The 109,768-nt window shown below is 68.3% G+C and carries 116 protein-coding genes (1 of these 116 cut by a window edge); 55 read left to right on the top strand and 61 right to left on the bottom strand.

Features of this window, described 5'->3' with window-relative positions:
* Positions 1 to 2, bottom strand: a 2-nt sliver of a protein-coding gene (locus tag AC07M8_RS04730) for an AsmA family protein (RefSeq protein ID WP_495173247.1). Its footprint begins 1,849 nt before the window's first position; only 2 of the gene's 1,851 nt are visible here; its start codon straddles the left edge of the window (only 2 of its three bases are visible, at positions 1 to 2); the stop codon falls past the left edge of the window.
* A 66-nt stretch (positions 3 to 68) separates the two neighbouring features.
* On the bottom strand, positions 69 to 230 hold the full coding sequence (locus AC07M8_RS04725) for a DUF1674 domain-containing protein (RefSeq protein WP_495173246.1): 162 nt from the start codon (positions 228 to 230) through the stop codon (positions 69 to 71).
* Between the two features lie 70 nt (positions 231 to 300).
* On the opposite strand from AC07M8_RS04725, the gene AC07M8_RS04720 reads away from it, so the two are divergent.
* From AC07M8_RS04720 to purH, 5 genes are all read left to right on the top strand, one after another.
* A complete protein-coding gene (locus AC07M8_RS04720) occupies positions 301 to 1,572 on the top strand; it encodes an RsmB/NOP family class I SAM-dependent RNA methyltransferase (RefSeq protein WP_495173245.1) in 1,272 nt (423 codons plus the stop codon).
* A gap of 65 nt (positions 1,573 to 1,637) precedes the next feature.
* Positions 1,638 to 2,300 carry a ribulose-phosphate 3-epimerase gene (gene rpe, locus AC07M8_RS04715; protein ID WP_495173244.1) on the top strand — a complete coding sequence of 221 codons (663 nt, stop codon included), beginning with the start codon at positions 1,638 to 1,640 and terminating at the stop codon, positions 2,298 to 2,300.
* Entirely contained in the window at positions 2,297 to 4,033 is a 1,737-nt protein-coding gene (locus tag AC07M8_RS04710) for a heparinase II/III family protein (protein WP_495173243.1), read from the top strand. The genes rpe and AC07M8_RS04710 overlap by 4 nt, the downstream gene beginning before the upstream one ends.
* 80 nt (positions 4,034 to 4,113) lie before the next feature.
* Positions 4,114 to 4,398 (top strand): CsbD family protein, encoded by a 285-nt coding sequence (locus AC07M8_RS04705; protein WP_495173242.1) that lies wholly within the window; start codon positions 4,114 to 4,116, stop codon positions 4,396 to 4,398.
* A 105-nt stretch (positions 4,399 to 4,503) separates the two neighbouring features.
* A complete protein-coding gene (gene purH, locus AC07M8_RS04700; protein ID WP_495173241.1) occupies positions 4,504 to 6,066 on the top strand; it encodes a bifunctional phosphoribosylaminoimidazolecarboxamide formyltransferase/IMP cyclohydrolase in 1,563 nt (520 codons plus the stop codon).
* A 37-nt stretch (positions 6,067 to 6,103) separates the two neighbouring features.
* Here purH and AC07M8_RS04695 read toward each other — a convergent pair whose 3' ends face one another.
* The 3 genes from AC07M8_RS04695 to AC07M8_RS04685 form a co-directional block, all read right to left on the bottom strand.
* Entirely contained in the window at positions 6,104 to 7,621 is a 1,518-nt protein-coding gene (locus tag AC07M8_RS04695; RefSeq protein ID WP_495173240.1) for a lipopolysaccharide biosynthesis protein, read from the bottom strand.
* A 133-nt stretch (positions 7,622 to 7,754) separates the two neighbouring features.
* Positions 7,755 to 10,508, bottom strand: coding sequence for a DNA polymerase I (polA, locus tag AC07M8_RS04690; protein WP_495173239.1), 2,754 nt, complete (start codon positions 10,506 to 10,508; stop codon positions 7,755 to 7,757).
* Positions 10,509 to 10,717: 209 nt separating this feature from the next.
* Positions 10,718 to 11,824, bottom strand: coding sequence for a serine hydrolase (locus AC07M8_RS04685; protein ID WP_495173238.1), 1,107 nt, complete (start codon positions 11,822 to 11,824; stop codon positions 10,718 to 10,720).
* Between the two features lie 184 nt (positions 11,825 to 12,008).
* Between AC07M8_RS04685 and AC07M8_RS04680 the strand changes: the two genes are divergently transcribed.
* Both AC07M8_RS04680 and AC07M8_RS04675 read left to right on the top strand, forming a co-directional pair.
* Positions 12,009 to 13,793, top strand: coding sequence for a thiamine pyrophosphate-requiring protein (locus AC07M8_RS04680; RefSeq protein WP_495173237.1), 1,785 nt, complete (start codon positions 12,009 to 12,011; stop codon positions 13,791 to 13,793).
* A complete protein-coding gene (locus tag AC07M8_RS04675) occupies positions 13,790 to 14,236 on the top strand; it encodes a c-type cytochrome (RefSeq protein ID WP_495173236.1) in 447 nt (148 codons plus the stop codon). Before AC07M8_RS04680 ends, AC07M8_RS04675 begins: the two co-directional genes overlap by 4 nt.
* A gap of 18 nt (positions 14,237 to 14,254) precedes the next feature.
* On the opposite strand, the gene nadB is transcribed toward AC07M8_RS04675, so the two are convergent.
* Both nadB and AC07M8_RS04665 read right to left on the bottom strand, forming a co-directional pair.
* Complete coding sequence (nadB, locus tag AC07M8_RS04670; RefSeq protein ID WP_495173235.1) at positions 14,255 to 15,838, bottom strand: L-aspartate oxidase; 1,584 nt, start codon at positions 15,836 to 15,838, stop codon at positions 14,255 to 14,257.
* Between the two features lie 49 nt (positions 15,839 to 15,887).
* Complete coding sequence (locus tag AC07M8_RS04665; RefSeq protein WP_495173234.1) at positions 15,888 to 16,814, bottom strand: ABC transporter ATP-binding protein; 927 nt, start codon at positions 16,812 to 16,814, stop codon at positions 15,888 to 15,890.
* 91 nt (positions 16,815 to 16,905) lie between these two features.
* Here AC07M8_RS04665 and AC07M8_RS04660 point away from each other — a divergent pair, with 91 nt between their 5' ends.
* From AC07M8_RS04660 to AC07M8_RS04630, 7 genes are all read left to right on the top strand, one after another.
* The gene (locus AC07M8_RS04660) at positions 16,906 to 17,145 is read left to right on the top strand and encodes a zinc-finger domain-containing protein (protein ID WP_267394801.1); all 240 of its coding nucleotides are present in this window, start codon (positions 16,906 to 16,908) and stop codon (positions 17,143 to 17,145) included.
* A 73-nt stretch (positions 17,146 to 17,218) separates the two neighbouring features.
* A complete protein-coding gene (gene tldD / locus AC07M8_RS04655; protein ID WP_495173233.1) occupies positions 17,219 to 18,646 on the top strand; it encodes a metalloprotease TldD in 1,428 nt (475 codons plus the stop codon).
* 107 nt (positions 18,647 to 18,753) lie between these two features.
* Positions 18,754 to 18,954: a putative signal transducing protein gene (locus AC07M8_RS04650; protein WP_495173232.1), complete on the top strand. Its 201-nt coding sequence runs from the start codon at positions 18,754 to 18,756 to the stop codon at positions 18,952 to 18,954.
* Positions 18,955 to 19,094: 140 nt separating this feature from the next.
* Positions 19,095 to 19,433 (top strand): P-II family nitrogen regulator, encoded by a 339-nt coding sequence (locus AC07M8_RS04645; protein WP_267394798.1) that lies wholly within the window; start codon positions 19,095 to 19,097, stop codon positions 19,431 to 19,433.
* A 10-nt stretch (positions 19,434 to 19,443) separates the two neighbouring features.
* Entirely contained in the window at positions 19,444 to 20,805 is a 1,362-nt protein-coding gene (locus AC07M8_RS04640; protein WP_495173231.1) for an ammonium transporter, read from the top strand.
* A gap of 170 nt (positions 20,806 to 20,975) precedes the next feature.
* Positions 20,976 to 23,078, top strand: coding sequence for a RelA/SpoT family protein (locus AC07M8_RS04635; protein ID WP_495173764.1), 2,103 nt, complete (start codon positions 20,976 to 20,978; stop codon positions 23,076 to 23,078).
* 70 nt (positions 23,079 to 23,148) lie between these two features.
* Entirely contained in the window at positions 23,149 to 24,168 is a 1,020-nt protein-coding gene (locus AC07M8_RS04630; RefSeq protein ID WP_495173230.1) for a glycosyltransferase family 2 protein, read from the top strand.
* Positions 24,169 to 24,282: 114 nt separating this feature from the next.
* On the opposite strand, the gene AC07M8_RS04625 is transcribed toward AC07M8_RS04630, so the two are convergent.
* A complete protein-coding gene (locus AC07M8_RS04625) occupies positions 24,283 to 25,014 on the bottom strand; it encodes a class I SAM-dependent methyltransferase (RefSeq protein WP_495173229.1) in 732 nt (243 codons plus the stop codon).
* The gene (locus AC07M8_RS04620) at positions 25,014 to 25,460 is read right to left on the bottom strand and encodes a GtrA family protein (protein ID WP_495173228.1); all 447 of its coding nucleotides are present in this window, start codon (positions 25,458 to 25,460) and stop codon (positions 25,014 to 25,016) included. The genes AC07M8_RS04625 and AC07M8_RS04620 overlap by 1 nt, the downstream gene beginning before the upstream one ends.
* A gap of 58 nt (positions 25,461 to 25,518) precedes the next feature.
* Here AC07M8_RS04620 and AC07M8_RS04615 point away from each other — a divergent pair, with 58 nt between their 5' ends.
* Positions 25,519 to 27,300, top strand: a complete 1,782-nt coding sequence (locus AC07M8_RS04615) for an AcrB/AcrD/AcrF family protein (protein WP_495173227.1) — start codon at positions 25,519 to 25,521, stop codon at positions 27,298 to 27,300.
* Positions 27,301 to 27,337: 37 nt separating this feature from the next.
* Here AC07M8_RS04615 and AC07M8_RS04610 read toward each other — a convergent pair whose 3' ends face one another.
* From AC07M8_RS04610 to AC07M8_RS04590, 5 genes are all read right to left on the bottom strand, one after another.
* Positions 27,338 to 27,958, bottom strand: a complete 621-nt coding sequence (locus AC07M8_RS04610; protein WP_267394792.1) for a MarC family protein — start codon at positions 27,956 to 27,958, stop codon at positions 27,338 to 27,340.
* On the bottom strand, positions 27,955 to 28,833 hold the full coding sequence (folD, locus tag AC07M8_RS04605; protein ID WP_495173226.1) for a bifunctional methylenetetrahydrofolate dehydrogenase/methenyltetrahydrofolate cyclohydrolase FolD: 879 nt from the start codon (positions 28,831 to 28,833) through the stop codon (positions 27,955 to 27,957). The genes AC07M8_RS04610 and folD overlap by 4 nt, the downstream gene beginning before the upstream one ends.
* An 86-nt stretch (positions 28,834 to 28,919) precedes the next feature.
* Complete coding sequence (locus AC07M8_RS04600; protein WP_267394790.1) at positions 28,920 to 29,228, bottom strand: YggT family protein; 309 nt, start codon at positions 29,226 to 29,228, stop codon at positions 28,920 to 28,922.
* Positions 29,229 to 29,292: 64 nt separating this feature from the next.
* The gene (gene argB / locus AC07M8_RS04595; RefSeq protein ID WP_267394789.1) at positions 29,293 to 30,192 is read right to left on the bottom strand and encodes an acetylglutamate kinase; all 900 of its coding nucleotides are present in this window, start codon (positions 30,190 to 30,192) and stop codon (positions 29,293 to 29,295) included.
* A gap of 116 nt (positions 30,193 to 30,308) precedes the next feature.
* Positions 30,309 to 30,947 carry a queuosine precursor transporter gene (locus tag AC07M8_RS04590; RefSeq protein ID WP_495173225.1) on the bottom strand — a complete coding sequence of 213 codons (639 nt, stop codon included), beginning with the start codon at positions 30,945 to 30,947 and terminating at the stop codon, positions 30,309 to 30,311.
* Positions 30,948 to 31,064: 117 nt separating this feature from the next.
* Between AC07M8_RS04590 and AC07M8_RS04585 the strand changes: the two genes are divergently transcribed.
* A complete protein-coding gene (locus tag AC07M8_RS04585) occupies positions 31,065 to 32,324 on the top strand; it encodes a NupC/NupG family nucleoside CNT transporter (protein ID WP_267394787.1) in 1,260 nt (419 codons plus the stop codon).
* Between the two features lie 139 nt (positions 32,325 to 32,463).
* Here AC07M8_RS04585 and AC07M8_RS04580 read toward each other — a convergent pair whose 3' ends face one another.
* The gene (locus AC07M8_RS04580) at positions 32,464 to 32,613 is read right to left on the bottom strand and encodes a hypothetical protein (RefSeq protein WP_267394786.1); all 150 of its coding nucleotides are present in this window, start codon (positions 32,611 to 32,613) and stop codon (positions 32,464 to 32,466) included.
* Between the two features lie 11 nt (positions 32,614 to 32,624).
* The gene (locus AC07M8_RS04575) at positions 32,625 to 33,494 is read right to left on the bottom strand and encodes a 3-hydroxybutyryl-CoA dehydrogenase (protein ID WP_495173224.1); all 870 of its coding nucleotides are present in this window, start codon (positions 33,492 to 33,494) and stop codon (positions 32,625 to 32,627) included.
* A 120-nt stretch (positions 33,495 to 33,614) separates the two neighbouring features.
* On the opposite strand from AC07M8_RS04575, the gene AC07M8_RS04570 reads away from it, so the two are divergent.
* Complete coding sequence (locus AC07M8_RS04570) at positions 33,615 to 34,481, top strand: CPBP family intramembrane glutamic endopeptidase (RefSeq protein WP_495173223.1); 867 nt, start codon at positions 33,615 to 33,617, stop codon at positions 34,479 to 34,481.
* Positions 34,482 to 34,509: 28 nt separating this feature from the next.
* Here AC07M8_RS04570 and egtD read toward each other — a convergent pair whose 3' ends face one another.
* From egtD to AC07M8_RS04550, 4 genes are read right to left on the bottom strand one after another with little or no spacing between them, the layout of a single operon-like run.
* Complete coding sequence (egtD, locus tag AC07M8_RS04565; protein WP_495173222.1) at positions 34,510 to 35,487, bottom strand: L-histidine N(alpha)-methyltransferase; 978 nt, start codon at positions 35,485 to 35,487, stop codon at positions 34,510 to 34,512.
* Positions 35,487 to 36,737 (bottom strand): ergothioneine biosynthesis protein EgtB, encoded by a 1,251-nt coding sequence (gene egtB / locus AC07M8_RS04560; RefSeq protein ID WP_495173221.1) that lies wholly within the window; start codon positions 36,735 to 36,737, stop codon positions 35,487 to 35,489. The genes egtD and egtB overlap by 1 nt, the downstream gene beginning before the upstream one ends.
* 49 nt (positions 36,738 to 36,786) lie before the next feature.
* Complete coding sequence (locus AC07M8_RS04555) at positions 36,787 to 37,350, bottom strand: cob(I)yrinic acid a,c-diamide adenosyltransferase (RefSeq protein ID WP_495173763.1); 564 nt, start codon at positions 37,348 to 37,350, stop codon at positions 36,787 to 36,789.
* A gap of 4 nt (positions 37,351 to 37,354) precedes the next feature.
* A complete protein-coding gene (locus tag AC07M8_RS04550) occupies positions 37,355 to 37,585 on the bottom strand; it encodes a twin transmembrane helix small protein (RefSeq protein ID WP_267394781.1) in 231 nt (76 codons plus the stop codon).
* Between the two features lie 162 nt (positions 37,586 to 37,747).
* Here AC07M8_RS04550 and AC07M8_RS04545 point away from each other — a divergent pair, with 162 nt between their 5' ends.
* On the top strand, positions 37,748 to 39,133 hold the full coding sequence (locus AC07M8_RS04545; RefSeq protein ID WP_495173220.1) for a glycoside hydrolase 5 family protein: 1,386 nt from the start codon (positions 37,748 to 37,750) through the stop codon (positions 39,131 to 39,133).
* 18 nt (positions 39,134 to 39,151) lie between these two features.
* Here AC07M8_RS04545 and AC07M8_RS04540 read toward each other — a convergent pair whose 3' ends face one another.
* Both AC07M8_RS04540 and AC07M8_RS04535 read right to left on the bottom strand, forming a co-directional pair.
* Positions 39,152 to 39,670, bottom strand: coding sequence for a ferritin-like domain-containing protein (locus AC07M8_RS04540; RefSeq protein ID WP_495173219.1), 519 nt, complete (start codon positions 39,668 to 39,670; stop codon positions 39,152 to 39,154).
* Between the two features lie 106 nt (positions 39,671 to 39,776).
* On the bottom strand, positions 39,777 to 40,631 hold the full coding sequence (locus AC07M8_RS04535) for a manganese catalase family protein (RefSeq protein WP_267394776.1): 855 nt from the start codon (positions 40,629 to 40,631) through the stop codon (positions 39,777 to 39,779).
* Positions 40,632 to 40,843: 212 nt separating this feature from the next.
* Between AC07M8_RS04535 and AC07M8_RS04530 the strand changes: the two genes are divergently transcribed.
* Positions 40,844 to 41,716, top strand: a complete 873-nt coding sequence (locus AC07M8_RS04530; protein WP_495173218.1) for a 2-dehydro-3-deoxygalactonokinase — start codon at positions 40,844 to 40,846, stop codon at positions 41,714 to 41,716.
* A complete protein-coding gene (locus tag AC07M8_RS04525; RefSeq protein ID WP_495173217.1) occupies positions 41,713 to 42,345 on the top strand; it encodes a 2-dehydro-3-deoxy-6-phosphogalactonate aldolase in 633 nt (210 codons plus the stop codon). Before AC07M8_RS04530 ends, AC07M8_RS04525 begins: the two co-directional genes overlap by 4 nt.
* A gap of 27 nt (positions 42,346 to 42,372) precedes the next feature.
* Here AC07M8_RS04525 and AC07M8_RS04520 read toward each other — a convergent pair whose 3' ends face one another.
* The 11 genes from AC07M8_RS04520 to cyoA all read right to left on the bottom strand — a co-directional run bounded on the left by AC07M8_RS04520 (position 42,373) and on the right by cyoA (position 53,143).
* Complete coding sequence (locus AC07M8_RS04520) at positions 42,373 to 43,386, bottom strand: family 43 glycosylhydrolase (RefSeq protein ID WP_495173216.1); 1,014 nt, start codon at positions 43,384 to 43,386, stop codon at positions 42,373 to 42,375.
* 83 nt (positions 43,387 to 43,469) lie between these two features.
* Entirely contained in the window at positions 43,470 to 43,862 is a 393-nt protein-coding gene (locus AC07M8_RS04515) for a hypothetical protein (RefSeq protein WP_495173215.1), read from the bottom strand.
* Between the two features lie 307 nt (positions 43,863 to 44,169).
* Positions 44,170 to 44,784, bottom strand: coding sequence for a TetR/AcrR family transcriptional regulator (locus AC07M8_RS04510; protein WP_495173214.1), 615 nt, complete (start codon positions 44,782 to 44,784; stop codon positions 44,170 to 44,172).
* A gap of 75 nt (positions 44,785 to 44,859) precedes the next feature.
* A complete protein-coding gene (locus AC07M8_RS04505; RefSeq protein WP_495173213.1) occupies positions 44,860 to 46,203 on the bottom strand; it encodes an FAD/NAD(P)-binding protein in 1,344 nt (447 codons plus the stop codon).
* A gap of 58 nt (positions 46,204 to 46,261) precedes the next feature.
* On the bottom strand, positions 46,262 to 46,837 hold the full coding sequence (locus tag AC07M8_RS04500) for a response regulator transcription factor (protein ID WP_495173212.1): 576 nt from the start codon (positions 46,835 to 46,837) through the stop codon (positions 46,262 to 46,264).
* Positions 46,834 to 48,132, bottom strand: a complete 1,299-nt coding sequence (locus AC07M8_RS04495) for an ATP-binding protein (protein WP_495173211.1) — start codon at positions 48,130 to 48,132, stop codon at positions 46,834 to 46,836. The genes AC07M8_RS04500 and AC07M8_RS04495 overlap by 4 nt, the downstream gene beginning before the upstream one ends.
* A gap of 75 nt (positions 48,133 to 48,207) precedes the next feature.
* Complete coding sequence (locus AC07M8_RS04490) at positions 48,208 to 48,897, bottom strand: SURF1 family protein (protein ID WP_495173210.1); 690 nt, start codon at positions 48,895 to 48,897, stop codon at positions 48,208 to 48,210.
* A 22-nt stretch (positions 48,898 to 48,919) separates the two neighbouring features.
* On the bottom strand, positions 48,920 to 49,351 hold the full coding sequence (gene cyoD / locus AC07M8_RS04485) for a cytochrome o ubiquinol oxidase subunit IV (RefSeq protein WP_495173209.1): 432 nt from the start codon (positions 49,349 to 49,351) through the stop codon (positions 48,920 to 48,922).
* Positions 49,348 to 49,980, bottom strand: coding sequence for a cytochrome o ubiquinol oxidase subunit III (gene cyoC, locus AC07M8_RS04480; protein ID WP_495173208.1), 633 nt, complete (start codon positions 49,978 to 49,980; stop codon positions 49,348 to 49,350). The genes cyoD and cyoC overlap by 4 nt, the downstream gene beginning before the upstream one ends.
* A 4-nt stretch (positions 49,981 to 49,984) precedes the next feature.
* The gene (cyoB, locus tag AC07M8_RS04475; RefSeq protein ID WP_495173207.1) at positions 49,985 to 51,985 is read right to left on the bottom strand and encodes a cytochrome o ubiquinol oxidase subunit I; all 2,001 of its coding nucleotides are present in this window, start codon (positions 51,983 to 51,985) and stop codon (positions 49,985 to 49,987) included.
* Between the two features lie 15 nt (positions 51,986 to 52,000).
* Positions 52,001 to 53,143: a ubiquinol oxidase subunit II gene (cyoA, locus tag AC07M8_RS04470; RefSeq protein ID WP_495173206.1), complete on the bottom strand. Its 1,143-nt coding sequence runs from the start codon at positions 53,141 to 53,143 to the stop codon at positions 52,001 to 52,003.
* Between the two features lie 114 nt (positions 53,144 to 53,257).
* Here cyoA and AC07M8_RS04465 point away from each other — a divergent pair, with 114 nt between their 5' ends.
* Together AC07M8_RS04465 and AC07M8_RS04460 are read left to right on the top strand one after the other, a co-directional pair.
* Positions 53,258 to 54,586: an MFS transporter gene (locus tag AC07M8_RS04465; protein ID WP_495173205.1), complete on the top strand. Its 1,329-nt coding sequence runs from the start codon at positions 53,258 to 53,260 to the stop codon at positions 54,584 to 54,586.
* An 82-nt stretch (positions 54,587 to 54,668) separates the two neighbouring features.
* Complete coding sequence (locus AC07M8_RS04460) at positions 54,669 to 55,484, top strand: shikimate 5-dehydrogenase (protein ID WP_495173204.1); 816 nt, start codon at positions 54,669 to 54,671, stop codon at positions 55,482 to 55,484.
* Positions 55,485 to 55,517: 33 nt separating this feature from the next.
* On the opposite strand, the gene AC07M8_RS04455 is transcribed toward AC07M8_RS04460, so the two are convergent.
* The 3 genes from AC07M8_RS04455 to AC07M8_RS04445 form a co-directional block, all read right to left on the bottom strand.
* Positions 55,518 to 57,212: an FAD-dependent oxidoreductase gene (locus AC07M8_RS04455; protein ID WP_495173203.1), complete on the bottom strand. Its 1,695-nt coding sequence runs from the start codon at positions 57,210 to 57,212 to the stop codon at positions 55,518 to 55,520.
* A 99-nt stretch (positions 57,213 to 57,311) separates the two neighbouring features.
* Positions 57,312 to 58,850 carry an ABC transporter permease/substrate-binding protein gene (locus tag AC07M8_RS04450; protein ID WP_495173202.1) on the bottom strand — a complete coding sequence of 513 codons (1,539 nt, stop codon included), beginning with the start codon at positions 58,848 to 58,850 and terminating at the stop codon, positions 57,312 to 57,314.
* Positions 58,847 to 59,611, bottom strand: coding sequence for an ATP-binding cassette domain-containing protein (locus tag AC07M8_RS04445; RefSeq protein ID WP_495173201.1), 765 nt, complete (start codon positions 59,609 to 59,611; stop codon positions 58,847 to 58,849). The genes AC07M8_RS04450 and AC07M8_RS04445 overlap by 4 nt, the downstream gene beginning before the upstream one ends.
* Positions 59,612 to 59,677: 66 nt before the next feature.
* Between AC07M8_RS04445 and AC07M8_RS04440 the strand changes: the two genes are divergently transcribed.
* Together AC07M8_RS04440 and AC07M8_RS04435 are read left to right on the top strand one after the other, a co-directional pair.
* The gene (locus tag AC07M8_RS04440; protein ID WP_495173200.1) at positions 59,678 to 60,466 is read left to right on the top strand and encodes an SDR family oxidoreductase; all 789 of its coding nucleotides are present in this window, start codon (positions 59,678 to 59,680) and stop codon (positions 60,464 to 60,466) included.
* Positions 60,463 to 60,735: a hypothetical protein gene (locus AC07M8_RS04435; protein WP_495173199.1), complete on the top strand. Its 273-nt coding sequence runs from the start codon at positions 60,463 to 60,465 to the stop codon at positions 60,733 to 60,735. The genes AC07M8_RS04440 and AC07M8_RS04435 overlap by 4 nt, the downstream gene beginning before the upstream one ends.
* A 5-nt stretch (positions 60,736 to 60,740) precedes the next feature.
* Here the strand turns inward: AC07M8_RS04435 and AC07M8_RS04430 are convergent, their stop codons facing one another.
* Positions 60,741 to 61,034: a 4a-hydroxytetrahydrobiopterin dehydratase gene (locus tag AC07M8_RS04430; RefSeq protein WP_267394755.1), complete on the bottom strand. Its 294-nt coding sequence runs from the start codon at positions 61,032 to 61,034 to the stop codon at positions 60,741 to 60,743.
* A 34-nt stretch (positions 61,035 to 61,068) separates the two neighbouring features.
* On the opposite strand from AC07M8_RS04430, the gene AC07M8_RS04425 reads away from it, so the two are divergent.
* The 3 genes from AC07M8_RS04425 to AC07M8_RS04415 are packed head-to-tail and all read left to right on the top strand — an operon-like array spanning position 61,069 to position 62,704.
* Positions 61,069 to 61,497: a metallopeptidase family protein gene (locus AC07M8_RS04425; protein WP_495173198.1), complete on the top strand. Its 429-nt coding sequence runs from the start codon at positions 61,069 to 61,071 to the stop codon at positions 61,495 to 61,497.
* On the top strand, positions 61,494 to 62,066 hold the full coding sequence (gene ccmA / locus AC07M8_RS04420) for a heme ABC exporter ATP-binding protein CcmA (protein WP_495173197.1): 573 nt from the start codon (positions 61,494 to 61,496) through the stop codon (positions 62,064 to 62,066). The genes AC07M8_RS04425 and ccmA overlap by 4 nt, the downstream gene beginning before the upstream one ends.
* Positions 62,063 to 62,704, top strand: a complete 642-nt coding sequence (locus AC07M8_RS04415; RefSeq protein ID WP_495173196.1) for a heme exporter protein CcmB — start codon at positions 62,063 to 62,065, stop codon at positions 62,702 to 62,704. Before ccmA ends, AC07M8_RS04415 begins: the two co-directional genes overlap by 4 nt.
* A gap of 182 nt (positions 62,705 to 62,886) precedes the next feature.
* Here the strand turns inward: AC07M8_RS04415 and AC07M8_RS04410 are convergent, their stop codons facing one another.
* The 10 genes from AC07M8_RS04410 to coxB form a co-directional block, all read right to left on the bottom strand.
* On the bottom strand, positions 62,887 to 63,768 hold the full coding sequence (locus tag AC07M8_RS04410; protein WP_495173195.1) for a class I SAM-dependent methyltransferase: 882 nt from the start codon (positions 63,766 to 63,768) through the stop codon (positions 62,887 to 62,889).
* Positions 63,765 to 65,156: a threonine synthase gene (gene thrC, locus AC07M8_RS04405; RefSeq protein WP_495173194.1), complete on the bottom strand. Its 1,392-nt coding sequence runs from the start codon at positions 65,154 to 65,156 to the stop codon at positions 63,765 to 63,767. Before thrC ends, AC07M8_RS04410 begins: the two co-directional genes overlap by 4 nt.
* On the bottom strand, positions 65,156 to 65,758 hold the full coding sequence (locus AC07M8_RS04400; protein ID WP_495173193.1) for an SURF1 family cytochrome oxidase biogenesis protein: 603 nt from the start codon (positions 65,756 to 65,758) through the stop codon (positions 65,156 to 65,158). The genes thrC and AC07M8_RS04400 overlap by 1 nt, the downstream gene beginning before the upstream one ends.
* Positions 65,755 to 66,123, bottom strand: a complete 369-nt coding sequence (locus AC07M8_RS04395; RefSeq protein ID WP_495173762.1) for a DUF983 domain-containing protein — start codon at positions 66,121 to 66,123, stop codon at positions 65,755 to 65,757. Before AC07M8_RS04395 ends, AC07M8_RS04400 begins: the two co-directional genes overlap by 4 nt.
* Before the next feature lies 1 nt (position 66,124).
* Entirely contained in the window at positions 66,125 to 67,057 is a 933-nt protein-coding gene (locus AC07M8_RS04390; RefSeq protein ID WP_495173192.1) for a cytochrome c oxidase subunit 3, read from the bottom strand.
* Positions 67,058 to 67,105: 48 nt separating this feature from the next.
* Positions 67,106 to 67,654, bottom strand: coding sequence for a cytochrome c oxidase assembly protein (locus AC07M8_RS04385; RefSeq protein ID WP_495173191.1), 549 nt, complete (start codon positions 67,652 to 67,654; stop codon positions 67,106 to 67,108).
* Positions 67,651 to 67,785 (bottom strand): cytochrome c oxidase system small membrane protein, encoded by a 135-nt coding sequence (locus AC07M8_RS04380; RefSeq protein ID WP_495173190.1) that lies wholly within the window; start codon positions 67,783 to 67,785, stop codon positions 67,651 to 67,653. Before AC07M8_RS04380 ends, AC07M8_RS04385 begins: the two co-directional genes overlap by 4 nt.
* Positions 67,782 to 68,684, bottom strand: coding sequence for a heme o synthase (locus tag AC07M8_RS04375; protein WP_495173189.1), 903 nt, complete (start codon positions 68,682 to 68,684; stop codon positions 67,782 to 67,784). The genes AC07M8_RS04380 and AC07M8_RS04375 overlap by 4 nt, the downstream gene beginning before the upstream one ends.
* Before the next feature lie 90 nt (positions 68,685 to 68,774).
* Positions 68,775 to 70,454, bottom strand: a complete 1,680-nt coding sequence (gene ctaD / locus AC07M8_RS04370; RefSeq protein WP_495173188.1) for a cytochrome c oxidase subunit I — start codon at positions 70,452 to 70,454, stop codon at positions 68,775 to 68,777.
* Between the two features lies 1 nt (position 70,455).
* On the bottom strand, positions 70,456 to 71,574 hold the full coding sequence (coxB, locus tag AC07M8_RS04365) for a cytochrome c oxidase subunit II (RefSeq protein WP_495173187.1): 1,119 nt from the start codon (positions 71,572 to 71,574) through the stop codon (positions 70,456 to 70,458).
* A gap of 207 nt (positions 71,575 to 71,781) precedes the next feature.
* On the opposite strand from coxB, the gene pyrE reads away from it, so the two are divergent.
* The 5 genes from pyrE (at position 71,782) to AC07M8_RS04340 (ending at position 75,745) form a co-directional block, all read left to right on the top strand.
* Entirely contained in the window at positions 71,782 to 72,366 is a 585-nt protein-coding gene (gene pyrE, locus AC07M8_RS04360) for an orotate phosphoribosyltransferase (RefSeq protein WP_495173186.1), read from the top strand.
* Positions 72,363 to 73,094 carry a pyridoxine 5'-phosphate synthase gene (locus AC07M8_RS04355; protein ID WP_495173185.1) on the top strand — a complete coding sequence of 244 codons (732 nt, stop codon included), beginning with the start codon at positions 72,363 to 72,365 and terminating at the stop codon, positions 73,092 to 73,094. The genes pyrE and AC07M8_RS04355 overlap by 4 nt, the downstream gene beginning before the upstream one ends.
* A gap of 201 nt (positions 73,095 to 73,295) precedes the next feature.
* Positions 73,296 to 73,706 carry a holo-ACP synthase gene (gene acpS, locus AC07M8_RS04350; protein WP_495173184.1) on the top strand — a complete coding sequence of 137 codons (411 nt, stop codon included), beginning with the start codon at positions 73,296 to 73,298 and terminating at the stop codon, positions 73,704 to 73,706.
* Positions 73,703 to 74,668: a signal peptidase I gene (gene lepB / locus AC07M8_RS04345; protein ID WP_495173183.1), complete on the top strand. Its 966-nt coding sequence runs from the start codon at positions 73,703 to 73,705 to the stop codon at positions 74,666 to 74,668. Before acpS ends, lepB begins: the two co-directional genes overlap by 4 nt.
* Positions 74,669 to 75,745: an AI-2E family transporter gene (locus tag AC07M8_RS04340; RefSeq protein ID WP_495173182.1), complete on the top strand. Its 1,077-nt coding sequence runs from the start codon at positions 74,669 to 74,671 to the stop codon at positions 75,743 to 75,745. It abuts the gene before it with no gap.
* On the opposite strand, the gene AC07M8_RS04335 is transcribed toward AC07M8_RS04340, so the two are convergent.
* A complete protein-coding gene (locus tag AC07M8_RS04335) occupies positions 75,725 to 76,774 on the bottom strand; it encodes a glycosyltransferase (protein ID WP_495173181.1) in 1,050 nt (349 codons plus the stop codon). The genes AC07M8_RS04340 and AC07M8_RS04335 overlap by 21 nt on opposite strands.
* Positions 76,775 to 76,930: 156 nt before the next feature.
* Here AC07M8_RS04335 and AC07M8_RS04330 point away from each other — a divergent pair, with 156 nt between their 5' ends.
* Genes AC07M8_RS04330 through AC07M8_RS04320 form a run of 3 tightly spaced genes read left to right on the top strand, consistent with a single transcriptional unit; the run spans position 76,931 to position 79,565 of the window.
* A complete protein-coding gene (locus tag AC07M8_RS04330; RefSeq protein WP_495173180.1) occupies positions 76,931 to 77,869 on the top strand; it encodes a hypothetical protein in 939 nt (312 codons plus the stop codon).
* Positions 77,866 to 78,369 carry a DUF2141 domain-containing protein gene (locus AC07M8_RS04325; RefSeq protein ID WP_495173179.1) on the top strand — a complete coding sequence of 168 codons (504 nt, stop codon included), beginning with the start codon at positions 77,866 to 77,868 and terminating at the stop codon, positions 78,367 to 78,369. Before AC07M8_RS04330 ends, AC07M8_RS04325 begins: the two co-directional genes overlap by 4 nt.
* Positions 78,369 to 79,565, top strand: coding sequence for a glycosyltransferase (locus AC07M8_RS04320; protein WP_495173178.1), 1,197 nt, complete (start codon positions 78,369 to 78,371; stop codon positions 79,563 to 79,565). The genes AC07M8_RS04325 and AC07M8_RS04320 overlap by 1 nt, the downstream gene beginning before the upstream one ends.
* On the opposite strand, the gene AC07M8_RS04315 is transcribed toward AC07M8_RS04320, so the two are convergent.
* Genes AC07M8_RS04315 through ubiG form a run of 3 tightly spaced genes read right to left on the bottom strand, consistent with a single transcriptional unit; the run spans position 79,544 to position 82,459 of the window.
* Positions 79,544 to 80,260: a polysaccharide deacetylase family protein gene (locus tag AC07M8_RS04315; RefSeq protein WP_495173177.1), complete on the bottom strand. Its 717-nt coding sequence runs from the start codon at positions 80,258 to 80,260 to the stop codon at positions 79,544 to 79,546. The two genes, AC07M8_RS04320 and AC07M8_RS04315, sit on opposite strands and share 22 nt — an antisense overlap.
* Positions 80,257 to 81,675 carry a glycosyltransferase family protein gene (locus AC07M8_RS04310; protein WP_495173176.1) on the bottom strand — a complete coding sequence of 473 codons (1,419 nt, stop codon included), beginning with the start codon at positions 81,673 to 81,675 and terminating at the stop codon, positions 80,257 to 80,259. The genes AC07M8_RS04315 and AC07M8_RS04310 overlap by 4 nt, the downstream gene beginning before the upstream one ends.
* Positions 81,676 to 81,733: 58 nt before the next feature.
* Positions 81,734 to 82,459, bottom strand: a complete 726-nt coding sequence (ubiG, locus tag AC07M8_RS04305) for a bifunctional 2-polyprenyl-6-hydroxyphenol methylase/3-demethylubiquinol 3-O-methyltransferase UbiG (protein WP_495173175.1) — start codon at positions 82,457 to 82,459, stop codon at positions 81,734 to 81,736.
* Between the two features lie 52 nt (positions 82,460 to 82,511).
* Here ubiG and AC07M8_RS04300 point away from each other — a divergent pair, with 52 nt between their 5' ends.
* The 3 genes from AC07M8_RS04300 to AC07M8_RS04290 all read left to right on the top strand — a co-directional run bounded on the left by AC07M8_RS04300 (position 82,512) and on the right by AC07M8_RS04290 (position 85,863).
* Positions 82,512 to 83,774 carry an aspartate kinase gene (locus AC07M8_RS04300; RefSeq protein WP_495173174.1) on the top strand — a complete coding sequence of 421 codons (1,263 nt, stop codon included), beginning with the start codon at positions 82,512 to 82,514 and terminating at the stop codon, positions 83,772 to 83,774.
* A complete protein-coding gene (locus tag AC07M8_RS04295; RefSeq protein ID WP_495173173.1) occupies positions 83,771 to 84,790 on the top strand; it encodes an NAD(P)H-dependent flavin oxidoreductase in 1,020 nt (339 codons plus the stop codon). The genes AC07M8_RS04300 and AC07M8_RS04295 overlap by 4 nt, the downstream gene beginning before the upstream one ends.
* Positions 84,791 to 85,086: 296 nt before the next feature.
* Positions 85,087 to 85,863, top strand: coding sequence for a hypothetical protein (locus tag AC07M8_RS04290; protein ID WP_495173172.1), 777 nt, complete (start codon positions 85,087 to 85,089; stop codon positions 85,861 to 85,863).
* A 16-nt stretch (positions 85,864 to 85,879) separates the two neighbouring features.
* On the opposite strand, the gene AC07M8_RS04285 is transcribed toward AC07M8_RS04290, so the two are convergent.
* Positions 85,880 to 86,089, bottom strand: coding sequence for a helix-turn-helix transcriptional regulator (locus AC07M8_RS04285; RefSeq protein WP_495173171.1), 210 nt, complete (start codon positions 86,087 to 86,089; stop codon positions 85,880 to 85,882).
* Entirely contained in the window at positions 86,086 to 86,520 is a 435-nt protein-coding gene (locus AC07M8_RS04280; RefSeq protein ID WP_495173170.1) for a hypothetical protein, read from the bottom strand. Before AC07M8_RS04280 ends, AC07M8_RS04285 begins: the two co-directional genes overlap by 4 nt.
* A gap of 96 nt (positions 86,521 to 86,616) precedes the next feature.
* On the opposite strand from AC07M8_RS04280, the gene ybgC reads away from it, so the two are divergent.
* From ybgC to AC07M8_RS04235, 9 genes are all read left to right on the top strand, one after another.
* The gene (ybgC, locus tag AC07M8_RS04275; protein WP_495173169.1) at positions 86,617 to 87,096 is read left to right on the top strand and encodes a tol-pal system-associated acyl-CoA thioesterase; all 480 of its coding nucleotides are present in this window, start codon (positions 86,617 to 86,619) and stop codon (positions 87,094 to 87,096) included.
* Entirely contained in the window at positions 87,093 to 87,785 is a 693-nt protein-coding gene (gene tolQ, locus AC07M8_RS04270) for a protein TolQ (RefSeq protein WP_495173168.1), read from the top strand. The genes ybgC and tolQ overlap by 4 nt, the downstream gene beginning before the upstream one ends.
* A gap of 1 nt (position 87,786) precedes the next feature.
* Entirely contained in the window at positions 87,787 to 88,248 is a 462-nt protein-coding gene (gene tolR, locus AC07M8_RS04265) for a protein TolR (RefSeq protein WP_495173167.1), read from the top strand.
* Positions 88,248 to 89,273 (top strand): cell envelope integrity protein TolA, encoded by a 1,026-nt coding sequence (gene tolA, locus AC07M8_RS04260; RefSeq protein ID WP_495173166.1) that lies wholly within the window; start codon positions 88,248 to 88,250, stop codon positions 89,271 to 89,273. Before tolR ends, tolA begins: the two co-directional genes overlap by 1 nt.
* A gap of 49 nt (positions 89,274 to 89,322) precedes the next feature.
* On the top strand, positions 89,323 to 90,705 hold the full coding sequence (gene tolB / locus AC07M8_RS04255; protein ID WP_495173165.1) for a Tol-Pal system beta propeller repeat protein TolB: 1,383 nt from the start codon (positions 89,323 to 89,325) through the stop codon (positions 90,703 to 90,705).
* Positions 90,706 to 90,758: 53 nt separating this feature from the next.
* A complete protein-coding gene (gene pal / locus AC07M8_RS04250; RefSeq protein ID WP_267394719.1) occupies positions 90,759 to 91,280 on the top strand; it encodes a peptidoglycan-associated lipoprotein Pal in 522 nt (173 codons plus the stop codon).
* A 181-nt stretch (positions 91,281 to 91,461) separates the two neighbouring features.
* Entirely contained in the window at positions 91,462 to 92,367 is a 906-nt protein-coding gene (locus AC07M8_RS04245) for an SPFH domain-containing protein (protein WP_495173164.1), read from the top strand.
* Positions 92,368 to 92,371: 4 nt separating this feature from the next.
* A complete protein-coding gene (locus AC07M8_RS04240; RefSeq protein ID WP_267394717.1) occupies positions 92,372 to 92,581 on the top strand; it encodes a type II toxin-antitoxin system antitoxin in 210 nt (69 codons plus the stop codon).
* Positions 92,574 to 92,816 (top strand): hypothetical protein, encoded by a 243-nt coding sequence (locus tag AC07M8_RS04235; protein ID WP_495173163.1) that lies wholly within the window; start codon positions 92,574 to 92,576, stop codon positions 92,814 to 92,816. The genes AC07M8_RS04240 and AC07M8_RS04235 overlap by 8 nt, the downstream gene beginning before the upstream one ends.
* Before the next feature lie 125 nt (positions 92,817 to 92,941).
* Here the strand turns inward: AC07M8_RS04235 and AC07M8_RS04230 are convergent, their stop codons facing one another.
* The 3 genes from AC07M8_RS04230 to AC07M8_RS04220 form a co-directional block, all read right to left on the bottom strand.
* A complete protein-coding gene (locus AC07M8_RS04230; protein WP_495173162.1) occupies positions 92,942 to 93,814 on the bottom strand; it encodes a S1/P1 nuclease in 873 nt (290 codons plus the stop codon).
* A 101-nt stretch (positions 93,815 to 93,915) separates the two neighbouring features.
* Entirely contained in the window at positions 93,916 to 94,818 is a 903-nt protein-coding gene (locus AC07M8_RS04225; protein ID WP_495173161.1) for an isoaspartyl peptidase/L-asparaginase family protein, read from the bottom strand.
* Between the two features lie 43 nt (positions 94,819 to 94,861).
* Positions 94,862 to 96,019, bottom strand: coding sequence for an acyltransferase family protein (locus tag AC07M8_RS04220; RefSeq protein ID WP_495173160.1), 1,158 nt, complete (start codon positions 96,017 to 96,019; stop codon positions 94,862 to 94,864).
* Positions 96,020 to 96,082: 63 nt separating this feature from the next.
* Between AC07M8_RS04220 and ispG the strand changes: the two genes are divergently transcribed.
* The 3 genes from ispG to AC07M8_RS04205 all read left to right on the top strand — a co-directional run bounded on the left by ispG (position 96,083) and on the right by AC07M8_RS04205 (position 98,828).
* The gene (ispG, locus tag AC07M8_RS04215; RefSeq protein ID WP_495173159.1) at positions 96,083 to 97,225 is read left to right on the top strand and encodes a flavodoxin-dependent (E)-4-hydroxy-3-methylbut-2-enyl-diphosphate synthase; all 1,143 of its coding nucleotides are present in this window, start codon (positions 96,083 to 96,085) and stop codon (positions 97,223 to 97,225) included.
* A 248-nt stretch (positions 97,226 to 97,473) separates the two neighbouring features.
* Positions 97,474 to 98,361: a DMT family transporter gene (locus AC07M8_RS04210; RefSeq protein ID WP_495173158.1), complete on the top strand. Its 888-nt coding sequence runs from the start codon at positions 97,474 to 97,476 to the stop codon at positions 98,359 to 98,361.
* Positions 98,358 to 98,828, top strand: a complete 471-nt coding sequence (locus tag AC07M8_RS04205; RefSeq protein WP_495173157.1) for a GNAT family N-acetyltransferase — start codon at positions 98,358 to 98,360, stop codon at positions 98,826 to 98,828. The genes AC07M8_RS04210 and AC07M8_RS04205 overlap by 4 nt, the downstream gene beginning before the upstream one ends.
* Before the next feature lie 9 nt (positions 98,829 to 98,837).
* Here AC07M8_RS04205 and AC07M8_RS04200 read toward each other — a convergent pair whose 3' ends face one another.
* The 4 genes from AC07M8_RS04200 to AC07M8_RS04185 all read right to left on the bottom strand — a co-directional run bounded on the left by AC07M8_RS04200 (position 98,838) and on the right by AC07M8_RS04185 (position 102,805).
* Entirely contained in the window at positions 98,838 to 99,521 is a 684-nt protein-coding gene (locus tag AC07M8_RS04200; RefSeq protein ID WP_495173156.1) for a TIGR02466 family protein, read from the bottom strand.
* A gap of 27 nt (positions 99,522 to 99,548) precedes the next feature.
* Positions 99,549 to 100,127 carry an inorganic diphosphatase gene (ppa, locus tag AC07M8_RS04195; protein ID WP_267394708.1) on the bottom strand — a complete coding sequence of 193 codons (579 nt, stop codon included), beginning with the start codon at positions 100,125 to 100,127 and terminating at the stop codon, positions 99,549 to 99,551.
* A gap of 21 nt (positions 100,128 to 100,148) precedes the next feature.
* On the bottom strand, positions 100,149 to 102,080 hold the full coding sequence (locus AC07M8_RS04190) for a M61 family metallopeptidase (protein WP_495173155.1): 1,932 nt from the start codon (positions 102,078 to 102,080) through the stop codon (positions 100,149 to 100,151).
* 77 nt (positions 102,081 to 102,157) lie between these two features.
* Positions 102,158 to 102,805, bottom strand: coding sequence for a DUF1345 domain-containing protein (locus tag AC07M8_RS04185; protein ID WP_495173154.1), 648 nt, complete (start codon positions 102,803 to 102,805; stop codon positions 102,158 to 102,160).
* Between the two features lie 51 nt (positions 102,806 to 102,856).
* Here AC07M8_RS04185 and hisS point away from each other — a divergent pair, with 51 nt between their 5' ends.
* From hisS to AC07M8_RS04160, 5 genes are all read left to right on the top strand, one after another.
* Positions 102,857 to 104,107 carry a histidine--tRNA ligase gene (gene hisS / locus AC07M8_RS04180; RefSeq protein WP_495173153.1) on the top strand — a complete coding sequence of 417 codons (1,251 nt, stop codon included), beginning with the start codon at positions 102,857 to 102,859 and terminating at the stop codon, positions 104,105 to 104,107.
* The gene (prfA, locus tag AC07M8_RS04175; RefSeq protein WP_267394704.1) at positions 104,104 to 105,180 is read left to right on the top strand and encodes a peptide chain release factor 1; all 1,077 of its coding nucleotides are present in this window, start codon (positions 104,104 to 104,106) and stop codon (positions 105,178 to 105,180) included. The genes hisS and prfA overlap by 4 nt, the downstream gene beginning before the upstream one ends.
* 32 nt (positions 105,181 to 105,212) lie before the next feature.
* A complete protein-coding gene (gene prmC / locus AC07M8_RS04170) occupies positions 105,213 to 106,031 on the top strand; it encodes a peptide chain release factor N(5)-glutamine methyltransferase (RefSeq protein ID WP_495173761.1) in 819 nt (272 codons plus the stop codon).
* A gap of 263 nt (positions 106,032 to 106,294) precedes the next feature.
* Entirely contained in the window at positions 106,295 to 107,362 is a 1,068-nt protein-coding gene (locus tag AC07M8_RS04165) for a DUF4167 domain-containing protein (protein WP_495173152.1), read from the top strand.
* A 157-nt stretch (positions 107,363 to 107,519) separates the two neighbouring features.
* Positions 107,520 to 107,948 (top strand): CBS domain-containing protein, encoded by a 429-nt coding sequence (locus AC07M8_RS04160; protein ID WP_495173151.1) that lies wholly within the window; start codon positions 107,520 to 107,522, stop codon positions 107,946 to 107,948.
* Between the two features lie 27 nt (positions 107,949 to 107,975).
* Here the strand turns inward: AC07M8_RS04160 and AC07M8_RS04155 are convergent, their stop codons facing one another.
* Positions 107,976 to 109,469, bottom strand: coding sequence for a lipopolysaccharide biosynthesis protein (locus tag AC07M8_RS04155; protein ID WP_495173150.1), 1,494 nt, complete (start codon positions 109,467 to 109,469; stop codon positions 107,976 to 107,978).
* Positions 109,470 to 109,768 lie beyond the last annotated feature (299 nt).

Below are 109,768 nucleotides of genomic sequence, written 5' to 3'. Positions count from 1 at the left end.
ATGAGGGTGTGACGCGTGGCGCCGGAAGTCGTTCCGGCTGCGACATCATGTCGGCCGCCGCCGCCGTGTCAGAAGTCGATCGCGATGCCCTTCAGCGTCCAGTCGCCATAGCGGGTGGGATCCTGCGCCAGCGGATCCTGCGCCGGGCGCGCGAGCGGCTGGGGCGCGGGTACCGGCGGGCTCTTGGACAGATAGGCCGGCGGCTTCACATGGGCTGGGCGTTGGCCCATCGGGGATTCTCCGGTTACAGGCGGATCGTGCCGTGTGCCCTACATCGGCCTTCCCAGGAGTTTCGACAAGTTGGCCCAAGCCCCCGAACCACTCGGCACCGCTTCCCGACGCGCGGCCCTGCGCCTGCTGGATGCGGTGCTGCGCCGGGGCGAACCGCTGGAGGCGGCGCTCGGCAGCGCCACCCGGCACGTTTATGGCCCGGATCGTGGGTTGGCCCATGCCATCGCCGCGGAAACGCTGCGCCGGCTGCCCGATCTCGATGCGCTGATCGATTCGGTGACCGAACGCCCGCTGCCCGACGATGCCAAGGCGCGGATGGCGCTGCGCATCGCGCTGGTCCAGGCGCTGGTGCTCGGCACCCCGCAGCATGCCGCGATCGCGACCGCGCTGCCGCTGGTGGATGGGGGCCCGCGCAAGCTGGTCCATGGCGTGTTCAGTGCGATCATGCGCTCGGGCGTGCTGCTGCCCGAGGTGCCGGCTTTACCTGCGACGGTCGAGATGCGCTGGGAAGCCTCCTGGGGCCCCGAGGTGGTGGAAGGCGCAACGCACGCGGTCGCCGCGCCGCCGCCGCTCGACCTTACCCTCGCTGATCCTGCCGCCACCCAGGAATGGGTGGAGAAGCTTGGCGGCGTCAGCCTGATGCCTGGCCATGTCCGGCTGGTGGATCCGGCGCCGGTCGGCGATCTGCCCGGCTATGCCGAGGGCGCGTGGTGGGTGCAGGATCTCGCCGCGTCGCTGCCGGTGCGGTTGCTGGGCAACATCGCGGGGAGCGCGATCGACCTGTGCGCGGCGCCTGGCGGCAAGACGCTGCAGCTGGCGGCGCAGGGCGCGGCGGTGACCGCGGTCGATGTGTCGCCGAGCCGGGTAAAGCGGCTGCGCGAGAATCTGTTCCGCACCCGGCTGAAGGCGCAGGTCGTCACCGCCGACATCCTGCGCTGGATGCCGGACGAGCCCACCGATGCGCTGCTGATCGATGCGCCGTGCAGCGCCAGCGGCATCTTCCGCCGCCATCCCGACGTCATGTACCGCGTCCGCCCGTCGATCATCACCGAGATGGCGGCGCTGCAGGCGCGGATCCTGGCGCGGGCGGCGGACTGGGTGAAGCCGGGCGGCGCGATGGTCTATGCCACCTGCAGCCTGGAGCCCGAGGAAGGCGAGCAGCAGCTCGCCACCTTCCTGGCGAGCCGGCCGGACTATCGGGTCGAGGCCCCGGATGCGGCGCTGCTGCCGGCAGGTATTCCGGTCAACGACGGCGGCTGGGTGCGGACGCTGCCCGGGATGCTCGCAGAGGCCGGCGGCTGTGACGGCTTCTTCATCGTGCGGCTGCGGCGCGACGCATAAATCTATGCTAATAAGCACAAGCTTTGCGGACCCGCATTGTAATGGTGGGCAAGCAAAGTAGAGACATGATCATGCAGCCCGTCCGCATCGCGCCATCCATCCTTTCCGCCGACTTCGCCAAGCTGGGGGAGGAGGTGCGCGCGATCGATGCCGCTGGGGCCGACTGGATCCACATCGACGTAATGGACGGGCATTTCGTCCCCAACATCTCGATGGGGCCGGCAGTGGTCAAAGCGCTGCGTCCGCACACCGACAAGCTGTTCGACGTCCATCTGATGATCGCGCCGGTCGATCGTTATCTCGACGCCTTCGCCGAGGCGGGGGCGGACACGCTGACGGTGCATTACGAGGCGGGGCCGCACATCCATCGCACGCTCCAGCACATCAAGGGGCTGGGCAAGCGCGCGGGCGTGGTGATCAATCCCGGGACGCCGGCCAAGATGCTCGATTATCTGATCGACATGGTCGATCTGGTGCTGGTGATGAGCGTCAACCCCGGCTTTGGCGGCCAGCATTTCATCGATGGCCAGCTCAAGAAGATCGCCGCGATCCGCAAGATGATCGACATGAGCGGGCGCGCCATCGACCTCGAGGTGGATGGCGGCGTCGATGCGGTGCAGGCCAAGCGCTGCATCGAGGCCGGCGCCGATGCCCTGGTCGCCGGCACCTCGGTGTTCCGCGGCGGACCGGATGCCTATGCCGCCAACATCGCGGCGCTGCGCGGATGAACGCGGAACCCGGCGACATCGCCGCACAGGACGGCATCGAGGAAGGCAAGCGCCTGATGCGCGTCGGCGGCGACAAGGGGCTGAGCCTTGCCGAGCGCCTGTCCGAACGGCTGCAGAAGATGACCTGGCGCACGCCGATCCACAGCATGCGTCTCAAGGGTCGTTATCCGCTCAAGCTGGTGGCGGTGCCCGACGATCCAGTGATCGGTGACGTCAAGCGCGGCCAGGCGCTGCTGCGCGGCGAGATCGTGTTCCGCGGCGAGGCGCGCGAGCTCGACGCGCTCAACTTCGCCCGGCGCGACTGGGGCAAGCCGTTCGCCGAATATGTCCACAGCTTCGGCTGGCTGCGTGACCTGTCGACGGTGGCGACGCGGGCACAGGGCGCGCCAATCGCGGAAGGCCTGATGGCGCGCTGGATCGGCGCCTATGCCGACAAGGTCGATGCGCTCGCCTGGCGGCCGGACCTGTGGGGCCGGCGCATCCTGTTCTGGACCGCGCATGCGCCGCTGATCCTGTCGTCGACCGATCTGGTCTATCGCTCGAGCGTGCTCAATTCGCTGGCACGCGGCGCTCGTCATCTCGATCGCAGCGCCGACAAGGTGCCGGCCGGCGCGCAGCGCATCGCTGCCTGGTGCGGGGTAATCGCGGCGGGGCTGCTGATCCCCGGCGGCGAGCCGCGGCGCAGCTTCGGCGAGGCCGGGCTGGCGCGCGCGCTGGCGAGCGGGCTCGGTGATGACGGCGGATCGGTGTCGCGCAGCCCGGCGATGCTGGTGGACACGGTGATGCTGCTCGCCATGCTCCGCGAGGCCTATGCCGCCCGGGGCGAGGAACTGCCCGGGTCGGTGCAGGCGGCGCTGGCGGCGGCGGTGCCGGCGCTGCTGGGCGTGATGCACGGTGATCGCGCGCTCTCGAGCTGGCAGGGCTGCGGCCCTGGCACACCCGAGCATATCGCCGCGGTGATCGAGGCGAGCGGGGTGCGCACCCGGCCACTCCGCCAGGCGCGCGACTGGGGCTATCAGCGACTCGCCGCGGGCAGCGCGGTGCTGGTGGTCGACGCCGCGCCGCCGCCGATCGCACGGCTGGTGGAGGGCGGCTGCGCCTCGACGCTCGCGTTCGAATTCTCCGACGGACCGGTGCGGCTGATCGTCAATTGCGGCGGCGCCCGCGCCGCGGTAGCGCAACTGCCGAGCGCCTTTGCCGAAGGGCTGCGCACCACCGCCGCGCATTCGACGCTGGTGGTGGGCGATTCCAACTCCACCGCGATCCATGTCGATGGCACGCTCGGCCGCGGCGTCGGCGAGGTCGAACTGAGCCGCCAGGAATCGGATGTCGCCAGCCGCATCGAGGCGAGCCACGACGGCTATGTTCGGCGCTGGGGCTTCGTTCACCGCCGCCAGCTGATGCTCACCGGCGACGGCCGCGAGCTGCGCGGCGAGGATGCGCTGCTGCCGCAGGGGCGCAAGCGCCGGTCGGGAAACACGCCGTTCTCGTTGCGCTTCCACCTTGGCGCCGGCGTCCAGGCGTCGCCGACCGCGGACGGGCTGGCCGCGATCATGCGCCTGCCGGGCGGTGCGCTATGGCAGTTCCGCTGCCGCGGCGGCGCGTTGACGATCGAGGATTCGCTGTGGATCGACGGCGAGGGCTATCCGATCGCGACTCAGCAACTGGTGGTGAGCGGCGAGGCGGCGGCCGGTGGCGCCAATATCAGCTGGGCGATGAAGCGCGCGATCTGACCGGCTGAACCAAGCCGCGGTTCGTCCGTTGGGGCGCGGTAACCCTCGGCAGGAGGGTTAACCAGCCAAGGAACAGTGCGATGAACACCACCACGCTCAAGGGCGACGCCCAGGACATCACCGGCAAGGTCAAGGAAGGCGCCGGCAAGGCGACCGGCAATGAGTCGCTGCAGGGCGAGGGCCTCGCCGACCAGCTGACCGGCGCGTTCAACAAGACCGTGGGCGTCGCCAAGGATGCGCTCGGCGGCGGCGTCGGCCCGGCGGCGGACAAGGCCAAGAACTTCGCCAAGGCGCGCCCTTATGCGACCGCGGCGCTGGCGAGCGTGATCGGCCTGGCGGTGCTCAACACGCTGCGCGGCAAGTAAGCCCGACGACTACACCGTCATTCCGGGCTTGACCCGGGATGACGGTTAGCGGCCGATGCCCGCCAACGCTTGAATCCCTGGCCCGAACGCGACAAAGCGCCGCGCATGACCAGCATCCCGATCCGCCGCGCGCTCCTGTCCGTCTCCGACAAGACGGGGGTCGTCGACCTTGCCCGCGCTCTCGCTAGCCAGGGCGTCGAGCTCGTCTCCACCGGCGGCACCGCCAAGGCGCTCCGCGACGCGGGGCTGGCGGTGCGTGATGTCGCCGATCTCACCGGCTTCCCGGAGATGATGGACGGCCGGGTCAAGACGCTGCACCCGATGGTCCATGGCGGCCTGCTCGCAGTGCGCGACGATCCCGAGCATGCCGCCGCCATGCAGGCGCATGGCATCGGCGCGATCGACCTGGTCGTCGTCAACCTCTACCCGTTCGAGGCGACCGTTGCCCGCGGCGCGAACCGCGACACGGTGATCGAGAACATCGACATCGGCGGTCCGTCGATGGTCCGCTCGGCGGCCAAGAACCACCATTATGTGGCGATCGTCACCGATCCTGCCGATTACCTAATCGTCGCGACCGGCGCGACCACGCTCGACCAGCGCAAGCAGTTCGCCGCCAAGGCGTTCGCCGCCACCGCCGCCTATGACGGCGCGATTGCGCGCTGGTTCGGCACCGTCGACCAGGCCGAGCAGTTCCCGCCGGTGCTGCCGCTCACCCTGACGCGTGGCGCGACGCTGCGCTATGGCGAGAACCCGCACCAGTCGGCCGCCTTCTACACCGCGACCGACGACGTCCGCGGCATCGGCCAGGCGCGCCAGGTGCAGGGCAAGGAGCTGAGCTACAACAACCTCAACGATGCCGATGCCGCATTGGAGCTGGTCGCCGAGTTCCGCGACGCGGCGCCGACCTGCGTGATCGTCAAGCACGCCAACCCGTGCGGCGTCGCCACCGCAGGCAGCCTCGAACAGGCCTATGCCGAGGCGTTCGCCTGCGACACCGTCTCGGCATTCGGCGGGATCATCGCGGTCAACCGCCCGCTCGACGTCGCCACCGCCAAGGCGATCACCGGCATCTTCACCGAAGTGGTGGTGGCGCCCGACGCCGATGACGAGGTGCTGGCGCTGTTCGCGGCAAAGAAGAACCTGCGGCTGCTGTTGACCGGCGAATTGCCTGATCCCGCCCGCAGCGGCCTGTTTGCCAAGTCGATCGCCGGCGGCTGGCTGGTCCAAGGTCGCGATGCCGGCACGCCGGGCGAGCTCAAGGTCGTCACCCAGCGCGCGCCGACCGCGCAGGAGCTGGACGATTGCCGCTTCGCCTGGACGGTGGCCAAGCACGTCAAGTCCAACGCCATCGTCTACGCCAAGGATGGCGCCACCGCCGGCATCGGCGCCGGGCAGATGAACCGGCTCGAATCGGCGCGGATCGCGGCGTGGAAGGCCAAGGATGCCGCCGACAAGGCGGGCTGGGCGAGCCCGCGGACGATCGGCTCGGCGGTCGCCTCCGATGCCTTCTTCCCCTTCGCCGACGGGCTGCTCGCGGCGGTGGAAGCCGGCGCGACCGCGGTGATCCAGCCGGGCGGCTCGATCCGCGACGACGAGGTGATCGCCGCGGCCGACGCGGCGGGGCTGGCGATGGTGTTTACCGGTATGCGCCACTTCCGGCACTGAGATCGAGTGCTCCTGCTTTCGCAGGAACACGGAAGCGTCAGCCGACCGGCGATCCCACGTTGGGCAGCGTCGCTTCCTCCGCGCGTGGCATCTTGCCGAACAGCGCGCGATCGGCGGGGCCGAACGCCCATTTCCAAAGGATGAACAGATAGGTGCAGGCGATCGCCGGCTCGCCGAGCAGCAGCTCGGCCCATTCCAGCCGGTGGGGCAGCGCGGTGAACAGCGAGCCGACCACGATCGCCGCCGCCGCGGCGCCGATCAGCGGCCAGCGCCACGGCGATACCGGCGCGGCGAGGATGCGGGCGAGCAGCCGCGCCTTGATCACCGAGGTGAGGCCGACGCTGAGCATCAGTGCGATCGCCGGGCCTGCCGCCTGATAGTTGGTCGGCCAGCCGAGCCGGCGCATCAGCAGGATCAGCGCCAGGCTGAGTTCGATCTGGAAACAGAGCATCACCACAGAGATGATGAGGTTGCGATGCCGCGCGGTATAGACCAGCGCCGATTCACATACCGCGCCGGTGGAGGCGAGCACCTCGGCGGTGAGCAGGAAGCCCAAGGCGGCGGCACCGGCGACGAACTGCGGGCCGACCACGCCCATTACCGCCTCGCCGGGGATCGAACCCATCAACGCAAGCCCGCCCTGCGCGGCCATGATCCAGAACGCCACCTGGCGAACCTGATTGGCGATGGCGAGGCGATCGTTGACCGCAAGGCTCTGGGTAATCACGGGCCCCAGGATCGGATCGAAGCTGGTCTTGAGCTTCTGCGGCAACGACGCGACCTGCTGCGCCATGTAATAGATGCCGACGATCTTGGGCTCGAACATGACGCCGAGGATGAAGCGATCGACGTTGCGGCTGCCCCATTCGAGCGCGTCGGCGCCGGCGAGCGGCGCGTTGGCGCGGGCGAGCGCGAACAGGCCGCCGAGATTGGGCGACCAGCCGCGCGGCAAGCCGTAAGCGCGCAGGAACGGCACCATGCTCGCGATCAGCGCGGCGACCATCGAGGCGACATAGGAGAGGACCAGCCCGTCCTTGATCGTGAAGAAGGAGAAGACGTAGGCGGCGATCGAGATCGTCCACGGCTCCACCACCGCGCGCGCCGTCACCGCGGCCTTGACGTTGAGCCGATAGGCAAGCGCGGCGAGGCTGACGTCTGACCAGGCGACCGCAACGATGATGCACGGGAAGAAACGGTCGAGCCCAGTGACCTGAGAGTTGGCGTACATCACCTCAGGGAAGGCGATCAGCACGCTGCTGGCGACGATCGAAGCGATGAAGGCCACTGCGAGCGCATCCCAGACGACGCAGACGTGCGGGCGCTCCGAGCTGCTCAGCGCCTGGGCGAGGCCGCGCTTGAGGCCGAGGGTGGCGAGGAGGGCGGCGAGTTCGACCACCACCACCGCGAGCGCGAAGCGGCCGACGAGATCAGCGCCGTACAGGCGGCCGGCAATGAACAGGAACGGGATGCGCGCGGCAAGGCGCAGCACAAAGCCGGCGATGTTGGTGCGGCCGCCCTTGGCGAGGGTGTCGATATCCCGGGTGTCGGTGGTCATGCGGCGAGGGTCGTCAGGACACTGTCCTCACGCTTTCGGCGCTGCGCGCCTTCGTCCCTCTCCCGGTAGAAGAAGGAAGGGGTTCTCTCGCCGGAGGCGAGTGGGACGCGCGAGGACAGATCGGCCGCGCGGATCAATGCGCCGCGCCCCAGCTGATCCCGGTGCCGATCTCGATTGCGAGCGGCACGTCGAGCACTACCGCGGGTTCGGCCGCCGTCGCCATAACCCGCTCGATCACCGGCCGCGCCGCCTCGACGTCGCCCTCGGGCAACTCGAACACCAGTTCGTCGTGGACCTGGAGCAGCATCTTGACGTTCGGCAGCCCGGCGGCGAGCAGCGCCGGCTCCATCCGCACCATCGCGCGCTTGATGATGTCCGCGGACGTGCCTTGGATCGGTGCGTTGATCGCGGCGCGCTCGGCGCCCTGGCGCTCGTGCTGGACCTTGCTCTTGATCCGCGGAAAGTGGGTCTTGCGCCCGAACAGCGTCGTCGTGAAGCCGCGCTCGCGCACGCTCTGCGTGGTCTCGGCGATATAGTTGTTGATGCCGGGGAAGCGCTCGAAATAGCGGTCGATCATCGCCTGGGCCTGGTCGGCGGCGATGTCGAGCCGGCCGGCAAGGCCCCAGCGGCTGATGCCGTAAAGAATCGCGAAGTTGATCGTCTTGGCGCTGGCGCGGGTATCGCGGGTCACCTCGCCGAACAATTCCTGCGCGGTCATGCTGTGGATGTCGTCACCGCGCGCGAAGGCTTCCTTGAGCTGCGGCACGTCGGCCATGTGCGCGGCGAGCCGCAGCTCGATCTGCGAATAATCGGCGGCGAGGATGACGTTGCCCGGTTCGGCGACGAACGCGTCGCGGATCTGGCGGCCGACCTCGCTGCGGATCGGGATGTTCTGGAGATTGGGCTCGGTCGACGACAGCCGCCCGGTCTGCGCGCCGGTGAGCGAATAAGAGGTGTGGACGCGGCCGGTGCGCGGGTTGATCTCGTTCTGCAGCGCATCGGTATAGGTGTTCTTGAGCTTGGTCAGCTGGCGCCAGTCGAGCACCCGCGCGGCGATCTCGGCACCGGGCGAATCCTTGTCGGCGGCGATCCGCTCGAGCTCGGTGACGTCGGTGGAATAGACGCCGGACTTGCCCTTGCGGCCACCCTTGATGCCCATCTGCTCGAACAATACGTCGCCCAATTGCTTGGGGCTGCCGATCGTGAACGGCGTCCCGGCGAGGCCGTGGATCACCGTCTCGAGCCCGGCGATCTGGCCGCTGAACTCCGCCGACAGGCCCGACAGACGCTCGCGATCGACCTTGATCCCGCGCGTTTCCATCCGCGCGATCACCGGCACCAGCGGGCGATCGACCATTTCATAAACGCGGGTCGAGCCCTCGGCGGGCAGCCGAGCCTTGAAGCGCTTCCACAGCCGGTAGGTGACGTCGGCGTCTTCCGCCGCATAGCGGGTGGCGGATTTCAGATCGATCTCGTGGAAGCCGCGCTGCGACTTGCCGGTGCCGACCACGTCCTTGAAGGCGATGCAGCTGTGCGACAGATGGGTGGCGGCCAGCTCGTCCATGCCATGGCCGTGAAGCCCGGCATCGAGATCGAAGCTCATCACGATGGTGTCATCGTGCGGCGCCACGTCGATGCCAGCGAGGCCGAGCATGACCATGTCGAACTTGAGGTTGTGCCCGATCTTGAGCACCGCCGGATCCTCGAACAGCGGCTTGAGCAGCGCCAGCGCCGCGGCGCGGTCGATCTGCACCGGGCTCTCGGCGAGCAGGTCGGTGGTGCCATGGCCGAGCGGGATGTAGCAGGCGCGGTTGGGCCTCAGCGCCAGGCTGATCCCGACGAGGTCGGCGCGGGTGGCATCGGTGCCGGTGGTCTCGGTATCGATCGCGAGCCAGCCCTGGTGGCGCGCCTCGGCGATCCAGCGGGAAAGCGTGTCGGCGTCGACCACCGTCTCATAGCCGTCGTGGTCGCACGGCGGATCCTCGGCGAACGGCACCGAGGCCGGCTCGGGCGTCGGCGCATCGGCGACCTGGCCGAGCCGCGCGAGCAGCGACTTGAAGCCGTGATGCTCGAGAAAGGCGCGCAACGGCGCATCGGGAATGCCCTGCAGCCCCAGTTCCTCGAGCGGATGCTCGAGCGGGATATCGCAGGCGAGCGTCACCAGCTTGCGTGACAGGCGCGCCATCTCGGCATGCTCGATCAGATTGTCGCGCAGCTTGCCCTTCTTCATTTCGGGCGCGGCGGCGAGCACGCCCTCGACGTCGCCATGCTCGAGGATCAGCTTGGCCGCGGTCTTGGGGCCGACGCCGGGGACGCCGGGGACATTGTCGACCGAATCGCCCATCAGTGCGAGCACCTCGCCCAATTGCTTGGGCGGCACGCCGAACTTCTCGATCACCGCTTCGTCGCTGAGGCGACGGTTGTTCATGGTGTCGAGCATGTCGAGCCCGGGCTCAATCAGCTGCATCAGATCCTTGTCGGACGAGACGATCGTCACCTGCCAGCCTTGCGCCAGCGCGGCCTTGGCATAGCTCGCGATCAGATCGTCCGCTTCCCAGCCTTCCTCCTCGATGCACGGCAACGAGAAGGCGCGGGTGGCGTCGCGGATCATCGGAAACTGCGGCTTGAGGTCCTCCGGGGGCGGCGGCCGCTGCGCCTTGTACTGATCGTACATCTGGTTGCGGAAGGTGCTCGACGATTTGTCGAGGATCACCGCCATATGCGTCGGCCCCTCGGCCTTGTGCAGGTCGTCGGCGAGCCGCCAGAGCATGGTGGTATAGCCATAGACCGCACCCACCGGCTCGCCATGCTTGTTGGTGAGCGGCGGCAGGCGATGATACGCCCGGAAAATATAGCCGGAGCCGTCGACGAGATAGAGATGGGGCATCGTGATCGGCGTGTAGCGGATCAGGCGGGGGGCACCAAGACAATCAACTCTTGCGGCAGGAATGTGGCGGCGGTGTGCCCCGGCCGCGACACTTCTCTCCCTGTTAGCAAGGTGCGACGAGCACCTTTACCCCCGTCCGTGCTGAGCTTGTCGAGAAGCACGACGAGATTCATGCCCGTCGACAGGTTCAGGGCGAACGGTCGTAGGGCTTACCCGCGCGACGATCCCACATAGCTCGCCACCGCGGCGGCGACCGACTGGATCAGCTCCTGGCGCTCGCGCATCGAGCGCTGGGTATCGCCGATCATCACCGCGATCGCGTAGCGGCGGCCATCCGGGCAGGTGAGCAGCCCGACATCGTTGAACCCGGCGTTCCGGCCGCCGAGATCCTGGCCGGTGCCGGTCTTGTGCGCGATCGTCCAGCCCGCCGGCAGCGCGGCACGTAGGCGGGCGCGGCCGGTGACCGAGGCACCCATGGTGTCGATCAGAATGCGGGTGGAGGTTTCCGAGAGCAGTTCGCCACGCGCGAGCCGCGCGATCGAATCGGCAATGGCGATCGGCGCAGCGCCGTCCGGCGGATCGGCGATATAGGCGTCGAGCGCCGCGATGCGCGCCTCGGGCGCCAGCCGCGCGCGTGCCGCCTCGAAGGCACCGCCGGCGGCATACGACTGGTTCCAGGTCAGCCCCGCCGTCTTCGACTGGAGCAGGCGCTCGCCGGGACCGAAGCGGATGTCGCCCAATTGCTTGCGCTCGATCATCGCACGCACCGCGCGCGGGCCGCCGACATAGGTGAGCAGGCGATCGTTGGCGGTGTTGTCGCTGTGCGTCAGCGCGCGGGTGAGCAGGTCGCCGACGGTGGTCTGGTAGCCGGCACCCTTCACCAGCATCGCGATCGGCTGGTGGAACAGGGTGAGATCCTCGGGGCGGACGAGGATCGGGTCGTCGAGCTTGGCCTTGCCCTGGTCGCGCAGGTCCATCAGCGTCAGCGCGACCCAGAGCTTGCTCACCGATTGTTGGGGCAGGCGGGTGCGCGCGCCGGGAGAGGTGACGGTCCAGCCCTCGTCCACCGCGCGGATGGCGATGCCGAACTTGCCCTCAAAACTGCGCGCGATGCCGTCGATCGCGCCGGTGAGCTGCGGTGGCGCCGCGTGGCGCGCGGGCGGGGCAGCGGCCGGCACGGGGATCGAGACGCCCACCGGCGGCGGCACCGTGGGCGCGACGCCGCTGGCACCGGGCCGCGAGGTGGAGCCGCACGCTGCCAAGGCGGCGACGCTGCCGGTAACGGCGATCAATCGGACCAATCGGCCGGTGTTCATGCTGTGGTAAACGCCCCGCTACCCAAGGCTCGAATCATTAGCTGCTGATTCATCGGACGAAACAGAGACATAGACGCGCTGCGATGAACCGCGGCTGACACGCGGCGAGTTGCGCGGGGGTGCGGCGCAACATTGCGGCGCCGGCGCCGTTGAACGCGCGAAACCTCTTTCCAAGGATAGCGACATGGCTGAGCAGACCAGCGACTTCTTCGTGGCGCGGCTGAAAGCCTGGGGCGTCACCCGCATCTTCGGTTATTCGGGCGATGGCATCAACGGCGTGCTCGGCGCGCTGCAACGTGCCGAGAAGAAAGGTGAGGGCATCGACTTCATCCAGGTTCGCCACGAGGAAATGGCGGCATTCATGGCAACCGCGCATGCCAAGTTCACCGGCGAGCTCGGCGTGTGCCTGTCGACCGGCGGCCCCGGCGCGACCCATCTGCTCACCGGGCTGTACGATGCCAAGCTCGATCACGCGCCGGTGTTCGCGATCGCCGGCCAGGCCGAGACCACGGTGCGCGGCGCCAGCTACCAGCAGGAGCTCAACCTCGACCGGATCTTCGCCGACGTCGCCGATTATGTCCAGGAAGTGACCGCGCCGGCGCAGATCCGCCACGTCACCGATCGCGGCATCCGCATCGCCACCGCCGGCAACGGCGTCGGCGTGGTGGTGCTGCCCAAGGACGTGCAGGATGAGCCGTATCAGGAGCCGCCGGTGCAGCATGGCTTCACCCGCTCGGGCACCGGCTACACGCGGCCGCTGGTCGTGCCGCAGCCGGCCGATCTCGCCCGCGCCGCCGACCTGCTCAATGCCGGCGAAAAGGTCGCGATCCTGATCGGCGCCGGCGCGCGCGAAGGCGCGACGGCGGTGGTCGATGTCGCCGAGCGGCTCGGCGCCGGCATCGCCAAGGCGCTGCTCGGCAAGGACGTGCTCGGCGACGACGTGCCGGGGGTGACCGGCGCGATCGGCCTGCTCGGGACCAAGCCGAGCTGGGACCTGATGCAGGGCTGCGACACGCTGCTGATGATCGGCACCGGTTTCCCCTGGGCCGAGTTCCTCCCTGCCGACGGCCAGTGCCGCGCAGTGCAGATCGACATCGACGCGGGCATGCTGGGCCTGCGCTACCCGACCGAGGTCAACCTCCATGGCGGCGCCAAGGAGACGCTGGAGGCGCTGTTGCCGCTGCTCCACGCCAAGGCGGATCGCGGCTGGCGCGAGGAGATCGAGGCGGGCGTCGTCGACTGGTGGCAGACGCTCGAGCGGCGCGCGCATGCCGAGGCGCATCCGGTCAACCCGCAGCGGGTGGTATGGGAGATGTCGCCGCTATTGCCCGCCGACGCCATCGTCACCTCCGATTCCGGCAGTTGCGCGAATTGGTATGCGCGCGATTTCAAGCTCAAGCAGGGCCAGCGTTCGTCCTTGTCGGGCGGGCTCGCCTCGATGGGCGCGGCGGTGCCCTATGCGATCGCGGCGAAGTTTGCCTATCCCGAGCGGCCGGTGGTGGCGCTGGTCGGCGACGGCGCGATGCAGATGAACAACCTCGCCGAGATGATCACCGTGCAGAAATACTGGCAGCGCTGGGCCGATCCGCGCTTCATCGTCTGCGTGTTCAACAACGAGGATCTCAACGAGGTGACCTGGGAGCAGCGGATCATGGAGGGCAACCCGCGGTTCGAGACCACCCAGGCGCTGCCCAACGTGCCTTATGCCAAGTTCGCCGAGCTGGTCGGGCTGAAGGGCATCTATGTCGACACGCCCGACGCGCTCGCCGGTGCCTGGGCGGAGGCGCTCGCGTCCGATCGGCCGGTGATCCTCGAGGTGAAGACCGATCCCGCGGTGGCGCCGTTGCCGCCGCACGTCACCCTGGCCGAGGCCAAGGGTTTCCTGTCGTCGATGGCCAAGGGCGATCGCGCTGCCGGGCAGGTGATCGCCGACACCGCGCGGCAGCTGATCAAGGAAGTAACGGGTTGAAGGCCGGCGCGGCGGTGCTGCTGGCGGGGCTGGTCGCCGCCTGTTCGAGCCCGGCCCCCAGTGGCCGACGCAGCGACGAGCGGGCGCGCGCACCGCTCGCTCAGCGGCTGGCCAGCGCCGATGCCGCCGCCGGCGCATTGCTGTTCCGGCAATGTGCGGCCTGCCACACCATCGGCGACGGCGCCGGGGACCGCGACGGGCCGGCGCTGCATGGCGTGGTCGGCCGGCGCATCGCGCATGGCAGCGGCCGCTACAGCTATTCGGCGGCGTTGCTCAAGGTGCCGGGCAACTGGACCCCGGACAAGCTCGACGCTTGGTTGCGCAGCCCGCAGCGGTTCGCGCCGGGGACGCAGATGCTCTATCCCGGGCTGCCCAATGGCGTCGATCGGGCGGACGTGATCGCCTATCTGCAGGCGAACAGCTCGGGGGCGGCCAAGCCATAGCCGACCGCCGGCGATCGGCTAGGGTACCAGCACCGTGTCGACCGCCTCGGCCAGCGCCTCGGGATAATCCAGTGTATAGTGCAGCCCGCGGCTTTCGTGGCGGTGGAGCGCGGAGCGGACGATCAGCTCGGCGGTCTGGAGCAGGTTGCGCAACTCGATCAGGTCCGGTGTCACCCGGAAATGGCCGTAATAATCCGCCACTTCCTCGGTGAGCATCTGGATACGGTGCTGGGCGCGCTCCAGGCGCTTGGTGGTGCGGACGATGCCGACGTAATTCCACATGAAGCGGCGAATCTCGGTCCAGTTCTGCTTGATCACCACTTCCTCGTCGGAATCGGTAACGCGGCTCTCGTCCCATGGGCGGATGTTCGGCACCGGCGACAGGTCGTCCCATGCCGCGGCAATGCTGGTCGCCACCGCCTCGCCGAAGACGAAGCATTCGAGGAGGGAGTTGGAGGCGAGGCGGTTGGCGCCGTGGAGGCCGCTCTCGGTGCACTCTCCCGCCGCATAAAGGCCGGGCAAATCGGTGCGGCCGCCGGAATCGATCACCACGCCGCCGCAGGTATAATGCTGCGCCGGCACCACCGGGATCGGCTGGCTGGTCATGTCGATGCCGAGCCCGAGCAATTTCTCGTGGATGTTGGGGAAATGGCCGCGGATGAAGTCGGCGGGCTGATGGCTGATGTCGAGATGGACGTAGTCGAGCCCGTAGCGCTTGATCTCGGCGTCAATCGCGCGCGCCACCACGTCGCGCGGCGCGAGCTCGAGCCGCTCGGCGTCGTAATAAGGCATGAAGCGCTTGCCGGTCGCGGGATTGATCAGCCGCCCACCTTCGCCGCGCACCGCCTCGGTGATCAGGAAGTTCTTGACCTCGAGATTGTAGAGGCAGGTCGGGTGGAACTGCATCATCTCCATATTGGAGACGCGCGCACCGGCGCGCCACGCCATGGCGATGCCGTCGCCGGTGGCGCCGCGCGGCGCGGTCGAGAACAGATAGGTGCGCCCCGCGCCACCGGTGGCGAGCACGGTCGCGCGCGCGGTGTGGAGGTTGACCTTGCCGGTATCGCGATCGACCGCATAGACGCCCCACACGTTGCCGGCGCCCGAGTAACGCTGCTCGTGGCGGCTGGTGGCGAGGTCAATCGCGACCTGATTGGGCACCAGCGTGATGTTGGGATGCGCCTCTGCCGCCTTTTGCAACGCCTCCTGGACGGCCCAGCCGGTCGCGTCGGCGACATGGACGATGCGGCGGTGCGAATGCCCGCCCTCGCGGGTGAGGTGGAGCGTGTCGCCCTCCATCGCGAACGGCACGCCAAGCTGGCGCAACCGCTCGATCGCGGCGGGCGCGCCTTCCACCACCATCTCGACGATGACGCGATCGTTGAGCCCGGCGCCGGCGATCATCGTGTCCTCGACATGGTTGTCGAAGGTGTCACCGGGCTCGAGCACCGCGGCGATCCCGCCCTGCGCCCAGGCGGTCGACCCCTCGTTGAGCGCACCCTTGGCGAGCACCGTCACCCTGAAGCGCGGCGCGAGGTTGAGCGCCGCGGTGAGGCCGGCGGCACCGGAGCCGATGATGAGGATGTCGGTGGTGGAGGTCATCGTTCAGCCCGCAAAGATGGGCCCCGTCCCGTGTCCGGGGTGACGGGGGTCAAGCAGCGTTCGCCGCGCGTGTCAGCGACAGGAAGACGTCCTCGAGATCGGGCTCCTTGGTGGAGACGTCGACGATGCCGAAGCCGCCGCCCTGGACCGCGGCGAGCACCTCGCCGGCGTTGACCCGATCCTTGGCATAGGTGATCTCCAGCGTCCGCGCGCCCTTCAGCTGGATCTTCTGGAAGCAGGTCGCCTGCGGCACCTCGGCGACGTCGCGGTCCACCGTGACCGCGACAATCTTCTCCTGCGCCTTGCCGACCAGCTCGCGGGTCGGCTCGTTGGCGATCAGCCTGCCCTGGTTGATGATCGCGATCCGGTCGCACAGCTCCTCGGCCTCCTCGAGATAGTGCGTCGTCAGCACCACCGTCACGCCCTGGTCGTTGAGCTCGCGGACATAGCGCCAGAGTTGCTGGCGCAGCTCGATGTCGACGCCGGCGGTTGGCTCGTCGAGCACCAGCACGGGCGGCGAATGAACCATCGCCTTGGCGACCATCAGCCGTCGCTTCATCCCCCCTGAGAGGGTGCGGGCATAGGCATTGGCCTTGTCCTCGAGGTGGACGGCGCGCAGCAGCTCCATCGAGCGCCGCTCGGCCTTGGGCACGCCGTAGAGGCCGCCCTGGATCTCCAGCGTCTCGAACGGCGAGAAGAAGGGATCGAACAGGATCTCCTGGTTGACGATGCCGATCGAGGCCTTGGCGTTGCGCGGGTGGGCGTCGATGTCGAAGCCCCAGATCGATGCCGTGCCGCCGGTCTTGTTAACGAGGCCGGCGAGGATGTTGATCAGCGTCGACTTGCCGGCGCCATTGGGGCCGAGCAGGCCGAAGATCTGGCCGCGCGGCACGTCGAAGGTCACGTCGTCGAGCGCGCGCTTGCCTCCGGCGTAGGTCTTGCAGAGTCCCTCGATGCGAATGGCGGCTTCGGTCATGGCATGCGCGATAGGCTCGTGCGGACGCCGCGACAATCCTTACGGCTACGAAGGATTGATGGTCTTCCCGCGGCTTGCTAACGCGTGCGCCATGATCGCGCCGCCAGAAACCATCCGTGTCTCGCACCGCCGTGTCGCCTGCGACGGCGCCACCGACATTCCCGGCGGGGCCGCGCTCGGCCATCCGCGGGTGTATCTGCAGATCGACGAGCATGGTTATGTCGATTGCGGCTATTGCGACCGACGCTTCGTGCTGATCGGCGGCCCGGCCGATGGCGCGGACCAGTCGACGCTGCCGGACATCTCCGAGGGCGCGAGCCTGCCGCACTGATAATCCTTCCCCCGCGGGGGAAGCGAGCGAGCGGGCCCATTTACCTGCGGCGCGGCGTGCCTATATCCAGGCGATGACCATTGCCGCAGATCCCCGCTCGTTCCTGTACCGCGACGCGCTGTCGCCCGATGCCGCGCAGGCGCTGACCGCGACGGCGCTCGGCAAGGCCGACGATGGCGAGCTCTACCTGCAATATCGCAAGTCCGAGGCGTTCGGCTTCGACGACGGGCGGTTGAAGACGGCAAGCTACGATACCAACGCCGGTTTCGGCCTGCGCGCGGTGTCGGGCGAGATGACCGCCTTTGCCCATGCCAACGAGCTGAGCGAGGCGGCGATCAAGCGCGCCGCCGAGACGATGGCGCTGATCGATCCCTCCGCCGCGCCCAAGGCGGCGGCGCCGCGCGCGACCAACCGCCACCTCTACACCGACGCCGACCCGCTCGATCTGGTGCCGTTCGCCGACAAGGTGAATCTGTGCCAGACGATCGACGCCGCGGCGCGCGCGCGCGACCCGCGGGTGGCGCAGGTCTCGGTCGGTCTGTCGGGCACCTGGGGCGTGGTCGAGATCGTCCGCGCCGACGGCTTCGTCGCCACCGACGTGCGGCCGCTGGTGCGGCTCAACATCCAGATCGTCGTCGAGCAGAACGGCCGCCGCGAGACCGGCACCTTCGGGATCGGCGGGCGCTATCTCTACGACCGCCTGTTCGACCCCGCGACCTGGAACCGGGGGATCGACGAGGCGCTGGCGCAGGCGCTGGTCAACCTCGATTCGGTCGCGGCGCCGGCGGGCGAGTTCACCGTGCTGCTCGGGCCGGGCTGGCCGGGGGTGCTGCTCCACGAGGCGATCGGCCATGGCCTCGAGGGTGATTTCAACCGCAAGGGCACCAGCGCCTTCTCCGGCCGGATCGGCGAGCGGGTCGCCGCACCGGGGGTGACGGTGGTGGACGACGGCTCGATCCAAGATCGCCGCGGCTCGCTGTCGATCGACGACGAGGGCACGCCGACCGGCGAGACGGTGCTGATCGAGGACGGCATCCTCAAGGGCTATATGCAGGATCGCCTCAACGCACGGCTGATGGGCGTGGCGGCGACCGGCAACGGCCGCCGCGAGAGCTTTGCGCATGCGCCGATGCCGCGGATGACCAACACCTTCATGAAGGACGGCAAGGACGATCCCGCCGAGCTGCTGTCGCGGGTCAAGAAGGGGATCTTCGCCAAGTCGTTCGGCGGCGGGCAGGTCGACATCGTCTCGGGCAAGTTCGTCTTCTCCTGCACCGAGGCCTATATGATCGAGGACGGCCGGATCGGCGCGCCGATCAAGGGCGCGACGCTGATCGGCGACGGCCCGACCGTGCTCACCAAGGTGACCGGGATTGGCAACGACTTCGCGCTCGACGAGGGGATCGGCGTGTGCGGCAAGGGCGGGCAGAGCGTGCCGGCCGGGGTCGGCCAGCCGACGCTGCTGGTCGACGGGCTGACGGTGGGCGGCACCGCGATGTGATCGCTGGGGAGGGGCGTCTGCCTCTCCCCTCCTTTTGGTCACGCCGGCGTTCGCTGGGGATGGGTCAAGAAGGTGGAGCCAAACGCCCGCTCATGCGCTCACCCGTGATGGCACTCGTCGAACTCGGCCGCTTCTCGCGCAACGAAGCGCATATCCTGGTCGGTCGGCTGGAGAGCGAGGGCATAGCGGCGCTGGCGTTCGACGGCGAGGCCTCGATCGGCGACGGCAGCTACTTCTTGATTCCGGTGCGGGTGATGGTGAACGAAGACGATCTCGCCACCGCACGAGGCATCATCCCGCCTGCCTGATTTTCGAGCAGGGGCGCCCGAGCGCCCTGCTTTTTACGCTTCCTTAACCCGCCGCGTGGCCGCCCGATGACAGTTTCGCGTCATATCGCGACTGGCACGATGATTGCGATGCACCCTGCGGGATAACAGAGGGGGCGCGGGTGAAGCTGGTCATTGCGATCATCAAGCCGTTCAAGCTCGACGAGGTGCGCGAAGCGCTCACCACGTTGGGCGTGGCCGGGATGACGGTTACCGAGGTCAAGGGGTTCGGTCGGCAGAAGGGCCAGACCGAAATCTATCGCGGCGCCGAATACAGCACCAACATGGTGCCCAAGATCAAGGTCGAGGTGGTCTGCGCGACCGATCTGGCGGCCCGCGTGGTGGAGGCGATCCAGGCCTCGGCCAACACCGGTGCGATCGGCGACGGCAAGATCTTCGTGCTCGATGTCGGCCAGGCGGTGCGCATCCGCACCGGCGAGACCGACGATGCGGCACTCTGAGGGGGGTAAGATGAACCAAGCAATCAAGACTGGCGCCAAAGTCGTCGGCGGCGCTGCCGTCGTCGCGGCGCTCTATGCGGCGCTGCCGGCCTGGGCGCAGGACGCCGCGCTCCAGGCGCCTGCCGCCGCCCCGTCGCCGCCGGTCGTCAACAAGGGCGATACCGCCTGGATGATGACCTCCACCGTGCTGGTGCTGGCGATGATCCTGCCCGGTCTCGCGCTGTTCTACGGCGGTCTCACCCGCGCCAAGAACATGCTCGCGACCATGACCCAGATCGGCGCAGTGGCCTGCCTCGCGATGCTGATCTGGGTGATGTACGGCTATACCATGGCGTTCGGCGACGGAGGCAACGACTTCATCTCCGGCTTCGGCAAGGCGTTCCTCAAGGGGATCACCAGCGAATCCACCGCGGCGACCTTCACCGCCGGCGTCGCCATCCCCGAATATGTCTTCATCTGCTTCCAGATGACCTTTGCCGCGATCACGGTCGCGCTGGTGCTGGGCTCGGTGGTCGAGCGGATGAAATTTTCCGCGGTGATGGTGTTTGGTCTGGTGTGGCTGACCATCGTCTATTTCCCGGTCGCGCACATGGTGTGGGCATCGGGCGGGCTGTTCTTCAAGATGGGCGCGCTCGATTTCGCCGGCGGCACCGTGGTTCACATCAACGCCGGCGTCTCGGCGCTGGTCGCGGCGCTGATCCTCGGCAAGCGCATCGGCTACCCCACCGAGCGGATGGCGCCGCACTCGCTGACGCTGACCGGCGTCGGCACCGGTCTGCTCTGGGTGGGCTGGTTCGGCTTCAACGCCGGCTCGGCGCTCGAAGCCAATGGCTCGGCAGCGCTCGCGATGATCAACACCTTCGTCGCCACCGCCTCGGCCGGCCTTGCCTGGATGCTGATCGAGCGGGCCAATGGCCACAAGGGCTCGGCGCTCGGCTTCTGCTCGGGGATCATCGCCGGCCTCGTCGCCGTCACCCCGGCGGCGGGTAATTCGGGCCCGTTCGGCGCGATCATCCTCGGCGCGGTCGCCTCGGTGGTCTGTTATTATGCGGTGACGCTGCTCAAGCCCAAGCTCGGCTATGACGATGCGCTCGACGCCTTCGGCATCCACGGCATCGGCGGCATGATCGGCGCGATCGGCACCGGCATCGTCTACGCCCCGTCGCTCGGCGGCCCCGGCAAGCCGGACTTCGTGATGGGCCACCAGCTGCTCGTCCAGATTGAGGCGGTCGCCGCGACCATCGTCTGGGCCGCGATCGGCACCGTGATCGCGATCTTCATCGCCAAGGCGATCACCGGCCTCAGGGTCAGCCCGGACATCGAGCTGGAGGGTCTCGACCTCGGCGAGCATGGCGAGCGTGCCTACAACTGATTGATTTCGGGGGCGGGCGGTGCCCGCTCCCCCACGATGTTCCTCCTGCGGACACCCTTGGCCCGATACGGCAACGTATCGGGCCACTTTTTGTCGGCGGGGGCAGCGACCGCGCCGCGCCGGCCAACAATCTGTTGCAAAGCAGCAGCATGCGGCCCCATGTGGCAGGCGTGCTGCGGCAATATGAACTGGTCGACCGGGTCCTTGAATATGACCCCGATGCGGATGAGGCGCTGCTCAACCGCGCCTATGTGTTCTCGATGCAGGCGCATGGCAGCCAGAAGCGCGCCAGCGGCGATCCCTATTTCAGCCACCCGATCGAGGTGGCGGGCATCCTCACCGATCTGAGGCTCGACGACGAGACGATCGCGACCGCGATCCTCCACGACACGATCGAGGACACGGTGGCCACGCCAGAGGAGATCACCCGGCTGTTCGGCGAGAATGTCGCGCGGCTGGTGGACGGGGTCACCAAGCTCTCCAAGATCGAGGCGCAGACCGAAAACGAGCGCGCCGCGGAAAACCTGCGCAAGTTCCTGCTCGCGATGTCCGACGACATCCGCGTGCTGCTGGTCAAGCTCGCCGACCGGCTGCACAACATGCGCACCCTCCATCATATCGCCAAGCCGGAGAAGCGCCGCCGGATCGCGAAGGAGACGATGGATATCTACGCGCCGCTCGCCGAGCGGGTGGGGATGTACGAGTTCATGAAGGAGATGCAGACGCTCGCCTTCGAGCAACTCGAGCCGGAAGCGTATGAATCGATCTCCAAGCGGCTCGAATCGCTCAAATCAGGCGGCGGCGACCGGATCGCCAAGATCGCCTCGGGGCTGAAGCTGCTGCTGGCGCGCGCAGGGGTGGAGGCGGACCTGTCGGGGCGCGAGAAGCACCCCTATTCGATCTGGCGCAAGATGAGCGAGCGCCACATCAGCTTCGAGCAATTGTCCGACGTGATGGCGTTCCGCGCGATCGTGCCGACCGTGGAGGATTGCTACCGCACGCTGGGGATCATCCATCGGCGCTGGCCGATGGTGCCGGGCCGGTTCAAGGATTATATCTCCACCCCCAAGCGCAACGGCTATCGCTCGCTCCACACCTCGGTGATCCATGCCGACAATGCGCGCATAGAGATCCAGATCCGCACCCCGGAGATGCACGCCGAGGCCGAGTTCGGGCTCGCCGCGCATTGGGCCTACAAACAGGTCAACGGTCGCCCGGACAACCAGCACAGCTGGATCGCCGACCTGGTCGAGATCCTCGATACCGCGGGCAGCCCCGAGGAGCTGCTCGAGCACACCCGCATGGCGATGTACCAGGATCGGATCTTCGCCTTCACCCCCAAGGGCGAGCTGATCCAGCTGCCCAAGGGTGCGACCCCGATCGACTTCGCTTATGCGGTGCACACCGATCTCGGCGACCAGGCGGTGGGCGCCAAGATCAACGGTCGGGTGGTGCCGCTTTCCACCGTGATCGACAATGGCGATCAGGTGCAGGTGCTGCGCTCCAAGGGCCAGGTGCCGCAGCCCGGCTGGCTCAATTTCGCGATCACCGGCAAGGCGCTCGCCGGCATCCGCCGCCACCTGCGCCATGCCGAGCGCGACGAGCTGATCGCGCTGGGGCGCAAGCTCTACGACAATATCGTCATCCGCATGCCGGCGACGATCGGGCCGGATGCGGTGGAGCATGCGCTGCAACGGCTCAAGCTGCCCGACCAGCCGGCGCTGATGGCGGCGATCGCGCGGCGGACGATCTCGGACGCCGCGGTGATGGAGGCACTGATGCCAGGCTCCGCGGGCGAGGACAGCGGCATGCTGGCGCCGCAATCGAGCGCGATCTCGATCAAGGGGCTGACCCCCGGCGTCGCGTTCGATCTTGCGGATTGCTGCCACCCGGTGCCCGGCGACCGCATCGTCGGCCTGCGTCGCCCCGACGCCGGGATCGAAGTGCATGCGATCGACTGTCCCGTGCTTGCCGAGCTCGCCGAGCGCGGCACGGACGAGACCGACTGGGTGGATGTCGACTGGGGCGACAAGAGCGACGGCGCGGTGGCGCGGATTGCCGTCCAGGTGAAGAACGAGCCGGGTGCGCTCGGCATCGTCTCGACCATCATCGGCGCGCACAAGGCCAACATCATCGCGCTCCGGCTCGATACGCGCGACACGATGTTCCACACCAACGTGATCGACGTCGAGGTGCACGACGTGCACCAGCTGATGCGGCTGATGGCGGCGCTCCGCGCGGCGGACGCGGTGAATGCGGTGGACCGGGTGTGAACGACGTGCCCGCTCGCGCCGCAAGCGCGAGATTGGTGACGAAGCCGTGACGAGCCGCTAAGACCGCACCATGCATCGCCCCGCGCTGTCCGTCGTCATTCCCTGCTACAATGAAGCCGCGTGCCTCGAGCTGCTGCACGCGCGCGTCTCGGCCGCCGCGCAGGCCGCGGTGGGCAACGACCATGAGATCGTGCTGATCAACGATGGCAGCCGAGACGACAGCTGGCTGGTGATGCAGCGGCTCAGCGCCGCCGACCCGCGGGTGGTGGCGATCAACCTGTCGCGCAACCACGGCCACCAGCTGGCGCTGACCGCGGGGCTCGACCTGTGCTCGGGCGCGCAGATCCTGATCATCGATGCCGATCTGCAGGATCCCCCCGAGCTGCTCGCCGAGATGCGGGTGGCGATGCGCGAGCAGGGCGCCGATGTCGTCTATGCGGTGCGGCGCAAGCGCGAGGGCGAGACGATCTTCAAGAAGGCGACGGCGGCCGCCTTCTACCGCGTGCTCGATCGCGTCACCGATACGCCGATTCCGCTCGATACCGGCGACTTCCGGCTGATGAGTCGCCGCGCGCTCGATGCCTTTCTCAGCCTGCCCGAGCAGGCGCGGTTCATCCGCGGCATGGTCGCCTGGGTGGGTTTCCGCCAGGTGCCGTTCCCCTATGACCGCGCCGAGCGGCATGCAGGCGAGACCAATTACCCGCTCGGCAAGATGGTGCGCCTCGCGTTCGACGCCGTCACCGGCTTCTCCACCGCGCCGCTGCGCTTCGCCAGCCACGCCTCGGTGATCCTCGCCGGCCTGTCGCTGCTGCTGCTGATCTATATCGCTTGGGGCTATTTCGAAGGCTCGCCGGTGCAGGGCTGGACTTCGACGATGCTCGTCGTCGTCGTGCTCTCGGCGGTGCAGATGTTCGTGCTCGGGATGATCGGCGAATATCTCGGCCGGCTTTACATCGAATCCAAGCGGCGGCCGCTCTATTTGGTCGCGGATATCGCCGGTCCGGTGAAGGGACGCTCGAGCCTGGGGTTCAACGCCGCCGAGCCCTCGCCGCAGTTCGACGACGCGCTGGTGCGCCAGGCGGCGGAATAATCACCGTCATCCTGAACTCGTTTCAGGATCCATGGCCCTGCAGGCACCGCGTGCTCGCGGGTCGCGTTGGCCATGGATGCTGAAACAAGTTCAGCATGACGCGGGAGAATGTGATCAGCCTCTGGGCTCCGCCAGCGTCACGATCGATACCCCCGGCGTCATCGGCAACCGGCCGACCGCATAGCGTTCGAGGCGGAAGATCGTCTCGAACAGCGTGTTGAGCGGCTTGGCGGGGGGCGAATCGTCGCTGTCGTCGCGCCCGGTAAGCCGGCCAGCGATGCGCGCCGCAGCGGCGAGCGGGAACAGCAGCGAATTGAAATAGGTGAGCTTGCGCGGGCGGAGACCGGCGGCCTCGATCGCGGTGGCGAGGCTCGCCTTGGAATAGCGGCGGTGGTGGTGGTTGACCACGTCATGCGCGCTCCACAGCCACTGGTGCGCGGGCACCGCGATCAGGATCTTGCCGCCGGGCTTGAGGCAGTCGCGCATCGCCTTCAACGCGGCGACATCGTCGTCGATATGCTCGACCACGTCGAGCACCGCGATGAGGTCATAGGCGCCGCGCTCGATCCCCGGCAGCGCCGGGAGCGGGGCGTCGCCCACCGGTCGGCCGAGTCGCTCGCTGGCGATCTGCCTCGCCGCGGGATCGATCTCGATCGCATCGACCTCGCCAAAGGAGGCAAGCATCGGCAGGTTGTGCCCGGTGCCGCAGCCGATCTCGAGGATCCGCGCCGGTTTGGGCAGCGCGGCGTAGCGGGTGAGATAATCGCTGAGGATGTCGCGGCGCGCGCGATACCACCAATGGGTGGAATCATGTGCGGCCATCCGGTCGTAGACGATGCGATCCATTATGCGAACACCAGCCAGCGGTTGAGAATGAAGGTGACGATCGTGGCAAGCGCGACCGCGGGCAGCAAGGGCGCCCAGGGCGGCAGGCCGAAGCCGGCGGTGCCGATCCAGGTGACCAGCGCGTTCAACGCCATGCCGGTCGCCTGCACCATCACGAACTTGACCTGCTGGACGCCGCCCGGCTCGCGGCTGCCATGGCCCTTGAAGCTCCACCGGCTGTGCAGGAAGAAACCCGCCGTCACCGCGACCACGAAGGCGAAGGGCACCGCATAGACGGCGTGGCGGCGCTCGAACACATAGAGGCTGAGCGGCAGGTAGACTGCCGCATAGACCAGCGTCGATATGCCGCCGGCGATGCCGAAGCGGATCAGCTGCCCGATGAGGCCGCTGTCGCGGAGACCTTGCAGTCGTGATCGTTGCGGCCCTGCCGATGCTTCCCTCGCCATCGCGCTCGCCCTAAAGGCAATGCGCCGGGAGCGAAACGGGCAAATCGAGGTCAGCAGCTTGAACAATTACTCCCGCGGGACCTGGACCCGCGATCTCGAGCGTCACTGGATCGCCTTGACGCTGCTGGCGTGGCTCGGCGTCACGGTCTGGTACGTGTGGAGCGACTGGAACATGGTGCGCTGGCTGTCGCTCGGCGACACCGACGACAACATGCGGCTGATGCAGGTCCGCGCCTGGCTCGGTGGCCAGGGCTGGTACGACCTGCGTCAATATCGGCTCAACCCGCCGGTGGGCGCGAACATCCACTGGAGCCGGATCGTCGACCTGCCGATCGCGGGGATGATTCTGTTCTTCCGCCTGTTCACCTCCAACGCCTGGGCCGAGCGGCTGGCGTGCGGGATCGCGCCGCTGCTGCCGCTGTCGATCACCATGCTCGGCGTCTCCGCCACGGTGCGCCGCCTGATCCACCCGCTGGCGTGGCCGCTGGCGCTGATCTTCCTGCTCGGCACCGCGGCGACGATGCTGATGTTCCTCCCCGAGCGGATCGATCACCACGGCTGGCAGCTGGCGATGCTCAGCCTCACCGTCGCCGGCCTGTGCGACGGGCGTGGGGCCCGCGGCGGCATCATGGTCGGGCTGGCGAGCGCGGTGTCGCTGTCGATCGGGCTCGAGATGCTGCCCTATGCGGCGATGGCCGGCGCGATCCTCGCGCTGCGCTGGGTGTGGGACCGCACCGAGGCGCCGCGCCTGTCGGCTTATGCGCTGAGCCTCGGCGGCGGCAGCGCGCTGGGCTTTGCGGCGTTCGCGTCCAATGCCAATTACGAGATGCGGTGCGACGCGCTGACCCCGGTGTGGCTGAGCGTGATGGTGGCGGCGGGCGCGCTGCTGTTCGTGCTCGCCTGGATCAACCCGGCGCAGCGCGCGGTGCGCCTCGGCCTCGCCGCGATCGCCGGCGTCGTGATCGCCGCCGGTTTCGCCCATTTTTTCCCGCAATGCCTCGGCCGGCCCGAAGGCGTGTCGCCCGAGCTGCAGAAGAACTGGCTGGACAATGTCCGCGAGGCCAAGCCGATCTACAAGCATCCCTTCCGGCTCGGCTTCCCGATCGCGGCGCTGCCGATCGTCGGGCTGCTCGGGGTCGTCGTCGGCACCTGGCGGGCGCGGCGCAGCCCGGCGCTGATCGGCTGGAGCGCGGTGGCGCTGTTCGTCGCCTTCGCTACCGCGATGCTGCTGTGGCAGATCCGCGCCGGCCCGGCGGCGCAGCTGCTCGCGGTGCCCGGCGCGACGCTGCTCGGCTGGATCATCCTCCCCTGGTTCGCCAACCACCGGCTGATGGCGGTGCGGATCGGCGGCACGGTGGTGGGCTTCCTGCTCGTCTCAGGCCTGTTCGCCGGGCTGATCATCAAATATCTGCCCGTGGACCGCCCCAATGCCTATACCAAGCGGGTCAACCGCGCCTCGGGCAATTGCGTGCGCTACACAGTGCTGAAGGCACTCGATCGCTATCCGGCGCAGACCATCTTCACCTTCGTCGATCTCAGCCCGCGGCTGATCACCGTCACTCATCATGACGCGATCGCCGGGCCTTATCATCGCAACGGCGATGCGATCCTCGATGTCCAGCATGCCTTCCAGGGCTCGGCGGATCAGGCGCACGGCATCATCCGCCGCCACGGCGCGACGATGCTGCTGCTCTGCCCCAACATGTCGGAATCGACCAACTACCGCGCCCGTGCCCCGGGCGGCTTCTACGACCAGCTCGCGCACGGCCAGCGGCCGGCCTGGCTGACCCCGCTGCCGCTGCCGGCGGAGTCGCCGCTGCGCTTGTTCAAGGTGGACTGAAGCGCGCGTGCTCCTGCGCCAGCGGGAGCACGAACCGTCAGCGCAGGCTGAGCTGCAACCCGTCGATCACGAACTGCACCGCGAGCGCGGCGAGCAACACGCCGAGCACGCGGGTGATCACCGCCTCGATCCGGGTGCCGAGCAGCCGCATCAGCGGCCCTGCGGCGAGCAGCGCGGCGAGGGTGAGCAGCAGGATCGTGCCCATCGCCGCGAGCACCACCAGCGTCGCCTGGATGCCGTTGGTGCGCGCCATCAGCAGCATCACCGTAGCGATCGAGCCGGGGCCGGCGATCATCGGCATCGCCATCGGAAAGATCGAGACATCCTCCGCCTCGGGATCGGCGGCGACCTCAGCGGCGCGGTCTTCGCGGCGCTGGGTGCGCTTCTCGAACACCATCTCGAGCGCGATCAGGAACAGCATGATGCCGCCGGCGATACGGAAGCTCGCAAGGTTGATGCCGAGGCCGTGGAGCAGGCTCTCGCCGAAGGCGGCGAACACCACCAGGATCAGCGAGGCGACCACCACCGCGCGGATCGCCATGCTGCGCTTCTGCACCGGCGAGGCGCTGGCCGAGAGACCGGCGTAGATCGGCGCGCAGCCGGGCGGATCGATCACCACGAAGAAGGTGATCAGCGTCGAGATATAGAGCTCGATCACACCCCGTCGCCCAGCGCGGGAACGACGCCGTCGCGCCGGCAGGCGGAGACATAGGTGTTGCGGATCAGGCAGGCGATGGTCATCGGCCCGACCCCGCCCGGCACCGGGGTGATCGCGCCGGCGACCTCGACCGCCGCGGCGAAGTCGACGTCGCCAACCAGCCCGGTCTCGGTGCGGTTGATGCCGACGTCGATCACGGTGGCGCCGGGCTTGATCCAGTCGCCCTTGATGAATTCGGGAATGCCGACCGCGGCGACGACGATGTCGGCGGCGCGGACATGCGCGGGGACGTCGCGGGTGCGGCTGTGCACCACCGTCACCGTGCAGCTCTGGCCGAGCAGCAACTGCGCCATCGGCTTGCCGACGATGTTGGAACGGCCGACCACCACCGCCTCCATGCCCGACAGGCGGGGGTGGATGTCCTGCAGCAGCATCAGGCAGCCCAAGGGCGTGCACGGCACGAAGCCCTCCGCGCCGATCGCGAGCCGGCCGGCGTTGACCGGATGGAAGCCGTCGACATCCTTGTCGGGGTCGATCGCGAGCAGCACCGCCTGGGCATCGATGTGCGCCGGGAGCGGCAGCTGGACGAGGATGCCGTCCACCGCGGGATCGGCGTTGAGCCGGGCGACCAGCGCGAGCAGCTCATCGGACGTGGTCTCGACAGGCAGGCGGTGCTCGAAGCCCTCCATCCCCGCCTCGCGGGTCGCCTTGCCCTTGGAGCGGACATAGACCGCGGACGCCGGATCCTCGCCGACCAGCACCACGGCGAGCCCGGGCGCGCGGCCGGTGGCGGTGCGGAAGGCGGCAACGGCGTCGGCGACGCGGGCGCGGAGGCGGGCGGCATGCGCCTTGCCGTCGATGATCATGGCGGTCATGCCCGAGGCGCATAACGGCTGGCGGCCATTTTCGCCAGCGTTGCGGCTCCCTCTCGCGCCGAGCGGCGGCGGTAGCCGTTAGCGGCTCAGACCGCGCCGCCGGTGACGATGCTGATCGCGAGGTTGCGCAGCACGATATCGAGGATGGCGATGATGATCAGCACCACCATCGGCGACAGATCGAGCCCGCCGGCGCTCGGCAGCACCCGGCGCAGCGGCCGGTACATCGGCTCGGTGAGCCGCTCGAGCCCGTCGTACAGCGCGCGGACGAACTGGTTGGAGGTGTTGATGACGTTGAAGGTGATCAGCAGCGACAGGATGAACTGGACGAAGATGATCCACCACACCACGTCGAGCAGCACCTGGAGAATCTGGATGATGGTCAGCGCGATCACGCGGGGTCTCCGAAATTGACGGTACCACGCCTAGCCGGTTCCGGCCGGCGTGGACAGGGGCGGCTCAGGCGTGGACCAGCGTGCCCGCGCCGGCCGAGGTGAAGATCTCCAGCAGCATCGCATGCGGCACCCGGCCGTCGAGGATCACCGCGGCATCCACCCCGGCGCTGACCGCGGCGACGCAGGTCTCCACCTTGGGGATCATCCCGCCCGAGATCGTGCCATCGGCCTTGAGCGCGGCGATCCGGCGCGGATCGAGGTCGGTGAGCAGTTCCTTGTTCTTGTCGAGCACGCCGGCGACGTCGGTGAGCAGGAAGAAGCGCGACGCGCCGAGCGCCGCGGCGATCGCGCCGGCCATGGTGTCGGCGTTGATGTTGTAGGTCTCGCCGTCGGCGCCGATCGCGATCGGCGCGACCACCGGGATGATGCCGTCGGCGCTCAGCGAATCGAGGATCCGGCGATCGACCGCGACCGGCTCGCCGACGAAGCCGAGATCGACATGGCGCTCGATTCCCTGGAGCTTGTCGGGCGCCTCGCGCTTGACCTTTTCGGCGGTGACCAGCCCGGCGTCCTTGCCCGAGATGCCGACCGCACGGCCGCCGGCCTGGCCGATCCAGCCGACGATTTCCTTGTTGATCGAGCCGGCGAGGACCATTTCGGCGATCTGCGCCGTCTCCTTGTCGGTGACGCGCAGCCCGTCGACGAAGCGCGACTCGACGCCGAGGCGCTTGAGCATCGCGCCGATCTGTGGGCCGCCGCCATGGACCACCACCGGGTTGATCCCGACCGCTTTCAGCAGCACCACGTCCTCGGCGAAATCGCGCGCCAGCTCGGGGTCGCCCATCGCGTGGCCGCCATATTTGACCACGAAGGTCTGGCCCGCGTAGCGCTGCAGATAGGGCAGCGCCTCGGTGAGGGTCTCGGCCTTGGCGAGCAGCGCGGCATTGGGAGCATAGTCGGTCATGCCAGCGCCTTTAGCGGGCGCATGATGAACCGTCACCTGGGGTCTCCCGGTGAGTGTCCACACCTCTATCGGACGAGACCCCGGCGTCGCTGGGGTGACGGATGTTCGGACGGGGCTCAGCTGGCCCGGTCGAGTCGCCGCCCGAGCGCGACCAGCGCGGTGATCAGGAACGGCATCAGCACCACCGACAGGATCACCTTGGTGAGCATCTGCCCGGCCATCAGCCCGAGGATCGGGCGCTCGCCAAAGAACGAGATGGAGATGAACAGCAGCGTGTCGATGATCTGGCTGATTACGCTGGCGATGATCCCGCGCAGCCACACGCCGCGGCCCTCGCCACGCGACAGCTTGGAGAAGATCAACACGTTCAGCGACTGCGAGATGCCGTAGGAGATCAGCCCGGCGATCATCATCCGCGCGCCCTGGCCGACCACCACCGGGAAGGCGTCGATCGCCGGCGGGTACATGCCGGGATCATGCGGCAGCGCGACGACGATCTGGATCAGCGCGGCGGAGACCAGCAGCGGCACGAAGCCGAGGCGGACCAGCGATGTTGCGGTGCGCTGACCGAACAGCTCGGCGACCGCGCTCGACAGCGCGACCAGGATCAGGAAGGCGAAGATCCCGGCTTCCACCGCCAACGGGCCGAGCGCGACCTGCTTTACCCCGAGCACGCCGGCGATGCAGACCATCCCGCCGTACAGGACCGAGAAGACGAAGAGGGCACGGGGGATGACGGGCGCTTGAGTGTCCATCGATGCGACGCTAGCGGGTTTCGCCGCCTCGTCAAACCACTAGCTCGGTCGCCACGCCAGTGTATGGTGCGCCGTCGCAGGCGGGGGGCCGCGTCGCAGCTTAACCGCGGATAGTTCATGAATCGCATCCTGATCGGCCTTGCCGGCATCCTCGTCATTCTCGGCATCGCCGTGCTGCTGTCGTCGGATCGGCGGGCGATCCGCCCGCGGATCGTCGGTGCCGCGTTCGCGCTGCAGGCCGGCATCGCGGTGCTGGTGCTCTACGTGCCCGCGGGCAAGTTCGTGCTCGAATGGATGTCGGGCGGGGTCGCCAACCTGCTCGGTTATGCCAACGCCGGCACCAGCTTCCTGTTCGGCGAACTCGCCGCCAATCCGCTCGGCAAGAATTTCGCGATCCAGGCGCTGCCGGTGATCATCTTCTTCGCGGCGCTGGTCTCGATCCTCTACCACCTCGGCATCATGCAATTGGTGGTGCGCTGGCTCGGCGGCGCGCTGGAATGGGTGATCGGCGCCTCCAAGGTGGAATCGCTGTGCGCGGCCGCCAACATCTTCGTCGGCCAGAGCGAATCGCCGCTGGTGATCCGCCCCTATCTCGCCGGCCTCACCCCCGCGCAGCTGTTTACGGTGATGACCAGCGGCATGGCCGGCGTCGCCGGCACCATCCTTGCGGCCTATGCCTCGATGGGGATCCGCATCGAATATCTGCTCGCGGCAAGCTTCATGGCCGCGCCGGGCGGTATCCTGATGGCCAAGATCATCATGCCGGATCGGCGTGATCTGCCGCAGGGCGAGCTGGCGCTCGGCGATCATCCCGAGGATGCCGCGGTGGCGATCGCCGAGGCGAGCCATGACGAGGAAAAGCCCGCCAACATCATCATGGCCGCCGCGCAGGGCGCGCAGACGGGCGTCCGCCTCGCGGTCGCGGTCGGCGCGATGGTGCTCGCGTTCGTGGCGCTGGTCGCGCTCGCCAACGGCCTGCTCGGCGGCATCGGCCACTGGTTCGGGATACAGAATCTGAGCTTCCAGGGGATGCTCGGCTATCTGTTCCAGCCGGTAATGTTCCTGCTCAACGTGCCGTGGAACGAGGCGGGGATCGCCGGCGGGCTGTTCGGCGAGAAGATCGTGCTCAACGAATTCGTCGCCTATATCGATCTCGGCAAGCAGGCCGCCGCGCTCAGCCCGCGCACCGTCGCGGTGATCACCTTCGCACTGTGCGGCTTTGCCAATTTCTCGTCGATCGCGATCCAGATGGCGGTGACCGGCAGCCTCGCGCCCAACCAGCGACCGATGATCGCCAAGCTCGGCCTGCGCGCGCTCGCGGCAGGCAGCCTCGCCAACCTGATGAGCGCGGCGCTTGCAGGGCTGCTGATCGGCTGAGTCTGGCCCCCACTTGTTCGTCATGCTGAACTTGTTTCAGCATCCAGGGCCCAAACCTCGCCACCGGCCCGTGGGCAGATCGGGCCATGGATCCTGAAACAAGTTCAGGATGACGGGACGTGGCCGCCGCTCGGCGTAGTTATTCCTCGTCGGTGCGCAGCTTCACCTTGTTGGGCAGGTCCTTGCCCTTGGTGCGGCGCGAGGGGAGCTGCACCGGGTTCTTCTTCTTCCACTCCTTGTAGGTCATCGGGCCTTCGGGGGTGTCGACGATGGTATCGTCCAGGCTCATGGCGGCGCTCCTCAGCGGGTCGGCACCGGCTCGGCGCCGGCATAATCGTAGAAGCCGCGGCCGGTCTTGCGGCCGTACCAGCCGGCCTCGACATATTTCACCAGCAGCGGGGCGGGGCGGAACTTGGGATCGCCGGTGCCCTCAAACAACACCCGGATGATCTCCAGGCAGGTGTCGAGGCCGATGAAGTCGGCGAGCGTCAGCGGCCCCATCGGATGGTTGAGGCCCAATTGGCAGGCGAGATCGATGTCGCGGATCGTCGCCACGCCCTCGCCGAGCGCGAAGATCGCCTCGTTGATCATCGGCATCAGCACGCGGTTGACGATGAACCCCGGCGCATCGTTGGCGCGCACCACCGCCTTGCCGAGCCGGTCGGCAAACGCCTCGATCGTTGCCACCGTCGTGTCGGACGTGGCGAGGCCGCGGATCACCTCGATCAGCCCCATCACCGGCACCGGATTGAAGAAATGCACGCCGATGAAGCGCGCCGGATCGGGCGTTGCCTGGGCGAGGCGGGTGATCGGGATCGACGAGGTGTTGGAGGCGAGCACCGCCTCGGCGCCGAGCACCGCGCCTACCTCCTTGAAGATCGCGCGCTTGATCTCCTCGCGCTCGGTCGCCGCTTCGATCACCAGCGCCGCCTCGGCCATCGCGCCAAGGCTCGCGACCGGCTCGATCCGGGCGAGGATGGCGTCGCGGGTGGCGGCGTCGATCTTCTCCTTGTCAACCTGGCGGGCGAGCTGCCGCGCGATCCCGGTCTTGCCGGCCTCGGCCCGCTCGAGCGAGACGTCGCTCAGCAGCGTGCGATAGCCCGCCGCCGCCGACACCTGCGCGATCCCCGCGCCCATCTGACCCGCCCCGATTACGCCGACCGTGTCCATCATCCGCTCCTGTATTTTGTCGCTCTCTTAGGGGGGGACGGAGGCGAGGCCAAGCGACGGGACTGTTGCTAGCGTCCATCTTGCTGGTGTAACATTATCATAATACACCTTGAGGGACCGATGATGGCGGCAATGATCGAACTGGGCGATGCGGGCGTGCTGGCGCCCGGGCGATGGCGGTGGCTGCGCGCACTCGGCTGGATGGTGTTGTTGTTCCTCGCCTGCGTCGCCGCCATGTCGCTGCAGGCTGCAACCAAGGCGGTGCTGCACCCGCCCGAGGCGGTACTGAAGGGGGTCGCGATCGTTTCCGCGGTGATCGCCTATTTGCTCTATGCAGCCCTGGTGCGCTGGGGCGAGCGGCGGACACCCTCCGAGCTGGCGCTGCGCGCCTTGCCGCGCGAGTTGCTGCTCGGCATCGCGATCGGCCTCGGCATGTTCACCCTGGTGTTCGCCAGCCTGCGGCTGCTCGGCGCCTATACGCTGGCGCCCGGTGACTGGAACGACATCGGTCACGATCTGCGCGAGACGCTCGGCACCGGCTTCGTCGAGGAGCTGATCGCGCGGCTGGTGATCTTTCGCCTGCTGATGCGCACCGCTGGCATCTGGCCGGCGCTGGCGGGTTCGGCGCTGCTGTTCGGTGCGGGGCATCTCGCCAACCCCAACGCCACCTATGTCGCCGCCCTGGCGATCGCGGTGGAGGCGGGTCTGATGCTGGCGGCCTTCTACCTGCTCACCGGGCGAATCTGGATGTCGGTCGGCGTCCACGCCGCGTGGAATTTCGCGCAAGGGGCGATCTTCGGCGCGCGGGTGTCGGGGCAGACAGGGAGCGGCAGCCTGTTCGTCAGCGCGCCGGTGCCGGGCGTGTCCGACATCGTCAGCGGTGGGCCGTTCGGCCCGGAGGCATCGCTGTCGGCGATGCTGGTCGGGCTGGTGATCTTCGTCATCGTCATGGCAGCGGCGCGGCGGCCACAGCCCGCGATCGCGTGATCTCGGCCGCGCGTTGCTTGCCGCAGGCTCAGGGCGCCGGGCGCTCCGCCTGGGCCTCGGCGAGGTAGAGCGCGAACAGGCCGTCGGGGTCGGTCCATTCGGCGATCGGCGTCCAGCCGCCGGCGCGCAGCAGGATACGGGCGTCGCGCGCGCCATATTTGTGGCTGTTCTCGGTGTGAATGGTCTCGCCCGCGGCCATGTCGAACGGCCGGCCGTCGATGGTGAAGCTGATGTCGCGGGTCGCGGCGAGGTGCATCTCGATCCGCGCGCGATCGTCGTTCCAGATCGCCTGGTGGACGAAGGCGTCGAGCGGCATTGTGCCGTCGAGTTCGCGGTTGATCCGCTCGAGCAGGTTGAGATTGAACGCGGCGGTGACGCCCTGCGCATCGTCATAGGCGGCGACCAAGGTTGGTTCATCCTTGATCCGGTCCATGCCGATCAGCAGCATCGCACCGACCCCCAGTGTGTCACGCATCGAGCGCAGCAGATCGACGCCCTGCCGCGGGATCATGTTGCCGATCGTCGAGCCGGGGAAGAAGCCGAGCTTGGGTGCGTCCGCGATCGTGTGCGGCAGCGTCATCGGTCGCATGAAATCCGCCTCAAACGGCAGCACCAGCAGCTCGGGGAAGGATTGCGACAGAGCGCGCGAGGATTCGCGCAGGAAATCGCCAGAGATGTCGATCGGCACATAGGCCGATGGCGCCACCGCGCGCAGCAGGATCGGCGTCTTGGTCGACGAGCCCGAGCCGAATTCGACCACCGCCCGGCCGTGGCCGGCGATCGTCGCCACCTCGGGACAGGCGGTCGCGAGGATCGCCGCCTCGGTGCGGGTGGGGTAGTATTCGGGCAGTTCGGTAATCGCCTCGAACAGTTCGGAGCCGCGGCGATCGTAGAACCAGCGCGCGGGGATGGCGCGCGGGCGGCGTTCCAGCCCGGCGAGCACGTCGGCACGGAACTGCGGGTCGGCAAGCGACGACTGGCCGTCCTCGGCCTCCGGCTTGAGCATCAAAGATCCTTTGCGAGCCGCACGCCGGTGAACTGCCAGCGCTGGTGCGGATAGAAGAAGTTGCGGTAGCTCGCCCGGGCATGGCCCCGCGGGGTGGCGCAACTGCCGCCGCGCAACACGAACTGGCCGTTCATGAACTTGCCGTTGTATTCGCCGACCGCGCCCTCGACCGCGCGAAAGCCGGGGTAAGGGCGAAACGAGCTGCCGGTCCATTCCCACACATCGCCGAAGAAGCCGGGGCCGCCGATAGACGGTCGCGGCTCAACCGGGCCGGCGGCGTCCATCTGGTTGCCCCCGGCGGGATCGTGGCCGGCGGCAGCGGCTTCCCACTCGGCCTCGGTAGGAAGGCGCGCGCCGGCCCAGCTCGCATAAGCGTCCGCCTCGTAGAAGCTGACATGGGTGACGGGTGCGGCCGGATCGATCGCGCGCCGTCCATCAAGCCCCATCCGGGTCCAGCTGCCATCCTGCTCCTCCCAATAGAGCGGCGCCTCGATGCCCTGCGCCTTGACCCAGGCCCAGCCATCCGACAGCCAGTGACGCGGTTCGCGATAGCCTCCGGCGGCGATGAATGCGGCCCATTCCAAATTGGTGACGGTGCGATTTGCGAGCGCGTGGCGGACAAGCAGGGTTTCATGGCGCGGGGCCTCGCTGTCGAACGCGAAGCCGTCGCCGGCGTGGCCGATCAGGGCGATACCGGCGTCGCGCTCGATCCAGTCGATCCGCGGCGGCATCGCCACCGGCACCTTGCGCGCGGCCGGGTAGAGCGCGGGCTCCAGCGGATTCTCGGCGAACAGGTGGAGGATGTCGGTGACGAGCAGCTCCTGGTGCTGCTCTTCATGGTGGCAGCCGAGCTCGACCAGCGTGCGTGCCTCGGCGGGGAGGCTGGGCCATGCCGCCACCAGCGCGGCATCGACATGGGCGCGATAGGCGCGGACCTCGTCAAGCGTCGGCCGGGTGACCATGCCGCGGCGGTGTCGCGCGTGGCGACGGCCCTCGGCCTCGTAGTAGCTGTTGAACAGGAAGGGGAAACGCTGGTCGTGCAGCTGATAGCCGGGCACATGGTCGCGCAGCACGAAGGTTTCGAAAAACCAGCTGGTGTGGGCGAGGTGCCATTTCGCCGGCGACGCGTCGGGCATCGATTGCACGGTAGCATCGGCGTCGGACAAGGGCGCAGCGAGCGCGAGGCTCAAATTGCGGACCGCGGTGAACCGATCGATCATCGGGACCTGCGCGGCGGCAGCCTTCAGCATCGTGGTTCCTTCCTGCTTGTTGACCCGAGCGTCGGGTAGCCGATCGCCGTTAGCGCGTCGCCCCCGGCACCCACAGAACGTCGCCCGCCCCCGTTTTGTTCACGTGACGCGCCGCAACAAACAGATAATCGGACAAGCGATTGAGATAGGCCAAGGCTTGCGGGTTGAGCGCCGCCTCCATCGCCACCGCGGCACGCTCCGCCCGGCGCGTGATGGCCCGCGCAAGGTGGAGCGCGGCGGCGGCCGGCTCGCCGCCGGGCAGCACGAAGCTGGTCAGCGGCGGCAGACCATCGTTCATCGCGTCGATCTCGCGCTCGAGCCGCTCGACCTGGCCGGCGATGATCCGCAGCGCGGTCGCCGAGGCGGTGAAATCGCCGCCGGGGGTGGCGAGATCAGCGCCGAGATCGAACAGGTCGCTCTGGATCCGCTGCAGCGCCGCGGCGAGCGGGCTGCCGCCGAGCGCGACCATGGCGATGCCGATCGCGCTATTGGCTTCGTCGACATCGCCGATCGCCGCCATCCGCGTGTCGGCCTTGGACACGCGCGAGCCGTCGACGAGCCCGGTGCTGCCGGCGTCGCCGGTGCGCGTGTAGATTTTGGTGAGCTTGACCAGCGGCTCAGGTCCGGCCGGCGAGGAACATGATCAGCACCACGATGGTGATCGCCAGCGCCTGGAAGAAGATCCGCATCTGCATCATGCGGTTCGATTTCAGCGAGGCGGCGCTCGGGCCTTCGCCCTGCTTCACCTGATCGGTCGATTCCTGGAGGAACGAGACGATTCCGCGGACCAGCGCGACCACCGTGGCGATCATCGCCGCGATCAGGAGCAGGGCGAGAAAGGTGTTCATGGGCACAGACTACGCCTCTGCGGGGATGCCTGCAACGGCGGATGATGCGGTCTGCCGTGCGTCCGTCGCTTCACCTGTATCAATGGCCTTCGCGCCGCGATCGCGATACGCGCACCGTCAGTGTCGTTCGATCCGTCCCATGCTCCGCCGCGGCTGCCCCGGGTGCTCACCCGCCCCGGCCTGCCCTATTTTGTCACCAAGGCGGGCGATCCCTGGACACCGATCGGTCATAACGATGCGGTCACCTGGCCCGATCTAGCGCCGCTGTTTCGCCGCCGCGATCTTGGCGCGGTGGAGCGCCACCTGTGGTGGCTCAAGGATCATGGCGTCACCTGCATCCGGCTGATGCTGGAATATTGCCACGGCGAGCATCGCTACCTCGAGAAGCCGGCGGGGCGGTTCGTGCCCAACATGGTGCGGCTGTGGGACGATCTGTTCGTGCTGCTCGAACGGGTCGGGATGCGGGTGCTGCTGACGCCCTACGACACCTTCTTCATGTGGATTCGCTGGAAGGATCATCCCTACAATCAGAAGAACGGCGGCCCGTGCGCGAGCCGGCGCACGTGGATCACTTGCCCGGCGATGCGCGCAGCGATCAAGCGGCGGCTGGCGTTCGCCAGCGATCGCTGGGGCGGCAGCCCGGCGCTGTTCGCCTGGGATCTGTGGAACGAGCTGCACCCCGCGCATGGCGGCAACGACCCAGCGGCGGCGATGCCGTTCATCGACGATGTCTCATCGTGGCTGCGTGCCTATGAAACCGAGCGGCACGGGCATGCCAATCTGCAGACGGTGTCGGTGTTCGGGCCCGAGCTGATCAACCACCCGGCGCTGGTGGAGCCGATCTTCCGCCACCCCGGGCTCGATGTCGCCAATACCCATCTCTACGAGCATGGCACGATCGACGATCCCAAAGACACCGTCGCACCGGCGCTGGCGGTGGCGCGGCTGATGCGCACCGCGGTCGATGAAGCGGGCCGGGGGCGGCCGGTGTTCGATTCGGAGCATGGCCCGATCCACGCCTTCAAGGATCGCAAGCGCACCCTGCCGGCGACGTTCGACGACGAATATTTCCGCCACATCCAATGGGCGCATCTTGCGAGCGGCGGCGCCGGCGGCGGCATGCGCTGGCCCAACCGTCACCCGCACGTGCTCACGGCGGGGATGCGCGCGGCGCAGCGGGTGCTGGCCGATTTCCTGCCGCTGATAGACTGGACCGAGTTCAGGCGGACCAATTTGTTCGGATCGATGCTGAGCGACGATCCCGGCGTCGCGATTGTCGGCTGCGGGGATGAGGCGCAGGCGGTGGCCTGGGCGGTGCGGACCGACGCCAAGGGACCCGAGCGGACGCTGGTGCCGCGGCTCGATGCACCGGCGATGACGGTGACGATACCGGGGCTCGCAGCAGGCTGCTACGCCGTCACCGGGATCGACACCCGCGACGGCACGATCGTCTGCCGGGCAGAGGCCAGCACCGCGGACGAGCCGCTGCGCGTGACCGTGGGGCCGGTGCGCAGCGACATGGCCGTGGCGGTGCGGCGGCTCGGCTGAGCCGCCGTCCGGCCGCGATCAGTGGCTGGCGGTCTCGCCTGCCGCCCGACGCTCGACATATTTGAGTGTCAGCGCCGCATTGTGCCCATCGATCCAGGCGGCCATCGCTTCCTCTTCGCTGAGCGAGGTCTGCAGCAGCGGGCTCCACTTGGTGAAGCTGCCGGCATCCGCGAGGGTAATCAGCGACTTGTAGGCGGCCGCCTCGAAATTCTCGAACGCGAAATTCGCGAAGCTGTTTTTGAGGATCTCGTCGGGCGCGAACACATGCGCAATCGCGGCGAGGTTGCCGGTCAGGCTCAGCCCGATGTCCTTGAGCGTCGAATGGGTCTCGTTGAAGCCGGCGAGGATCTCCTCGAGCCGGTGGATCTGCTGCTCGGTTTCGCCGCGGTGATGGCGCAGCATGTCGGCCACTTCGGGATAATTGGCGAGGTGATCGAGCTGGCGGTCGATCAGCGCGAGCGCCTGATGCTCGACGCCATGGGCATTCTTGAGGCCGGTCACGAACACCGACTGAAGCACGTCATTCTGGCTGGGCATAAGGAATTCCTCTGATTGCTGCCGTGGAAGGCATGAACGCCGCCGAGGTTCCCGCGGGGGAGCCTCGGCGGCGATGAAGCGGCGCGTGGCACGCCGCCGGGTCAGGTCAGCCGATCTGCTGGGTCTGCGCGCCGCTGTCCGGGCGTGCCGGCCCGAGGATCGGTTCGTCGGCAAGCGGCTCGTTGCGGAACACGCTGAACTCGCCCTTGCCGTCCGGCGTCGGGCCCGAGGTCCAGGCGCCTTCGGGATAGGAGCCGTCGATCGAGGTGACGTAGAAGTTGTAGTTGTTCTGCTGGTCTTCCATGTCCTGTGGGAAGCTGTTGGGGATCGGCAGATTGCCGGCTTCCGCGCCCAGCTCCTCGATCACCGCGAGCCACTGCTGCTGGTGCATGGTATCGCGCGCGATCATGTAGTGGAGCATCTTCTTCATGCCCTCGTCATGCGCGGCGTTGAACAGCCGCACCGCGAGCACGCGGCCGGTGCTCTCGGCAGCGACGTTACAGTACATGTCGGCGGCGACATTGCCGCTGGCATAGATGTGGCTCATGTTGAACGGCACGCCGTCAGAGTCCATCGGCATCGCCGCCATACCGGCCGACAACAGATTCTTGTGGATGATGCCTTCGATGCTGTGCCGCGGGTTCTCGCCACCCATCACGGCGCCGACGATGCTGTCCTTGACGCCCTCTTCCTGCAGATGCGCCGGCGCCTTGTCGAGATTGAGCGCGACGGCGGTCGCCAGCATCTCGATGTGACCGATCTCCTCGGTTGCCGTGTTGAGCAGCATGTCGCGATATTTGGTGGTCGGCGCGCGATTGCCCCATGCCTGGAAGAAATATTGCATGCAGACGCGGATTTCGCCTTCGACGCCACCGATTGCCTGTTGCAGCATCCGCGCGAACGCAGGATCGGGCTCAGTCACTTGGACTGGGTATTGCAGTCTCTTGTCGTGATAATACATGATAAAGTCCTGCGTTATGCCGCATCACCTGTTCGATGATGTTGGGGCTGCAACGCGTTGCTTCGCGCATGTTTGCCGACAATCGTCACATGGTAAACGCAGATCAATGAGATAGTTGGCGGCCGGCACGGCCGAGCGCGGTCGACCGGAAAGCGTACCGCCCGTCGCACCGGATCATGGTGCTGGTCCGCAACCTGCTGTAGGCGCGCTGCGTGAGCTACGAACCTTTCATCGCGGTCGACTGGGGTACGACCAACCGCCGCGCCTATCTGATCGAGGATGGTGCCGTGATCCAGACCGAGCGCGACGGCCTCGGCATCCTCAGTGTTCCGGCCGGAGGCTTCGCCGCCGAGGCGCAGGCGCTGGCGGCGCGGCTTGGCGGTGCGCGGATGCTGCTTGCCGGCATGGTCGGTTCGAACCGCGGCTGGGTGGATGCGGGCTATGTCCGCTGCCCGGCAACGCTCGAGGCGCTCGCCGCGCAGCTGGTGCGGCCGATCGACGGCGTCGCCATCGTGCCCGGGGTCAGCCGCGTCGCCGATGGCCGCGGCGACGTGATGCGCGGCGAGGAGGTACAGTTCCTCGGTGCGGTGGCGGGCGGTCTGGTGCCGGCGGACGGGCTGCTCTGCCAACCGGGCACTCACAATAAGTGGGCCCGGATCGACGGCGGCGTCCTGGTCGACTTCACCACCGCGATGACCGGCGAGCTGTTCGCGCTGCTCCAGCGCCATGCGCTGATCGGCGCGGCGATGACCGGCACGGTGACTGATGGTACGGCATTCCGGGATGGCGTCGCCGATTCCGCCAAGGGCGATCTGCTCGCCCAATTGTTCGGCGTGCGGCCGGCGAGCCTGCTCGGCTTGCGCAACGATGCCGATGCCGCCGCTTACGTCAGTGGTCTGCTGATCGGCAGCGATTGCCGCGCCCGGCTTGCCAGCGGCGGCGGCCATGTCCATCTGCTGGCCGACCCGATGCTCGGCAGCCTTTATGCCGCGGCGATCGTGGGGGCAGGGGGTAGTTCGACGCTGGTTGACAGCCATGCCGCCTTCCTCGCCGGAATTACCCGTCTGTGGGAGCTTGCCCGATGATCGATTTCGCCACTGCCTTTGCCGCCTGCCCGCTGGTCGCGATCCTGCGCGGGGTCCGCCCCGACGAGGTAGAGGCGATCGGCGACGAGCTGGTTGAGGCAGGCTTCACCCTGATCGAGGTGCCGCTCAACTCGCCCGATCCGTTCGCGAGCATCGAAAAGCTGGAGAAGCGGCTTGGCGGCCGCGCGCTGATCGGCGCCGGCACGGTGCTGCGCGTCGAGGATGTCGCGCGGGTGCAGGGCGTCGGTGGCCAGCTGGTGATCTCGCCCAACACCAACGTCGAGGTAATCGCGGCGACCGCGGCGGCGGGGATGATCTCGATGCCGGGCTATTTCACCCCGTCCGAGGGTTTTGCCGCGATCGCCGCGGGCGCCACTGCGCTCAAGCTGTTCCCGGCCGAGGCGGCGACCCCCGGCGTGCTCAAGGCGCAGCGCGCGGTGCTGCCCAAGGACTTGCCGATCCTGATCGTCGGCGGCGTCGCGCCGACCAACATGACGCCGTGGCTGGCCGCGGGCGCCAACGGCTTCGGGCTCGGCTCGGCGTTGTACAAGGTCGGGGCGACCGCCGCTCAGGTGGGCGAGGCGGCCCGCGCCTTCGTCGCCGCGCTTAAGGATCAGCCGCAGGGCTGAAGCGGCCGGCCGCTGCGCCGATCGGGCTCAGCCGGGGCAATGCTCGCCCGGCTGCGCCGCTGGCAGCGGCATCGGCGGCGGCGTGGTGTCGCTGATGCGGATCGGCCGGATCGTGCCGTCGCGTGCGTAGCTGATCGTCTGCACGGCGGTCTGGCGGACGCCGGTGAACGGGCCGGTGCGGCTGCGCTGTTCCCAGCGATGATAAGCGATGATCCAGGCGCCGTTGGCGGGATCTTGGGCGAACGAATGATGCCCCGGGCCCTGATGGGTGGCGTCGCTGGTGAGGATCGCGCCGCGATAGTGCCATGGTCCGGTCGGTGACGGCGCAGTGGCATAGCGCACCGAATAGGTCGCATCGTTCCAGCGGCCGTGGCTGTACGAGAGATAATAAACGCCGTTGCGCACGTGCATGAACGCGCCTTCGGTGAAACCCGGCGGGGTTTGTACCGGGATCTCGCGGGCGATATGGACCATGTCCGCGGCAAGTTCGAACACCCGCAGCGTCGCGCCGGCGCTGCCGCCCGCATAGAGATAGGCTTTTCCGCTCGCCGGATCGACGAAGGTCATCGGGTCGATCGCCTCGAACCCATTGCCACCGGTCAGCAGCGGCGCGCCGCTGTCAATAAACGGGCCGGCGGGCGAATCGCTCACCGCCACGCCGAGACGGCTCGGGGTCGGGTTTTGCGGTCCGACCGAGTAATAAAGGAAATAGCGGCCGCCGCGCACCGCCAGCCCGGGTGCCCACAGGAAATGCTCGCGCGCACCGTCATCGCCGATCCACTTGATCGAGGCGATGTCGATCAGTGGCGCGGATCGCGTCCAGCGCTGGAGATCGGCGGACGAATAGGCATAGAAGCGGCTGGCGACGAAGCCGTTGCCGGGATCCACCGCATTGGTCGGGTAGATCCAGTAGCGGCCGCAGGCGACGGCGATATGCGGATCGGCACCGGCGAACACCGGATTGTGGGCGCCACCCGCGGGCGATCGGTCGGTGGCCGCCAGCGACGACGGCAGCATCACCAGCGCGGTGATGCCCAACATGGCTCGGCGCATCCTCGTCTCTCCTATTGTGCGGAGAGCCCTAGTGACGCGCCCGGGCGGTTACAATCGGCAACCTTGCGTCATTACGCGGCAGTACCGTGCTGCGCGCCCCCGGCACGCAGGCCGGTGACGCTGACCACCAGCGTCTCGATCTGCGCCTCGCTGAAGCCCGCGGCGATGAAGCGGTGGATCTCGGTGGTCGGCAGTGCAAAGCCACGGTGCCAGGCGTGGACGGCGAGGCGACGCAACGCCTCGAGCCGCTGGTCGGCGAGGCGCGAGGCGGTGCCGATGCCGAACAGGCTGCGGATCGCCCGCGACACCTTGCCCGGCTGGCCAAGGCTGCCGAGCCCGTCGCGCTTGGCCAGCGCGATCACGCTCCACTCGAGCGCCGAGAAGCCGGTCTGAACCTTGGCGGCAACGCCACTGCGGCTGCCGGCGGGCGCGGCGAACATGTTGTCGAGATCGAGATAGGCCATGCTTAGTCCCCAAGTGCTTGAACGCACGGCACCTGTCGCTGGCCCTCGCCTGCGGTTAGCCGGTCGTCGGTGAGTTATGTCGCCGACGACCAGCTGCCTTCACGGCCTCTGCAGTCGGTGTGTTGAGCGTAAGAGGGTGCGGCTCAGCGCCGCACGATCCGGATCAATCGATCGGTTGCTTCATGGGCGGGGGTCCCCTGCCACTGTCGGCTCCACCTCGGATCCGGCTTCAATACCAAGCGGTATATAAAAGGGCCGGCTCTTCCGTCAACCAGTTTCTATACCGGTCGGTATTTTCCTGCAAAGATTATTTGGTCGGCCACACCGCGAGGCTGGTTTCGACCAGCTGACCGAGTTCGGCGCAGGTCGCGCCCGAGCCGCCCTGGATCGCCAGCCCCTGCAGCAGCGCAAACAGATAGCGCGCCAGCGCCGTGGCGGTGAGATGGTCAGGCACCTCGCCGGCGTCGACCGCCTGCTGGAACCGGGCGATCAGCGCCTCCTGCGACGATGCGCGGCGCTTCATCACCTCGGCCTTGATCGGCTCGGCCTCGACACCGCAGGCGGTGGTGCTGATCACACCGAGGCAGCCCTTGGGATCGCAGCTGCTGGACTGCACCGCCAGCGAGCCGCGCAGCAGCCGCTCGGCGACGCCGCGCGCAGTCGGCGCCTCGAGCGCCGAGCGCATATAGGCGAGCTTCTCGCGCTCGTAGAGGTCGAGCGCCTTGTGGAACAAGGCCTCCTTGTTGCCGAACGCGGCATAGAGGCTAGGCTTGGTGATCCCCATCTCGGCGGTCAGTTCCGCCATGGACGCCGCCTCATAGCCGTTGCGCCAGAACACCCGCAGCGCCGCCGCCAGGGCGTCGTCGGGGTTGAACTCGCGGGGTCGGCCGCGGGGAGCCGCGGTGGCACAAACGCTATCCATACTGAACGGTACATAGTGGCAGCGCGCGAAAAGTCCAGTTGCGGCGCGGGCTTAGCCTAAGTCGCTGAGTCCGGCCTAGAGTCCTTCGCCCTCGACCCAATGGGCGTTGGACAGGCGCCGCGCGACATTCCAAGTCTGCGTGCGGATATCAGGCACCGCGACGATCTCCCAGAAACCGCCGCGGGTCATCGGTCCCAGTGCGTACACGCAGGCGCTGGCGGTGCCATCGGTGCCGATCACCTGGGCGTCGCCGGTGACATCGATGCCGAGGTGCGCGGCATCGGGGCGGATGAGGCCGCGGGTGGCGAGCGCGCGCAGCAGCGGCGCGGTGGTGCGGTTTAGGTCGCCCTGCGGCCCGGTGCAGTTGATGATCCGGGTGACGTTCAGTCGTGCCGCCGACTCGGCGCCGCGCGGGCGCCAGGCGAGGTCGACACCACCGGCTTGCTCGGTGAAGGACAGCGTCTTGCCGGCGACCACCTCGAGTCGGCCGCTGGCGGTCATCGCCTCAAGCCGGTCGGCGACCGCGGGGGCGAGCCGGTGGCGATGGACATCCCACCACGGCCGCAGGTGACGCAGGAAGCGGGCGCGCTCCGCCTCGCTGGCGTTGGCCCACATCGCCTGGGTATAAGGGCGCAGTTCGTCGACGGCGTTGCGCCAGTCCACCGCCTCGCTGCGCGCGCGCACGGTGTGCACCAGCGCCGAGGCGACTGTCGCCGGCCGCTCGGCGATCTTGTGCCAGGGCGTCGCCGGCGCGTGCCGCCGCGGCAGCAGACCGCGTCGCGACAGCGCGACGATCCGGCCGGCAAAGCCGCGCGCGTCGAGCATCAGCGTGACGTCGACCATCGTCAGCCCGGTGCCGATCACCAGCACCGTGTCGTCGGGGCCGAGCCCGTCGGCGACATCTGCCGCCCAGGGATCTCCCTTGTAGCAGGTGGGCGACAGCGCCGCGGCGTCGAGGCCGGGCGGATCATGCGGCGGCAGGTTGCCGACCGCGAGCACGATCGCGTCGGCGGCGATGCGCCGACCGTCGGCGAGCCTCACCTCTTCGCCCGGGCCGATATCCACCGCCTCGCCGCGCACCAACTCGAGCCGGCTGCCCCAGCGCGCCTGCGCGGCCGCGAGCAACTCGCTCAGATACTCGCCATAGACCATCCGCGGCACGAACGCGCTCGCGGCCTCGGCAACGCCGCGTGCCTCCAGCCAGCGGACGAAATGCGCCGGATCGTCGGGGAAGGCGCTCATGTTGGCGGCGCGGACGTTGAGCAGGTGGCTGGGGTGGGCGGCGCCATAAGCCAGCCCCTTGCCCGGCGTCGGGCCACATTCAATTAGCGTTGCGCTCGGGCCGTCGTGGCGAAGCAGGTTGATCGCCTGGAGCGTGCCCGAGAAACCGGCGCCGATGATCGCGACGTGGCGGATCATCGTGCGGCGGCCGGCAAGAGGACGGACAACGGAGGCATGCGTGTCTTTCCGTGGGCGGTCACGACATGTGCCGCTTGTCGAGTTTGCGCGCCAGGGTGCGGCGGTGCATGCCCAGCCGGCGCGCCGCCTCGGAGATGTTGAAGCCGGTGTCCGCCAGCGTCTGGTGGATATGCTCCCATTCGAGCGTCTTGATCGAGGTCGGGTGCAGTGACAATTGGGCGTCTGCATCGCCCTCGACGCGGGCGAAGGCGGCCTCGATGTCATCGGTGTTGGCAGGTTTGGTCAGATAGTTAGTGGCGCCGAGCTTGATCGCCTCCACCGCGGTGGCGATGCTGGCGAAACCGGTCAGCACGACGATGCACATCGCCGGGTCGGCAGCGTGGAGCAGCTCCACGCAGGTTAGACCGGAGGCGCCGCCTAGCCGCAGATCGACCACGGCGAAGTGCGGCGCGAAGGCCTGAGCGACCTCGGCAAGACGATCGGGACTGGGGAGCATTTCGACCGCATAGCCGCGCCGTTCGAACGAGCGCGCCAGCGTGCGGGCGAGCACGGCGTCATCCTCGATCACCAGCAGGCGGCGCGGGGGCTCGGCGGCCAAGGGCGAAGCAGGCGGGAGCGCGGGGTCATCGGTCATCGGCGATCATCCGGGGCGATGGTGGCGAGCGGCACGCGCATCTGCACCTCGGCGCCGCCCGCGGTGAGATTGCGTGCCGACAGCGTGCCGCCGAGCGTGCGCAGCACGTTGGTGGACAGGAACAGGCCGAGCCCGGCGCCGCGGCGCTGCTTGCTGCTCTGATACGGCTTGCCGAGATTGGCGAGGATGGTGTCGGCGAAGCCCGAGCCATTGTCATGGACGGTGAGCACCAGCGTGCCGCCGTCGCGCTCGACAACCAGGACGATCCGGTCCGCCGCCGCCTCGAGCGCATTGTCGAGCAGGTTGGTGAGCGCCTGCTCGAGCGCGCGATCGGCGACGATCGGCAGGTCGGTGCCGATCCGGTCCTCGACCCGCACCGCATCGGGGTGGGTCCGGCGCCAGGTGGTGACGAGATTGGCGATGAACCGCTGCAGCGTCGTGCGCGCCGGCGCCTCGCCGGTCACCTCGCCGGCGGCGAACAGGATGCCGCCGAGGATCTCCTTGCACCGCGCCACCTCGGTGCGCATCTCGTCCACCTCGGCGGCGAGATGCGGCGTGCCCGCCACCGCGGGCTCGTTGCGCCAATCACCAAGGATCACCGACAGCGAGGCGAGCGGCGTTGCCAACTCGTGCGCGGCGCCGCTCGCGAGCAGCCCCATGCGGACGATATGCTCCTCCTCGGCAGCCTGCTGGCGGAGCGCGGCGACATGCGCGTCGCGCGCGCGCAGATTGTGCGCGACCCGGGTCACGAACAGTACCAGCAGCACCGCGGCCAGGGTGAAGTTGAACCAGCTGCCGAACACATAGGGGCCCGACAGGATGGTGGCGAGGTGGGGGGGCAGCGGCAGCGGCAGGTTGACGACCGCGAGACCCGCGAAAATCGCGCTGGTCAGTACCACCAGTGCCCAGCTCGACCATGCCTCGAGCAGCACCGCGCCGAGCACCACCTGGAGCAGGTAGAGCGTCACGAACGGGTTGGTGACCCCGCCGCTCAGGAACAGTTGCGCGGTGAGGCAGCCGACATCGACCAGCAGGGAGGCGAACAGCTGGACATTGGTGATCGGCGGCCGGCTTAGCGCGATCGTCGCGAGCACGTTGAGCGCGACCAGCAGCGCCAGCGGCAGCAGCATCGGCCCGATCGGCAGCGCGATGCCGAGGCCGAAGCGCACCGCGAGGATCGCGGCAAGCTGGCCACCCACCGCCAGCCAGCGCAGCTGGATCAGCAGCAGCAGGTTGCGCCGCCCGGCATCGATCGGGTTCGATCCGGCGGCGGCAAGGGCGGCGATCGGCCTCATCGGTGAGCTCTTAGAGCAAGGCCGTCACGGCGTCATCCCGCCACCACCTTGGCGCGGAATGATCGGCCGGCGGGGTTAATTCTTCGCCCGGCTCCGAACCGCTCGCAGCGCCATGAACGCGAGCAGCGCCGCCATGCCGAACCAGGTCAGCGCATAGACGAGATGGTTGTTGGGGAAGCTCACCACCGTCAGCCCTGCACGGGGCAGGGTATCGGCCGTGGCGCCCGGCGCCCTGGCGGCATCGATGAAATAGGGCGCGACCCGGCCCAATTCGCGCGCCGCGGCGATCGCGGCGACGTCGCGCGAATACCAGCGCCCGGCGGCGGGATCGTTGCTGCGCAGGAAACCGCCCTTGGGCTCGGTGATCCGCAACAGCCCGGTGACGGTCACCGGCGCGGCGGGCGCGGCAACCGCGTTGCGCCGGTCGGGCGGCACGAAACCACGATTGACGAGAACGGTGAAGCGATCGGTGACGAGCGGGGTCATCACCCAGAAGCCACCGCCGAATTCGGTCACCGCCTGGGTGAAGGTATCGGCGCCGGCGCGATACCGGCCGGTGACGGTGACCCGGGTGTAGACGTCGTCGCGGGTCACGCGGGGCCAGGCAGCGGGCCCGGGAGCGGGAATCGGTGCCGCGGCAAGGCGGCGCTCGGTCTGCGCGATCAGCGCCCGCTTCCAGCCGAGCCGCTGAACCTGCCAGACGCCGAGCGCGACCAGCAGGAGAAAGACGGCGAGGGTGAGCGCCGCGGCCAGTTTCCGCGCCATCGTCTCGACCCTCGCCTACCGGCTACATGCCGCTGTCGGTGGCGGCGACCGAGCCCGGCATCATGTTCTGGTTCATGTGGTACATCACCCACAGCGATCCGCTGAGCGCGATCACGACGATGATGATCGTGAAGATCAGCGCCATCAGCGTCCAGCCCTGCTCCGACTTGGAGTTCATGTGCAGGAAGTAGATCATGTGGACGACGATCTGCACCAGCGCGAACGCCATGCAGATGCCGGCGGCCAGCGTATGGTTGGCGATCGCCCCGCTCATCACCAGCCCGAACGGGATGGCGGTGAGGATCACCGACAGGCCGAAGCCGATCAGGTAGCTCTTGCGGCTGCCGTGGGCGTGGCTGTCGCCATGGGCGTGATCGTCGTGCCCGTGACCGTGGCCAGCCTTGCTGTCGTCGCGGATGTGGGTGCCATGGACGGCAGGTGTATCAGCGCTCATCGCAGCACTCCGAGCAGGTAAACGACGGTGAAGACGCCGATCCAGATGACGTCAAGGAAGTGCCAGAACAGCGACAGGCACTGCAGCCGGCGCTTGTTGGCGTCGATCAGTCCCTTGCGGCCGACCTGGACCATCAGCGTCGCCAGCCAAATCAGGCCGAAGGTGACGTGGAGCCCGTGGGTGGCGACCAGCGTGAAGAAGGACGACAGGAACGCCGAGCGCTGCGGGCCGGCGCCCTCATGGATCAGGTTGGAGAATTCGTAGAGCTCGATGCCGAGGAAGCACAGGCCGAACACCGCGGTGATCGCGAGCCAGCCCTGCGTCGAGCGGACCTTGCCCTCGTCCGCCGAGATCATCGCGAAGCCATAGGTGATCGACGAGAACAGCAGCATCGCGGTGTTCACCGCCACGAGCGGCAGCTCGAAGATCTCCTTGGGGTTCGGCCCGCCGGCGTAGCTGCTGCCGTAGACGCCATAGGCTGCGAACAGCATGGCGAAGATCAGGCAGTCGCTCATCAGGTACAGCCAGAAGCCCAGCATGGTGCTGCCGCCGGCGTCGTGATGGTGCTCGTCGAGTTCGTAGAACATCGGTGCCTCGGCACCGGGCGGCGTGATCGCAGTGGCGCTCATCGGGTCAGACTCCTGCCGCTGCCAGCGTGGCGGTGCGACGGTTTTCGGTGTCGGTCACCTCCTCGGCCGGGATGTAGAAATCGCGGTCGTAGTTGAAGGTGTGGCCGATCGCGACGACGAGTAGCGCGACGAAGCCGAGGATGGCGAGCCACCACATGTACCAGATCATCGCCATGCCGATCACCATCGACAGGCCGGCGAGGATCACGCCGGTGCCGGTGTTGCGCGGCATGTGGATGGCGCGATAGCCGTCCAGCGGGCGGGTGTGGCCGCGCTGCTTCATGTCGTCCCAGGCGTCCAGGTCGTGGACGATGGGCGTGAACGCGAAGTTATAGGCCGGCGGCGGCGACGAGGTCGCCCATTCCAGCGTGCGCCCGCCCCAGGGATCGCCGGTGAAGTCGCGGAGCTTGTCGCGGTTCTTGATGCTGACGAACAGCTGCATCAGGAAGGCACCGATTCCGGCGGCGATGATCAACGCGCCGAGTGCGGCGATGATGAACCAGATCTGCAGGCTGGGATCGTCGAAGTGGCGCAGACGGCGCGTCACCCCCATGAAGCCCAGGATGTAGAGCGGCGTGAACGCGACCCAGAAGCCGACCACCCAGCACCAGAAGCTGATCGTGCCCCAGAACTTGTCGAGCTTGAAGCCGAACGCCTTGGGGAACCAGTAGTTGATCCCGGCGAACATGCCGAACACCACGCCGCCGATAATCACGTTGTGGAAGTGCGCGACCAGGAACAGCGAGTTGTGGAGCACGAAGTCGGCCGGAGGCACTGCGAGCATCACGCCGGTCATGCCGCCGATCGCAAAGGTGAAGATGAAGGCGACGGCCCACATCATCGGCAGCTCGTAGCGGATCCGCCCCTTGTACATGGTGAACAGCCAGTTGAAGATCTTCGCCCCCGTGGGGATGGAGATGATCATCGTCGTGATCCCGAAGAACGAGTTCACGCTCGCGCCCGAGCCCATGGTGAAGAAGTGGTGCAGCCAGACGAGGTAGGAGAGGATGCAGATCACCAGCAGCGCGTAGACCATCGACGTATAGCCGAAGAGCCGCTTGCTGGAGAAGGTGGAGACGACTTCCGAGAACACGCCGAACGCCGGCAGAATCAGGATGTACACTTCCGGATGACCCCAGATCCAGATCATGTTGGTGTACATCATCGGATTGCCACCAAGGGTGTTGGTGAAGAAGTTGGTGCCGACGTACCGATCGAGGCTGAGCATCGCCAGCACCGCGGTGAGGATCGGGAAGGCGGCGACGATCAGCACGTTGGTGGTGAGCGCGGCCCAGGTGAAGATCGGCATCTTCATCAGGGTCATGCCCGGCGCGCGCATCTTGACGATGGTGGCGAGCAGGTTGACGCCCGACAGCAGCGTGCCGACGCCCGCGATCTGCAGCGCCCAGATGTAATAGTCGACACCCACATCGGGCGAGTAATCGAGCCCCGAGAGGGGGGCCATCGCCAGCCAGCCGGTGCGCGCGAACTCGCCGATGAACAGGCTCGCCATCACCAGCATCGCGCCGGCGACCGTCATCCAGAAGCTGAAGTTGTTGAGGAACGGGAAGGAGACGTCGCGTGCGCCGATCTGCAGCGGCACCACGAAGTTCATCAGGCCGGTGACCAGCGGCATCGCCACGAAGAAGATCATGATCACGCCATGGGCGGTGAACACCTGGTCATAGTGATGCGCGGGCAGGAAGCCCTGGTTGTCACCGAATGCCATCGATTGCTGGGCGCGCATCATCAGTGCGTCGGCAAAGCCGCGCAGCAGCATGACGATGCCGAGCACCATGTACATCGCGCCGATCCGCTTGTGATCGACGCTGGTGAACCATTCCTTCCAGAGATAGCCCCAGACGCGGAAGTAGGTGAGCAGCCCGAGCAGCGCGACGCCCCCCACCGCAACACCGGCGAAGGTGGCGATGAGGATCGGCTCGTGGATCGGGAAGCTTTCGAGCGTCATTCGCCCGAAGATGGTCTTTAACAAGGTATCGGACATGATCTGGTTCGGCCCTTACGAGCGGGCGGTCGCGACCGTGCCGGGCAGGGCCGGACGGTCGAGGCTCGACATGTTGCGGTTGGCGGCGTCGCCGGGATTGGTGCTGCCGGGGGCGTTGTTAAGGTCGTGCGGCGCGTTGCGGTGCGGGCTGCTGCCCTTTTCCGCGGGCGTCTTGTTGATCGCCCCCTTGGCTTCGCCAGGACGAACCGCACTGTCGTTGATCGGCGCGTGGCTGCCCATGTCCTTCATATCATGCGCCATGGTCTGGCTCATGCAGGTCTGGCCCGGGCGCACGCACTGCTCGACGATCTTCTTGAACAGCGTCGGCTCGACGGTGGCGTAGTTGATCACCGGCACATTCTCGCTCGGCTTGGACAGCTCGAGGTAGTCGTCGGCCGTGAGGCGACCCGGGGTGCCGCGCACCCGCTCCACCCAGGCGTTGAAGCCGGCGTCGTCGACCGCATCGGTCCAGAAGTGCATGCCCGAGAAGCCGGCGCCGCTGTAGTTGGACGACAGACCCTCGTAACGGCCGGCCTTGTTGATCACCGCATGCAGCTGCGTCTCCATGCCGGGCATGGTGTAGACCATCCCCGCCATTGCGGGGATGTAGAAGGCGTTCATCACCGACGACGACGACATCCGGAAGTGCACCGGGCGATCCACCGGCAGCACCAGCGAATTGACGGTGGCGATGCCCTGCTCGGGGTAGATGAACAGCCACTTCCAGTCGAGCGAGACGACATCGACCTCGAGCGGCTTGACGCCGGCGGCGACGAGCTTGCCGGGGCCGGTGCGCGACAGCGGGCGATAGGGATCGAGCGTGTGGGTCGCGAGCCAGGTCAGCGCGCCGAGCGCGATGATGATCAGCAGCGGCATCGACCAGATCACCAGCTCGAGGCCGGTGGAATGATCCCAGTCGGGCTGATACTCGGCTTCCTTGTTGCCGGCGCGGTAGCGCCAGGCGAACACCCCGGTCATGATCAGCACGGGAATGACGATCAGCAGCATCAGCGCGGTCGACCACAGGATGAGGTCGGCCTGCTGGCGGGCGACGTCGCCGGCTGGGTTCATCACCACCCAGTTGCAGCCGCCCAGTATCAGCGGGGCGGCCAGGGCGGTTGCCGCGAGCGCGCGGCGAGGGTCAAAGAATCGGGGCATGTCGCGGCGAGCTACGGTCCGTTGTGCAAGTGCGAAATAGGACAATTTGTCCTATCCCGTCGTCCTCCTACCGCTTCTAGAGGCAAAGCGGAACGATCGGAGAAGTATGTTTTTATGAACCAGGCCATCGCCTCGTCCGCCACGGCGGAACAGGATGTCCGCTCGATGTATGCCGATGGCCACCGTGACGTCCGTCCCGGCGAGATCGCGATCGGCGTGATCATCGGTCGCACGTCCGAGTTCTTCGACTTCTTCGTCTACGCCATCGCCTCGGTGCTGGTGTTCCCGCAGGTGGTGTTCCCTTATCTCGATCGGGTTACCGGCACCCTGTGGTCGTTCGCGCTGTTCCCGCTGGCGTTCATCGCCCGCCCGATCGGCACCCAAATCTTCATGGCGATCGATCGCAAGCACGGCCGCGGCACCAAGCTGACGATCGCGCTGTTCCTGCTCGGCACCTCCACCGTGTCGCTCGCCTTCCTGCCGACCTACGGCCAGATCGGCCACGCCTCCGCGGTGGTGCTGGCGCTGCTGCGCATCGGCCAGGGCCTCGCGCTCGGCGGCGCGTGGGATGGCCTTGCCTCGCTGCTCGCGCTCAACGCGCCCGAGGGCAAGCGCGGCTGGTATGCGATGGTGCCGCAGCTCGGCGCCCCGCTCGGCCTGCTCGTCGCGAGCGGCCTGTTCGCCTTCTTCCACGGCCTGCTGCCGCCGGCCGACTTTCTGTATTGGGGCTGGCGCTACCCGTTCTTCGTCGCCTTCGCGCTTAACGTGGTGGCGCTGTTCGCCCGCCTGCGCATCGTCGTGACGCCGGAATATACCCAGCTGTTTAAGACCCGCGAGCTGACCCCCTCGCCGGTCGGCGCGACGATCAAGTCGCAGTGGAGCAACATCGTGATCGGCGCCTTCGCGCCGCTCGCCAGCTTTGCCCTGTTCCACATGGTCACGGTGTTCCCGTTGTCGTGGATCAACCTGTTCACCCGCGAGGACCCGACCCGCTTCCTGCTGATCGAGATGGTCGGCGCGCTGTTCGGCCTTGGTGCGATCGTCGTCTCGGGCATGCTCGCCGACCGGATCGGCCGCCGCTCGCTGCTCGGCTACACCGCCGCGGGCATCGCGGTGTTCGGCTTCGTCGCGCCGCTGCTGCTCAACGGTGGCGACAAGGGCGAACTCGCGTTCATGATCGCCGGCTTCGTCCTGCTCGGCCTGTCGTTCGGCCAGTCGTCGGGCGCGGTGACCAGCAACTTCCCCAAGGGCGCGCGCTACACCGGCGCGGCGCTGACCTCGGACCTTGCCTGGCTGTTCGGTGCCGGCTTTGCGCCGCTCGCGGCGCTGCTGCTTGCCGACACCTTCGGGCTGGTCGCGGCCGGCTTGTACCTGCTCTCGGGTGCGGTCGGCACGCTGGTGGCGCTTGGCCTCAACAAGGAACTCGCCCGCCGGCTGGATTGATCTGACTGGGGAGGGGTGGTTGGCTCTCCCCGCCGTCCCGGGCTCGACCCGGGATGGACAAGCAGCGTCGAAGGAGCCCGTAATGAAGCCTGCGATCAGCCGCGACACCCTGCTGTGCATGTCGCTCGCGGCGCGGCCCGGCACCTTCGGCACCCGCTTCCACAATCGCCTCTACGAGCTGCTCGGGCTCGATTATGTCTACAAGGCGTTCACCACGCAGGATCTGCCCGGCGCGATCGGCGGCATCCGCGCGCTCGGCATCCGCGGCTGCGCGATCTCGATGCCGTTCAAGGAAGCGGTGATCCCGCTGCTCGACGGGCTCGCCGGCTCCGCCGCGGCGATCGACAGCGTCAACACCATCGTCAACGACGCCGGCACGCTGACCGGCTACAACACCGATTACAGCGCGGTGCGCGCGCTGCTCGACGGCGCCGACGTCGATCCCGCCACCGCCTTCGTGCTGCGCGGGTCGGGCGGCATGGCCAAGGCCGTCGCCGCGGGCTTGCGCGATCGCGGTCATCGCCACGGCACGATCGTCGCGCGCGACGAGGGCAGGGGCCGCGCACTTGCGGACAGCTATGGCTTTGCCTGGCAGGCCGAGCCCGGCGACCTGGTCGCGCCGCTGCTGATCAACGTCACCCCGCTCGGCATGGCCGGCGCCGACGCAGACGCGCTCGCCTTTCCGCCGGCCGCGATCGAGGCCTGCGCCATCGCCTTCGACGTCGTCGCGCTGCCAGCGGAAACGCCCTTCCTTCGCGCCGCAGCAGCGGCCGGCAAGCGGCGCATCACCGGCGCCGAAGTGGCGATGCTCCAGGCGCTGGAGCAGTTTGTGCTCTACACCGGGGTCATGCCAACCGACGAACAGGTGGAAACCGCCGCCGCCTTTGCCCGCGACTGATCCGGCCATCCGGTTGCGAGCGCATCGGAACCGCTACACCGTTTCCCCTTCAAGGAACCGGTGGATCGCCTGTACCACCACCGACCCCTCGCCCACCCCGGCAGCGACCCGCTTGACCGATCCGGCGCGGACATCGCCGACCGCATAGATACCCGGCTTGGCGGTCGCATAAGGCGAATCGAGCGCCTGACCGTCCGCATCCCGGCCGGTGAGGACGAAGCCCGCGGCATCCAGGTCCAGGCACTCGCGCAGCCACACGGTGTTGGGCTCGGCGCCGATCATCACGAACAGATTGCCCGCGGTCACGGTGGTGGTCTCGCCGCCGCGCACGTCGCGCCATGTCACCTCGCGCAACACCGTGTCGCCGGCAAGAGCGGTGATCTCGCTATAGGGATGCAGCGTGATCTGCGGCGATTGCGCGATCCGCTGCACCAGATAATCGGACATCGTCTCGGCAAGCCCCGCCTTGCGCACCAGCACATGGACATGGGCGGCGTGGCGCGACAGGAACACCGCGGCCTGGCCGGCGGAATTGCCGCCGCCCACCACCACCACCTGCTGGTTCTGGCACAGCGAGGCTTCCATTGCGGTGGCGGCATATTGCACGCCCGCGCCCTCATATTGGTCATAACCCGGCACCGACAGCCGGCGGTAGCGCGCGCCCGAGGCGACCACCACCGCGCGCGCCTGGACCAGCTGGCCGTCCTCGAGCTCGATCCGGTGCGGCGCGACCGAGCAATCGAGCGATGTCGCCATCCGCGATACTGCGATCCGCGCGCCAAACTTCTGCGCCTGCACCTGCGCGCGGCCGGCGAGCGCCTGCCCGGAAATGCCGGTGGGGAAACCGAGGTAATTCTCGATGCGGCTGCTGGTACCGGCCTGGCCGCCCGGCGCCAGCGCCTCGATCACCACCGTCTTCAGCCCTTCGGACGCGGCATAGGTCGCCGCCGCCAGCCCGGAAGGGCCGGCGCCGACCACCGCGACGTCCCACACCTCCTCAGGATCAAACCGCTCGGTCAGCCCCAGCCGGTCGGCGAATTCTGGCGTGGTGGGATTGCGCAGCACGCTGCGATCGGGGGTGATCACCGCCGGCAGGTCGCGCGGCTCCAGCCTGAGCTGCACCATCAGGTCGGCGGCCTGGGGATCCGTCGCCGTGTCGATCAGCCGCAGCGGATAGCCGTTGCGGATCGCGAACCGTTCCAGCCGCAGTGTATCGCCCTGTGCCGCCGCGCCGATCAGCGTGATCCCCGCTTCGCCATGATGGAGGAAGCCCATCCGCCGCAGGATGAAGGCGCGGATCACCAGCTCGGCGATGTCGGGCTCGGCGGCGAGCATGCGGCGGAAATCGGCGGCACGGACGCGGATCACCCGCGCGTCCCCAAGCGCCCGCGCGGTGACGAGCAAGGCGCGCGCGCTGACATGGTTGAGCTCGCCGGTGAACTGGCCGTGACGATGGGTGGTCAGCAACCGGTCTTCGCCGCGATCCTGATCGGTGTTGAAGATGCCGATCTCGCCATCGAGCACCAAGAAGAAATCGGCGCCGCGATCACCGCGCGAAAACAAGGTGTCACCTTCTGCGAGGGCTTCCTCGTCGCCATAGCGACCGATCCGCGCGATCATCTCTGGTTCGAGCACCGGAAACACCTGCGCGGTGCGGGCATAGGGATCGTCGGCGCGTGGCGGCGGCGTGAAGGGATCGCCGATCGGTGCTTCGAGTGTCTGCTGCATCGTCCTAGTCCCCGGCCACCGTATAGTCTGACTGGCTGCGGCCGATGCTGGCATGCTTTGTCGCGGCTGGCCAGCCGGTCCGAAACGGACCCGGCGAGCCTATAGCCCGATCCGCCGCGCCAGCCAGCGGGCCGCCTGTTCGGGGGTACGCTTGGCCGAGTCGCGATCGACCATGTAATTGGCCTCGCGCATCGCCGCGACCGGGATGCGGCCGGCAAGCGGCGCCAGCGCGTCGAGCAGCCGCCGGTCGCCGGCGTGGCCCGGTGCCACCATCAGGATCGCATCATAGCCGGGGATCGCATGGCGCGGATCGCCGAGCACGGTGAGGCCGTCGGCGGCGATTCGACCATCCGATGAAAAGGCGGAGATCACGTCGACCTGACCGCTCGCCAGCGCCCGGTACATGAAGGTCGGGCTGTACGGCGTCGCCGCGGCAAAGCGCAGCGGGTAGGCGCGGCGCACCGCTGCCCATTCCGGCCGCTCGAGAAATTCGAGGTCGCTGCCGAGCCGCAGCCGCGGCGATGCCGGCGCTAGATCCGCCAACGTCGCGATGCCCTTCGCCTTGGCATCGGCGCCGCGCATCGCGAAGGCATAAGCGTTTTCAAAGCCCAAGGCGCCGACCAGCCGGACGTGGCGATCCGCCGCCGCCCAGCGGCCGATGGCATCGACCATCGCCGCGCGCGTGGGCACGTCGCGGCGCTTCATCTCATTGGCCCAGATCGTCCCGGCATAATCGACATAGACGTCGATATCGTTGCTCGAAAGCGCCCCGAAGATCACCGCCGAGCCGAGCCCGTCGCGATAGCTGACGCGATAGCCGGCGCGCTCCAGCCGATCGCCAATCAGCCGCGCCAGGATATATTGCTCCGAGAAGTTCTTGGCGCCGATCACCACCGTCCGGTCCTGGCCGCCGCGCGGCCACAGCGGCACCGTCGCCGCGGCGGTGCCGGCGAGCAGAAGGCCGGCGGCGGCCAGCCACAGCCCACGCCGCCGCGTCGCGATGCCGCGCTCGATCAGGCCGATCAGCGCATCGACCAGCAGCGCCAGCGCCGCCGCGGCGCAGCAGCCCGCCAGCACCAAGGCCCAGTTCTGGGTCTGCAACCCGGCGAAGATCAGGTCGCCAAGGCTCGGCTGACCGACGGTGGTGGAGAGTGTCGCCGCGCCGATCGTCCATACCGCGGCGGTACGGATCCCGGCGATCAGCACCGGCGCCACCAGCGGCGCCTCCACCAGCCGCAGCTTCTGCCCCGGCGTCATCCCCACCGCATCGGCGGCCTGGGTCACCGCCGGGTCGAGCCCCGCCAGCCCCGCCACCGCGTTGCGCAGGATCGGCAGCAATGCGTATAGCGTGAGGGCGATCAGCGACGGCAGAAAGCCGAGCGCCGGGATGCCGCCGCCGACCAGCGCCGACAGCCACAGCAGCAGCGGGTAGAATAGCGCGAGCAGCGCCAGGCTCGGCACCGTCTGCACGAGGCTGGCGAAGGCGAGCGCGACCCGGCCGATCGCCGGCCGCCGGCTGGCGACGATCGCCAGCGGCAGGCTGATCGCCAGCCCGAGCGCCAGCGCCGCGGCGGACAGCAGCACATGGCTGGCGAGCAGCGGCGGCACCCGGCCGAGTGCCTCGAGGAAGGCGTTCATGCGGCGTCGTCGCCGGCGAGCGCGCGCAGCCGCTCGGCCTGGTGGCGCGGCACTGCCATCAGCGCCTGCGCCGCCGCGCCACCATCGCCGCGCGCGAGTGCCGCCGGTGTTGCATCGGCGACGATCCGCCCCGCGCTCATCACCAGCACCCGGTCGGCGAGCAGCAGCGCCTCGGCCATGTCGTGGGTCACCAGGATGGTGGTCAGCCCCAGCCGGTCGTGCAGCCGCCGGATCTCGGCGCCGAGCGTGTCGCGCGTCACCGGATCGAGCGCGCCGAGCGCCTCGTCGAGCAGCAGCAGCTTGGCCCCCGGCGCCAGCGCGCGGGCGATCGCCACCCGCTGCCGCTGGCCGCCGGAGAGCGCGTCCGGCATCCGCGCCGCCATCTCGCGCGGCAGCGCGACGAGATCGAGCAACTCGCCGACGTGCGCCGCGTGGGCGCCGGCGATGCGCGGCCCGATCGCGATATTGTCGCCGACGCTCATGTGCGGGAACAGGCCGATGCTCTGGAACACATAGCCGATCCGCCGGCGCAGCAGCGGCGCCGGGCCTGCGGCGACATCCTCGCCGTCGATCAGCACCCGGCCGTCGCTCGGCTCGACGAGCCGGTTGACCATCTTGAGCAGCGTCGACTTGCCCGAGCCCGAGGTGCCGACCAGCGCCACGAAGCTGCCCGCGGCGATGCCCAGCGACACGTCGTCCACCGCCAGCGTGCTGCCGAACCGCCTGGTCACCCCATCGAAGCGTAGCTTTTCCGCTGGCATCGCCGCGCACGATGCGGGATGCCGGGGCAGCCGTCAAACAGAGCGGCATCGCAAGGGAGAGGATCAATGAGCGAGCTGCGCGCCATCTTCATCACCGGCGGAGGATCGGGGATCGGCCGGGCCACGGCGCGGCTGTTTGCGAGCCGCGGCTGGCGGATCGGGCTTGCCGATGTCGACGAAGCAGGCCTTGCCGACACCGCGGCGATGCTCTCCGGCGCGCCGAACGACAGCTATGTCATGGACGTACGCGACCGCGACGCATGGCGCGCCAGCCTCGATGCGTTCACGCATGGCAGCGGCGGGCGGCTCGACGTCCTGTTCAACAATGCCGGGATCGGCACCGGCGGGCCGATCGCCGAGGCGAGCATGGACGATCTCGACCGGCTGATCGCGATCAACTTCACCGGCGTCGTCAACGGCGCCCGCATCGGCCACGCCTATCTCGCGCGCACGCCGGGATCGGTGCTGCTCAACACCTCGTCGGCATCCGGCATCTACGGCTCGTCGGGTCTCGCCACCTATTCCGCCACCAAATTCGCGGTCCGTGGCCTCTCCGAAGCGCTCGACGGCGAATGGCACCGCGACGGCATCCGCGTCCGCTGCCTGCTGCCGAGCTTCATCGAGACGCCGCTGCTCGATGGCGTCGCCACCGGCTCCAATCGCACCATCCGCGAGAGCGTCACCGGCGCGGGGCTGGAACTCACCCCGGTCGACACCGTCGCCGAGGCGGCTTGGGCGGCGGTCCATGGCGACGCGGTCCATACCTATGTCGGCAAAACCGCGCAGCGTCTGCGGTTCGCGGCGCGGTGGATGCCGGGCAGCCTGCGCAAGACGATGCGGCGGCCGCTGCGATGACCGCGCCCCGGAACAACGCCGCGGGTGACGGGTATCTCCAGCCACTCGACCAGCCGGACAGTCACATCATGGGCAAGACCAAGCATGCAGCATCCAAGGCGGCAGACCGCCAGCGCGCCCGTGCGTCGCTGATGATCACGCGCCATGCCGGGATGAGCGCCGAGGCCGAATGGACCGCGACCGGGATGCTGTCGATCGCGGTGCTGGTGTCGTCGATCCTGCTGTCGACCGCGGTGATCGTGCGCGCGGCGCGAACCCCGCGGCGCTAGACCCGCTATTCGTCGACGATCGCGTCGATCGCCTCGGCGAGCTCGATATCGCGGCCCGACAGGCCGCCGGCATCATGCGTGGTGAGCAGGATTTCCACCCGATTGTAGACGTTCTTCCACTCGGGGTGGTGATTGGCGCGCTCGGCCATCAGCGCCACCTGGGTCATGAAGCCGAACGCCTCGACGAAGTCGGCGAACACGATCGAGCGGGTGATCGCATCGCGGGCCTCGTCATAGTCCCAGTCCGGCAGGGCATCGAGCGCGTCGGCGCGGTCGGTCTCGCTGAGGGGCTCGATCATCGGTGTTCCTTGCCGGGATGGATCGCCCACGGGTATGGCGAGAGCCATGAGCGAGCAAGAGGTCTTCGGCATGGCGCCCGACGCCGATGCGATCGAGCGCCACGCCCGCGCGACCATCGAGCGCCTGCCTGCCGCGTTCCGCGCCCATCTCGGCGCGGTCGTGCTGCTCGTCGAGGAAGAGGCCGATGACGAGACGCTGGCGGCGCTCGGCCTCGATCATCCGCTCGACCTTACCGGGCTCTACCATGGCCGACCGATCGGCGAGAAATCCTCCGTCGACAGCGGTGCGCTACCCGATCGCATCCACCTCTATCGCCGGGCGCTCCTGGAGGAATGGGTCGAGACCGGAGTCCGCCTCGACGATCTCGTCGCCCATGTCACCATCCACGAGATCGGCCATCATTTCGGGCTGTCGGACGACGCCATGCACGCGCTCGAGGATGCGGTGGGGCAGGGCAATTGACCGCGCTGGTGCTGGACCGGGTGACCTGCACCCGCGGCACGCGCTGCCTGTTTGTGGATCTGTCGCTGACCTTCGCCGCGGGTGACGCGGCGCTGGTCACCGGCGCCAATGGCGCCGGCAAGTCGAGTCTGATCCGGATCGCCGCTGGCCTGCTGGCGCCGGCGGCGGGGCGCGTCGTGCGCGACGGGGCGGTCGCACTGCTCGCCGAGGCACCGGCGCTCGATCCCGAGCAGCCACTCGCCGCCGCGCTAAGGTTCTGGGCGCGGATCGACGGCAGTTTGCCGGCGCTGCCTGCCGCCATGGAGACGCTGGCCATCGCCCATCTCGCCGCGCTGCCGGTGCGGATGCTCTCCACCGGTCAGCGGCGGCGCGCCGGGCTCGCCCGGGTGGTTGCCGCCGCGGCGCCGATCTGGCTGCTCGACGAACCGGCCAACGGGCTCGACGCCGAGGGGGTAGGCCTGCTCGACGGGCTGATCGCCGCGCACCGTGCCGCCGACGGCATCGCGCTGGTGGCGACGCACCTGCCGATCGCGCTACCCGGCGCGCAGAAGGTGGCGCTCGGGGCATGATCTTCCTTCACCTCGTCAAGCGCGACCTGCGCCGCGCCTGGCTCGGCGGTGGCGGCTGGTGGCCGATCGCCTTCTTCCTGCTGGTGGCGACGCTGTTCCCCTTCGCGATCGGCCCGGATGGGGCGCTGCTCGCCCGCATCGGCGGCGGCGTGATCTGGGCGGCGGCGCTGCTCGCGGCGCTGCTGCCGGTGGAGCGGTTGATCGCGCCCGATCTGGAGGCAGGCGTGCTCGATCAGCTTGGCGTGCGCGGCGTGCCGATGGCGCTGGTCGCGCTCGCTCGCATCGTCGCACACTGGCTCGGCTTCGCGCCGCCGCTGATGCTCGCCGCGGTGATCGCCGCCGGGCTGCTCGATCTGCCCGCGGTGACGCTGGCGCGGGTGGAACTCGGCCTGCTGATCGGCACGCCGGGGCTCGCCGCGCTCGCGGTCGCCACCGCCGCGCTGGTCGCCGGGCTGCGCGGCGCCGGCGCGGTGGCGGGCCTCGTCATGCTGCCGCTGGCGGTGCCGCTGCTGATCTTCGGCGCCGGATCGCTGGATGGCGCCCCCGCCGCGTTCAAGCTGCTCGCCGCGGTGTCGCTGTTGCTGCTCGCCGGCGCGCCGTTCGTGGCGGCGGCGGCGATCCGGGCGGGGCGGGACTGAGGCCGGGCACCGAGGGCCGCGAGCTACACGGGCGCGCGCTGTCCTACACGCGCCGTCCTTGATATCGTCAGCTCAACCCGGCTCGACGCTCTTTGCCATCGTTATCAAAACAGAAACGATGACCCCATTGAGGTTTCGTCAGGCGTGACAACTTCCTCAACTTGTCAGGCGCGGTCGCGTCGTCAGCGCGACCAGCGCGCCCAGATCGCGGTCGGCAGCACCAGACCGCGTTGCTCCTCGCGCACGCCTAGCTCGCCGCATTCCACCCGGCCCGGCAGGTCGGCGAATTGCTGGCGGACCAGTTCGCCGATCGCCAGCGCGCTCATCCGCACCGCATAGACGGTGAGGAATAGGAAGCGGCTGTCGGCGTCGAGCAGCCGGCGGCAGTCGGCGATCAGCGCCGGCAGGCCCTCCTCAAGCTTCCACACCTCACCATTGGGCCCGCGGCCCCATTTGGGCGGATCGAGGATGATCCCGTCATAGCGCTTGCCGCGCCGCACCTCGCGGCCGACGAACTTGGCGGCATCGTCGATCATCCAGCGCACCGGCTTGCCGTCCATGCCGGACAGCGCGGCGTTGGCCTTGGCCTCGGCGACCGATTTCTTCGAGGCATCGACATGCGTCATGCGCGCGCCCTGGGCGGCGAGCGCGAGCGTGCCGACTCCGGTGTAGCCGAACAGGTTCATGCATTCAGGGCTGTCCATCCCGGCGATGCGGCCGCGCATCCAGTCCCACACCGGCGCCATGTCCGGGAAGAAGCCGAGGTGGCGGAACGGCGTGTTCTGCGCGGTGAAGCGAACCTCGTTCCAGGTTAGCGGCCAGCCCTCGCGCGGCACCGGGCGGGTAATATTCCAGCGGCCGCCGCCGTCCTCGTCGGAGCCGGGCACGAACTCACCATGCGCGTCCCACTGCGCCTGCGCCGGTGCCCACATCGCCTGGGGCTCGGGGCGGATGAAGCGATAGGCGCCATAGCGCTCGAGCTTGCGGCCATGGCCTGAGTCGATCAGGCCGTACTCGGCCCAAGGTTCGCCGATCAGGGTCGAGACGGTGAGGTCGTGGGTCATGATGCGGGGGTGGCGCGCTCGGCAATATAGGCGGTGATCGCCGCAAAGGTGGCGGGCAGGGTGGCGCAGCGCTCCTCGCGCTCGAACAGGTCGCCGAGCCGCGACGGCAGCGTCGGCCGCATTCCCGTCGCCCGTTCCACCGCGTCGCGGAACTTGGCAGGATGCGCGGTGGCGAGGGTGACGACCGGCACGTCGCTCTGGTGGCGGCGCGCGGCGGCGAGCGCGATCGCGGTGTGCGGGTCGATCACCTCGCCTGCATGCTCATGCGCCCAGCGCATCGCCATGGTCATCTCGTCGAGATCGATACGATCGCTGGCGAACAGCGCGGCGCCCTTGTGCTGCCCGTCGGTGAGTCGCATCGCGCCCGACGTTTCGAAGCCCTGCATCTGGCGGCTGAGCGAGGCGCCGTCGCGCGCGCCGAGATCGAACAGCAGCCGCTCGAAATTGGATGAGACCTGAATGTCCATCGACGGCGTCGGCGTCTGCTGGACCGTGCCCTTGGAGTAATCGCCCGCCGAGATCGCGCGGTGGAGGATGTCGTTGACGTTGGTGGCGACGATCAGCTTGGCGATCGGCAGCCCCATCTGCGCGGCGACATAGCCGGCGAAGACGTCGCCGAAATTGCCGGTCGGCACCGAGAAGGCGACTGTCCGCTCTGGCGCGCCGAGGCGCACGGCGGCGTAGAAATAATAGACCACCTGCGCCATCAGCCGCGCCCAGTTGATCGAGTTCACCGCCGACAGCGCATAGCGCCCCGAAAAGCCGGGATCGTTGAACATCTGCTTCACCAGCGCCTGCGCGGTGTCGAAATCGCCCTCGATCGCGATGTTGTGGACGTTCGGCGCCAGCACCGTCGTCATCTGCCGGCGCTGAACATCGGACACCCGGCCGAGCGGGTGGAGCATGAAGATATCGACGCCCTCGCGTCCCGCCAGCGCATCGATCGCCGCCGAGCCGGTGTCGCCGCTGGTCGCGCCGATCACGGTGACGTGGCCGGTGCTGCCTGCCAGGAACTTCTCGAACAGGAGGCCGAGCAACTGCAGCGCAACGTCCTTGAACGCCAGCGTCGGGCCGTGGAACAGCTCGAGCAGCCATTGATCGTGATCGAGCTGCACCAGCGGCGTCACCGCGGCATGGGCGAAGCGGCCATAAGCGGCCTCGCACAGCTCAGTCAGCTCGGCGCGGGTGAGCGCGTCGCCGACGAACGGCAGCATGACCGCCACCGCGGTATCGACATAGGAGAGGTTGGCAAGCGCGGCGATCTCGTCGCGCGACAGCGTCGGCCAACGCTCGGGCAGGTAGAGCCCGCCGTCATTGGCGAGGCCGGCGAGCGTCACCGCGCGAAAATCGAGCGAGGGCGCGGCCCCGCGGGTACTCACATAGCGCATCAATGGCTCCAGCGGCGTCGAACCGCGATGGCGTAGATCACCGCGGCGATCGCGGCGAAGAAGAACCACTGTACCGCATAGGAGACGTGGTTGTTGGGAATCGACGACAGCTCGGGCTTGCCGTTGGCGGCGAGGCCGGGGCCGGGCTGGTTGCTGACCAGCATCAGCCGCTGCGGGCGGTGGTCGGCAAGCCCGGCGATCAGCGGCCGCGCATCGGGTGCATGGCTGATGAAGCCCGACACCTTGCCCCCTGTCCAGCGCGAGGCGAACTTGGGATCGCGCGTGGTCCCGATCTGGACCAGCATCCCCGGGCCTTCCGCCCCGGTGCGGCAATCGGCGATGACCCGGAAGCCGGCGGCGCCGGCGCCCACCAGCGTCTGGCTGACCGGCTGCAGGCAGAAGCCGCCGGCACGGCGGAACAGCAGCGTATCGTCGGGGAAGCGCGGGAAGGCGATCGCCGGCAACCGCGGGTTGGCGGCGAGCTGGGCGAGATAGGCACTCTTCTTGGGCGCGCGGTCGAGCAGCTGCCACAGGCCGAGGCCGATCATCGCCGCGACCGCCAGTGCGACGACGATGGTGGGGATGACGGGGACGCGCTTCATGGTCGCGGGTCGATACGTCCCTCGCGGGCGGCGTTGCGATATTCGGCGGACATCAGCGCGCCCTTAGCAAGCCTCAGCGATGCAATCACCCCCGCCAGCGTGAACGGGATCCAGATCAGTGCATGGACCCACCACGGCGGGTGCAGGCTGAGTTCGAGGGTGATCGCCAGGGTGACGACCACCGCGCCGAGGATCAGCGTCAGGAACGCCGCCGGCCCGTCGCCGACGTTGAACTGGGCGAAGTCGAGCCCGCAAGCCGGGCAGCGGTCGGCGAAGGTAAGCCAGCCGGCGAACAGCGTCGGCTGACCGCACCGCGGGCACAGGCCCTTGAGCGCAGCCTGCGCGATGGAGGGTGGGGCGGTCAGCTCATCCGCCGTGAACCGGCGCGCCCCAGCCGCCCCAGACGTAGATGGTGACGAACAGGAACAGCCAGACGACGTCGACGAAATGCCAATACCAGGCGGCCGCCTCGAAACCGAAATGCTGCCGCGGGGTAAAGTCGCCGCGATAGGCGCGCGCCAGGCAGACGATCAGGAAGATCGTCCCGATCAGGACGTGGAAGCCGTGGAAGCCGGTCGCCATGAAGAAGGACGCGCCATAGTTGATGCCCTTGAACGGGAATGGCGCGTGCATGTATTCATAGGCCTGGATCGAGCTGAACAGCAGCCCGAGCACCACCGTCAGCCACAGGCCCTTGAGCACGCCGTCCTCGTCGCCGACGCCGAGCAGTCCCCAGAAGCCGCGCTTCACCCCGCCGCGCTGATTGTGGATCAGCGCGTGGTGCGCCCAGGTGACGGTGGTGCCCGAGGTGAGCAGGATCAGCGTGTTGAGCAGCGGCAGCTCGAAGGCGTTGATGACGGTGAGGCCTTTGGGGGGCCAGGTCGCCGCGATCGCCGCCGCCCCCTCCTGTGCCCGCTCCACCTGCCCATCGACGAAGCTCAGCGCGGTAGGGAATAGCGCGAAATCGAAGAACGCCCAGAACCAGCCGACGAAGAACATCACTTCCGAGGCGATGAACAGGATCATGCCGTAGCGGAAGTGGAGCTGGACCACCGGGGTATGATCGCCATGATGCGCCTCGGCGATCACGTCCGCCCACCAGCTGTACATGGTGAAGAGCACGCCGCCGAGCCCGGCAAGGAAGATCCAGCCGCCGCCATTGGCCTTGTCCGCCGCGAGATGGCCGCCGTGCATCCAGGCGATCGCGCCTGCCGCCATCACCAGCGCTGACATCGATCCGAACAGGGGCCAGATGCTCGGCGGCAGGATATGGTAGTCATGGTTCTTGGCGCCGGCCATGCTCGTCTCCCTGGTCTGACCTTATTGGGTCTTGTTCTTCGCGTCAGTCTAGCTCGCGGTCTTGGCGGAATCCACCCTCGACGGACTGACCGGATAGAAGGTGTAGGACAGGGTGATGGTCTCGACGTCCGCGGCGTCGGGATCGGTGAGGATCTTGGGATCGACATAGAAGATCACGGGCATCCGCGCCGTCTCGCCCGGCTTCAGCGTCTGCTGGGTGAAGCAGAAGCACTGGATCTTGGTAAAATACTTGCCGGCCTGGCTCGGCGTGACGTTGAAGGTGGCGGTGCCGGTGATCGGCGTCGCCGCATGATTGGTGGCGGTGAAGAACACCATGTCGCGGGCGCCGATGTCGACGGTCTCGTGCGGATTTTCGGGCCGGAAGCTCCAGGCGAGCTTGGGGCTGACATTGGCGTCGAAATCGATGCCGATCTGGCGGTTGACCCCGCCCGGTGCGCGCAGTCCGCGCTGGGTGGTGCCGTTGAGCCCGGTCACTTGGCAGAACAAGCGGTAGAGCGGCACGCTCGCCCAGGCGAGCCCGGTCATGAAACAGATGCCGAGCACCGCAAGCCCGGCGGTGCGCAGCTGGCGGTTCACGCCATGCCCTGCCGGATCTTGGTGATCGCGATCGCGAAGATCAGGATCACGAATGCGCCGAGCAGCAGCGCCGTGACGATCGCGCGCGCGCGCTGGCGGCGGCGGACAAGATCCTGTTCGTCCGGCGTCATGTCAGCACCCAGCGATCGACGACCAGCGCGCCGAAGATCACGAACAGATAAAGGATCGAATAGCTGAACAAGCGCTTCTCCGGCTTCATCGCATCCTCTGCTGTCGTACGCCGGGTGGCAACCCGCAAAGCGAGCGCAGCGAAGACGGCGGTGATCACGCTGGCGACGCCGCCGTAGATCGCGCCGGTCAACCCCAGCGGCCAGGGCGCAATCGCGGCGATCGCCATCGGGATGGTGTAGAGGCCGATCTGGCGTCGCGTCACCACCTCGCCCGCGACCACCGGGAGCATCGGCACGCCGGCATTGGCGTAATCGGTCTTCACGAACAGCGCGAGCGCCCAGAAATGCGGCGGCGTCCACAGGAAGACGAGCATGAACAGCAAGAGCGGCAGCAGCGCGACCTCGCCGGTCGCCGCGGCCCAGCCGATCAGCGGGGGGAAGGCACCGGCAGCGCCGCCGATGACGATGTTCTGCGGAGTCCGGCGCTTGAGCCAAACGGTGTAGACCAGCACGTAGAAGAGGATGGAGACGGTGAGGATCGCCGCAGCGGCGAGGTTCACCGCAAAACCCATCAGGATCACCGCGAAAGCACCAAGCCCGACCCCGAAGTGCAGCGCCGACTGGCGGTCCATCCGCCCGTCCGGCAGCGGCCGCTTCTGGGTGCGCCGCATCAGCGCGTCGAGATCGGCCTCATACCATTGGTTGAGCGCGCCGGCCGCACCGGCGCCGAGCGCGATGCACAGGATGGCGGTGAAACCAATCACCACCGGAACGGCAACCGGCGCGGCGAGCATCCCACACAGCCCGGTGAACACCACCAGCGTCATCACCCGCGGCTTGGTGAGCGCGACAAAATCGCGCCATTCGGCGGGGGGCAACAAGGGCGTGGCGGTGGTCATGATCGGCGGCGGTATAGGCCTGGCGGCGGGCAGGGGGAAGGCTTGGTGGCACCTGCCCTGGCCACCCCGCTTTGCTGCTGTGTCAGCGGCTCAATCGATCTTCGGCAGCGTCTCGAACTGGTGGTAGGGCGGCGGCGAGGACAAGGTCCACTCCAGCGTCGTCGCGCCTTCGCCCCAGGGATTGTCGGGCGCCTTCTTGCCGGCGATCAGCGACCAGATCACGTTGACGAAGAAGATCGCCATGCTGCTCGCCATGATCATGTAGCCTACCGTCGCCACCGTGTTCCAATGCGCATAGGCGTCCGGATAATCCGGATAGCGGCGCGGCATGCCCTGCAGGCCGAGGAAGTGCATCGGGAAGAACATGACGTTAACGCCGACGAAGAAGATCCAGAAGTGCAGCTGGCCGAGCAGCTCGCTGTACATCTTGCCGAACATCTTCGGGAACCAGTAATAGAAGCCCGCGAACAGCCCGAACACAGCGCCGAGGCTGAGCACGTAATGAAAGTGGGCGACGACGTAATAGGTGTCCTGCATGTAATCGTCGATGCCGCCATTGGCGAGCACCACGCCGGTGACACCGCCGACGGTGAACATGAAGATGAAGCCGATCGCCCAAACCATCGGCGTTTTGAAGCTGAGGCTGCCGCCCCACATGGTCGCGATCCAGCTGAAGATCTTGATGCCGGTCGGCACCGCGATGATCATCGTCGCCGCGGTAAAGTACATCTTCACGTTCACCGACAGCCCGGTGACGAACATGTGGTGGGCCCAGACGACGAAGCCGACCACGCCGATCGCGACCATGGCATAGGCCATGCCGAGATAGCCGAACACCGGCTTGCGGCTAAAGGTGGCGATCACCTGGCTGACGATGCCGAAGCCCGGCAGGATCATGATGTAGACTTCGGGGTGGCCGAAGAACCAGAACAGATGCTGGTAGAGGATCGGGTCGCCGCCGCCGGCCGGGTCGAAGAAGGTAGTGCCGAAGTTGCGGTCGGTGAGCAGCATGGTGATCGCCGCGGCGAGCACCGGCAGCGCGAGCAGCAGCAGGAAGGCGGTGACCAGCACCGACCAGACGAACAGCGGCATCTTGTGCAGCGTCATGCCCGGCGCACGCATGTTGAAGATGGTGGTGATGAAGTTGATCGCGCCGAGGATCGACGAGGCGCCGGCGAGGTGGAGCGACAGGATCGCCATGTCCACCGACGGCCCCGGTTCGCCATAGGTCGAGAGCGGGGCATAAACCGTCCAGCCGGTGCCGGCGCCGCCGAAGAAGGGGGAGGCGAGCAGGAGGGAGAAGGCAGGAATCAGCAGCCAAAACGACACGTTGTTCATGCGCGGGAACGCCATGTCGGGCGCGCCGATCATGATCGGCACGAACCAGTTGCCAAAGCCGCCGATCATCGCCGGCATCACCATGAAGAATACCATGATCAGGCCGTGCGCGGTGATCAGCACGTTCCACAGGTGGAGCGCGTGATCGAGCCCGCCATCGCCGCCCGGCAGCCACGCCGCCCAGCCCGTGAGATACTGGATCCCCGGATGCATCAGCTCGGCACGCATCAGCCCCGAGATCGCGCCGCCGATGATCCCGGCGCAGATCGCGAAGATCAGATAGAGCGTGCCGATGTCCTTGTGGTTGGTGGACATGAACCAGCGCGCGAAGAAGGCGGGCTTGTGCTCGGCCTCGCCATGATGCGCGGCATCGCCGTGGGCCACGAAGGCGGACGGGTGGGGGGCGGAGGGGTGGAGGGCGGTATCGGTCATCTTATTGTCCCGCGTTGCCGGCGGCCGGATTGGCGGTCGCGCCCTGGGGGGAGGTGGGGGCGACCACCGTGACATTCTCGGTGGGGCCGGTCGCGGCGTCGGCGGCGTTGCCCTCGGCCTGCCGGGCGGCCGAGCCCTCGGCGCCGGGCTGCGGGATCACCTTGGCCGACGCCGTGCCGGCGCGCGGCATGGTGCCGCCCTTGGCGCGGACCCAGGCGGCGAACTGCGCCGGCGGCACCGCTTCCACCGCGATCGGCATGAACGCGTGGCGCGCGCCGCACAGCTCGGAGCATTGGCCGAAATAAAGGCCCGGCTTCTCGATGGTGAAGCTGGTTTCGTTGAGGCGGCCGGGCACTGCATCGAGCTTGATCCAAAACGCCGGCACCGCCCAGCTGTGGATCACGTCCTGCGAGGTGGTGATCAGCCGGATCGGCACGCCGACCGGGAGCACGATGCGATTGTCCGCGGCGAGCAGCCGCGGGCCATCGGCGTCGGTGCGGAACCGCTCGCCCTTGCCGACCTGATCACGCTCCTTGAGCATGTTGGCGGTGATCTCGAATCCGCCATTGTCGGGATATTGGTAGCTCCAATACCATTGGTTGCCGATCGCCTTCAGCGTCACCGCGCCTGCCGGTGCCGGCTTGAACTGCGCCTGGAGCAACCCGATCGAAGGGATCGCGATCAGCACCAGGATCACGACCGGGATCAGCGTCCAGGCGACCTCGATGATCGTGTTGTGGCTGGTGCGCGACGGCACCGGGTGGGCGGCGCGGCGATAGCGGAACACCACCCAGGCGAGCAGCGCGAGCACGAACAGGCAGATGCCGATGATCAGCGGCAGCAGGATCGAATCGTGCATCCAGTGCGCGAACCGGCCGTTGGCGGTGACCTGCGGCTGAATGCCGATCCGGCCGCTGATGGGATGGCCGACCTCGGGCGCGGCGATCATCGCCGGGGCGCCATCCATCGCCAGCTCGGGCGAACTGGCCGCCGCGGGCACCGGCGCAGCGGGCGGCGCCGTCGTGGAAGCCGGCGCGACCGCGCCAGCGCTCGCCGCGGCCATCGCGAGGCCCGCCGCCAGCATCATCCCCTTCAATCCAGTGAGCATTCGTGCGGTCATCCCGTTCGGCCCCCTTTGCCTGCCGGTGCAGGTCTGTGCAGCGCGAACCCGCGCCCTTTTGCAGGAGGGTATAGGCGGCGGTTCCGCCGTCCTCAAGCGAAACGGCAGAATTAGCGCGGACGCTGCTTGGCGAGCCGGCGTGGAATACCTAAGAGCGGGCAATCCGCCGTTGTCGATGAAGGCCGGTGGCCCCGATCGAGAGAGCCGATGACCGACGACGACGTCCTTGCCGAATTCCGCGCTGCCGATGCGCTGCTCGAGGGGCATTTCATTCTGTCGTCCGGGCTGCGTTCCCCACGCTACCTGCAATGCGCCAGGGTGCTGATGGACCCGGCGCGCGGCGCGCGGCTCGCCACGGCGCTGGCGGCGCGGCTGCCTGCCGAAATCAAGGCGCGGATCAGCGCGGTGGTGTCGCCAGCGATGGGCGGGGTGATCGCGGGGCACGAGATGGCGCGCGCGCTCGGCGTCGAGGCGATGTTCCTCGAGCGGCCCGACGGCACGTTCGAGCTGCGCCGCGGCTTCCGGCTGCAGCCCGGCCAGCAGGTGCTGATGATGGAGGACGTCGTCACCACCGGACTCTCGTCGCGCGAGGCGATCGCCGCGATCGCGCGGGCCGGCGGCGAGGCGATCGCGGCGGCGGCGCTGATCGACCGCTCTGGCGGCAGCGCCGATCTCGGCGTGCCCTTCTTCCCGCTGATCGAACTGGAGGTGCCGACCTTTCAGCCCGACGCCCTGCCGCCCGAACTGGCGGCGATCCCCGCGATCAAGCCCGGAAGCCGGGCGGCAGCATGACCGAGGCGCTCCGCCTCGGGGTCAACATCGACCATGTCGCCACCGTGCGCAACGCGCGCGGCGCCGGTTACCCCGATCCGGTCCGCGCCGCAGTGCTGGCCGCCGAGGCCGGCGCCGACGGCATCACCGCGCATCTGCGCGAGGATCGCCGCCACATCACCGATGCCGATATCGCCCGGCTCTCCGCCGAGCTGACGGTGCCGCTCAATCTCGAGATGGCGGCAACCGGCGAAATGCTCGCGATCGCGCTGCGCCATCGGCCGCACGCCGCCTGCATCGTCCCCGAGAAGCGCGAGGAACTGACTACCGAAGGGGGGCTCGACGCCGTGGGGCAGTTCGAGCGGTTGCGGCCGCTGGTCGAGGCGCTGGGTGCGGCGGGCACGCGGGTGTCGCTGTTCATCGAGCCGGCGGCGGCGCAGATCGATGCGGCGCTGCGGCTCGGTGCGCCGGTGGTGGAGCTGCACACCGGGCGCTATTGCGAGCTGGATGGCGATGCCCGCACCGCCGAATTGCGCCGGATCGCCGATGCCGCCGCGCTGGCGGCGAAGAACGGCATCGAGGTCCATGCCGGCCATGGCTTGACCTATGACAATGTCGCGCCGATCGCGGCGATCCCGCAGATCCGCGAGCTCAACATCGGGCATTTCCTGATCGGCGAGGCGTTGTTCGTGGGGTTGGCCGAATCGGTGCGGCGGATGCGGGCAGCGATGGATGCGGCGCGTGGGTGATGTGAGAAGAGGCCTCGTCGGCGCGGCGGCGCCGAGGCGAGTAGGAGGTTTGTCCGGACGGAGCGGGGGCTGCCCGCCAATAAGTCCGAGAGCGCCGATGGCGCCGGCGGTGCCCCGCGCGCCGCGCAACGATGGTCCTGCTTCTTCTTCGCGCCTCCGCGCCGCCGCGCGGACGATCCTTCTTCACCCGGCCGGCGCCCGATGATCATCGGCCTTGGCTCCGACCTCTGCAGCATCGAGCGCATCCAGGCGTCGATCGCGCGGTTCGGCGAGCGTTTCGAGGCGCGGGTGTTCACTGCGGTGGAGCGCGCCAAGGCGGAGCGGCGGCCGTTCACCAAGGCCGGCACCCTCGCCAAGCGGTTCGCCGCCAAGGAGGCGTTCTCGAAGGCGGTCGGCACCGGCTTTGCCGCGGGGGTGTTCATGAAGGACATCGGCGTGGTCAACGCCGCCTCGGGCGCGCCGACCCTGGCGCTGACCGGTGGGGCCAAGGCGAGGCTTGACGCGTTGACGCCCGAGGGCCACCGCGCCCAGGTACATTTGACCATGACCGACGATCATCCCTGGGCCCAGGCCTTTGTGATCATCGAGGCAATCCCGGACCAGAACGGATGAAGGAAGCGGTGTTGGACGGCAACCAGGCGCCCGAATTGCACGAGGGCCCGCCACCCCCGATCGAGCATGAGGCGACACCGGCATCGCCCGCCCGCCGCGGCACCGACTGGTGGGGCGAGGTCAAGGGCATCTTCTGGCTGATCGTGATTGTGCTCGGCTTCCACAGCTTCGTCGCCAAGCCGTTTTACATCCCTTCCGAATCCATGCTGCCGGGGCTCAGGATCGGCGACCGGCTGGTGGTGAGCAAGTTCGCCTACGGCTGGTCGTTCGTGTCGCCGACCATTCCCGATCCGGTGGCGATCTTCGACAGCGTGGTGCTGCGCAAGCCCGAGGAGAGCTGGAGCGTCGGCTTGCCGTTCATGCACGGCCGCCTGCTCGGCCGGCTGCCGAGCCGCGGCGACGTGGTGATCGTCACCCCGCCGGGGACGCACAACGACTATATCAAGCGCGTCATCGGCCTGCCCGGCGACACGCTGGAGGTGCGCGCCGGCACGGTGATCCTCAACGGCAAGGCGGTGGTGCGCGGACCGCTGCATTATGTCGACATCCCGGTCGACACCAACAGCCCGTGCAGCGACAGCGAATATCCCGGCGCGCGGGTGCGCAGCGCCGGCGGGGCCGAGATCTGCCACCTGCCGATCATCACCGAGACGCTGCCCGAGGGCCGGCATTATGACACCGTCGAGCTCGGCTGGAGCCCCGGCGACGATTACGGCCCGGTCCGCATCCCCGCCAACCACGTATTCCTGATGGGCGACAATCGCGATCGCTCGGCCGACAGCCGGTTCGAGCTGAGCCAGCTCGGCCTCGGCGGTCCGGTGCCGTATGAAAATCTCGGCGGCCGTGCCGAGTTCATCACCTTCAGCCTTGATGGCGATGCCTCGCTCAATCCGCTGAGCTGGTGGGGCGCGCTGCGTGGTGGCCGCGCCGGCGTGTCGCTGCACCCAGCCCAAGGACAGTAAATGGCCGATCCGCATCTCGTTCAGGAATCCAGCCCCAACGAGCTGCGCGATCCCTTCACCCGCCGCGAGTTGAAGCGCGCCTCGATCTGGCTCGGCCTGGCCTGCGCGATCGCGCTCACCGTGGTGCTGGTCCAGCCGCTGCTGATCATCTTCACCGGGATCGTCTTTGCCGCGATGCTCGACGGCGGCGTGCGCCTGCTCGGCAAGGTGCTACCGATCGGCCGCGGTTGGCGGCTGCTGATCGTGGTGGTGCTGGTGCTCGCCTTCCTGTTCGGCACCTTCTACCTCACCGGGGTGCAGGTCACCGAACAGGTGATGCAGCTGCGCTCTACGCTGGAGACCCAAGCCAACCGCTTTACCGGCTTCCTGACCAGCAAGGGGCTGATGCCCGGCGCCTCCGACGTCAACAGCATCATCCGCCAGGCGCTGGGGTCGGTGGGGCGCGTCACCTCTTGGGTGGGCACTGCGATCGGCGTGATCACCACCGTGTTCATGATCCTCGTCCTCGGGCTGTTCCTGGCGATGGACCCGCGCGCCTATGAGCGCGGGCTGCAATGGCTGGTACCGACCGACTCACGCGCCGAATTCGCCCATACCGTCGAGCGGATGGGCGTCACCTTGCGCAAGCTGCTCGCCGGCCGGCTGATCGGCATGGCGTTCGAGGGTGTGCTGACCGGAATCGCGCTGATGATCGGCGGCGTGCCGATGGCGCTGCTGCTCGGGATCATCGCCGGCATCCTCGCCTTCATCCCCAACATCGGCGCGATCGTGACCGGCGTGCTAATGGTCGCGGTCGGCTTCAGCGCCGGCTCCGAGACCGGGATCTGGGCGATCGGCACCTATCTCGTGGTGCAGACCTTCGATGGCTATGTGGTGGTGCCGATGGTCGCCAAGCGCACCGTCGACCTGCCGCCGGCACTGACCCTCGGCACCCAGATCCTCGCCAGCGCGCTGTTCGGCATCCTCGGGCTGATGCTGGCGGATCCGATGACGGCCATGGCCAAGACCGCACTCGAGCGCAGCGCCGAACGCGAGGCCGAGCGCGAGGACAAGGATTCAGATCAGGCGGTCGAATAAGGCTAGATAGCGCGCCGCCGAGTCGCTGCCCGGCTGCGGAACGGCCGCGGGGCGCGGACGGCTCAGCCAGTCGGTCAGCGCCGCGGCCAGCCCGGCGGCATCGTCCTGGCCGATGACGCTGCCGAGCACGGGCGCCGTGACGATCTCTGCGACCGACGGGCTCGATTCGGTCGTCACCACTGGTGTGCCGACCGACAAAGCCTCGCGCAGCACGCCGGGAACGCCCTCATAGGCCGACGTCAATGCGACCATGGCGGCGCCCGCCATCGCCGGCAGCGGATCGCCGGCGTGGCCCGGCAGGTGGACGCGGCCGGCCAGATTTCGGGCCGCAACCTGACGCTCGAGCGCGGGGCGCAGCTCGCCCTCGCCGAGGATCACCAGCGCGACATCGGCGGGCAGCGCCGGCATCGCGTCGATCAGCCGATCCCAGCGCTTTTGCGGCACCAGGCGGCCAACGCCGAGGATGTAGCGGCCGGCAGGCAGCGCGACGGGGGCGGCATCGGGCACGCGCGGCGCGGGCGGGTTGGGGATGACGCTGGTTCGCCCGGTCATCGCCATCGCCCGTGCCGCGACTGCGGCGGTCGCCGGAGTCATCGCCACGAGGTGGTCGAGAAAGCGGCCATGCAGCCTTAGCCAGGCGCGGTGGCCGGCATCGACCAGCCGGCCATGATCGCCGCGCTCGATGGCGTTGGAGAGCTTGGCGACGATCGGCGGGCAGCGGCGGCCAAGGCGTAGGCGGGTCCAGGCGGCGATGCTGGTGTAGAAACTGCCGGCGCAGAAGATCACGTCGGGCGACAGCCGCGTGACGATGCCCGGCAGCCTGAACTGCGCGCGGTAGCTAGGGTCGTCGAGTCGGACGAGCTCGATGCCGTCGGGCAGTTCCGTGGCGAGCGGGCCGGTGGGGTCGCCGATCACCAGCGTCACCCGCCGTCCGGCGGCGATCCAGGCGCGGGCGAGGCGCAGTTGCGCCCGTTCGACGCCGCCGCCGGACAGGTCTTGGGCATAAGTCAGAATGTGCTGGGCAGTCATGCGCGCCGGCGGTGGCACAGGGCTGCGATCAGGCCAAGTTGTCCCGTTCAGGAGCAGGCCGATATGGCCCTGACGCCGCAGTGTTAAACTCTATTCACGTGCAAGACATGTGGCGTGTCGCTAAGGGCGCATGACGTCCACGGTTCGGATCAGCGGGTGCAAATCGACCAGATTCAGGGCCGGCAACACGCCGGGATTATCCCGCCTGCCGACCTGGTCGGGCTGGAACCGCTGCAGACGATCAAGAGCCGCTGGCCGGCGATCATCGGCGGGGTGCTGACGGCGGCGATGCTGGTCGGGCTGGGGCGCGAGCTGTTCGGCTCGGGGCTTGCCGGGCTCAGCAAGGCGGTGCCGCGCAACCCGCTTTTCTATGTGATCTTCCTGATCATGTACGTGGTGCCGCCGCTCGCCGACTACGCCATTTTCCGCCGGCTGTGGCGGATCCCGCCCGCCGGGCTGATCGCGCTGGTCAAGAAGCGGATCGCGAACGACGTGGTGATGGGCTATTCGGGCGAGGCCTATTTCTATGCCTGGGCGCGGCAGCGTGCGCACCTGGTCGCGGCGCCGTTCGGCGCGGTCAAGGACGTCTCGATCCTGTCGGCGATCGCCGGCAATGCGATCACCTTGCTGATGATCGCCCTGGCGCTGCCGATCGGCGGGCGGCTGATCCCGGCTGAGATGCTGCGCTACGTGCACGGCTCGCTCGCGGTGATCTTCGGCACGTCGCTGCCGTTCCTGATCTTCTCGCGGCGGGTATTCTCGCTGCCGCGGCGCGATCTGTGGGTGGTGTTCGCGATCCATTGCACCCGGCTGATCCTCGGCGCGCTGCTGCTCGCCGGTGCCTGGGCGCTGGCGCTGCCGTCGGTGACGCTGGGCACCTGGGTATTCCTGTCGGCGGGGCGGCTGCTGTTCTCGCGGCTGCCGCTGCTGCCCAACAAGGACCTGTTGTTCGCCAATTTCGCGATCCTCGTGATTGGCCAGGATCAGGCCTTGTCGGAACTGATCGCGTTCACCGCGGCTTCGGTGTTGCTGCTGCATGTTCTGCTGATCACCATATTCGGGATCCACGCGCTGATGACGAGGAAACAGGCATGATGGTGTTGGCGGCGGCGGCGCTGCTCGCGGGGGTGGCGGGGGCGCCGGTGATCGGCACCGACGCGACCGCGTGCGCCGGGGGCGGACCGGCGATCCTGGTCACCGCGCTCGGGCTCAAGGATCGCAAGGGCCGGATGAAGCTGGAGCTGTATCCGGCGACCGAGGACGACTTCCTCGAGGATGACCGCGACCTGATCAAGGAAGGCAAGTTTTTCCGCCGGGTGTGGGCGCCAACCCCGCCGGCGGGGCCGGTCGAGCTGTGCATCCGCGCGCCGCACCCCGGCCGCTATGCGCTGCTCGTCACCCACGACCGCGACGGCAAGAACAAGTTCAACTTCTTCCAGGACGGCGCCGGCTTCCCGAGCAACGCCAAGCTCGGCATGTCGCGGCCCAAGCTCGCCCAGGCGGTGATCGACGTCGGCGCCGGGGTCACCGCCACGACGGTGCGGATCCAGTATCTGCACGGCCTCAGCGGTTTCGCCCCCGTCGAGGCACGCTGATGCGCATCGTCGACGTCAACGAGATCTATTCGCCCACCGGCGGCGGGGTGCGCACCTATGTCGATCGCAAGATATCGATCATGGCGGAGCTCGGCCACGAGCTGATCGTGATCGCGCCCGGTCGCGAGGATCGAGTGGACGAGCGCCCCGGCGGCGGTGCGATCCATTACATCAAATCGGCCGGCATGCCGTTCGACGCCAATTACGGGCTGTTCTGGGAGCCGGCGCCGATCCACGCGCTGCTCGACCAACTGGCTCCCGACGTCGTCGAGAATTGCTCGCCGTGGCGGCCGGCCTGGATCGTCGCCGACTGGCAGGATCGGCGGCCCGCCGGTGCGATCAAGTCGTTCTTCATGCATAACGACAATGTCGAGGCCTATGCCAAGCGCTGGTTCCAGCACCTCGCCTCGTCAGAGCGGATCGAGCGCGCCTTCTCCTGGTACGATCGCTACCTCGGCAAATTCCTCGATCGGTTCGACACGGTAGTGACCAACGGCCCTGCTCTCACCCGGCGGCTGGCCGGACGCGGCGTGCGGGTGGATGCGACCATGGCGCTAGGGATCGAGCGGGTTCATTTCTCGCCGGCGCTGCGGGACGAGCAACTGCGCGTGGCGATGCTGGCGCAATGCGGCCTGCCGCCCGAAGGGCATCTGCTGCTCGGCGTCGGCCGCCATCATCCCGAAAAGCGCTGGCCGATGGTGATCGATGCCGTCCAGCGCGCCGGTGCGCAGGCGCCGGTCGGCCTGGCGATCCTCGGCCAGGGCATGGATACCAAGGTGCTCGAGCGGCATATCCGCGACAACCCGCATATCCGCTTGTTCTCGCCGGTCTACGATCGTCACCGGCTGGCGACGATCTTCGCCAGCGCCGATGCCTATATCCACGGCTGCTGCACCGAAACGTTCGGGCTGGTACCGGCTGAGGCGTTGGCTTCGGGCGCGCCACTGATCGTCCCCGACGGTGGCGGCGCGGGCGAGATGTACGACGCGCTATATGCCGAGCGCTACGAACCGCGCGACGTGCGCTCCTGCGCCGATGCGATCTTGCGCCTGGTGGCGCGCGATCGCCCGATCGTGCGCCGCGCCGCCGCCGTCGCTGCGGGCCGGGTGCGCACCGATCACGAGCATGTCGCCGATCTGATCAGCCATTATGCCGGGGTGATCGCGGCGCGCGATCAGGTGGCAAAGTCCGCGTAGCGCGACGGCTGGTGCCACCCGAACGCGGTAAAGGTCCGGGTGATGCTGGCGAGCAGGGCCGGCACGCCGGTGTCGCCGGGGTGGACGGCGATGCGCACCGTCGGCATCGGCTGCAGCACGCGCCGTAGCGTCGCGGCGGCGGCGAGCGAACTCAGCTGCCGCGGTACCGAGCGGCTCGCCCAGGTGATCACCGGACCGCGTGCCACGATCGCGCCACCGGGCGCCCACACCCGCAGATGGTCTTCGGCGAGCGCGAAGCCCGCGTCCGCCAGCGCCTCGCGCGCGCCGGCCGAATAGAGCCAGGCCGGGGCGATGAAGCCCGTCACGGCGCGGCCGGTGATCTCCTCGACCAGCGCCTTGCCGCGCTGCATCCGTGCCAGCGCCTCGGCACGCGACAGGCCGAGGAACTCGCCTTCGCCGGCGGTCATGTGCCGGGCTTTGAGCGCGGCGCCGCCTTGGTGATCGGCATCGTCGCGATGGGTCCAGCCGTGGACAAACATCTCGACGCCCTCATCCGACCAGCCACGCAGCCGCGCCGCGAACGCCGGGGTGATCGGCGCGCTGCTCCAGTGGTCGGGCACGACCAGCATTGCGAGGCGCCGGCCGACATGGGGAGCGAGGTGGTCGAGCAGCCGGTCCACCTCGCTCTCAAAGCGTGGCGACACGTCGTGGATCGAGGCGAGCAGGCGTTTCATCGCTTCAACCGATAGACCGAGATCATCTCGCTGCCCATCGGGCGTCGATCCGCCAGCCGATAATCGGCCGCCATCGCCTGCTCGACAATGGCATGCGATTGCGGCCGCTCGCCAGTATAGGGCGGCCGCATCACCACCACCGCCGGGTGCCGCGCCAGGATGCGGCGGATCTCGGTCTCCTGGTCCACACCGGTGGCGCCGGCCTCGCGGGTTCGGCCGAGATGCGCGGGGACGATATAGCGCGACAGGGTGCAGCGCTTGGTGACAACATAGAGCATGGTGTTGCCCGAATAGACGTAGAGGCAGCCCGGCCCGCGGCCGACGCTCGCCGCCAGTGCGGCGAGCTGCGCCGGGGTGCCGCGCCCTGCCCGAAGCGCCGTCAGCAGGATTTGGCCGCCCAGCGCCACGACCAGCAGGATCGCGAGGCTGGCCTTGCCACGGCCGTGGCTGGCGCCGAGGAAGCCGGCCGCGGCGATGCAGGCCGGCACCAGCAACGGCAGCGCATAATGATCGAACCAGGGCGGAAACAGCGCCACGCCGATGATCGCGGCGACCAGCCACAGACGCACGAACCGGCGTGCCGGCTGGTGTGTCTGTGGCTGATCGCCGCGGAACGATGCCCACGCCATGGCGATGACCGGCGAGACGATCAGCATCAGCTGCGCGGCATTGAGCAGCGATTCGCGGTGGTCGCTGGTCTTGCGCGCGAAGATCGACAGGAAGTTGGCGTAGAGGAAGGCCTGCCACTCGCCATGAAGCGCGTAATAGGCCGCCGTCGCAATCGTCGGCAGCAGCGCGAGCACGATCAGGGCCAGCCCATAAGCGGCCGTTCGCACGATGGTGCCAGCGCGGCGGTAATCGGCCGCCATCAGCCACAGGCCGAAGAAGATGCCCTCGAACACCACCGAATATTTGATCTGCAGCGCGACACCGACGAGCGCCATCGCCGCGGCACCGCGCCACCGCCCGCCCCGCAGGATCAGCGCCGCGGCGAGGATCATCAGCGAATTGTAGAAGACGGGTGCCTGGCCGCCCTGGCCGCCGAGCAGATCGAGCCACAGGATATAAGCGATCCCGGCGAGGGTGGCGCCGCGGGCAAAGCCCGCCCGCGTCGCCAGTCGCGCGATCATCAGCGCGGTGAACACCACCGAGGCGAGCGCCAGTGCCTGATAGGCCCAGATGCCGGCAGGGTAGCCGAGCGCGGCAGGGACGGCGTAGAGCAGAAACAGCCCGACCGGCTTGCGGTCCCACACGTCGACGAAGGGCAGCGCGCCATGCCACATCGCATTGCCGACGAAATAATAGAACTCCTCGTCGACGTGCAGCACGGGGTTGCCGAAGGTGATCGCCCGTGCCGCGAGCGCGACCAGCAGGATCAACAGGAATTGGTGGCGCGAGCCGGAACGGGCATACATTGCGGGCAGCCTTAGAGCGCAGGTGTTACAGCGCGATTTCCGCTGCGTCGCCCGCCCGTCAGGCCTTTCGCGCCGTCACCAGATAATCGAGGCCGGTAGAGCTGGTGAGCGTGAAGCCGGTCGCCGGCGAGAAGCCGAGGCCGCGGGTGTCGGTCACCTCGAGATCGGCGTCGGCCAGCAGCGCGGTGAGCTCCTCGGGGCGCAGGAACTTGTTCCAATCATGGGTGCCGCGGGGAATGCGGCCGGTGCCTTCGGCGAGGCCGATCAGCGCCAGGCGGGAGAGCGGGGTGCGATTGGGGGTGGAGAGGATCAGCAGCCCGCCATCGGCCAGCACGTCGGCAAGGCCGCGGACGAAGCCTGCGGGATCGCTGACATGCTCGATCACCTCGAGGCTGGTGACGAGATCGAAGCGCGTGGAGACCTCCTCGACGCCGATCGCCCGATAGGTGATCGCCAGGCCGCTGCGTTCGGCATGGGCGCTGGCGACGGCGATGTTCTCCGCCGCGGCGTCGATGCCGGTGACGGTACCACCGAGCCGGGCGAGCGGCTCACAGAGCAGGCCGGCGCCGCAGCCGACATCGAGCACGGTCTTGCCGCGCAGGGGCGCGAAGCTGGTGTCGTCGCCGTCCCAGTGCAGGTCCACCGCCTCGCGGATGTAGCGCAGCCGCGCCGGGTTGAGCTTGTGGAGCATTGCCGACGAGCCGTTGGGGTCCCACCAATCCTTGGCCATGGCGCCGAAATGCGCGGCCTCGCGCGGGTCGATCGTGCTGCTTGCTATCACCATGGCGGCTACCTATCAGGACGGCCCTTCTACCCCAAGGAGTTTGGCCGCAGCGATGGCACGGATCGTGATGAAGTTCGGCGGCACGTCGATGGCCGGGATCGAGCGCATCCGGAGCGTCGCCGCGCGGGTCAAGCGCGAGGTGGAGGCGGGCAACCAAGTCGCGGTGGTAGTGTCGGCGATGGCGGGCGAGACCGACCGGCTGGTCGGCTTCTGCCGCGAAGCCTCGGCGCTGTACGATCCGCGCGAATATGACGTCGTCGTCTCGGCGGGCGAGCAGATCACCAGCGGGCTGCTCGCCATCGCGCTCCAGGCGATCGGTGTCAGCGCGCGCTCGTGGATGGGCTGGCAGCTGCCGATCCACACCGACGACGCCTTCGCCAAGGCGCGGATCGGCACGATCGACACCGCCGAGCTCGACGCCAGCTTGTCCGCCGGCGAGGTGGCGGTGATCCCCGGCTTCCAGGGCGCGACCGAGGACGGGCGGGTGACCACGCTTGGCCGCGGCGGCTCCGACACCTCGGCGGTCGCGGTGGCGGCGGCGATGAAGGCGGACCGCTGCGACATCTATACCGATGTCGACGGCGTCTATACCACCGATCCCAGGATCGTGCCGCGGGCGAGGAAGCTCGCCAAGGTGACCTACGAGGAAATGCTGGAACTCGCGAGCGTTGGCGCCAAGGTGCTGCAGACCCGCTCGGTGGGGCTGGCGATGAAGGAACAGGTCCGCGTCCAGGTGCTGTCGTCGTTCACCGGCGAGGATGCTCCGATGGCGGACACATTGCCCGGGACGATGATCGTCGGGGAAGAGGAGATCGACGACGTGGAACGCCAGCTCATCACCGGCATCGCGCATGACAAGAACGAGGCCAAGATCACGCTGACCGGCGTGCCCGACAAGCCCGGCGCCGTCTCCGCGATCTTCGCCCCGCTCGCCGCGGCGAACATCAACGTCGACATGATCATCCAGAACATCGCGCACAACCACGGCTCGACCGACGTCACCTTCACCGTGCCCGCCGCCGACCTCGCCCGCTCGATCGAGGCGCTCAACCAGGGCCGCGACGCGATCGGCTTCGGCGAGCTGGTCCACGACACGCGCGTCGCCAAGGTCTCGGTGGTCGGCGTCGGCATGCGCAGCCACGCCGGCGTCGCCTCGACGATGTTCACCACGCTTGGCGCCCGCGGGATCAACATCCAGGCGATCTCGACCAGCGAGATCAAGGTCAGCGTGCTGATCCACGAGGACGAGACCGAGCTGGCGGTGCGCGTGCTGCACACCGCTTATGGCCTCGACGCCGTGGACGCCGCGGCATGACCGTCGGCCAGGAGCGCCTGCAGCGGCGGATGGCGCGCGGCGCCGCCTTTCTCGGCAGCGACGTCGCGATCATGGCCGGTGCGATGTCGTGGGTCAGCGAGCGCAACCTCGTCAGCGCGATGTCCAACGCCGGCGGCTTTGGCGTGATCGCCTGCGGCGCGATGACGCCCGAGCTGCTCGACGCCGAGATTGCCGCGACCAAGGCGCTGACGACCAAGCCGTTCGGCGTCAATCTGATCACCATGCACCCGGCGTTACCTGAGCTGATCGCGGTCTGCGCCCGGCACGCGGTGGGCCATGTCGTGCTCGCCGGTGGGCTGCCGCCCAAGGGCAGCCTCGAGGCGATCAAGGCCGCGGGCGCCAAGCTGATCTGCTTCGCGCCGACCCTGGCGCTCGCCAAGAAGCTGATCCGCTCGGGCGTCGACGCGCTGGTGATCGAGGGCATGGAAGCCGGCGGTCATATCGGCCCGGTGTCGACCAGCGTGCTCGCGCAGGAGATGCTGCCCGAAATCGCCGACCAGGTCCCGGTGTTCGTCGCCGGCGGCATCGGTCGCGGCGAGGCGATCGCGGGCTATCTCGACATGGGCGCGGCGGGCGTCCAGCTCGGCACGCGCTTCGTGTGCGCGACCGAATCGATCGCCCATCCCAATTTCAAACGGGCGTTCATCCGCGCCTCGGCGCGCGATGCGGTCGCCAGCGTGCAGATCGATCCGCGGCTGCCGGTGATCCCGGTGCGTGCGCTCAAGAACGCAGGCGGCGAACTGTTCACCGCCAAGCAGCGCGAGGTCGCGGCGCACCTCGACGAAGGCCGCGTGGTGATGGGCGAGGCGCAGCTCCAGATCGAGCATTATTGGGCGGGCGCGCTGCGCCGCGCGGTGATCGACGGCGATGTCGAGCATGGCAGCGTGATGGCGGGCCAGTCGGTCGGCATGGTCTCCAAGGAAGAGCCGATCGCCGACATCATCGCGACCCTGATGAACGAGGCGGCCGAAGCGCTGAAGCAGCGCGCCGCCTGAGGCGGCACGCGGGCTCCGACACCGATGCAAGAATGGCGGAAAACCGCCGAAGGTCTCACGAAAGTCACACCTACACGAGGGTGAGCCGAGGGGCCTCGGTGCCGTGCGCGCAAGGCGTTCGCGGCGATTACCGGCCCGGTCAAAGAGCATCGCCGGTGCTGTCCCGGCGACTCGGTTTATCATAGCCCGGCGGTTGTAGGACAGCCCCCGGTGCGGCGCCGACAGCGCCGTGGCTTACGAAACGTTAACTATCTGATCCGCATAACCGTCGCTGCCGGGGGGCAGGAGGTTTTGCCGTGTTGCGTCGTTCCACCGCCCTGTCCGGATTAGCGCTGACGCTGCTCGCAGGCTGCGCGTCCACCCCCAAAGAGGTAGCGATCGCGCCGCCGCCGCCCGCGCCGTCACCGCCGGTCACCGTGGCGATGCCGCGCGGCGCCTACCCGGGCATGGCGATCCCGGCGCTGCTTGCCGATGGGCAGTATGCGACGCCCAACCGCAATCTCTCCGCCGCCGGATCGGTGTGGCACCTGCGCGCCGCGCTCAATGTCGCCGCGCTCGCCTGCCGCGGCACTGACGAGGCGGCGATCATCGCCGGCTACAATGCGCTGCTGGCGCGCGAGAAGGCGCCGCTGGCGCTCGCCCAGACCAGCTATGCCGCCGAATATAAGGTCGGCGGCGGCGACTGGCAGGATCGCTACGACGACCAGATGACGCGATTGTACAATTTCTTCTCGCAATCGCCCGCCCGCGACGGCTTCTGCGCGGCCGCGGCGACGACGCTGGCTGACAGCACGACGGTGGATACGGCCGCGTTTCCGGCATTCGCCGCGACCCGGCTCGCCGTGCTGGAACAGCCGTTCACCGATTTCTACGCGGCGTTCGACAGCTGGCGTCGGCAGCGCGCCGCCGCCAGCCAAATGGCGTCGGTGGGGCCGATGCCGGCCGCGATGATGACTGCGGCGCCGGCGAGCCGGCCGATGGTGGTGCAGCCGGTGCCGGCGGCCCAGCCGTACCTGCGGCCGCAGCTCGATCTCGATACCAAGGTGGTGGCGGACACCGCGGTGGCGCACTGACAGCGAGCAGGGGGCCTTACGCCTCCCCCAGAATGAACAGCGCCTCGACCGGACGGCCCAGCGCCGCGGCGAGCTTGAGCGCGAGGATGGTCGAGGGGACGAACACGCCGTTCTCGACGGTGTTGATGGTCTTGCGGCTGACCCCGATCATCTCGGCGAGCGCCGCCTGGGTCAGCCCGAGCCGCTCGCGCTCGTCCTTCAGCGTGTTGAGCAGGCTGTCGCTCATCGCGCGGCGCGCAGTTCCAGCGTGGCGAAACAGGTCAATGCCGCCGCCAGCGCGGCCGTGATCACGATCTTCGCGACATCAGTCGCCGCCAGCGGGTGGAAGCTGGTCAGGATCGCGAGCATGCCGGCGCAAATGATCGCGGCCCAAAAGCCGGCGGTGAAGCCGTCGCGACGATGCTCGCGGGTCGATTCATCATCCAGCAGCGCGGCGATCCGGCCGCTTCTCCAGCGGCTGGTCGGCAGCAGATTGAGCACCACCAGCAGCACCATGACCAACCAGAAGCCGAGCACGATCCGCGGCGAGGCAGGATCCGGATCGGCGGGCAGCGGCAGGAAGCCGATCACCGCGTTGACGATCAGCACCCCCGTGAGAAGATAGAAGATGATGGCCCGCTGCCGGCTCTTGCGCTCCGCGCGTTCGATGTCGTTCACTGCGCTTCTCCTGTAACCTGTAGGTGACATGTAACCCAAAGGTTACGCGTGTCAACAGGGTTTCACCCGCCGCGTCATTCGGTTAACGGCAGGCTCATGAGGGACGACGGCGTCGACCAGCCCCAGCAGGGACGCTTCGAGGGAGCCGAGCACCGGTTTCCGGTGCGCGTCTATTTCGAGGACACCGACCTGTCGGGCGTGGTCTACCATGCCAATTACCTGCGCTACATGGAGCGGGCGCGATCGGACATGCTGCGGCTGGCGGAGATCGACCAGCGTGCGGTGTTCGAGGCAGAGGAAGGCGCCTATGCGGTCGCCGAGGTGGCGATCCGCTATCTCGCGCCGGCGCGGCTCGACGATGCGCTGCTGGTGGTGAGCCGCGTCACCCAGGTGCGCGCCGCCAGCGTCGTCATTCATCAAACAGTCAGGCGCGGTTCGCTTGTTCTCAGCCAGGCGGAGGTGACGGCGGCGCTGGTGTCGCCATCGGGCCGGCCGAGGCGGCAGCCGCGGGAATGGACCGATATCTACCGGCGCCTGATCGACAGCGGCGCCCGGCATGACAGGGGAAGTGAATGAATCCGGTGTTCAACATGGATGCGGCGACGCTGTCGCCGGTCGCGCTCTTCCTCCAGGCGGATTGGGTGGTGAAGTTCGTGATGGCGGGGCTGCTGCTCGCCAGCGTCTGGACCTGGGCGCTGATCGTCGCCTTTTGGCGACGGCTCGGCACGATCCGCAAGGAATCGGTGCGGTTCGAGCGTGATTTCTGGAAGGCCGAGGATATCGATGCCTTCCACAAGGCCGAAGGCGACAAGGAATGGCCCTCGGCGCGGGTGTTCTCCGCCGGCGTCAAGGAATGGCGCCGCTCCACGGCTGGCGGCAACATCGACAAGAGCGGGACGCGCGAGCGGCTGGCGACGACGATGGCGGCGGCGGTGGCCGGCGAGATCGACCGGATTTCCGACAAGCTCAACATCCTGGCGACGATCGGCTCGGTGGCGCCGTTCGTCGGGCTGTTCGGCACCGTGTGGGGGATCATGCGCAGCTTCACCGGCATCGCCCAGGCGCAGAATTCGAGCCTCGCGGTGGTCGCCCCCGGCATCGCCGAGGCGCTGTTCGCGACCGCGATCGGATTGTTCGCCGCGATTCCCGCGGTGATCGCCTACAATCGCTTCAGCCATGGCGTGAACCGGATCGAGGCGAGCCTCAATCGCTTCGCCGACGGCTTCCACACCACCTTGAGCCGCCAGCTGGACGGTTCGCGCTGAGATGGCGATGAACCTGCCCTCCAACCGGGGCCGCGGGCGGCGCACGCCGATGGCGGACATCAACGTCACGCCGCTGGTGGACGTGATGCTGGTGCTGCTGATCATCTTCATGGTCACCGCGCCGCTGCTGACCGCGGGCGTGCCGGTGCAACTGCCCGACAGCCGCGCCAAGGCGCTCGATCAGGACCAGAAGCCGGTGCAGCTGTCGCTCGACGGCGAGGGCCGGCTGTACATCGACAAGGATGAGGTGACCGAGGCGGCGCTGCCGCAGCGGCTGGAGCAGATCGCTGCCGTCCAGGCCGGCGGCCAGCCGCCGCAGGTGTTCCTGCGCGCCGACCGCGGGCTCGACTACGGCCGGGTAATGGCGGTGATGGGCGAGCTCAACCGCGCCGGGCTCAACCGGGTGGCGCTGGTGACGGTGGAAGGCCATGGCGCTGAGGGCAGTGGGGCGGCCAACCGCTGATGGATCGCGCGGAGAAGATCGGCTTTGGCGTCGCACTGGCCGGGCACGTCGTGCTGTTCGGCCTGCTGTCGGTCGGCTTTCTCGCCACCCCCAATCCGGCGAACCTGAAGCAGCAGCCGGTCGAGGTGAGCCTGGTCAAGGAGGTCGCGCTCGAGGCGACCGCGCCGCAGGCGGTGACCCCGCCCGCGCCATCGGTGGCGCCTGACAAGGGCGAACCCGAGGATGCCGCGCCGCCGGCCGAGGACACGACTGCGGCCGAGCCGGCACCCGCACCCAAGCCCGCCCCACCGGCGCCGCAGCCCAAGCCAGCGCCGCCCAAGCCGCAGCCCAAGCCTGAGCCGGTGAAGCCGGCCCCGCCGAAGCCGGCGCCACCAAAGCCTCAGCCCAAGGCGGCGCCTGCGCCCAAGCCCGCGCCGGTCAAGCCCCGCCCGGCGCCCGCCGCCCCGGCCAAGACCGCAGCCGCCAAGCCGACGCCGAGCAAGCAGACCGCGGCGGCGTCGCCCGCCAAGGCAGCCCCGGCGAAAGCGACCCCGGCCAAGGCCTCGGCGGCGAAGCCCGCAACGAGCAAGGGCAGCGGCAGCAGCGAGACCGCGACCACGGCCAAGCCGCGCGGCTCGCGCCTCGGCGCCGACTTCCTCAAAGGGCTGACCGACAAGCCCTCGACCAGCACCTCGACCGCGCCGGTCGCGGCCAAGATCGACGCGCGGGCGATGGCCTCGATCGTTCAGGCGATCGCGCGGCAGATCCAGCCGTGCGCCGATCGCCAGGTCAATCCGGGGCCGGGCGCCAATCAGATCGTCACCACGCTCAACCTGCGCCTTAACCAGGACGGCACGCTGGCGGCGACGCCGAAGATGGTGCGCCAGTCGGGGGTGGATGACGAGAACGATCGCTACCGCCAGCGCGTGGTCGATCTCGGCGTCGCCGCGTTCAAGGGCTGTTCGCCGCTCAAGCTGCCGGCAGAATATTATTCGACGCCGTCGGGCGGCTGGAACAACATCAATTTCCAGTGGAAGCTGCAGTGAGCGCGGCGACCGGGCTGCGGCCGTCGCCGTGCGAAAAGGATTTGGGAGGATGCGTATGATCCGGTCGTTGCTTGTCGCGCTGAGCGTCACCGTCGCCATGCCGGCGCTGGCGCAGGATGCGCCGCCGCCGGCGCCCGGCCAGGCGGCAACGCCGCAGGACCAGGGGCCGGCGCCGCTCGAAGTGTCGGTGACCGGCGGCGTTTCGGCGCCGATGCCGATCGCGATACCGGCGATGCCGACCGCGCAGGTGGTGTCCACCGCGGCCGGCTCGACCGACGCGCTCGGCCGCCAGCTCGCCGACATCATCGGCAACGACCTGCGCAATTCCGGGCTGTTCACCCCGCTCGGCGCCGGCCAGCTCCGCCCCGTCGGCTTTCCCGAGGTCAACGCCCCGGCGTTCGATTATTGGGGCGGCACCGGCGCGCAGGCGCTGGTACAGGGCTATATCCGCGCCGGCGGCGATGGCAATCTCACCGTCGGCTGCTATCTCTACGACGTGTCGTCCAAGGTGGAGCTGACCCGCCAGGGCTTCGTGGTGCCGCCGTCGGACTGGCGCCGCGCCGGGCACAAATGCGCCGACATGGTCTATGCGCGGCTGACCGGCGAAGGCCCCTATTTCGACAGCCGCGTTGTCTATGTCTCGGAGACCGGCCCCAAGGCCAAGCGGGTCAAGCGGCTGGCGATCATGGACCAGGATGGCGCCAACCACCGCTTCCTGACCAATGGCCAGTCGATCGTGCTGACGCCGCGGTTCGCGCCGAACCAGCAATCGATCGTCTACATGAGTTATGAGAACAACCGGCCGTCGATCTACGTCTACGATCTCGGCTCGGGGCGTCCGCGCCGGGTGGTGCAGAATGCCAGCCTGACCTTCGCGCCGCGCTTCTCGCCCGATGGCCGCTGGATCCTGTTCTCGATGGCGCAGAACGGCAACACCGATCTCTACCGCGTCTCCAGCCAGGGCGGCACGCCGCAGCGGCTGACCAATTCGCCGGGGATCGACACCGGCGGCAGCTATTCGCCCGACGGCAACCGCATCGTCTTCGAGAGCGATCGCTCAGGCGGGCAGCAGCTCTATGTGATGAACGCCGATGGCTCGAACCAGCAGCGGATCAGCTTCGGCGGCGGCCGCTATGCGACGCCGGTGTGGAGCCCGCGCGGCGACCTCATCGCCTTCACCAAGATCGCCGGCGCGTTCCGGATCGGCACCATGTCGTCGTCGGGCGGCAACGAGAAATTGCTCACCAACGCCTGGCAGGACGAGGGCCCGAGCTGGTCGCCCAACGGCCGCGTGATCACCTTCTTCCGCTCGGGGCAGGGCGGTTCGGGTAAGGCGGACCTGTGGGCGGTGGACCTCACCGGCCAGGTCGAGCGCAAGATCCCGACGCCGCTCGACGGATCGGACCCGGCATGGGGACCGCTGCGGCCCTAGCCGCGTTGTACATGAGTTTCGGGGGCGAAACGATCACTACGGGAGATAGAATGATGGCCAAGCTTACCACCACCTTGCTGACCGCCGCGGCGCTCGCCTCGCTCGCGGCCTGCGCGCATAAGCCCAAGCAGCTGCCGCCGCCGCCGGTCGACAACAGCCAGCCGCTGCCCGACAGCAGCGCTTCCACCGGCAACACCGGCGGCGCGATCGTCCCCGGCTCGGACGCCGATTTCCGCCGGTCGGTGAGCTCCAACACGGTCAATTTCGACGTCGACGTCTATGACATCGACCCCACCGCACGCGCGATCCTCGACAGCCAGGCGCAGTGGCTGCAGCGCTACCCCAACGTCCGCGCCACCGTGGAGGGACATTGCGACGAGCGCGGCACCCGCGAATACAATCTCGCGCTCGGCGATCGCCGCGCCAATGCCGCCAAGAACTATCTGGTCGCCAAGGGCATCGATCCCTCGCGCCTGACCACGATCAGCTATGGCAAGGAACGCCCGGTGGCGATGGGCTCGGACGACAGCAGCTGGGCGCAGAACCGGCGCGCGGTGACGGTGGTGCTCAACTGAGCTGACGCGGGCGGGTGGTCCTGCATGAAGCAGGATGCGCCTGCCCACTTGCCTTCGTCACCCGGGAACAAATCCGGGTGACGGGCTGTGTTTGGCTAGCTGCTCCCCCCTCCGTGCGCCGGCCCTTGCAACTCGGTTGATTCCGATATAATTGTGATATCACTTTCCAACGGAGGGTGAGATGACGAACGCGGAAATTGGCGGCGTGAACGGGCTCAGCAGGTCGGGCGAGCGGGGGGCGACGACGGCGAGCGGCTATCCAATGCTGCTGGGCATCGTCGCGGCGGCCGTGATCGGCGGCATCGGCATCGCCAGCATCGATGGCGCACCGGTCGTCGGCGTGTTGCTGCTGATCGCGGGCGTGCTCGCGATCGCGCTGATCGCGCCGGGCTTCTACATGCTCCAGCCCAACCAGGCCGCGGCGATCACGCTGTTCGGCAGCTACAAGGGAACTGACCGTCGTACGGGTCTGCGCTGGGTGCTGCCGTGGCTCGCCCGCCGCAAGGTTTCGGTACGCGCCAACAACATCATCTCCGAGCGGATCAAGGTCAACGACCTGCGTGGCAACCCGATCGAGATCGCCGCGCAGGTGGTGTGGCGAGTCACCGACACCGCCCAGGCCTTGTTCGACGTCGACGATTATCGCGCCTTCGTGCTGGTGCAGATCGAGGCGGCGGTGCGGACGATCGGGTCGCGCTACGCCTATGACGATATCGAGCATCTCGAGGTGACGCTGCGCGGCCATCACGAACAGGTTGCGGCCGAGCTGCGCACCGAGCTGATCGCGCGGCTGGTGGTCGCCGGCATCACCGTCGACGAATGCGGCTTTACCCATCTCGCTTATGCGCCCGAGATCGCGCAATCGATGCTCCGCCGCCAGCAGGCCCAGGCGGTGGTGGCGGCGCGGCAGACGCTGGTCGCCGGCGCGGTGGGCATGGTCGAGATGGCGCTGGAGCAGCTCTCGGCGCGCCAGGTGGTGGAGCTCGACGACGAGAGGCGGGCGGCGATGGTGTCGAACCTGATGGTGGTGCTGTGCGGCGAGCGCGATACCCAGCCCGTGGTCAACACCGGCACGCTCTACCAATAGCGTCGTGACGACACCCCCGCGCAAGGCCTTTCCACTGCGTCTCGATCCAGCGCTCTACGCCGCGATCGAGCGAGCGGCGGCGAGCGACCTGCGCAGCGTCAATGCGCAGGTCGAATGCCTGCTGCGCGAGGCGCTGGGGCGGCGCGGCGTGACGCTTGACCCACCGGCACGCGCGCGGCGCGGCCGGCCACCCAAGGAGGATGGCGATGAGTGATGGAGAATGGTTTGCCCCCAAGATGTTTGGTCTGGGGGCAGGGCTGCCGATCGCCTGGCAGGGCTGGGTGCTGCTCGGCGTCTACCTTGCCATCGTCGCTGCCGGCGTGCGTTGGCTGGCGCCGCGGCACCCGGCGGCGTTCGGGGTGGTGATGGTGATCGTCACCCTCGCGCTGATCGCGATCGCCGCCCAGCATACCCGCGGCGGCTGGCGGTGGCGCTGGGGCGGGGAGTGACGGCGTTAGCGACAAGCTGAACCATCTCATCGGTCGCGCTGAGCTTGTCGAAGGGCATGAGACTCACGGTGCTTCGACGGGCTCAGCACGAACGGAGATGGCCGGGGCATAGCGGACCGGCGGGTTCAGCCGAACGCCTGGTCGAGCAGCTTGGCGAGACGCAGGCCGCCGCGCTCCACTTCGAGCCGGGCGACGGGGACGATGCGCTCGATCGTCGCTTCGTCGAGCATCACCTTGGCCGGCGTCGGGCCGCAGGGATCGCCCTTGAGCGCGCTGGCATAAGTGACGTCATGGGCGACCTGCCAGGATTCGCGGCTCCAGTCGGTGACGGTGCCGGCGGCGACCTTGGCCTTCACGCCTGCGGGATAGCGCCGCACCAGGCTCGGCCCGGTGGTGATCGCGCGCTCGGCGAGCGTGCCGTCCCAGATCGAATGGAGATTGAAGCGGCGCGGGCTGTAGTCGCCATAAGCGGCGGCGACGTCATTGCCGCCCTTGTCGCCCTTTTCGCCGGCGTGGAGCGGCTGGTGGAGATCGCCGACGAAGTGGATCAGGAACACCAGCGCCTGAACGCGCTCCTTGGTGGGCGTGCGCTTGTTCTTGAGCAGCGCCATGTCGCGGGTGATCTGCGCGGAGACGCAATTGCCGTCCTTGCAGGCGTCGGCGAGCGTGAACGGCTGGCAGATGTTCACGTCCTGGAAGTGCCAATTATAGGCATAGCCGAAGCGCGACTTGCCGTCGGCGTTCTTGAGCGGCTTGACGCAATCGGCCCAGGTGCTCGCGCCCTCGATCGTCGTCGCCGGGCAAGTGGGCGTGTCGAGCTGGCCGCTCTGGGCGAGCAGGCGCTGCACCGCGACGCGGGTGGCTGGGCGGACGTTCGCCATGGCGATCTGCGCCACCGTCTCGTGGCCGAATTCCCAATAAGCTTGGGCGGGGGACGCAACGATCAGCGCGGCAGCGCTGGTGACGGCGGCGGCGGCAAGCCGGGAAAGCAACTTCATGCCGGCGCCTTAGCGGCTGGCATGACCGCCGCCAACGGGCCAACCGCATGACTTTCCGGTCATCTGCCGTGGCCTATGTGCCTGTGAGCAGCAGCGCCGTGCTATTCGTCGCCGTAGATCGCCACCTGGCGCGCGCCCTCGGCGGTGACCAGGCCGCGGTACATGCCGGGAGTGGTGAAGTGCCACACCGGCGCAATGCCGGGCGCGGCGACGATGACGCCGCCGGTGCCGCCAAGCGCCTGGATGTCCGCCATCACCGCCGCCGCCGCGGTTGCCGGCGATTCGCCGAGCAGGCGGATCCGCGCGGCGATCTCGTGGCCGGCGCCGGCGCGGATGAAAAACTCGCCCGAGCCGGTGGCGGAGACCGCGCAGGCACGATCGTCGGCATAGGTGCCGGCCCCGATCAGCGGCGAATCGCCCACCCGGCCCCAGCGCTTGCCGGTGACGCCGCCGGTGGAGGTGGCGGCGGCGAGGTGGCCGGCGGCGTCGCAGGCAACCGCGCCGACGGTACCGTATTTCATGTCGACGTCGAACGCGGCCTTGCCGCCGGCGTTGAGCTCGTCGAGCTGGCGGCGGCGCTCGGGTGTCGCGAACCAGGCGGGGTCGACCTGCTCGAGCCGCTGCTCGATCGCAGAGGAATCGGCGCCGGCGCCGATCAGCAGCACGTGCGGGCTGGCCGCCATCACCGCACGCGCGAGGCTGACCGGATGGCGGGTGCGGCTCACCCCGGCGACCGCGCCGGCGTCGCGGGTGCGACCGTCCATGATCGCGGCGTCGAGCTCATTGGTGCCGCCGTGGGTGAAGCAGGCGCCGCGCCCGGCGTTGAAGTGGGGATCGTCCTCGAGCACGCGCACCGCGGCCTCGACCGCGTCGAGCGCGGTGCCGCCGGCCGCGAGCAGCGCGGTGCCGGCATCGAGCGCGGCGTTCAGCGCGGCGCGGGCCCCGGCGTCGGCCTCCGGCGCGGTGCGCTCGCGGAGCAGCGCGCCGGCGCCGCCATGGATCATCAGGGACCAGCCGGGGGAAGGGGGCATAAGGATGTCCAGCACGTCAGATGGTGGAAGGGGTATTCGCCGCGCGTTTCGCCGGGGCGTCGGCACGCAGGCCGATCAGCGGCCGCAGCGGGCGGATCGAGCGGCCGACGAGATAGAAAAGCCAGCAGCCCGCCACCGTGCTCGCGACCAGGATCGCGAACTCGGTCGCGGCGGGCAATCCAGCGGGGAGCAGCGCCCACATCACCAGGACGATCACGGTCTGGTGGATCATGTAGAAGGGGAAGATCGCTTCGGTAAGCATCGGCCGCCAGCGATGGTCGCGATTCCACCAACGTTCGGCGATGCCGATCAACGCGATGATCCCCGCCCATTGCTGGGTGGCATGGGCGGCGCCGTAATAGCCATAGACCCAGCGCGGTGTCGGCGTCGCCGGCCAGCCGAGCTCGACCGCAGCGATGAAGCCATAGCCAAGCAGGGCAAGAACCGCTGCGAGCGGCCACCAGCGGCCGATCGCAGCCATCGCGGCTTCCGACCGGGCAAGCGCGAAGCCGAACAGGAAGGCGGGGAAATAAGTGATGTGCGCGATCCAGTCGTCGAGCAGCGCATGGGTCTCGCCGACCATCGGGAACCAGCGCGCGTGGACGCAGACCAGATAGCCGATCGGCAGCCACAGCACCGCCGCGGTGCCGAACAATCGGTCGAATCCCCGCTGCAGCCCGGGCAGGCGGAGGAACAGCGTGCCGAACGCGAGCAGCGCGGTGTAGACCCATAGATAGCCGACGAACCACAGATGGTTCCAGGTCGGCAGACCGATCCCGCCGAGCTTGCCGAAGCTGAAGAAGTCATGCGTCCAGAACGGCCAGTAGCCGCCGGCATAGCCGCGCTTGGTGACCAGCTCCACCCAGGGCTGCGGCGGCACCACCACCGAGACGCCGAACGCGAGCGGCACCAGCAGGCGGTAGCTGCGGTTGCGGAAGAAGCCCGCGGTGCCGCTCGACCGCCGCAGCAGCGCACGGCTGGCATAGCCCGAGACGACGAACAGCAGGCTGAGGCGCCAGGCGTTGGTGGCGAGCATCGGCACCGTCGCCCATTGTTCGACATGCACGGATTTGACGTGGAAATTCCATGGCACGAACACCATGCCGATATGGTAGAGGATCAGCAGCGCGAAGGCGCCGATCCGCAGCCAGTCCATGCCATAATGCCGGGCCATCGGCGGTGCCTTTGAACTGCAAGGCTGGCGTTGTATAGGGCTGGCGCTGTAGAGGGTTAGTTCATGTCACTTCGTCCTTGGCGCGATATCGTCCGCCGCCCGAGCCGCCAGATCATGGTCGGCAACGTTCCCGTCGGCGGGGGTGCGCCGGTCACCGTCCAGACAATGACCAACACGCCCACCGAGGACGTGCGCGCGACGGTGGACCAGATCCGCCGCTGCGAGGAGGCGGGCGTGGACATCATCCGCGTCTCCTGCCCCGACGTCGAATCGACCGCGGCGCTCAAGCAGATCGTCCGCGCCTCGCGCGTGCCGATCGTCGCCGACATCCATTTCCACTACAAGCGCGCGCTCGAGGCGGCGGATGCCGGCGCGGCGTGCCTGCGAATCAACCCGGGCAACATCGGCTCGGCGGCGCGGGTCAAGGAAGTGGTCGACGCCGCCAAGGCCAATGGCTGCGCGATCCGCATCGGCGTCAACGGCGGCAGCCTCGAGAAGCATCTGCTCGAGAAATATGGCGAGCCGTGCCCCGATGCGCTGGTCGAGAGCGCGATGGACCACATCAAGCTGCTCCAGGATCACGACTTCCACGAGTTCAAGGTCGCGGTAAAGGCCTCCGACCTGTTCCTCGCGGTGGCGGCCTATCAGCAGCTCGCCGAACAGGTCGATTGCCCGCTCCACCTCGGCATCACCGAGGCGGGCGGGTTCGTCGGCGGCACGGTCAAGTCGGCGATCGGGATGGGCAGCCTGCTGTGGTACGGCATCGGCGACACCATCCGCGTGTCGCTGTCCGCCGAGCCCGAGGACGAGGTCCGCGTCGGCTTCGAGATCCTCAAAGCGCTCGGCATCCGCAACCGCGGCGTCCGCGTCGTCTCCTGCCCGTCGTGCGCACGCCAGGGTTTTGACGTGATCCGCACCGTTCAGGCGCTCGAGGAGCGGCTCCAGCACATCCGCACGCCGATGAGCCTCAGCGTGCTCGGCTGCGTCGTCAACGGCCCCGGCGAAGCGCGCGAGACCGACATCGGCATCACCGGCGGCGGCAACGGCAAGCACATGGTCTATCTGTCGGGCGTTACCGACCATCACGTCCAGGACGCCGGGATGATCGATCATATCGTGCATCTGGTGGAGGCCAAGGCGGCCGAGATCGAGGCGGCCGACCAGGCGCTGGCCGCGGTGGCACCGGAGGCGGTCGCGGCGGAGTGAGGCGGGGCGGGCGATTGTCGCCGGCACAACGCTCGGCTGGCGGCCGGACGTGACCTCCCCGCCGTCATCCTGAACTCGTTTCAGGATCCATGGCCCGACGGTTGCACCAGCGGGTAATGCAGGTGCTGGATGCTGAAACAAGTTCAGCATGACGAGTTTGTGGAACGACCTCCTTCGGCCGGATGAGGGCCGATGCCGTGCCGACGCATGGCGTGACCTGGCCGGCGCAGGCCGCTAAGCCCGCTCGCATGCGTCTTTCCGCCCGCCTCGCCTTTGCCGTCGCCGCCGTGGGGATCGCGATCTATTCGGCGATGGATGCGATCATGAAGGGGCTGTCGATCGCGAGCGGCGCCTATGATGCGGTGCTGTGGCGATCGCTTGCGGGCGTGGCGCTGATGGCGCCGGTGTTCCTGCTGCAGAGACGACCTTGGCCCGGCCGTGCGGCGCTCACGCTGCATCTTGCCCGTGGCGCGACCGGCGGTGCGTCGGTGCTGCTGTTCTTCTGGGGATTGGTCCGCGTACCGATGGCGCAAGGCGTGGCGCTGACCTTTCTCGCGCCGCTGATCGCGCTGTTCCTCGCTGCGGCGACGCTCGGCGAGCGCATCCGCCGCGGCGCGATCGGCGGCTCGCTGGTCGCCAGCCTCGGCGTGCTGGCGATCGCCGCGGGCGAGGTCCGGGCGCGGGCGTCGGACGAGGTGGTGCTCGGCAGCCTCGCCATCCTCGTCGCCTCGGTGCTCTACGCCGGCAGCCTGATCCTGCTCAGGCGCCAGGCGCAGGCCGCCGACCCGCTCGAGGTGGCGCTGTTCACCAGTCTGGTGCTGGCCGGGCTGATGCTGCTCGGCGCGCCATGGCTCGGCAGCCTGCCGACGGTGCCGCAAATCCCGGCGATCCTCGGTGCCGCCGTGCTCGGCTCGATCTCGGCGCTGGCGCTGGCCTGGGCGTATCGCCATGCCGAGGCGCAGGTACTGGCGCCGGTGGAATATACCGCCTTCGTCTGGTCGGCGCTGTTCGGCTTTCTGGTGTTCGGCGAGCATGTGTCGCTGTTCACCACCGGCGGCGCGACGCTGATCATCGGCGGCTGCGTGATCGCGGTGCGCGATCCCGGGCCGGGTCCGCAGACGGAGGCCGGGGCATGATCCGTGCCGCGACCCCGGGCGACGTGCCGGTGATCCTCGGCTTCATCCGCGATCTCGCCGCCTTCGAGCGTGAGCCCGATGCGGTAAAGGCGACCGAGGCGAGCCTGCACGCGGCGCTGTTCGGCGACCGGCCGGCGGCCGAGGCGGTGATCGCCGAGGATCGCGCGCCGCTGGGCTTCGCGTTGTTCTTCCACAATTTCTCGACCTGGACGGGCAAGCGCGGGCTGTACCTCGAGGATCTGTACGTGACCCCCGCGGCGCGCGGGCGCGGCGTCGGCACGGCGCTGCTGCGCCATTTGGCAGGGATCGCGGTGGATCGCGATTGCGGCCGCTTCGAATGGTCGGTGCTCGACTGGAACGCCGATGCAATCGCCTTCTACCGGGCGATGGGCGCGGTGGGGCAGGAGGAATGGACGGTCCAGCGCGTCGAGGGCGTCGCGCTCGCGCGGCTTGCAGGACGCGACTAGGCGGTCCGTTCAGCCCTTCACGTCGATGTTCATCGCGATCGAGATGCGGTCCCCGGTGCCACGATGCGGGCGGACGCCGTGGCGCACCCAGGCCGGGAAGAGGACGAGGTCACCGGCGCGGGTGAGCAGGCGCTGCTCGACCGGCTGCGGCTGGCCATCCACCCCTTTGAGGCGAAAGCCAGGCAGCCGCATCAGCGGCACGGGGAAACGCGGATCCTCGAAGAACAATTCGCCGCCGGGATCGCCGTCGGCAGGCGGCCCGCCCATGTCGACATAATAGACCGCGGCCCAGAGCACGCCGGGATGGGCGTGGCTCATGTTGAGCGCCCCCGGCGGCGAGACATTGGCCCACATCCTGATCGTCCATTCCACCGTGGCGGGATCGCGATCCTCGAAATGCGACAGCCGCTTGGCGGCTTTGATCGCGAGATCGGCAAGCTTGGCGGCGGCGGGGCCGCCCCAGTCGAGCATGTCGGTGGCGCTATGCCAGCCGCCGACGTTGGAGCGGTTGAGGCCGGTATCGGCAGCGGCGCGGGTGCGGATCGCCGCGGCGAGCGCCGCGGTCATGCCCTCGGCGTGGCTAAGCTGGCCATGGAGGATCGGGGTTTCGAACATCCCCACCTGCGCGGCGCGGACGCGAATCGCGTCTAGCGCCGGCTGGTCGAGGGTAGAGGCGGTAGGGGCGTTGGTCATCGACTCATTCCCCACCGGGGGCGTGCCTCAGCGACCCGCCATGTCGTCCTTGTTCATCGGATCGTCGCCCTTGGCCTTTTCGGCATTGTAGCGTTCGATCGCCTCGATGGTGATCTGCCGTGCCTCCGCGGCATCGCCCCACTTGCCGACGCGGACCCACTTCTTTTTTTCGAGATCCTTATAGTGGGTGAAGAAGTGCTCGATCTGCTCGAACACGATCTCCGGCACGTCGCCGCGGCCGCCGACGTTCGAATAATAAGGGAACACCGCATCGACCGGCACGCAGACCAATTTCTCGTCGCCGCCAGCCTCGTCCTCGAGGTTGAGCACCGCGATCGGCCGGGCGCGGACGACGCAGCCCGGAATGAACGGCGAGCGGGCGATCACCAGCGCGTCTAGGGGATCGCCGTCGGGCGACAGGGTGTGCGGCACGAAGCCGTAGTTCGCCGGATAGCGCATCGGCGTGTGCAGGATGCGATCGACGAACAGCGCGCCGCTGGCCTTGTCGAACTCGTATTTCACCGGCTCGCCGCCGGTGGGGACTTCGATCACGACGTTGAGGTCGTCGGGCGGGTTCTTGCCCGTGGGAATCAGATCAATGCGCATAGTTGGTTCCTGTTCACGAAATCAGCGCGGCATCAGCAGCTTGTCGAGGCCGCCATCACCGTTCCCTACCTTCTGGAGGCGCGGATAGCGGGGGCCGCCATGATAGTCGATGGCAAGGTCGCGGAAGCGTGTTCCATTCTTGACCAATAGATGGATCGGCTCCTTGGACGTCTTGGCCGCGAGGATCGCCGCCTTGATCCGCTCCGGGCTGAACGCCTCGCCGTTGACGCCCTGGATCTGGGTGCCGATGTCGATGCCCGCCTTGAACGCAGGCGAATCCCAGATCGAGGCCGAAACCTCGCCTTCCTTGTTGATCATCAGACCGAGCGAGTAGGTCACGTCGGTGCCGCGGGTCTTCTCGAGGCCGGTGAAGTATTTGGTCGGCTCGGCGGTGTAGACGAGCTTGTAGCCGTTCATCGCGAAGCCGTTGACCGGTGCGGGCTGGCCGGTCTCGGTCAGCCGCTTGGTGAGGAAGCCGGCCCAGTCGTACGGCACGATGCCGTTGAGCGTCGCGACGACATCGTCGAACGTATAGGTGAGTTCGCCATAGTCGCCGTCGCGCACACCGAAGAAGGCGCGGGCGAAATCGTCGATCGACTTGGTGCCGCCGGACTTCTGGCGGAGCATGGCGTCCACCTCCATCCACACCATCAGGCCCTCGTTGTAATAATCCTCCGAACGCTGCCAGCTGGTCCAGCCCTTGGGCCGGCGCTGCGAGATGATCGGATCGTTGGTGGTGTCGACCAGGTCGCGCCACTGGCGAGCGGGCGCATTGTCGTAATTGCCGGCAATCGCGGCATAGGCGTCGAGCGTGTCCTGCTTGGAGACGAGCCCCGAGCGCGCCTGGAGCACATAGCCCCAGAACTGGGTCTGGCCCTCATAGACCCACAGCAGCGAATCGCGCATCGGCGCGCGGAAGTCGGGCGTCCACAGATCGGCGCCGCGGCGGAACTTGCCGTCCCAGCTATGGGTGAACTCGTGCGGCAGCAGGTTGCGCGCCGGCGCGTTCTGGTCCCATTCGGTGAAGTAATTGGGGCGGCTACCGTCTTCCGAGCTGCGGTGATGCTCGAGGCCGATGCCGCCGAGCTGGTCGGACAGCGAGACCAGGAAGTCGTAATGGTCGTAATGCTGGGCGCCGAAGGTCTTCACCGCCTGGTCGACCAGGCGCTTGTGCGCGTCGATCTGTTCGGGCGTGGCGGCGAGCTGCTCGGGGCTGTCGGCGAAGACGTCGAGATTGACCTTGGGGCTGAGCGGCCAGACCTTGCCGTAGCGGCCGGCGAGCACCGGCGAATCGACCAGTATCTCGTAATTGGTGGTGTCGTAGGTGTAGACCGAGCCCGCCGCGCTCTGGCTGTGCTTGGCCGGCACCGCGCCCGCCGCGGTGAAGCCCGCCGGGAAGGTCGCGGTCATCTGGATCGGGATCTGGCGGGTGAAATAGCCGGCCGGATAGAGGCTCACCGAATTGGGCTGGAGGCTGACCAGATTGGGGGTCATCGTGATCCGCCCCTGGTCACCCTTGGTGGCGGAGATGAACTGGAAGCTGACCTCGAGCCGCTTGGCGCCGGTGGGCACGTCGACGTGGAAGGCGAACACGTCGACCGGGTCGCGCGTCCACGGCACCACGCGGCCGTTGGCACGGACCACCAGCCCGGCGACCTTCTCGATCTGGCCGCTCGGCGAGTGGTTGCCGGGCAGCCACTTGGGGAAGAGCAGCGCCATCGGCCCGCTCTTGGCGACGGGGATGGTCTCCTTGACCTGGAAGATGCCGCGCTCGGTATCGGTGGCGTCGACGTCAAGCCGGATCGTGCCGCCGGGATAGGCGACGTCCTGAGGCTCGGGAATGGTGTCGACGAACGGCACCGGCCGGGGGGCGGTGTTGCCCGCGGGCACCTGGGCGAGGGCAGGGGATGCAGCGGACACGAGCAAGGACGCGACGAACAGCTTGGCGGTCATGGAAGGCCTTCGGTCAAGAGAATGCGCAGGTGTTAGAGCGGCTGAAAGGGCAGTCGTCCAGTCCTTTGCCGTCGCGCTCAGCCGCCGCCGATGACGTTGATGGTGAAGGCGAGCACGCCGAGGTTGAACACGAACGCCGCCAGGCATTGCCCGATCGCCACCCGGCGCAGCTGGCGGGTCTTGATCGACACGTCCGAGGTCTGGAAGGTCATCCCCAGCGTGTAGCTGAAATAGAGGAAGTCCCAGTAATCGGGCTCGTCGCAATCGGGGAAGTCGAGCCCGGCGGCATCCTCGCCGTCCGCCTCGCTGTAGAACAGATGCGCGTAATGCAGCGCATAGATCATGTTGGAGAACAGCCAGGCGAGCGCGAGCGTCGCGATCACCAGCCCGATCGCGATCGCATCGTTCTTGCCCTTGAGCTCGGCCGCGACCGCGACGAGGATCACGATCATTGTGACCCCGGTAATGCCGAGCAGCACCGCGCGATTGGCGTCGTTGCTGCGCGCGGTGCGGCGCATCTTCTCTGCCTCGCCGTGGCGGAACAGGGTGGCGAGCGACACCAGGAAGATGAAGGCGGCGATGTCGAACGCGGTCATCGTGCCGCGGCCCTTGCCGAGCAGCGGGATCAGCCCGGCGAGGCCCGCGGCGAACAGCAGCGCGAACATCACGAACCGCGGCGGCGCGATGCGCTTGCCGATACCCCAGAAACGTTGCTGTGTGGTCATGGTGGCTAGCGCTAGCGCTTCGGGCCCACCTCGCCTAGATACCCGCCACTTATGGCCCGAATAGAGACCCCGCGGCGCGTGCGCGGCACCCAGGATATTGTTGGCGACGAGCAGCGTCGCTTCGCGCACGTGCTCGCCACGTTCGAGCGGGTTCGCGCGCTCTACTGTTTCGCGCGCGTCGACGTGCCGGTGTTCGAATCGACCGACGTGTTCGCGCGCTCGATCGGCGAGACCACCGATGTCGTCTCCAAGGAGATGTACACCTTCCCCGATCGCGGCGGCGACATGCTGACGCTGCGGCCCGAATTCACCGCCGGCATCGCCCGTGCCTTCCTCACCGAGGGCTGGCAGCAGCATGCGCCGATGAAGATCGCCACCAGTGGCGCGGTGTTCCGCTACGAGCGGCCGCAGAAGGGTCGCTATCGCCAGTTCCATCAGATCGATGCCGAGGTGATCGGTGCCGCCGAGCCCGCCGCCGATGTCGAATTGCTGGTAATGGCGGACCAGCTGCTGCGCGAGCTCGGCATCGCTGACGGCGTGACGCTGCAGCTCAACACGCTGGGCGATGCCGCGACACGCGACGCGTGGCGCGATGCGCTGGTGGCGCATTTCGAAAGCCATCGGGCCGACTTGTCCGAGGACAGCCTGACCCGACTCGAAAAGAATCCGATGCGGATCCTCGATTCCAAGGATCCACGCGACCGGCCGATCGCCGATACCGCGCCGGACATCGATGCCTATCTGACGCCCGAGGCGCGCGCCTTCTTCGATGCCGTCACCGCCGGGCTCGACGCCGCCGGCGTCGCCTGGACGCGCAACGCGCGGCTGGTGCGCGGGCTCGATTATTACCGGCACACCGCGTTCGAGTTCGTCACCGACCGGCTCGGCGCGCAGGGCACGGTGCTCGCCGGCGGCCGCTACGACGGGCTGATCGGCTCGCTCGGCGGCGCGGAAACGCCCGGGGTCGGCTGGGCGGCCGGGGTCGAGCGGCTGGCGATGCTGATCGACGAGCCGGCGGGCGAGATCCTCGACGTGGCGGTGATTGCCGAGGATGTTGCAACGAGCCAATCGGCAATGGCAACGACGGCGGCCCTGCGGCGCGCGGGACTGAGGGCGGAAGTCGTCGTCACCGGCAGCCCGCGGAAGCGGTTCGATCGCGCGTTGAAGCTCGCGCCGCGGCAGATCGTATCGTTCAGGCAGGCAGACGACGTGATCGGCTTCTCTCAGCGTGGCTATGGCGCGGAGACGGCGGAGATCGATCGCGTCGCCGCGATCATCGAGCCGCTACTGGCTGGCGCATGACCGCCATCTCCCCCGATCGCATCGCCCAGATCGAAGCCCGCCGCGACGAGTTGCAGGCGCTGATGGCGACCGGCGAGCTGCCGTCTGACCGCTTCGTCCAGGTCTCCAAGGAATATGCCGAGCTCGAGCCGGTCGCGCAGGCGGCGGGCGAGGTGCGGCGGTTGCGCCAGGAGGCCGACAGCCTTGCCTATATGGCCGAGGATGCCGACGACGACGAATTGCGCGCGATGGCGGCCGAGGAGCTGCACGACAATCGCGCCGCGCTCGAGGCGGCGGACCGCCGCCTCGCGCTCGCGCTGCTGCCGCGCGACGCGGCGGACGAGCGCGCCGCGATGCTCGAGATCCGCGCCGGCACCGGCGGCGACGAGGCGGCGCTGTTCGCCGGCGACCTGTTCCGCATGTACCAGCGCTATGCGGAAGGGCAGGGCTGGCGCGTCGAGCTGATCTCCTCCTCGTCGTCCGACGCCGGCGGGTTCAAGGAAGCGGTGGCGAGCGTCACCGGCCAGGGCGTGTTCGCGCGGCTCAAGTTCGAATCCGGCGTCCACCGCGTCCAGCGCGTGCCCGCGACCGAGGCGGGCGGGCGGATCCACACCTCGGCGGCGACGGTGGCGGTGCTGCCCGAGGCCGAGGAGGTCGACGTCCGCATCGAGGACAAGGACCTGCGCATCGACGTCTATCGCTCGTCCGGCCCCGGCGGCCAGTCGGTCAACACCACCGACAGCGCGGTGCGCATCACCCATCTGCCGAGCGGGCTGGTGGTGATCCAGCAGGACGAGAAATCGCAGCACAAGAACAAGGCCAAGGCGATGAAGGTGCTGCGCACTCGCCTGTACGAGGCCGAGCGCGAGCGGCTCGCCTCGGAGCGGGCCGGCGCGCGCAAGTCGATGGTCGGCTCGGGCGACCGCTCGGAGCGGATCCGCACCTATAATTTCCCGCAAGGCCGAGTCACCGATCACCGCATCAACCTGACGCTGCACCGATTGCCCGAGATCATGCAGGGCGAGATGGGCGAACTGATCGGCGCGCTGATCGCCGAGGATGAGGCGGAGCGGCTGGCCAGCCTCGATGCCTGAGGGCAGGTGACAGGATCGTGGCACCGGGCTCCATGACCCTCCACGCCGCGCTGGCCGAGGCCGCCGCGCGGTTCGGCTTCTCCGCCACGCCCCGTCTCGATGCCGAGCTGCTGATGGCACACGCGCTCGACATCGAGCGAAATCGGCTGCTGCTCGATCTCGATCGCCCGGTACCGCCCGAATTCGCGGCGCTGGTCGCGCGCCGGGAGGCGCACGAGCCGATCGCCTATATTACCGGCAGCCGCGGCTTCTGGAGCATCGACCTTGCGGTCGGCCCCGGCGCGCTGGTGCCGCGCGCCGACAGCGAGACCCTGCTGATCGCTGCCGCCGCGCATTTCGGCAGCGGTGCGCCGGCAAGCGTGCTTGATCTCGGCACCGGCCCCGGCACGCTGCTGCTCGCCGCGCTCGACGAATGGCCCGCCGCGATCGGGCTTGGCATCGACCGCTCGGTCGCGGCGCTGGGCTATGCCCGCGCCAATGCCGCCGCGCTCGGCCTGCAAAGCCGGGCGCATGTCGCGATCGGGCACTGGGCCGCCGCGATCGACGCGCGCTTCGATCTGGTGCTCGCCAACCCGCCCTATATCGGCACGGCGGAAGTCCTGCCGGCCGAGGTCGCCCGCTACGAGCCGGGCAGCGCGCTGTTCGCCGGCGCCGACGGACTCGACGATTATCGCCTGCTCGCGCCTCAGCTTGCCCGGCTGATCGCGCCAGGCGGCTGCGCGGTGATCGAGATCGGCCACACCCAGGCGGCCAGCGTCACCGCGCTGCTCGTGGCAGAGGGTCTTGCCGTCACCGTCCGCCAGGATTTCGGCGGGCGCGACCGATGCCTCATCGCCACACCTTGCAATTGAACCGCCGCACCCCAATATTTCACTTGTCGGACCGGCCCGCCGCCCGCTAATGATGAGACGGGGCACGCACCTTCACCATTGTTGGTTGAATAAAGGGCGATGGCCCGCATCCTTTGTCATGCAACCGCTGCTCCCGGCGGTCGCGGCAGGCTCGACCGCAAGCGCTTGGCGCTTGAGGCGATGCCCGAAGGATTGCACCGCGGTACCGGGAAAAGGCCAGACTTGGTTTTGAACACCACACACTCTGATCATGGGACATTAGCTTGATCAACAATCGGCAGAACGGCCGTCGTCGCGGTCGTGGCGGCAACAATAATAACGGTGGTGGTGGCGCTCCGCGTCAGGGTGGCGGCCAGGGTCGTCCCGACAATGGCAACCGGATCGACAGCCGTGCGCGCGGCAACGCCAATCAGCTGTTCGAGAAGTACAAGAATCTCGCCAGCGATGCGCAGCGCCAGGGCGATCGGGTCAACACCGAATATTATCTGCAGTTCGCCGATCACTATTTCCGCGTGATCGCCGACCAGCGTGGCCGGTTCGAGGACCAGCAGCCGCGCCGCCAGCAGCCGTTCGAGCTCGATGGCGACGATGATTATGGCGACGAAGGCGAGCCGATCCGCGCCGGCGAGCAGGACGGCGACAGCCGCGACGACCGCCAGGAGCGCAACGATCGCCAGTCACGCGATGACCGCCCGCGGGATGACCGTCAGGCCCGCGACGATCGCCAGGACCGCCAGCCGCCGCGCCGCGCCGCGCAGGACGGCGACCAGCCCCGCCAGCCACGCAGCAATTGGGAAGATCGCAGCGGCAATCGCGAGGCTCCCCGCGAGGATCGCGCGCCGCGTGAAGACCGCGCCGCCCGTGACGAGCGTGGTCCCCGCGAGGAGCGTGTTGAGCGTGCGCCGCGTGACGATCGGCCCCGTGACGATCGGCCCCGTGACGACCGCCCCCGCGAAGAACGCCCGCTGCGCCGCCCGCGGTTCGAGCAGGAGCAGCCGGTCGAGGTCGCCGGTCAGCGCCGGTCCGATCCACTCGCGGAAGGCGAGTCGCTGGTCGACCGCGCCGAGACCGTGCTCGAAGCCGATGCGCCGCTGCAGCGTCCCCGTCGCGGTAGGCCGCGGCGCGATGCGCAGCCGGTAGTTGCGGCCGATGGCGATGCCGGCGCGCCGGCGCCGCAGGCGACCGATGCCGGTGGCGAGAGCAACGGCTTCGAGGCCGATCGCCTGCCGCCGTCGCTCAATATCGCCGCGGCCAACGATGCCGAGGAAGCGCCCAAGCCGCGCCGTCGCCGCACCCCGCGCGCGACCGTGGAAGCACCCGCGGCGGAGTGATCCGCTGCCGGCATCCGCGGATGCCGCCTGCGCCTAGATAGAGGGCCGGTCCTGCGAGGGGCTGGCCCTTTGTCATGGGGAGGGCCTGGACGCGCGAAGGCTTTGCCATGGCGCTGCAAACATGATCTCATCTCCTCAAACATAAGGAGAGGTCGAGATGACGATCGCAGCGATTCTGCACGGCAAGGGCGATGCGGTGGTATCGCTCACCGGCGCGGCAACGGTGGCGCAGGCGGTGGCGCTGCTCGCCGAACGACGGATCGGCGCGATGCCGGTGATGGATGGCGAGGCGGTAATCGGCATCTTCTCCGAACGCGACGTCATCCACTGCCTCGCGGCCAAGGGCGCCGATGCGCTCGCCTTGCCGGTGTCCGCGGTGATGACCTCGCCGGTGGAGAGCGTGGCGCCCGACCATGCGGTCCTCGGCGCGCTGTCGCTGATGACGCGGCGACGGATCCGCCATTTGCCGGTGGTGGTGGAGGGGCGGCTGGTCGGCGTCGTCTCGATCGGCGACCTCGTCAAATACCGCATCGACCAGATCGAGGCCGATGCCGCGGCGATGCGCGACTATATCCAGGGCGGTTGAACGGGTGGCATGGCGCTGCCGGGCCGCTCAGCCTGGCAGCGGCTGCTTGCGAATCACCTTGATCAGCTCGCGCATGGTTGCGCGCGCGAGCAGCAGCATCCAGCCGCCATAGACCAGTCCGCCGATCGTGACGAGGATGGCGAGCCGCACCGGCGGCGCGGTGGCGGGCGCCGCGGTGACCAGCGCGAGGTCGGCGAGGTGGACGACCGCCCCCATCACCAAGGCGGCCCCGACCGCGGGGGTGATCGCCGCTGCGAGCGCGCGCGGGCTCGCCCCGATCACCGGCAACGACCGCCAGCTACTGATCGCGAGATAGAGCGGATAGGCGGCCAGCCAGCTCCAGGCGAGCCCCTCGGGGCCCCAGCGCACCCCGATCAGGAAGGCAGCGGCGAGGATCGCGGCACCGCCGGCGCCGTTGCGCGCGGCGATGCCGGGGCGGCCCTGGGCGTCGCACGCGGGCGAGTAGAGCACCTGTAGCGTCATGAACGGCATGGCGAGCGCGAGCAGCCGTACCACCGGCACCGCGTCGGCCCATTTGGCGCCGAGCATCGTCAGCACCAGCGGCTCGGCGGTGGCGGCTAGGCCAAGATAGAAGGGCATCGCCGCGACCATGATGATCCGTACCGCGCGCACGAAGGCGGCGCCGATCGCCTGCTGGTCGTGCTGGATACGCGCATAGGCGCTGAACGCGACCTCGTTGAGCGGCGGCACGATCTTGGAGACGAACACCTGGGCGAGGAACAAGGCGGTGGTGTAGATGCCGAGCCGGTGGGGATCGAACCAGCGTCCGGCGATGAACACGTCGGCCTGGCTCTGCAGGAACCAGAAGAACTGGCCGGTCGCCATGGCCCCGCCGAACCCGACCAAATGGCGGGTGCCGCGGAAATCGAAGCTCGGCCACATCAATGCGCGCGCGCCCCAGGTTAGCATCGTCGCCCGCGCCACGTAGAGCGCGAGCGGGGCGAATACTAAGGTCCACACGCCAAGACCGGCCAGCGCGCCGGCGAGCGCGGTTGCCGCGCCGGCGAGCGCCCCGGCGATGTTGGCCGCGGCCTGGCGGCGAAAATCCATCCGCCGGCTGAGCAGGGCATATGACAGCGCTGAGAATGGCGTCGTCACATACAGCAGTGCCTGGACGCGCAGCAGCTGCGCGACCTCGGGCTGGCGGTAATAGGCCGCGGCGAGCGGGGCGAGCAGCAGCTGCGCCACCGCCAGCCCGCCGTTGACGACAATGAGCATGCCGAACAACTGCCTGGTGTGAAGCGGCGTCACCTCCTCATGCCGGATCAACCCGCTCGCGAGGCCGTAGCCGTTGAGCATGTTGAGGAACACCAGCACCACCCCGGTCATGGCGTAAAGGCCATAATCCTGCGGGTTGAGGATGCGGATCACCAGGAAGGTCGCGACCCATTGCACGCTCTGGGCAAGGATTTGACTGCCTGAGCGCCAGATCACCGCCCGGCGTACCTGGCTGGTCAGCGATTCTGCCGGTCGGCCGGCGTGATTCGTCGTGCTGTTCACCCTTACGGCGATAGGCGTCAGCTGTTCACAACCCGTAAAGCCGCAGAAAACCGCGGGTTTTCCCCGCCCTGTCAAAAATCTGCCAAAAAGCGTTTGACGGCTTTGGATGACCCTCCTAGAGGGACGTCACCGCAGCGACGGACCACACGGTTCGCTTCTCGGTCACCACAGATAAGGCGCTCTGATCGCCCTTCTAGCAAGGAGGGTTGGATAGAGCGTCGGTTTTGTCGGCTCTTTGACATTGTAGGTAAGATGAAGGGACATGTGGGCGGCGGCTCCGGGTCTTGGCGGCATTCAGG

The organism is Sphingomonas sp. GW821-FHT09E03 (assembly GCF_059416225.1).
Note: the sequence above shows the minus strand (reverse complement) of the source record. Positions and strands in the feature narration are given on the sequence as shown.

Bases quoted from the DNA above. Each gene is read 5' to 3' on its own strand.
- AC07M8_RS04325 (WP_495173179.1), top strand. From the start codon at position 77,866: ATGATGGTGTTGGCGGCGGCGGCGCTGCTCGCGGGGGTGGCGGGGGCG.
- AC07M8_RS04310 (WP_495173176.1), bottom strand. From the start codon at position 81,675: ATGTATGCCCGTTCCGGCTCGCGCCACCAATTCCTGTTGATCCTGCTG.
- AC07M8_RS04495 (WP_495173211.1), bottom strand. From the start codon at position 48,132: ATGAGGCCGATCGCCGCCCTTGCCGCCGCCGGATCGAACCCGATCGAT.
- AC07M8_RS04340 (WP_495173182.1), top strand. From the start codon at position 74,669: ATGGCCGATCCGCATCTCGTTCAGGAATCCAGCCCCAACGAGCTGCGC.
- AC07M8_RS04440 (WP_495173200.1), top strand. From the start codon at position 59,678: ATGAGCGAGCTGCGCGCCATCTTCATCACCGGCGGAGGATCGGGGATC.
- AC07M8_RS04185 (WP_495173154.1), bottom strand. From the start codon at position 102,805: ATGACCACACAGCAACGTTTCTGGGGTATCGGCAAGCGCATCGCGCCG.
- tolQ (WP_495173168.1), top strand. From the start codon at position 87,093: ATGAATCCGGTGTTCAACATGGATGCGGCGACGCTGTCGCCGGTCGCG.
- AC07M8_RS04460 (WP_495173204.1), top strand. From the start codon at position 54,669: ATGAAGCCTGCGATCAGCCGCGACACCCTGCTGTGCATGTCGCTCGCG.
- AC07M8_RS04450 (WP_495173202.1), bottom strand. From the start codon at position 58,850: ATGAACGCCTTCCTCGAGGCACTCGGCCGGGTGCCGCCGCTGCTCGCC.
- prfA (WP_267394704.1), top strand. From the start codon at position 104,104: ATGACCGCCATCTCCCCCGATCGCATCGCCCAGATCGAAGCCCGCCGC.
- AC07M8_RS04320 (WP_495173178.1), top strand. From the start codon at position 78,369: ATGCGCATCGTCGACGTCAACGAGATCTATTCGCCCACCGGCGGCGGG.
- AC07M8_RS04540 (WP_495173219.1), bottom strand. From the start codon at position 39,670: ATGCCCAGCCAGAATGACGTGCTTCAGTCGGTGTTCGTGACCGGCCTC.
- AC07M8_RS04400 (WP_495173193.1), bottom strand. From the start codon at position 65,758: ATGAAGCGCGTCCCCGTCATCCCCACCATCGTCGTCGCACTGGCGGTC.
- cyoA (WP_495173206.1), bottom strand. From the start codon at position 53,143: ATGCCCCGATTCTTTGACCCTCGCCGCGCGCTCGCGGCAACCGCCCTG.
- AC07M8_RS04205 (WP_495173157.1), top strand. From the start codon at position 98,358: ATGATCCGTGCCGCGACCCCGGGCGACGTGCCGGTGATCCTCGGCTTC.
- AC07M8_RS04375 (WP_495173189.1), bottom strand. From the start codon at position 68,684: ATGACCACCGCCACGCCCTTGTTGCCCCCCGCCGAATGGCGCGATTTT.
- coxB (WP_495173187.1), bottom strand. From the start codon at position 71,574: ATGACCGCACGAATGCTCACTGGATTGAAGGGGATGATGCTGGCGGCG.
- ispG (WP_495173159.1), top strand. From the start codon at position 96,083: ATGTCACTTCGTCCTTGGCGCGATATCGTCCGCCGCCCGAGCCGCCAG.
- rpe (WP_495173244.1), top strand. From the start codon at position 1,638: ATGATCATGCAGCCCGTCCGCATCGCGCCATCCATCCTTTCCGCCGAC.
- AC07M8_RS04295 (WP_495173173.1), top strand. From the start codon at position 83,771: ATGACCGTCGGCCAGGAGCGCCTGCAGCGGCGGATGGCGCGCGGCGCC.
- AC07M8_RS04190 (WP_495173155.1), bottom strand. From the start codon at position 102,080: ATGACCGCCAAGCTGTTCGTCGCGTCCTTGCTCGTGTCCGCTGCATCC.
- AC07M8_RS04380 (WP_495173190.1), bottom strand. From the start codon at position 67,785: ATGACGCCGGACGAACAGGATCTTGTCCGCCGCCGCCAGCGCGCGCGC.
- tolA (WP_495173166.1), top strand. From the start codon at position 88,248: ATGGATCGCGCGGAGAAGATCGGCTTTGGCGTCGCACTGGCCGGGCAC.
- AC07M8_RS04425 (WP_495173198.1), top strand. From the start codon at position 61,069: ATGGCGAGAGCCATGAGCGAGCAAGAGGTCTTCGGCATGGCGCCCGAC.
- AC07M8_RS04710 (WP_495173243.1), top strand. From the start codon at position 2,297: ATGAACGCGGAACCCGGCGACATCGCCGCACAGGACGGCATCGAGGAA.
- AC07M8_RS04160 (WP_495173151.1), top strand. From the start codon at position 107,520: ATGACGATCGCAGCGATTCTGCACGGCAAGGGCGATGCGGTGGTATCG.
- AC07M8_RS04725 (WP_495173246.1), bottom strand. From the start codon at position 230: ATGGGCCAACGCCCAGCCCATGTGAAGCCGCCGGCCTATCTGTCCAAG.
- AC07M8_RS04225 (WP_495173161.1), bottom strand. From the start codon at position 94,818: ATGATCCATGGCGGCGCCGGCGCGCTGCTCCGCGAGCGCACCGCGCCG.
- pyrE (WP_495173186.1), top strand. From the start codon at position 71,782: ATGACCGACGACGACGTCCTTGCCGAATTCCGCGCTGCCGATGCGCTG.
- AC07M8_RS04285 (WP_495173171.1), bottom strand. From the start codon at position 86,089: ATGAGCGACAGCCTGCTCAACACGCTGAAGGACGAGCGCGAGCGGCTC.
- lepB (WP_495173183.1), top strand. From the start codon at position 73,703: ATGAAGGAAGCGGTGTTGGACGGCAACCAGGCGCCCGAATTGCACGAG.
- AC07M8_RS04660 (WP_267394801.1), top strand. From the start codon at position 16,906: ATGATCGCGCCGCCAGAAACCATCCGTGTCTCGCACCGCCGTGTCGCC.
- AC07M8_RS04505 (WP_495173213.1), bottom strand. From the start codon at position 46,203: ATGATCCGCCACGTCGCGATCATCGGCGCCGGTTTCTCGGGCACGCTC.
- AC07M8_RS04410 (WP_495173195.1), bottom strand. From the start codon at position 63,768: ATGACCCACGACCTCACCGTCTCGACCCTGATCGGCGAACCTTGGGCC.
- AC07M8_RS04620 (WP_495173228.1), bottom strand. From the start codon at position 25,460: ATGGCGAGGGAAGCATCGGCAGGGCCGCAACGATCACGACTGCAAGGT.
- AC07M8_RS04335 (WP_495173181.1), bottom strand. From the start codon at position 76,774: ATGACTGCCCAGCACATTCTGACTTATGCCCAAGACCTGTCCGGCGGC.
- AC07M8_RS04665 (WP_495173234.1), bottom strand. From the start codon at position 16,814: ATGACCGAAGCCGCCATTCGCATCGAGGGACTCTGCAAGACCTACGCC.
- AC07M8_RS04445 (WP_495173201.1), bottom strand. From the start codon at position 59,611: ATGCCAGCGGAAAAGCTACGCTTCGATGGGGTGACCAGGCGGTTCGGC.
- AC07M8_RS04455 (WP_495173203.1), bottom strand. From the start codon at position 57,212: ATGCAGCAGACACTCGAAGCACCGATCGGCGATCCCTTCACGCCGCCG.
- egtD (WP_495173222.1), bottom strand. From the start codon at position 35,487: ATGCTCAAGCCGGAGGCCGAGGACGGCCAGTCGTCGCTTGCCGACCCG.
- folD (WP_495173226.1), bottom strand. From the start codon at position 28,833: ATGACCGCCATGATCATCGACGGCAAGGCGCATGCCGCCCGCCTCCGC.
- ybgC (WP_495173169.1), top strand. From the start codon at position 86,617: ATGAGGGACGACGGCGTCGACCAGCCCCAGCAGGGACGCTTCGAGGGA.
- ctaD (WP_495173188.1), bottom strand. From the start codon at position 70,454: ATGACCGATACCGCCCTCCACCCCTCCGCCCCCCACCCGTCCGCCTTC.
- AC07M8_RS04200 (WP_495173156.1), bottom strand. From the start codon at position 99,521: ATGACCAACGCCCCTACCGCCTCTACCCTCGACCAGCCGGCGCTAGAC.
- AC07M8_RS04685 (WP_495173238.1), bottom strand. From the start codon at position 11,824: ATGAACACCGGCCGATTGGTCCGATTGATCGCCGTTACCGGCAGCGTC.
- thrC (WP_495173194.1), bottom strand. From the start codon at position 65,156: ATGCGCTATGTGAGTACCCGCGGGGCCGCGCCCTCGCTCGATTTTCGC.
- AC07M8_RS04640 (WP_495173231.1), top strand. From the start codon at position 19,444: ATGAACCAAGCAATCAAGACTGGCGCCAAAGTCGTCGGCGGCGCTGCC.
- AC07M8_RS04300 (WP_495173174.1), top strand. From the start codon at position 82,512: ATGGCACGGATCGTGATGAAGTTCGGCGGCACGTCGATGGCCGGGATC.
- pal (WP_267394719.1), top strand. From the start codon at position 90,759: ATGGCCAAGCTTACCACCACCTTGCTGACCGCCGCGGCGCTCGCCTCG.
- AC07M8_RS04705 (WP_495173242.1), top strand. From the start codon at position 4,114: ATGAACACCACCACGCTCAAGGGCGACGCCCAGGACATCACCGGCAAG.
- AC07M8_RS04465 (WP_495173205.1), top strand. From the start codon at position 53,258: ATGAACCAGGCCATCGCCTCGTCCGCCACGGCGGAACAGGATGTCCGC.
- AC07M8_RS04625 (WP_495173229.1), bottom strand. From the start codon at position 25,014: ATGGATCGCATCGTCTACGACCGGATGGCCGCACATGATTCCACCCAT.
- AC07M8_RS04650 (WP_495173232.1), top strand. From the start codon at position 18,754: ATGGCACTCGTCGAACTCGGCCGCTTCTCGCGCAACGAAGCGCATATC.
- AC07M8_RS04515 (WP_495173215.1), bottom strand. From the start codon at position 43,862: ATGGCCTATCTCGATCTCGACAACATGTTCGCCGCGCCCGCCGGCAGC.
- AC07M8_RS04580 (WP_267394786.1), bottom strand. From the start codon at position 32,613: ATGAGCCTGGACGATACCATCGTCGACACCCCCGAAGGCCCGATGACC.
- ubiG (WP_495173175.1), bottom strand. From the start codon at position 82,459: ATGGTGATAGCAAGCAGCACGATCGACCCGCGCGAGGCCGCGCATTTC.
- AC07M8_RS04590 (WP_495173225.1), bottom strand. From the start codon at position 30,947: ATGGACACTCAAGCGCCCGTCATCCCCCGTGCCCTCTTCGTCTTCTCG.
- AC07M8_RS04575 (WP_495173224.1), bottom strand. From the start codon at position 33,494: ATGGACACGGTCGGCGTAATCGGGGCGGGTCAGATGGGCGCGGGGATC.
- tolR (WP_495173167.1), top strand. From the start codon at position 87,787: ATGGCGATGAACCTGCCCTCCAACCGGGGCCGCGGGCGGCGCACGCCG.
- argB (WP_267394789.1), bottom strand. From the start codon at position 30,192: ATGACCGACTATGCTCCCAATGCCGCGCTGCTCGCCAAGGCCGAGACC.
- AC07M8_RS04680 (WP_495173237.1), top strand. From the start codon at position 12,009: ATGGCTGAGCAGACCAGCGACTTCTTCGTGGCGCGGCTGAAAGCCTGG.
- AC07M8_RS04315 (WP_495173177.1), bottom strand. From the start codon at position 80,260: ATGAAACGCCTGCTCGCCTCGATCCACGACGTGTCGCCACGCTTTGAG.
- purH (WP_495173241.1), top strand. From the start codon at position 4,504: ATGACCAGCATCCCGATCCGCCGCGCGCTCCTGTCCGTCTCCGACAAG.
- AC07M8_RS04695 (WP_495173240.1), bottom strand. From the start codon at position 7,621: ATGACCACCGACACCCGGGATATCGACACCCTCGCCAAGGGCGGCCGC.
- AC07M8_RS04630 (WP_495173230.1), top strand. From the start codon at position 23,149: ATGCATCGCCCCGCGCTGTCCGTCGTCATTCCCTGCTACAATGAAGCC.
- polA (WP_495173239.1), bottom strand. From the start codon at position 10,508: ATGCCCCATCTCTATCTCGTCGACGGCTCCGGCTATATTTTCCGGGCG.
- AC07M8_RS04430 (WP_267394755.1), bottom strand. From the start codon at position 61,034: ATGATCGAGCCCCTCAGCGAGACCGACCGCGCCGACGCGCTCGATGCC.
- nadB (WP_495173235.1), bottom strand. From the start codon at position 15,838: ATGACCTCCACCACCGACATCCTCATCATCGGCTCCGGTGCCGCCGGC.
- AC07M8_RS04535 (WP_267394776.1), bottom strand. From the start codon at position 40,631: ATGTATTATCACGACAAGAGACTGCAATACCCAGTCCAAGTGACTGAG.
- cyoD (WP_495173209.1), bottom strand. From the start codon at position 49,351: ATGAGCGCTGATACACCTGCCGTCCATGGCACCCACATCCGCGACGAC.
- AC07M8_RS04510 (WP_495173214.1), bottom strand. From the start codon at position 44,784: ATGGATAGCGTTTGTGCCACCGCGGCTCCCCGCGGCCGACCCCGCGAG.
- AC07M8_RS04390 (WP_495173192.1), bottom strand. From the start codon at position 67,057: ATGGCCGGCGCCAAGAACCATGACTACCATATCCTGCCGCCGAGCATC.
- AC07M8_RS04520 (WP_495173216.1), bottom strand. From the start codon at position 43,386: ATGTTGGGCATCACCGCGCTGGTGATGCTGCCGTCGTCGCTGGCGGCC.
- AC07M8_RS04355 (WP_495173185.1), top strand. From the start codon at position 72,363: ATGACCGAGGCGCTCCGCCTCGGGGTCAACATCGACCATGTCGCCACC.
- AC07M8_RS04230 (WP_495173162.1), bottom strand. From the start codon at position 93,814: ATGAAGTTGCTTTCCCGGCTTGCCGCCGCCGCCGTCACCAGCGCTGCC.
- AC07M8_RS04235 (WP_495173163.1), top strand. From the start codon at position 92,574: ATGAGTGATGGAGAATGGTTTGCCCCCAAGATGTTTGGTCTGGGGGCA.
- AC07M8_RS04220 (WP_495173160.1), bottom strand. From the start codon at position 96,019: ATGGCCCGGCATTATGGCATGGACTGGCTGCGGATCGGCGCCTTCGCG.
- AC07M8_RS04435 (WP_495173199.1), top strand. From the start codon at position 60,463: ATGACCGCGCCCCGGAACAACGCCGCGGGTGACGGGTATCTCCAGCCA.
- tldD (WP_495173233.1), top strand. From the start codon at position 17,219: ATGACCATTGCCGCAGATCCCCGCTCGTTCCTGTACCGCGACGCGCTG.
- hisS (WP_495173153.1), top strand. From the start codon at position 102,857: ATGGCCCGAATAGAGACCCCGCGGCGCGTGCGCGGCACCCAGGATATT.
- AC07M8_RS04245 (WP_495173164.1), top strand. From the start codon at position 91,462: ATGACGAACGCGGAAATTGGCGGCGTGAACGGGCTCAGCAGGTCGGGC.
- cyoB (WP_495173207.1), bottom strand. From the start codon at position 51,985: ATGTCCGATACCTTGTTAAAGACCATCTTCGGGCGAATGACGCTCGAA.
- AC07M8_RS04415 (WP_495173196.1), top strand. From the start codon at position 62,063: ATGATCTTCCTTCACCTCGTCAAGCGCGACCTGCGCCGCGCCTGGCTC.
- AC07M8_RS04550 (WP_267394781.1), bottom strand. From the start codon at position 37,585: ATGAACACCTTTCTCGCCCTGCTCCTGATCGCGGCGATGATCGCCACG.
- tolB (WP_495173165.1), top strand. From the start codon at position 89,323: ATGCGTATGATCCGGTCGTTGCTTGTCGCGCTGAGCGTCACCGTCGCC.
- AC07M8_RS04490 (WP_495173210.1), bottom strand. From the start codon at position 48,897: ATGGCGCGGAAACTGGCCGCGGCGCTCACCCTCGCCGTCTTTCTCCTG.
- prmC (WP_495173761.1), top strand. From the start codon at position 105,213: ATGACCCTCCACGCCGCGCTGGCCGAGGCCGCCGCGCGGTTCGGCTTC.
- AC07M8_RS04500 (WP_495173212.1), bottom strand. From the start codon at position 46,837: ATGACCGATGACCCCGCGCTCCCGCCTGCTTCGCCCTTGGCCGCCGAG.
- egtB (WP_495173221.1), bottom strand. From the start codon at position 36,737: ATGCTGAAGGCTGCCGCCGCGCAGGTCCCGATGATCGATCGGTTCACC.
- AC07M8_RS04585 (WP_267394787.1), top strand. From the start codon at position 31,065: ATGAATCGCATCCTGATCGGCCTTGCCGGCATCCTCGTCATTCTCGGC.
- AC07M8_RS04525 (WP_495173217.1), top strand. From the start codon at position 41,713: ATGATCGATTTCGCCACTGCCTTTGCCGCCTGCCCGCTGGTCGCGATC.
- acpS (WP_495173184.1), top strand. From the start codon at position 73,296: ATGATCATCGGCCTTGGCTCCGACCTCTGCAGCATCGAGCGCATCCAG.
- cyoC (WP_495173208.1), bottom strand. From the start codon at position 49,980: ATGAGCGCCACTGCGATCACGCCGCCCGGTGCCGAGGCACCGATGTTC.
- AC07M8_RS04210 (WP_495173158.1), top strand. From the start codon at position 97,474: ATGCGTCTTTCCGCCCGCCTCGCCTTTGCCGTCGCCGCCGTGGGGATC.
- AC07M8_RS04570 (WP_495173223.1), top strand. From the start codon at position 33,615: ATGATGGCGGCAATGATCGAACTGGGCGATGCGGGCGTGCTGGCGCCC.
- ppa (WP_267394708.1), bottom strand. From the start codon at position 100,127: ATGCGCATTGATCTGATTCCCACGGGCAAGAACCCGCCCGACGACCTC.